General features: G+C 34.2%; 91 protein-coding genes, 5 pseudogenes and 1 other annotated feature (1 of these 97 running past the window's edge). Of the genes and pseudogenes, 35 read left to right on the top strand and 61 right to left on the bottom strand.

The features are described from left to right. The 4 genes from EPK97_RS05095 to EPK97_RS05080 form a co-directional block, all read right to left on the bottom strand. Positions 1-413: the 5' end (the start) of a M3 family oligoendopeptidase gene (locus EPK97_RS05095; RefSeq protein ID WP_162035922.1), read on the bottom strand. The gene continues 1282 nt to the left of window position 1, outside the view; the window shows 413 of its 1695 coding nt (coding positions 1-413); its start codon is at positions 411-413; its stop codon lies beyond the left edge, outside the window. Between the two features lie 122 nt (positions 414-535). Further along, positions 536-1714, bottom strand: coding sequence for an MFS transporter (locus EPK97_RS05090; RefSeq protein ID WP_162035921.1), 1179 nt, complete (start codon positions 1712-1714; stop codon positions 536-538). A 99-nt stretch (positions 1715-1813) separates the two neighbouring features. Continuing rightward, positions 1814-2281 carry a DinB family protein gene (locus tag EPK97_RS05085; RefSeq protein WP_162035538.1) on the bottom strand — a complete coding sequence of 156 codons (468 nt, stop codon included), beginning with the start codon at positions 2279-2281 and terminating at the stop codon, positions 1814-1816. A gap of 94 nt (positions 2282-2375) precedes the next feature. After that, entirely contained in the window at positions 2376-2873 is a 498-nt protein-coding gene (locus tag EPK97_RS05080) for a GyrI-like domain-containing protein (RefSeq protein ID WP_162035537.1), read from the bottom strand. A 136-nt stretch (positions 2874-3009) separates the two neighbouring features. Between EPK97_RS05080 and EPK97_RS05075 the strand changes: the two genes are divergently transcribed. Beyond that, a complete protein-coding gene (locus EPK97_RS05075; protein ID WP_162035536.1) occupies positions 3010-3960 on the top strand; it encodes a helix-turn-helix transcriptional regulator in 951 nt (316 codons plus the stop codon). 387 nt (positions 3961-4347) lie between these two features. On the opposite strand, the gene EPK97_RS05070 is transcribed toward EPK97_RS05075, so the two are convergent. Together EPK97_RS05070 and EPK97_RS05065 are read right to left on the bottom strand one after the other, a co-directional pair. Further along, positions 4348-4851: a hypothetical protein gene (locus tag EPK97_RS05070; protein WP_162035535.1), complete on the bottom strand. Its 504-nt coding sequence runs from the start codon at positions 4849-4851 to the stop codon at positions 4348-4350. A 75-nt stretch (positions 4852-4926) separates the two neighbouring features. Then, positions 4927-5844 (bottom strand): TIGR01777 family oxidoreductase, encoded by a 918-nt coding sequence (locus EPK97_RS05065; RefSeq protein ID WP_162035534.1) that lies wholly within the window; start codon positions 5842-5844, stop codon positions 4927-4929. Between the two features lie 92 nt (positions 5845-5936). Here EPK97_RS05065 and EPK97_RS05060 point away from each other — a divergent pair, with 92 nt between their 5' ends. Further along, positions 5937-6275, top strand: coding sequence for a hypothetical protein (locus tag EPK97_RS05060; RefSeq protein WP_162035533.1), 339 nt, complete (start codon positions 5937-5939; stop codon positions 6273-6275). 148 nt (positions 6276-6423) lie between these two features. On the opposite strand, the gene EPK97_RS21725 is transcribed toward EPK97_RS05060, so the two are convergent. Continuing rightward, a complete protein-coding gene (locus EPK97_RS21725) occupies positions 6424-10680 on the bottom strand; it encodes a glycosyl hydrolase (protein ID WP_162035532.1) in 4257 nt (1418 codons plus the stop codon). A gap of 402 nt (positions 10681-11082) precedes the next feature. On the opposite strand from EPK97_RS21725, the gene EPK97_RS05050 reads away from it, so the two are divergent. Continuing rightward, a complete protein-coding gene (locus tag EPK97_RS05050; RefSeq protein ID WP_162035531.1) occupies positions 11083-12054 on the top strand; it encodes a YheC/YheD family protein in 972 nt (323 codons plus the stop codon). Between the two features lie 207 nt (positions 12055-12261). Here the strand turns inward: EPK97_RS05050 and EPK97_RS05045 are convergent, their stop codons facing one another. Continuing rightward, positions 12262-12549 (bottom strand): hypothetical protein, encoded by a 288-nt coding sequence (locus EPK97_RS05045; protein WP_162035530.1) that lies wholly within the window; start codon positions 12547-12549, stop codon positions 12262-12264. Between the two features lie 257 nt (positions 12550-12806). Continuing rightward, the gene (locus EPK97_RS05040; protein ID WP_162035529.1) at positions 12807-13280 is read right to left on the bottom strand and encodes a DinB family protein; all 474 of its coding nucleotides are present in this window, start codon (positions 13278-13280) and stop codon (positions 12807-12809) included. Positions 13281-13346: 66 nt separating this feature from the next. Here EPK97_RS05040 and EPK97_RS05035 point away from each other — a divergent pair, with 66 nt between their 5' ends. After that, a complete protein-coding gene (locus tag EPK97_RS05035) occupies positions 13347-14033 on the top strand; it encodes an ArsR/SmtB family transcription factor (RefSeq protein WP_162035528.1) in 687 nt (228 codons plus the stop codon). 71 nt (positions 14034-14104) lie between these two features. Here EPK97_RS05035 and trxA read toward each other — a convergent pair whose 3' ends face one another. From trxA to EPK97_RS05020, 3 genes are all read right to left on the bottom strand, one after another. Continuing rightward, a complete protein-coding gene (gene trxA / locus EPK97_RS05030) occupies positions 14105-14422 on the bottom strand; it encodes a thioredoxin (protein WP_162035527.1) in 318 nt (105 codons plus the stop codon). 100 nt (positions 14423-14522) lie between these two features. Beyond that, the gene (locus EPK97_RS05025; RefSeq protein WP_162035526.1) at positions 14523-15212 is read right to left on the bottom strand and encodes a Crp/Fnr family transcriptional regulator; all 690 of its coding nucleotides are present in this window, start codon (positions 15210-15212) and stop codon (positions 14523-14525) included. After that, positions 15205-15441 carry a glutaredoxin family protein gene (locus tag EPK97_RS05020; protein ID WP_162035525.1) on the bottom strand — a complete coding sequence of 79 codons (237 nt, stop codon included), beginning with the start codon at positions 15439-15441 and terminating at the stop codon, positions 15205-15207. Before EPK97_RS05020 ends, EPK97_RS05025 begins: the two co-directional genes overlap by 8 nt. Before the next feature lie 236 nt (positions 15442-15677). Between EPK97_RS05020 and map the strand changes: the two genes are divergently transcribed. Then, positions 15678-16424 carry a type I methionyl aminopeptidase gene (gene map, locus EPK97_RS05015; protein WP_162035524.1) on the top strand — a complete coding sequence of 249 codons (747 nt, stop codon included), beginning with the start codon at positions 15678-15680 and terminating at the stop codon, positions 16422-16424. 107 nt (positions 16425-16531) lie between these two features. Here the strand turns inward: map and arsC are convergent, their stop codons facing one another. The 3 genes from arsC to EPK97_RS05000 all read right to left on the bottom strand — a co-directional run bounded on the left by arsC (position 16532) and on the right by EPK97_RS05000 (position 19811). After that, positions 16532-16957: an arsenate reductase (thioredoxin) gene (arsC, locus tag EPK97_RS05010; protein ID WP_162035523.1), complete on the bottom strand. Its 426-nt coding sequence runs from the start codon at positions 16955-16957 to the stop codon at positions 16532-16534. 108 nt (positions 16958-17065) lie between these two features. Beyond that, a complete protein-coding gene (gene argS, locus EPK97_RS05005) occupies positions 17066-18775 on the bottom strand; it encodes an arginine--tRNA ligase (protein ID WP_162035522.1) in 1710 nt (569 codons plus the stop codon). A gap of 340 nt (positions 18776-19115) precedes the next feature. Beyond that, positions 19116-19342 (bottom strand) — a binding site (T-box leader). A 61-nt stretch (positions 19343-19403) separates the two neighbouring features. Beyond that, positions 19404-19811 (bottom strand): gamma-glutamylcyclotransferase family protein, encoded by a 408-nt coding sequence (locus tag EPK97_RS05000; RefSeq protein WP_162035521.1) that lies wholly within the window; start codon positions 19809-19811, stop codon positions 19404-19406. 394 nt (positions 19812-20205) lie between these two features. On the opposite strand from EPK97_RS05000, the gene EPK97_RS04995 reads away from it, so the two are divergent. The 3 genes from EPK97_RS04995 to EPK97_RS04985 all read left to right on the top strand — a co-directional run bounded on the left by EPK97_RS04995 (position 20206) and on the right by EPK97_RS04985 (position 23603). Next, the gene (locus tag EPK97_RS04995) at positions 20206-21432 is read left to right on the top strand and encodes an MDR family MFS transporter (RefSeq protein WP_240903703.1); all 1227 of its coding nucleotides are present in this window, start codon (positions 20206-20208) and stop codon (positions 21430-21432) included. Between the two features lie 170 nt (positions 21433-21602). Further along, the gene (locus tag EPK97_RS04990; protein ID WP_162035519.1) at positions 21603-22958 is read left to right on the top strand and encodes a sensor histidine kinase; all 1356 of its coding nucleotides are present in this window, start codon (positions 21603-21605) and stop codon (positions 22956-22958) included. Positions 22959-22979: 21 nt separating this feature from the next. Continuing rightward, positions 22980-23603 (top strand): response regulator transcription factor, encoded by a 624-nt coding sequence (locus EPK97_RS04985; RefSeq protein WP_162035518.1) that lies wholly within the window; start codon positions 22980-22982, stop codon positions 23601-23603. A 153-nt stretch (positions 23604-23756) separates the two neighbouring features. On the opposite strand, the gene EPK97_RS04980 is transcribed toward EPK97_RS04985, so the two are convergent. From EPK97_RS04980 to EPK97_RS04945, 8 genes are all read right to left on the bottom strand, one after another. Next, entirely contained in the window at positions 23757-24731 is a 975-nt protein-coding gene (locus EPK97_RS04980; protein ID WP_162035517.1) for an NAD(P)-dependent alcohol dehydrogenase, read from the bottom strand. 248 nt (positions 24732-24979) lie between these two features. Continuing rightward, positions 24980-25960, bottom strand: coding sequence for an NAD(P)-dependent alcohol dehydrogenase (locus EPK97_RS04975; RefSeq protein ID WP_162035516.1), 981 nt, complete (start codon positions 25958-25960; stop codon positions 24980-24982). Positions 25961-26036: 76 nt separating this feature from the next. After that, a complete protein-coding gene (locus EPK97_RS04970) occupies positions 26037-26264 on the bottom strand; it encodes a helix-turn-helix transcriptional regulator (RefSeq protein ID WP_162035515.1) in 228 nt (75 codons plus the stop codon). Positions 26265-26266: 2 nt separating this feature from the next. After that, positions 26267-26713: a hypothetical protein gene (locus EPK97_RS04965; protein ID WP_162035514.1), complete on the bottom strand. Its 447-nt coding sequence runs from the start codon at positions 26711-26713 to the stop codon at positions 26267-26269. 184 nt (positions 26714-26897) lie between these two features. After that, positions 26898-29183 (bottom strand): carbohydrate-binding protein, encoded by a 2286-nt coding sequence (locus EPK97_RS04960; protein ID WP_162035513.1) that lies wholly within the window; start codon positions 29181-29183, stop codon positions 26898-26900. A 258-nt stretch (positions 29184-29441) separates the two neighbouring features. After that, on the bottom strand, positions 29442-29909 hold the full coding sequence (locus EPK97_RS04955; RefSeq protein WP_240903702.1) for a GNAT family N-acetyltransferase: 468 nt from the start codon (positions 29907-29909) through the stop codon (positions 29442-29444). 87 nt (positions 29910-29996) lie between these two features. Next, positions 29997-30479 carry a GNAT family N-acetyltransferase gene (locus EPK97_RS04950; protein ID WP_162035512.1) on the bottom strand — a complete coding sequence of 161 codons (483 nt, stop codon included), beginning with the start codon at positions 30477-30479 and terminating at the stop codon, positions 29997-29999. Positions 30480-30503: 24 nt separating this feature from the next. Continuing rightward, positions 30504-31103, bottom strand: a complete 600-nt coding sequence (locus EPK97_RS04945) for a dienelactone hydrolase family protein (protein WP_162035511.1) — start codon at positions 31101-31103, stop codon at positions 30504-30506. Between the two features lie 92 nt (positions 31104-31195). Between EPK97_RS04945 and EPK97_RS04940 the strand changes: the two genes are divergently transcribed. Continuing rightward, positions 31196-31597, top strand: coding sequence for a thiol-disulfide oxidoreductase DCC family protein (locus EPK97_RS04940; RefSeq protein WP_162035510.1), 402 nt, complete (start codon positions 31196-31198; stop codon positions 31595-31597). 20 nt (positions 31598-31617) lie between these two features. Beyond that, on the top strand, positions 31618-32532 hold the full coding sequence (locus EPK97_RS04935) for a TIGR01777 family oxidoreductase (RefSeq protein WP_162035509.1): 915 nt from the start codon (positions 31618-31620) through the stop codon (positions 32530-32532). A 75-nt stretch (positions 32533-32607) separates the two neighbouring features. On the opposite strand, the gene EPK97_RS04930 is transcribed toward EPK97_RS04935, so the two are convergent. Continuing rightward, positions 32608-33702 carry an NADH:flavin oxidoreductase gene (locus tag EPK97_RS04930; protein ID WP_162035508.1) on the bottom strand — a complete coding sequence of 365 codons (1095 nt, stop codon included), beginning with the start codon at positions 33700-33702 and terminating at the stop codon, positions 32608-32610. 246 nt (positions 33703-33948) lie between these two features. Here EPK97_RS04930 and EPK97_RS04925 point away from each other — a divergent pair, with 246 nt between their 5' ends. After that, on the top strand, positions 33949-35925 hold the full coding sequence (locus EPK97_RS04925) for a beta/alpha barrel domain-containing protein (protein WP_162035507.1): 1977 nt from the start codon (positions 33949-33951) through the stop codon (positions 35923-35925). Positions 35926-36007: 82 nt separating this feature from the next. Here EPK97_RS04925 and EPK97_RS04920 read toward each other — a convergent pair whose 3' ends face one another. The 3 genes from EPK97_RS04920 to EPK97_RS04910 form a co-directional block, all read right to left on the bottom strand. Further along, entirely contained in the window at positions 36008-36709 is a 702-nt protein-coding gene (locus EPK97_RS04920) for a pirin family protein (RefSeq protein WP_162035506.1), read from the bottom strand. Beyond that, a complete protein-coding gene (locus EPK97_RS04915; RefSeq protein WP_240903701.1) occupies positions 36702-37145 on the bottom strand; it encodes a DoxX family protein in 444 nt (147 codons plus the stop codon). The genes EPK97_RS04920 and EPK97_RS04915 overlap by 8 nt, the downstream gene beginning before the upstream one ends. A 156-nt stretch (positions 37146-37301) precedes the next feature. Further along, the gene (locus EPK97_RS04910) at positions 37302-37742 is read right to left on the bottom strand and encodes a MarR family winged helix-turn-helix transcriptional regulator (RefSeq protein ID WP_162035505.1); all 441 of its coding nucleotides are present in this window, start codon (positions 37740-37742) and stop codon (positions 37302-37304) included. Positions 37743-38247: 505 nt separating this feature from the next. On the opposite strand from EPK97_RS04910, the gene EPK97_RS04905 reads away from it, so the two are divergent. Then, the gene (locus EPK97_RS04905) at positions 38248-40128 is read left to right on the top strand and encodes a bifunctional metallophosphatase/5'-nucleotidase (protein WP_420826774.1); all 1881 of its coding nucleotides are present in this window, start codon (positions 38248-38250) and stop codon (positions 40126-40128) included. Positions 40129-40261: 133 nt separating this feature from the next. Here the strand turns inward: EPK97_RS04905 and EPK97_RS04900 are convergent, their stop codons facing one another. The 15 genes and pseudogenes from EPK97_RS04900 to mmgD all read right to left on the bottom strand — a co-directional run bounded on the left by EPK97_RS04900 (position 40262) and on the right by mmgD (position 63056). Then, complete coding sequence (locus EPK97_RS04900) at positions 40262-41038, bottom strand: class I SAM-dependent methyltransferase (RefSeq protein ID WP_170295460.1); 777 nt, start codon at positions 41036-41038, stop codon at positions 40262-40264. Continuing rightward, positions 41022-41591, bottom strand: a complete 570-nt coding sequence (locus EPK97_RS04895; RefSeq protein ID WP_162035503.1) for a GNAT family N-acetyltransferase — start codon at positions 41589-41591, stop codon at positions 41022-41024. Before EPK97_RS04895 ends, EPK97_RS04900 begins: the two co-directional genes overlap by 17 nt. A 62-nt stretch (positions 41592-41653) precedes the next feature. Beyond that, positions 41654-42292, bottom strand: coding sequence for an MSMEG_1061 family FMN-dependent PPOX-type flavoprotein (locus EPK97_RS04890; protein WP_162035502.1), 639 nt, complete (start codon positions 42290-42292; stop codon positions 41654-41656). Between the two features lie 204 nt (positions 42293-42496). After that, complete coding sequence (locus EPK97_RS04885; protein ID WP_162035501.1) at positions 42497-42829, bottom strand: helix-turn-helix domain-containing protein; 333 nt, start codon at positions 42827-42829, stop codon at positions 42497-42499. Positions 42830-43113: 284 nt separating this feature from the next. Further along, positions 43114-43728, bottom strand: coding sequence for a bis(5'-nucleosyl)-tetraphosphatase (symmetrical) YqeK (gene yqeK, locus EPK97_RS04880; RefSeq protein ID WP_162035500.1), 615 nt, complete (start codon positions 43726-43728; stop codon positions 43114-43116). Between the two features lie 70 nt (positions 43729-43798). Further along, positions 43799-44044, bottom strand: coding sequence for a DUF2164 domain-containing protein (locus EPK97_RS04875; protein WP_162035499.1), 246 nt, complete (start codon positions 44042-44044; stop codon positions 43799-43801). 99 nt (positions 44045-44143) lie between these two features. Continuing rightward, entirely contained in the window at positions 44144-44902 is a 759-nt protein-coding gene (locus tag EPK97_RS04870; protein WP_205690228.1) for an alpha/beta fold hydrolase, read from the bottom strand. Positions 44903-45272: 370 nt separating this feature from the next. Further along, entirely contained in the window at positions 45273-49007 is a 3735-nt protein-coding gene (locus EPK97_RS22525; RefSeq protein ID WP_162035498.1) for a glycoside hydrolase family 6 protein, read from the bottom strand. A 71-nt stretch (positions 49008-49078) separates the two neighbouring features. Continuing rightward, positions 49079-50074, bottom strand: a pseudogene (locus EPK97_RS22520) (fibronectin type III domain-containing protein); the annotation flags it as partial. Positions 50075-50122: 48 nt separating this feature from the next. After that, positions 50123-53833, bottom strand: a pseudogene (locus EPK97_RS21705) (glycoside hydrolase family 48 protein); the annotation flags it as partial. Between the two features lie 21 nt (positions 53834-53854). Then, positions 53855-55618, bottom strand: a pseudogene (locus EPK97_RS21700) (glycoside hydrolase family 9 protein); the annotation flags it as partial. Positions 55619-55760: 142 nt separating this feature from the next. Further along, positions 55761-58940 carry a glycoside hydrolase family 9 protein gene (locus tag EPK97_RS04845; protein WP_240903715.1) on the bottom strand — a complete coding sequence of 1060 codons (3180 nt, stop codon included), beginning with the start codon at positions 58938-58940 and terminating at the stop codon, positions 55761-55763. Positions 58941-59833: 893 nt separating this feature from the next. Beyond that, on the bottom strand, positions 59834-60268 hold the full coding sequence (locus EPK97_RS04840) for a DUF6526 family protein (protein ID WP_162035496.1): 435 nt from the start codon (positions 60266-60268) through the stop codon (positions 59834-59836). 133 nt (positions 60269-60401) lie between these two features. Then, positions 60402-61850, bottom strand: a complete 1449-nt coding sequence (locus EPK97_RS04835) for a bifunctional 2-methylcitrate dehydratase/aconitate hydratase (RefSeq protein ID WP_162035495.1) — start codon at positions 61848-61850, stop codon at positions 60402-60404. 90 nt (positions 61851-61940) lie between these two features. Continuing rightward, the gene (gene mmgD, locus EPK97_RS04830; RefSeq protein ID WP_162035494.1) at positions 61941-63056 is read right to left on the bottom strand and encodes a citrate synthase; all 1116 of its coding nucleotides are present in this window, start codon (positions 63054-63056) and stop codon (positions 61941-61943) included. 526 nt (positions 63057-63582) lie between these two features. Between mmgD and EPK97_RS04825 the strand changes: the two genes are divergently transcribed. The 10 genes from EPK97_RS04825 to EPK97_RS04780 all read left to right on the top strand — a co-directional run bounded on the left by EPK97_RS04825 (position 63583) and on the right by EPK97_RS04780 (position 75875). After that, complete coding sequence (locus EPK97_RS04825) at positions 63583-63903, top strand: hypothetical protein (RefSeq protein ID WP_162035493.1); 321 nt, start codon at positions 63583-63585, stop codon at positions 63901-63903. A 3-nt stretch (positions 63904-63906) separates the two neighbouring features. Further along, entirely contained in the window at positions 63907-64449 is a 543-nt protein-coding gene (locus EPK97_RS04820; protein WP_162035492.1) for a hypothetical protein, read from the top strand. 13 nt (positions 64450-64462) lie between these two features. Further along, a complete protein-coding gene (locus EPK97_RS04815) occupies positions 64463-64810 on the top strand; it encodes a hypothetical protein (RefSeq protein WP_240903700.1) in 348 nt (115 codons plus the stop codon). 21 nt (positions 64811-64831) lie between these two features. Then, on the top strand, positions 64832-65635 hold the full coding sequence (locus EPK97_RS04810) for an SDR family NAD(P)-dependent oxidoreductase (RefSeq protein ID WP_162035491.1): 804 nt from the start codon (positions 64832-64834) through the stop codon (positions 65633-65635). Next, complete coding sequence (locus EPK97_RS04805; RefSeq protein WP_162035490.1) at positions 65632-67161, top strand: pyridoxal phosphate-dependent decarboxylase family protein; 1530 nt, start codon at positions 65632-65634, stop codon at positions 67159-67161. The genes EPK97_RS04810 and EPK97_RS04805 overlap by 4 nt, the downstream gene beginning before the upstream one ends. Before the next feature lie 30 nt (positions 67162-67191). Beyond that, entirely contained in the window at positions 67192-68376 is a 1185-nt protein-coding gene (locus EPK97_RS04800; protein WP_162035489.1) for an aminotransferase-like domain-containing protein, read from the top strand. Between the two features lie 53 nt (positions 68377-68429). Continuing rightward, entirely contained in the window at positions 68430-69680 is a 1251-nt protein-coding gene (locus EPK97_RS04795) for an ATP-grasp domain-containing protein (RefSeq protein WP_162035488.1), read from the top strand. 79 nt (positions 69681-69759) lie between these two features. Further along, positions 69760-70995: an MFS transporter gene (locus EPK97_RS04790; protein WP_162035487.1), complete on the top strand. Its 1236-nt coding sequence runs from the start codon at positions 69760-69762 to the stop codon at positions 70993-70995. A 130-nt stretch (positions 70996-71125) separates the two neighbouring features. Then, on the top strand, positions 71126-73036 hold the full coding sequence (locus tag EPK97_RS04785) for a glycosyl hydrolase family 18 protein (RefSeq protein ID WP_162035486.1): 1911 nt from the start codon (positions 71126-71128) through the stop codon (positions 73034-73036). 361 nt (positions 73037-73397) lie between these two features. Beyond that, positions 73398-75875, top strand: a complete 2478-nt coding sequence (locus EPK97_RS04780; RefSeq protein ID WP_162035485.1) for a M4 family metallopeptidase — start codon at positions 73398-73400, stop codon at positions 75873-75875. 145 nt (positions 75876-76020) lie between these two features. Here EPK97_RS04780 and EPK97_RS04775 read toward each other — a convergent pair whose 3' ends face one another. The 3 genes from EPK97_RS04775 to EPK97_RS04765 all read right to left on the bottom strand — a co-directional run bounded on the left by EPK97_RS04775 (position 76021) and on the right by EPK97_RS04765 (position 84030). After that, entirely contained in the window at positions 76021-77001 is a 981-nt protein-coding gene (locus EPK97_RS04775) for a sodium:calcium antiporter (RefSeq protein ID WP_162035484.1), read from the bottom strand. A gap of 223 nt (positions 77002-77224) precedes the next feature. Next, complete coding sequence (locus EPK97_RS04770) at positions 77225-79525, bottom strand: S-layer homology domain-containing protein (protein ID WP_162035483.1); 2301 nt, start codon at positions 79523-79525, stop codon at positions 77225-77227. 137 nt (positions 79526-79662) lie between these two features. Further along, complete coding sequence (locus EPK97_RS04765) at positions 79663-84030, bottom strand: S8 family serine peptidase (protein WP_162035482.1); 4368 nt, start codon at positions 84028-84030, stop codon at positions 79663-79665. A 350-nt stretch (positions 84031-84380) separates the two neighbouring features. Here EPK97_RS04765 and EPK97_RS04760 point away from each other — a divergent pair, with 350 nt between their 5' ends. Further along, positions 84381-85361 (top strand): hypothetical protein, encoded by a 981-nt coding sequence (locus EPK97_RS04760; RefSeq protein WP_162035481.1) that lies wholly within the window; start codon positions 84381-84383, stop codon positions 85359-85361. 46 nt (positions 85362-85407) lie between these two features. After that, positions 85408-85581 carry a hypothetical protein gene (locus EPK97_RS04755; protein ID WP_162035480.1) on the top strand — a complete coding sequence of 58 codons (174 nt, stop codon included), beginning with the start codon at positions 85408-85410 and terminating at the stop codon, positions 85579-85581. 19 nt (positions 85582-85600) lie between these two features. On the opposite strand, the gene EPK97_RS04750 is transcribed toward EPK97_RS04755, so the two are convergent. From EPK97_RS04750 to EPK97_RS04735, 4 genes are all read right to left on the bottom strand, one after another. Further along, positions 85601-85777, bottom strand: a complete 177-nt coding sequence (locus tag EPK97_RS04750; RefSeq protein WP_162035479.1) for a hypothetical protein — start codon at positions 85775-85777, stop codon at positions 85601-85603. Positions 85778-86021: 244 nt separating this feature from the next. After that, entirely contained in the window at positions 86022-87074 is a 1053-nt protein-coding gene (locus tag EPK97_RS04745) for a F510_1955 family glycosylhydrolase (RefSeq protein WP_162035478.1), read from the bottom strand. Positions 87075-87482: 408 nt separating this feature from the next. Beyond that, positions 87483-88871, bottom strand: coding sequence for an LVIVD repeat-containing protein (locus EPK97_RS04740; RefSeq protein ID WP_205690226.1), 1389 nt, complete (start codon positions 88869-88871; stop codon positions 87483-87485). 184 nt (positions 88872-89055) lie between these two features. After that, complete coding sequence (locus EPK97_RS04735; protein ID WP_162035477.1) at positions 89056-89667, bottom strand: LysE family transporter; 612 nt, start codon at positions 89665-89667, stop codon at positions 89056-89058. 130 nt (positions 89668-89797) lie between these two features. Between EPK97_RS04735 and EPK97_RS04730 the strand changes: the two genes are divergently transcribed. Next, positions 89798-91255, top strand: coding sequence for an aminotransferase-like domain-containing protein (locus EPK97_RS04730; protein ID WP_162035476.1), 1458 nt, complete (start codon positions 89798-89800; stop codon positions 91253-91255). Between the two features lie 44 nt (positions 91256-91299). On the opposite strand, the gene EPK97_RS04725 is transcribed toward EPK97_RS04730, so the two are convergent. Next, the gene (locus tag EPK97_RS04725; RefSeq protein ID WP_162035475.1) at positions 91300-92367 is read right to left on the bottom strand and encodes a Glu/Leu/Phe/Val dehydrogenase dimerization domain-containing protein; all 1068 of its coding nucleotides are present in this window, start codon (positions 92365-92367) and stop codon (positions 91300-91302) included. A 949-nt stretch (positions 92368-93316) separates the two neighbouring features. Here EPK97_RS04725 and EPK97_RS04720 point away from each other — a divergent pair. Beyond that, on the top strand, positions 93317-94384 hold the full coding sequence (locus EPK97_RS04720; protein WP_162035474.1) for a DUF3221 domain-containing protein: 1068 nt from the start codon (positions 93317-93319) through the stop codon (positions 94382-94384). A 356-nt stretch (positions 94385-94740) separates the two neighbouring features. Beyond that, positions 94741-95166, top strand: a complete 426-nt coding sequence (locus tag EPK97_RS04715; protein ID WP_162035473.1) for a VOC family protein — start codon at positions 94741-94743, stop codon at positions 95164-95166. A 143-nt stretch (positions 95167-95309) separates the two neighbouring features. Here EPK97_RS04715 and EPK97_RS21695 read toward each other — a convergent pair. The 3 genes and pseudogenes from EPK97_RS21695 to EPK97_RS04705 form a co-directional block, all read right to left on the bottom strand. After that, a pseudogene (locus EPK97_RS21695) lies at positions 95310-95477 on the bottom strand (penicillin-binding transpeptidase domain-containing protein); the annotation flags it as partial. A gap of 21 nt (positions 95478-95498) precedes the next feature. After that, positions 95499-95846 (bottom strand): penicillin-binding transpeptidase domain-containing protein, encoded by a 348-nt coding sequence (locus EPK97_RS21690; RefSeq protein WP_338075657.1) that lies wholly within the window; start codon positions 95844-95846, stop codon positions 95499-95501. A 20-nt stretch (positions 95847-95866) separates the two neighbouring features. Beyond that, positions 95867-97507 carry an FMN-binding glutamate synthase family protein gene (locus EPK97_RS04705; RefSeq protein WP_162035472.1) on the bottom strand — a complete coding sequence of 547 codons (1641 nt, stop codon included), beginning with the start codon at positions 97505-97507 and terminating at the stop codon, positions 95867-95869. Between the two features lie 360 nt (positions 97508-97867). Here EPK97_RS04705 and hypB point away from each other — a divergent pair, with 360 nt between their 5' ends. From hypB to EPK97_RS04690, 3 genes are all read left to right on the top strand, one after another. After that, complete coding sequence (hypB, locus tag EPK97_RS04700) at positions 97868-98539, top strand: hydrogenase nickel incorporation protein HypB (RefSeq protein ID WP_162035471.1); 672 nt, start codon at positions 97868-97870, stop codon at positions 98537-98539. Positions 98540-98575: 36 nt separating this feature from the next. Then, positions 98576-101281 (top strand): FAD-dependent oxidoreductase, encoded by a 2706-nt coding sequence (locus tag EPK97_RS04695; RefSeq protein WP_162035470.1) that lies wholly within the window; start codon positions 98576-98578, stop codon positions 101279-101281. Between the two features lie 80 nt (positions 101282-101361). Beyond that, positions 101362-101703 carry a hydrogenase maturation nickel metallochaperone HypA gene (locus EPK97_RS04690; protein ID WP_162035469.1) on the top strand — a complete coding sequence of 114 codons (342 nt, stop codon included), beginning with the start codon at positions 101362-101364 and terminating at the stop codon, positions 101701-101703. A 291-nt stretch (positions 101704-101994) separates the two neighbouring features. On the opposite strand, the gene EPK97_RS04685 is transcribed toward EPK97_RS04690, so the two are convergent. After that, positions 101995-103593: an alpha/beta hydrolase gene (locus EPK97_RS04685; protein ID WP_162035468.1), complete on the bottom strand. Its 1599-nt coding sequence runs from the start codon at positions 103591-103593 to the stop codon at positions 101995-101997. 211 nt (positions 103594-103804) lie between these two features. Between EPK97_RS04685 and EPK97_RS04680 the strand changes: the two genes are divergently transcribed. Together EPK97_RS04680 and EPK97_RS04675 are read left to right on the top strand one after the other, a co-directional pair. Next, the gene (locus EPK97_RS04680) at positions 103805-104977 is read left to right on the top strand and encodes a sensor histidine kinase (RefSeq protein ID WP_162035467.1); all 1173 of its coding nucleotides are present in this window, start codon (positions 103805-103807) and stop codon (positions 104975-104977) included. Between the two features lie 10 nt (positions 104978-104987). Continuing rightward, a complete protein-coding gene (locus EPK97_RS04675) occupies positions 104988-105620 on the top strand; it encodes a response regulator (protein WP_162035466.1) in 633 nt (210 codons plus the stop codon). Here EPK97_RS04675 and EPK97_RS21685 read toward each other — a convergent pair. Beyond that, entirely contained in the window at positions 105607-105702 is a 96-nt protein-coding gene (locus EPK97_RS21685) for a fasciclin domain-containing protein (RefSeq protein ID WP_276609469.1), read from the bottom strand. The genes EPK97_RS04675 and EPK97_RS21685 overlap by 14 nt on opposite strands. A 239-nt stretch (positions 105703-105941) precedes the next feature. Continuing rightward, on the bottom strand, positions 105942-106082 hold the full coding sequence (locus tag EPK97_RS04665; RefSeq protein ID WP_162035465.1) for a hypothetical protein: 141 nt from the start codon (positions 106080-106082) through the stop codon (positions 105942-105944). A 346-nt stretch (positions 106083-106428) separates the two neighbouring features. Between EPK97_RS04665 and EPK97_RS04660 the strand changes: the two are divergent. Next, positions 106429-106744: pseudogene (locus EPK97_RS04660) on the top strand (transposase); the annotation flags it as partial. Between the two features lie 203 nt (positions 106745-106947). Here EPK97_RS04660 and EPK97_RS04655 read toward each other — a convergent pair. The 3 genes from EPK97_RS04655 to EPK97_RS21680 form a co-directional block, all read right to left on the bottom strand. Then, positions 106948-107304: a hypothetical protein gene (locus tag EPK97_RS04655; protein WP_162035463.1), complete on the bottom strand. Its 357-nt coding sequence runs from the start codon at positions 107302-107304 to the stop codon at positions 106948-106950. Between the two features lie 743 nt (positions 107305-108047). Next, positions 108048-108830: a PEP-CTERM sorting domain-containing protein gene (locus EPK97_RS04650; protein WP_162035462.1), complete on the bottom strand. Its 783-nt coding sequence runs from the start codon at positions 108828-108830 to the stop codon at positions 108048-108050. Between the two features lie 348 nt (positions 108831-109178). Continuing rightward, positions 109179-109526, bottom strand: coding sequence for a hypothetical protein (locus EPK97_RS21680; protein ID WP_240903699.1), 348 nt, complete (start codon positions 109524-109526; stop codon positions 109179-109181). Between the two features lie 469 nt (positions 109527-109995). Between EPK97_RS21680 and EPK97_RS04640 the strand changes: the two genes are divergently transcribed. Both EPK97_RS04640 and EPK97_RS04635 read left to right on the top strand, forming a co-directional pair. Then, the gene (locus EPK97_RS04640; RefSeq protein ID WP_162035461.1) at positions 109996-111009 is read left to right on the top strand and encodes a catalase family protein; all 1014 of its coding nucleotides are present in this window, start codon (positions 109996-109998) and stop codon (positions 111007-111009) included. Between the two features lie 238 nt (positions 111010-111247). Continuing rightward, the gene (locus tag EPK97_RS04635) at positions 111248-111613 is read left to right on the top strand and encodes an MFS transporter (protein WP_420826777.1); all 366 of its coding nucleotides are present in this window, start codon (positions 111248-111250) and stop codon (positions 111611-111613) included. Positions 111614-111813: 200 nt separating this feature from the next. Here the strand turns inward: EPK97_RS04635 and EPK97_RS04630 are convergent, their stop codons facing one another. After that, positions 111814-114654: a beta/gamma crystallin family protein gene (locus EPK97_RS04630; protein WP_162035459.1), complete on the bottom strand. Its 2841-nt coding sequence runs from the start codon at positions 114652-114654 to the stop codon at positions 111814-111816. A 416-nt stretch (positions 114655-115070) separates the two neighbouring features. Continuing rightward, a complete protein-coding gene (locus EPK97_RS22680) occupies positions 115071-115256 on the bottom strand; it encodes a class III lanthionine synthetase LanKC N-terminal domain-containing protein (protein ID WP_476695765.1) in 186 nt (61 codons plus the stop codon). Positions 115257-115343: the final 87 nt, after the last annotated feature.

Raw genomic sequence — 115343 nt, 5'->3', positions numbered from 1 at the left:
GAATATTTATTTTCCTGCTGTAAATCTTTTATAATATCAGGAGACATGGTTTTGATCTCTAATTCAGCTAAATTAAATAAATGGCTTCCCCACTTTTTTTCTAACTCTTCACGATATTTCGAATCAATCAAGGCTTTATAAAACTTAGTAAACAACTCCTTAAATAAAGGCTCTGTCTCATCTAAATATTCCTGTTCTGATTTATAAAACTCATCTTTTGTATTTATCGAGTGACGTATACTTCCAATTTCAAACATCGTATAAAAATCATTATGAATGTTATATATCTCTCTCATTGCAAAATTTTGTTCATTCGATGAATTTGAATTTGAAAATTGTTTTAGCGCATTATCAAATTGAGAAGAAATCTCCTCTATATCTGGTCGTTTATAGGTATACTCAGAAAATTTCATTATATCTCTTCCTTTTCCATAGTCATTCATTAATTTCATCCAAACCATAATATCTCTCTTTAACAAATAGATCGTTGCTCTAAAATCAACATTCATAAACTAATATTTCCACTATGTTTAAATCATGCAGTTATATCTATACTTTTTGACTTTTGAAGATATGAATGATTAACTACTATTGTGTGTACAGCTAGACCTGACATCAACACTATCATAATAGATAAAATAAACACTGGATTGATGAAATTGATCAACGTAGAGCCAATAGACATACATAATCCAATCACAGCCTCACAAATTGCAAAAACCCTGCCTTGTATTTCATTTGCCGAATTTTCCTGCACCTTCACCTTCGAAGTTAATTCACCATATTCCATGGCAATAAAAAATAAAATAGCTGAAATAAAAGCAATGATAAAGTAATTAGAAAACATATAAAAAGATAGAGATATTAGGCTCAGCAATACGAAATATATCAAACCTTTATTACTATTAAATCCCCATCTATTTACTAACAATGCTCCTAAAAAACCTCCAAACCCCATACTTACTGTAAGTAGAAAGTTCCCAATTTCACCTTCACCAATATATTGGCTAACAATAGGGAAATAACTGTATACAATCCCCCATAATAAAGCCATACACATCATTGTAAATATGGCATTTAGTACTAATGAATTATGGAAAATTTCTTTAAGTCCAATCTTAAGTGTCAAAGAAATTTTTGTTGTCTGAGTTTTAACTGACTTCTGTGATTTTATTTTGATCAAACGAATAAAAAGCGCAGATATAAAATAGGTAACCGCATTAAAAGCAACAGCAGCTTTGATAGTTCCTAGAATAAGAAAAGCCCCTCCAATAAGTGCGCCTATGATTACAAAAAGAGTTGTAGCTTTTGCAAAAATAGTGTTTATTTTTTTAACATCGTCTCCTAATAAAGACATAACGGATAATCTAGCAGGATTAAAAAAAACACCACTCCCATAAGAAAGTAATAAAAGCAACAAGAATATAATGGGATATTTACCTTGAGGAAGCAATATAATGCCTAGGAAAATAACCCCTCTTATCAAATCTGTCCAAAACATAATTTTCACTCTATTAAATTTGTCAACAAATACACCTAAAAATGGTTGAATAATCATAGGAATACTTCTCACGATAATAACTCCTGAAACAACCCAATAATCCTGATAATACGTCGATAAAATAAGTAAAGCAGGCAAAACACAATAATCTCCCATAAACGAAAGAGCTTGCCCATATAACAATAATTTTGAATTTTTACTTAAACTATTCATATAATTCGATGTAACATCTCCTTGTATTTTCATTTCGATCTATTTAAGCTCATATTAAATGATCTTATCTCCGCTCAGGCATCAACATCAACTACTTTTTTAAGTTAACACTCTCTTCATTTGATCTATATGATGCTTATCATGCCCAAAAAAATCTTTAAGGTATTGGGTAACATGAAAAGCTCTTCCATCTCCATCTATATAAGTTTGCCTATACCTTTCATCTGAGAGTGATTCAATTTGTTCAATGATAAGTTTCCTATATAAAACTGCCTTTTCTGAGAGTTCCTTAATACTTGTTGTTTTACCATACTCTTTAGCTTGTTCATTGAATTCATCAAAATCGATATGCTTCAACGTCAGAGGAGTTTGATTTGCAATCTTTTCAATGGCCTCTTCATAAAAATACTTATCCCATAACATAATATGGCTAACAACTTCTCTAATCGTCCATTTCCCTTTTGTTATAGGTTTATTCCATATATGATCTTTTTGATCTTTAAGATCATCTACAAATAGAATCCAATGGTTGAATTCTACTAACAATTCATTCTTTTCATTTGACATCATCAATCACCCTTTTCAAAAATATAACGTAACGTCCAACTTTTCTTATTTATTTCAAGTGGGAACTAACTTCATTAGCTCCCACTATATTAAATTACTTTAGCGGAATATAGATATCCATTTCAGAATTTTTATCGGCTGGTCCTAAAAATCTTTCATCGTAAAACTCAAATGAAAAATCTTCAAAAGGTACTTCACCAGATTGAGGCAACCATGTTTCATAAATGTACTTAAAAGCTGCACCCACCCCACTCATATCACCTTTATAAGTAAAAACAGCGTATCGGCTTGCAGGAACTGTTTTTATAACAATTTTATCTGGCAATTCAGAGGTTTGATCATCAATCTCAACTCCACTGACGTATGAGAATTCATTTGTTTTTGGATTAAAATCAAAGCATAAACCATAAGTCTTATTTTCATTTGTTTTATTTTTTATGTTTGGCAGAGTTCCCATAAACTCTTCCCACAATTGACCTATTTCTTTTTGATCTTCATCCTCCTTCATTAAAGAACGACACTGTAAACCTGCAATTTTAAACTCATCCTTCTTAACAATAGTAGGTTCTAGCGTTGGGGTTTGATTTTTCATTTTAACTCCTCCTATATGGATTGTTTTTGCTTACAAATAAAGGTTATCATTGAATTGCGACAAAACATGTCGTAGTTTTGTGAGAAATTGTTTATAATGAAATTTAAATCAAAAAAACACTTGATAGGAGTTTATAATGAATAAATCCAAACGTTTAGTTGAACTGATTATGTATATCAATGATAAACGTCAATTTACAGCAAAACAGTTATCTGATGAATTCAATGTTTCTTTGAGAACTATTCAAAGGGATTTATTGGATTTACAGGAACTCGGTGTTCCATTGTATTCTGAGGTAGGAGCTGCAGGAGGATATACAATACTGAAGGAAAGGATGCTTCCTCCAATCACTTTTACAGAAAAAGAAGCGATTGCGATGTTTTTTGCCTATCAGTCCTTACAATTTTATAAGGATCTACCTTTCGAGTCTGATTCCATTTCTGCTTTAAATAAGTTTTATCATCATCTAGCTAAAGATATTAAAACACGAATTGATGGAATGAAAAATAGAATGGTATTTTGGACGCCTACAAGACAGCAGTCTTCACCTTATTTACAGTCATTATTAGAAGCAGCCACTCAACAAAAAGTAATCAAGGTCAAATATGATTCATTAAAAGAAACTAGTAGTCGTAAAATCCAACCCATCGGGGTTTATTCTCAAAATGGTTTTTGGTATTGTCCTGCTTATTGTTTTAAAAGATTAGAGGTTCGATTGTTTCGCGCGGATCGTATATTAAATCTAGAGGAATCAGAAGAACAAAATAATGTAGACTTAAGCAGTTACGATGTCATTAACTGGTATCATTTCGATGAGAACGAAGAATCCAATCCATTAGTTCAAGTCAAGGTTCGATTTACTAAAGAAGGTTTTAGAAGATGCCAAATGGATCCTTATTTAGATAGACATCTTAAAAAGATTGATAATGGAGGTGGAGAATTAAACATGAGCATGAGAAAAAATGATTTAGAGTACTTTACAGATTATTTCTTTAGCATGGGTAAACAAGCTCAAGTTCTTCAACCACCTGAGATGGTGAACATGATAAAAAATAAGATAGAGGATTTGATGAAGATATATATGTGAATTCATACACTATCTCCAAGGTGATAACGTGTCTGTAGAAGTAGATGAAAAAGAGTATTAAACGAGTAAAGTCAATTTACCAAAAGGATTTAATCCAAAATTTCTTAAATCCATGCAGAAAATAGTAGATCGATATGATGAGACATTTAAAGAATTAAAGGACCAATAAGAGGAGTCCACAAGAAGTTGGTATCAAGGATCATGCCTTCTGGAATCACCGATATTCAGAACTCAACATACTCTTATTGAAAAGGATGCCTATCCTTCTATTTTTGATAAAGAAGCTGCATTTTTTGAAAGCTTAGAAAAAATCATGCATTTCAAAAAGCAAATAAAAGAACTGATTCGAATGTTTGGTATTATTCAAAATATTGTTCGAATCATAATTTATGTAGCCGCGCCGCTTGCTGCATTTGAATTAGTTATAGCATTTACCCCCATCACAACAGCAACGAGTTCAGGTGTTGATAATTTAGTAGAGTTATTTGTTAGTTTATAAGCCGAAGATTCAAAAAAACCGTTAATTTTATTAAATTGAGCTACTAACTTTTGTCTTTCATCTGTGATTTCATATTGCCTTGAAAAACTAGGGGAATAGATATGATATTCATTACTTCTAGTTTCATAAACATATTTTTTTGAAAAAAATGATATCTTAGCTCTTACGATGCCTAATTCTTGTCCTATACGGTCACTTATGACCCACTTATTACTAAAAAAACGAAATCCCCCTTTTATGACTGTAAATCCTTTTTCATCACACACTTCAATGCTTGTTGAAAAAGCACTTTTTAAATCCAACTCCCCCAATTTTACCTTGTTTTCTGTATAAATATCAGTTAAACCAGATGAAAAGAAATTATCTTTGAAATAAACAATAGTATTTTTCATAAAAACCCTCCAGTTCAAAATGTACATACAGATGTTAACCATATGGATGTAGCTGTAAGTTAGTTGGCCTTCCTCTTACTTAATACGATAAATATCCATTAAGGTTTCTCTTAATGTAGGAAATTCAAACTTAAATCCCAATTGTTGAGCTTTATTAGGCAACACTTTTTGACCGTCTAAAACTAATGTACTCATCTCACCCAACATCATTTTTAAAGCAAAACTCGGAGCTGGTAAATAATGTGGACGACTCAGCACTTCTCCTATCGTTTTTCCAAATTCATTCATTTGTAATGGAAAAGGAGTTGTAAAATTCACTGCGCCTTCGAATTCTCCATTGTGTATAATAAAATCGATTAAATTAACTACGTCTTTTATATGAATCCATGATAACCATTGTTTCCCTGTGCCAACCTTACCACCTACAAAAAGTTTATACGGTAAAACCATCTTAGGTAACGCACCTTCTTGTTTATCCAATACAATACCGAACCGAGTATAAACTGTACGAATACCTAAGTTTTCTGCTTTTGAAGCATGTTTTTCCCATTTTTGAACTGTTTTAGCTAAAAAATCACCACTTGTAGAAAGGTCATTTTCTATAAAGGTTTGTTTTAATGATGTACCATAGTATCCTACAGCTGAAGCGTTGATAAATAATTTTGGTCTATCGTATAATTCACTAAATAACTTCATGAGCGTATCTGTAACTTGTATTCGAGTTTTAATGATTCTCTCCTTTTGTTGCTCAGTCCATCGACCATTATTAATAGATTCACCCGCTAAATTGATAAACACATCCATTCCCTCTAGTTTATCTACTAATTCATTTATGGAATCAACTGACCACCCAATATATTCAAGGTTTTTGTGATCTGACTGATAAGAATCGGGTTTACGTGTTAATATGCAAACTTTATGGTTCTGTCGTAAAAAATTACGTGTTAGATGTTTTCCTATAAATCCAGTACCACCTGTTACACCAATTCTCATATGAACACTTCCTTTCATCTAAAAAAAATTTTCATCATATCAACACACTTAGGCAAATACATATAAGTATATAGAAGTGAGGAGGATTTAATATGCACCGACAAGAGCAAGCCGTTTTACAGGCCTCTCAACAAGAGGTTGAGTTTATGCGGAATTTTAAAAATAAAGCATATCATATTGCCATGCAGCATATAAACAAACCCGTCCGAATTCAAACTATTCACGGACAAATATTTGAGGGTACGATCGTGAATGTTGATCAAGATAATTTATATTTACAAATCTCCAATCCAAATCAACAATATTACCCACAACAATATTATCCACAACAACAATATCCACAACAAAACCATCGATTCTTTTTTGGAGGGGGAGGTATCCTCGTATTATCTCTATTCCTTTTACTAGTAATTATATTATTAATATTTTAATTAAAACATATCAACTCATAAGAATAAAACACCAGTTTTTTTATGGTGTTTTTTGTTTGTTCTATTTTAAACCTATTAATTTGACTTTAGTGGGGGATTAAGCCCCCCACTAAAAGAAAAGTCACTATGTTATTCTTCTTTGCTCTACTTATTGCACGGTATAGTTATACTGAGGCGAATCATAAGCAGGGGTGCCTAATGTATAAGTATAGAAAAATTCAATGACATCCCCTTGACTCACTCCTGAAATTTCATATTCCCAAGTCCCACTGTTGTTCACAGTACGTACATTAACTTGCCCACCATTGTTCACTTTATAATGTAAGTCCACAAAGTTAGAAATTGCCCCAGTTGGTGTGAATTTCAATGTTACTACTGAGACATCATCTACGATTTCTATCGTATAATCATCTTCAACAATCGTAGTTCCTCCTCCTGGAGAGGATTCTAATGTAGTAATTGTAATCATGTTTCCAGCAGATTCATTACCTGCAGCATCCTTTGCTCTTACATCAAATGTATAGGTTGTATTTGCTGTAAGTCCTGTCACTGTAAACGCTGTGGACGTTATTGAACCTATATTTGTAGAGCCTTGATAAATATCGTATCCTATCACTCCTATATTATCTGTGGATGCGTTCCAACTTAAATCCACAGACATTTCCGTAATTCCTGATGCCGTCAGGTTCGATGGTGTGCTTGGAGCTGTTGTGTCTGGTGGATTTCCCCCTCCTGGAGATGATCCCACTGTATAACTATATTCAGGGGAATCGTAAGCAGGAGTACCGAGTGTGTACGTATAGAAGAAATCAATCACATCCCCATCACTCATTCCAGATATCACATATTCCCATGTGCCATTATTATTCACTGTACCTACATTAATCTGTCCGCCATTATTCACCTTATAATGAAGATCTACAAAGTTAGAGGTCGCTCCTGTTGGTGTGAATTTCAATGTAACTGCTGAACCTCCATCAATAATTTCTATCGTATAGTTTGGCTCCGTAATCACAGTATCCCCTTCTAAAGTTGTAATCGTAACCTGATTACTTGCAATTGATTCATTTCCTGCTGCATCCTTCGCCTTCACTTCAAATGTATAAGTAGTATTGTCTAATAAGTTCGTTACAGTATAACTTTCAGATAATGCTGTTCCTACATAAATACTTGAATTACCATTTTCCACTTGATACACATCATATCCTGTCACACCTCTGTTATCTGTGGATGAATCCCAGCTTAAATCTACTGTGGTTTCAGTTATGTTTGCTGCACTTAAATTTACTGGAGCCGTTGGTGATTCCGTATCTGGTACATCAGTTGTTACTGTTACTCTATTGCTAGCAGCCGATTCATTACCTGCTGCATCCTTCGCTTTTACTTCAAATGTATAGGTTGTACTCGCAGTTAAGTTAAGCACTGTAAAGCTTGTAGATGATGTTGTTCCTACATAAATGGGTGTATTACCATTCTCTATTTGATATACATCATATCCTGTCACACCTCTGTTATCTGTGGATGAATCCCAGCTTAAATCTACTGTCGTATCTGTAATGTTTCCTGCAATTAGATTAACTGGAGCCGTTGGTGATTCCGTATCTGGTACATCAGTTGTTACTGATACTCTATTGCTAGCAGCCGATTCATTACCTGCTGCATCCTTCGCTTTCACTTCAAATGTATAGGTTGTATCTGCTGCTAAATTTGTTACTGTATAACTTGTGGTTGTTGTTGTTCCTACAAAAACGGATGTATTTCCATTAACTACTTGGTATACATCGTAACCTACTACACCTCTATTATCTGTGGATGCTCCCCAGTTTAACTCTATAGTTGTCTCTGTACTTCCCGCTGAAGTTAAATTTGTAGGTGTACTAGGCGCTTCTTCATCTATGGGGTTGCCTGAACAATCTCCACCTGGACTTACTGCCGATTGTTGAGCCATGGATTTTGCTGGAACCGTTAATTCATAACAATCTGAGAAAGTGACTGTAGTTGCAACATTATTTGCATTATAAGCAACATAAGTGTTCAATCCATCTTTAGTAAACACACCATAAAGAGGAGTATTTGCAGTGATATCAAAATTTGGTAAACCATACACATCTAAGGATCTCATCCAGTGGTATGTGCGTGCTCTTGATTCTCCAAATTCAATCCCTACAGCAGGATCAAGCTCTTCATTTGTATCTTTCCATCTTAACAATGCTTCTGCTGGATCGTATAATGCATAATAAGAAAGCATAATATCTTGCCATGTATTGATATTATCTAACCCTGGCCAACCATACTGTGCTTTTTTCTCTAAATAATTTGGAAATTCTGCATAGGCTCTATCATAGTTATTTTTCACATAATTTGGATCTAATCCTAGGTATAATGAAGCTCCCGTAACTGGCAACATTTGAATTCCGTGAGCTTCAATCGGTTCTTCAGTCCACCAAGTGATATGATTATATTTCCCTCCCCATACCATGACGGCTGTATCACCATCGTTTGTATACTCTGGATCAAAAACATCACCATATAAATCAAACCAATAGTTGTTAATAGCTTCTCTTTCCGTTGTATACATATAAATTCCAGCATCTCTTATTTCAGTATCACCTGTTGCAGTTCCCCATAAAATTAAAGCTGCCCAGGCATTCATCGCTTCAGATGAAGATTCCTGATTATTTCCTGAATGCTCCCAGCTATGTCCTCCACTATTTGGTGAATAACCTACTCCGTTAGCCCAAGAATGACCTGCATAAAGGTCAAAGTTTCTCAAAAATAAATAATCATTTGACTGTCGATCGGTTGTTGCAATATCTTGAACTAATTGATTCACCATGCCTCCCCATTGATCATCTTGATACCAAGCATCTGCAGAATCTTGTTCTAATAAAGCAACTTGCGCAGCTGCATAAATCCAATAACCGTAATGAAAATGATGATCATTCATTTCACTTGCGGAGCCATAACTTGTAGGGTAGCCGATTAATGTTTTCCAGTGATCATCGTAATAAAAATAATTATCATTTACTTTTGCACCAGACTCATTATACTTTGTTGGAGTAAACCACCACTCCAATGTAGCTTTAATCGATTGAACAAGTTCAGACTGTTTAAATGTATCATCTAATTGCGTAGTTAATGGAAGAACATTTGAAATTCTACCTAAGTTTTTCCCCATCCAATACGTGTCATATCCTGAAAATCCACCGTCTACCCCGTACTGAACAAAGTTAGGATTTAGCGTTTTTCCGTAATCATAGTATTCCTGTACGTATCCTTCTAATCTTGCAATATCATTCGGATCTGTTAATTCAGGCATAAATGGCAAAATTCCATTGTACACATATTGTGTTGAAAAATTTTGTCCAGAAAGCGTTTTCATTTGTCCTCTGATTGTATTATAAGAGTGTAAATATTGAGATGCATTAATTAGTGGATTATTCCTCCATTGATGAGGATAAAGCGCAGTGATTGTGTCCGTGTTTGTACCTTCCATTGGGGTTGTCGTTATAATATAGTCGCTAGTTACAGTACTACTAGCTTCATCATAATTCCATTCCACTTTTGTATCCGCGACAAAAGCAAATGCATGATCCATAAACAGGTTATAAGTATCAACACTACTATCAGGTAATCCTGCTATTGATAGAAAGTGTTTACCTTCTGGTAAATCAGCAACAAGTTCTGAACCATTATTTGTCCAAGTAGTTCCAGAAGGAGCGTAAATGCCATAAACATTCGTTTGTCCGTTATTATTTATAGATAATTGAATATGTGAGCCGTCTTCTCTTAAAATCGTTGCAGTATTTTTAAACACAATTTTAGGATCTGCTCCATCAAAAGTAAAATAAGCATATGGGCTACCATGTCCGATCGTAACTTTCATATTTTTGGAACCATCTGCACTAGGCATTAAAATATCTGCTGACCAATCCGTGATTTTATCTGCTTCGGCTGCTACCGGTGAAAAGGTAGTTGCTTGCACTTCCAAATCCACCTGACCTGGTCTGATTTCTCTTTCAACCTCATTTTCACCATCTTCTAACACATTCAAAGTTTTTGGTGGATTACTGATTTGAAATCCTGAATTTACAGCTTTAAACGCTAAGGGATGGGCATAAAGCGCACCTGAGTATTGCAGCCATACGACTGAACTAATCCAATCATTTGTTGATAACGGCTTGTTATCAAAATTGCTTGTCGTATAATCTACATCTTGTGGTGTCCTCCGTTCATTTTCATATACCCAATTATAAATCTGACCTCCTTTAGTGACCGTGGAGTATCCTCCTTCTCCAACTGCTACATCATCTGCAGTTATTTCTGCAAATATTGCATTATCTGGAGTTAAAAAACTAACAAGGATCATTAACATGGCAAGTAAAACATATAACGTTTTTCTCATTTTACCTCTCCTTTTTATTATATTTCCATGTATGAAATCGTTTTCAGGAAACTGTTTAAAGTTTCACCTCTTTTCTATATAAAATTACTTGAAAAAAAGTACTATAAACATAGATATTTATATTCCGTTAATTTAAAGTATAATAATTGCTATTTCTCTCATTAGTATACTATATTCTGTAATAATTTTCAGTATTTTCTGAATTTTCAATTAATATTATTTTCAAAAATTAATTTAATTAAAATAGGCCATGAAACAAGCAATTAAATGTCCTACAACGTACACTACATTGAACCAATTAATTCTTCTTAGTTACCAATAAAACCATTTTATGAATCATTCATTTTTGTTCAATATTAATAATTTCTCATTTTACAAAATAAAGGAGATGTCATTTAATCAATGGTTATAAAACAAAATCATAAAAAGTACGTTTCAAGCAAATGGAAAAAAACATTAGTTTTGATAAATAATGTTCACTTAAAAAAATATATTCCCGATACAAAAAAAGTGAGTTATGAGAGTTTAAATGAAATGCTGGAAAAACATAGTGTAGTTTATGTTAAACCGAGTCGTGGCTCATCCGGGAAAGGTGTAATGAAAATTCAAAAAAAGATTCAACATGAAAAAACAATTTATGAAATACAAAATGATCTAAATATAAATTATTTCTACACTTATACAACTTTATATAACGATCTAAATGAACACATTAAAAAATCAGAACGGTTGCATATCGTACAAAAAGGAATCGATATGGTCAAATATAATGATCGATCAGCAGACATAAGAGTTATGGTACAACAAAATCTTCAATCTGGGTGGGAAGTCACTGGATTTCTTGGTAGATTATCTCATCCTAAAAAAGTAGTAACAAATATCAGTGGAGGGGGTACGGTTTGTGATATTGATGAACTGTTAGATCATGTTTGTACAAATAAAAATGAAAAAGAAACCTTAATAGAAGAACTAAACATGGTTGGAGTGGAAACAGCTAAACAAATGAATAAAGCTTTTCCAAACATAAAAGAAAACGGGATAGACATTGCTCTAGATCAAAAACTTCACCCTTGGATCTTGGAAGTAAATACGAAACCTGATATCATCCCATTTACACTTTTAAAAAATAAAACTATCTTTGAAAAAATATTGGAGTATAGAAAAGTAAACAGAAGAGATTATAATCCCAAACAAAACCATAAAAATACTAAAACAACAGATAAACGGAGAAAAAGAAACGTAAATAAAAGTAAAAATAAGTCAAATTTAAAAGTACAACCTAATTCTTTTCATGAACCAAAAAATGCAACTCCTAATTTTGCTAAAAAGTTTAAACGCTTTAAAAAAAGAAAATATTCTAAAAGAATGATTTAGTAAATTAGAAGACAAAAGTAATAAGATTAAAGACTTTTTAACATAACTAAAGAGAAGTCATCCTTCTCTAAACCAAGTAATGGTAGATGACTTCTCAGTTAAGCCCATATATAATCCCCATTTCATGATGGGTTACAATCTTGCTCAATTATTCAAATACAAATATATCTCTTTAATGGTGGTAGTTCATATACCTACTTATGTATTCTAAAAAACGATATAATATTGATTTGATTTTCCATGATAGTGTGAAATTAAATAAATTTTATATAAATGTTTTAAAAACGCATACATATTTCCTTCCTTATTTTCAATATCAACCATTGTTTCATATACTTTTTGCTGCATTTCTGGATGTGTATGATCAACAATTAAGTCTATTAATGAGTCCATATTAATATAATGGGGTTTATCATTATATAAAACTTTAAATTCACAATTTTCCCACTCTCTTTCATAAAAAAAATTTTGAAGAGATCTTCTAGTTTTATCCATAATATTGCTCACCTTTTCCTAATCAAAATAGATTCATTTCCAAATCTTATATTTATATTTCCATTATATTCTGAGTACGGAGTTCCTTAAAGATACTTTTAATTCAAAATTTGGTAGATTATATTTTTTTATTATACCATCATGCTTACTATTTTGTAATTATTTACATAATAAATGATCAGAAAAAAGCCGATTCCTTTTCAAACAGGAGATCGACATTTGAGCATTCTTTACATTAGTTATTTATATTTTATATATCAGTCCCATATTAATGGTCTATCTAAGCCTATCATTCTTAAGTATTGTAGAAATTGACCCGCATGAACCGAATCATGATAAGCTATCCGTAAAAGCATATCACCTAAATAACGCTTGTAATTTACATCACTTCGATCAATTAATTTAGTAGATAGTTCTTCTGTTGATAGCGACTTTACATACTGGATAAAGTCATCAAAATATGGTTTTGATAACTCAATTTCTTTTTGGACAGAAACAATCGGTTCATCATCATAAGGTTTAGAAATCTCTTTATTAAGTGATCCATTATTTTGTAAAATCATATGATATCCATAACTGCCACCCCAAACATGGCGAATCATTTCACCAAATGACATGGCTTTGTGATCGGGTTTCCAATCTATCCATTCATCCGGAAGAGCGTTCCACAATTTGATAGAACGTCTCCTTGTTTCTTTTAAATTCATGATTGCAAGATCAATAGAATTCATCTAATTTCCTCCCTTTCTTTTATAAAAGTTATTGTAACGCATTTTCATTTAGGGTATCATCGAAATATGAATGTATATCCGAATATCTCATATATTGCTAAACTTATTTCTGAACCAACTAGAGCTATCATTTTAGAATCATTAATGGGGGGACAAGCACTTCCAGCAGGTGAATTGGCTTATATGGCAAAAGTATCACACCCTACAGTAAGCTCTCATCTATCTAAATTAGTCGAAGGGAATTTACTCAAAGTTGAACAATTTGGAAGACACCGCTATTATAAATTAGCAAATGAACAAGTTGCAGAGGTCATTGAAAAATTAGGAGCCATAGCACCCTCAGTTCAGATCCGTTCATTAAAGCAGTCTGACCAAATGAAACAAGTACGTTATGCTAGAACTTGTTATGATCATTTAGCTGGAGAGCTAGGAGTGAGTATCACTGAAGCATTATTAAATCAAGGTTTAATCATCTTAAAAGATGATTTATATGAAGTTACAAAAGAAGGCGAAAAATGGTTTGAAAACCTAGGAATTATGATAAATAATGTGGGCAAAACTCGGAGAGTTTTTGCGAAACCTTGTTTAGATTGGAGTGAGAGACGATATCATATATCAGGATGGTTAGGAGCAGCCATTGCCACTCATTTCTTGGATCAAAAATGGATGATCAAATCAACAACAAATCGTTCAGTTCATCTTACTGAAGAAGGAAAAATCATGTTAGAGCAAAGTTTAGGTTTAGAATATTAATATAAATAAAGAGACTATCCTATAATTGTATACAACTCTTATAGGACAGCCTCTTCATCTTTCCAAATTTATTAACCAATGGTTTGAGTTAGTTTTTCAGTTAAAACATCCTTACTTTGTAACCCAATCATTTTATCAACAACCTCACCGTTTTCAAAAATTAATAATGTTGGGATGCTTTGCACTGCATATAACGCAGCTAATTCAGGGTTTTCATCCACATTCACTTTACCAATGTTCACTTTGCCTTTTAACTCTTCTGCTAATTCATCTACTATAGGCAATTGGGTTTTACAAGGACCACACCAAGGAGCCCAAAAATCAACTAAAGTAACTCCTTGTGATATGGTTTGATCAAAGTTTTTTTTATTTAAAACAACTGCTCCCATTTCTTTCACTCCTTTAAAGTGTTTATATTTTATTTTTCTTTATATTCATATTATATTTTGATTTTCACTTATATTCTGTAAGATGTTTTACATTTGTGAACTATCCACCGCTTAATTCTAAATGTTCTTTTGCTAATTCTATTTTAAGATGAATAGATTTTCTTCCTGTACGTATGATTTCTTCTTTCACTAAATCCTTTAATAATACACTGACGGATTCTCTCGTTGCCCCAATCATGTTTGCTAACTCTTGATGTGTCAAAGGCAGATCAATCTTATAATAATCTCCATCTTTAATGCCAAACTGCTCTGAAAGTTTAAGCAATAAATGTAAAATACGTGTGCGAATATCTCCAAAAGCGAGTTTTTCCAGCATTGCATCTCGATCTCTTAAACGATCACTTAAAGCTTTTAAAAATCTTAAAGCCAATTTTGGATGTTTCTCAATAAATTTTTCGAAATGAGTTTTACTTAAAGAACATAATAATGTATCCTCTATTGTTTCAATAAAAACATCCTTTGTACCAAATGAAAAAGAATCAATTTCTCCAAATACATTTCCTTTACCTAAAATACCTAAAGTAAACTGTTTTCCTTCTGCATTAATTTTATAGAGTCTTAATTTGCCTTCCTTAAGAAAATACATACCTTCACGATATTTCTCAGGTGTTTGTATAATTGTATTTTTTTTAATGGTGGACATCGGAGCCATTTTATCAAGCTCCATCAAATCTTCCATCGGTAGTTCATCAAAAACACTTATTTGAGATAAATACGATAACTTATCCATCTTTTCCCTCCAAAATCGTTTCAAACTTATTCGGATCAAACGTGTATATAACTTTTTCATCCCATACGATTAAAGGCGTGGCAATTCCCCCTAATCGGAGCACCTCATCAAATCGGTCTTGGTCGTGTGTTACGTTAATCAATTCATACTTTATTTTCTTTTTATTAAAAAAGTCGATCACTTCTTCACAGGCAATGCAATGATCACTGATATATAGCTGTATGTTCAACTTTAACACCACCCTTTATATTTATTAAACATACCATATTTTATATTCAGCTCAAAAATAAGTTCTAATTTAAATATAAAATAGATAACCATTTAAATAAGTTAAGTATTTCACATTAGAGAAAATGTCCTCTTTAACCCATTTCTCCCTTATTAAGTCTACTTACAATAAAATACAAGATTGATCACTCAGTGAATTACATTGATCAAAAATCAAATGTGAAAGGAGTTTTAAAAATGATAAGACTAAAAAATAAAGATGAAATCTCCTTGATGAGAGAATCAGGAATATTATTAGCGGAGTGTCATCAACAAGTTAGTAAATTAATTAAACCAGGTATTTCAACTATAGAAATAGATACATTTGTTGAAAAATACTTGCAAGATCATGGAGCCACACCAGAGCAAAAAGGTTTTCAAGGTTATCCATTTGCTACTTGTGGTTCAGTAAATGATGTCATTTGTCATGGTTTCCCTAATGAAACTCCCCTTAAAGAAGGAGATATTGTAACGATTGATTTTGTTGTTAATTTAAATGGTTGGTTAGCTGATTCAGCCTGGAGTTATTCGGTAGGCAACATTTCTGAAGATGCACAAAAATTGTTAGATACAACTTTAGAAGCACTTCATGTAGGAATAAAACAAGCCCAAGTCGGAAATCGTGTTGGGGACATATCTCACGCTATTCAAACATTCTCTGAATTAAAAAAATATAGTGTTGTGAAAGAGTTTGCAGGTCATGGGATTGGTAAAAAAATGCATGAAGATCCATTCATCCCACATTTTGGACCTTCAGATCAAGGAGCTTATCTAGAGGAAGGAATGGTAATAACTATTGAGCCCATGTTAAATATAGGAGCTCCATATTGTAAATTAGATGATGATGGTTGGACGGCACGTACACTAGACGGCTCGTTATCGACACAGTATGAACATACCTTAGCGATAACAAAAAATGGCCCTTTCATTTTAACGGAATTATAAGATTATAATTACTATACTCCAAAACATAAAAAATAGAGGAAGATGTACCATACATGGATCAGAATCTACATCTTTTTCCTCTATTTATTTACCGATTTTTCAATCTTTTAATTTCCTGATTCCACAAATGTTGCAATTCTATCTTTAATGGAATCTCTCACTTCTCTAAACCGCATCATAATTTCATCTTCAGTTCCTGTTGCTTTTGCTGGATCTTCAAATCCCCAGTGCCATTTGACCACATTTTTATTTGAAATGACAGGGCAATGTTCATCTGCATGTCCGCACAATGTGATGACATAATCTGCTTTATTTAAAATTTCAGGATCAATGACATCAGAACTATTGTTGCTAATGTCAACGCCTGCATCTTTCATAACTTGAACAGCACGCGGATTCAGACCATGTGCTTCTAAACCAGCACTTTTCACTTCATACTTTTCACTTCCAAGAGCTCTTAAAAATCCATCAGCCATCTGACTTCTACATGAATTGCCTGTACATAAAAAATATACTAATTTTCTTTCAGTCATCGTTGAACTCCTTTGATTTGTTGTATTTGTTAATTTATTTTAAATTATAAATGTTATCACAATGTTAAAACACAGCCTTTTGTGTAAATTCATCAATGTTTTCATCATTTATATTTTTGAAGGTGATTTGAGACCTAAACATTGTAAAACCTGTTTTAGGATTTTCCCTGTTGCATACGTCAGCACCAATTTGGATTTTTTCTCGTTCATATCATCAACATTTATTCGTACATTATTATAATAGCGATTAAATTTTTTGGCAACTTCTAAAGCGTAACGTGCAACAACAGAAGGTTCGTTTTTAAATAACGCTAGTTCTATGATCTGTTGAAAATTCATCAACTCCTTAGATAAAGTCCAAGAAGAAGGATCATTCAAATATTTCCCGTCAACCGGATTCAAATGATCGTTTATCCAAGATTCTTTCCACTCTCCCTTTTCAAGTAAACTTTGGATACGAGCATAAGTACATTGAACATACGCTCCTGTCTCCCCCTCAAAGTTTAAAGCATCTTCGAGTGAAAAGTCCACTTCCTGTATACGATTATTTTTCAAATCATTAAATATAACTGATCCAATTCCAATGGCTTCAGCAACTTCATCCTTGTTAAACAAATCAGGATTTTTTTGATTAATAATCTCTTTCGCTTTTGAAACAGCTTCTTCTAATACTTTTTCTAAAAAGATAACCTTACCGCGACGTGTAGACATCTTTTTACCTTCAAATTTCATTAAACCAAAAGAAATATGCTCACAATCATTGGACCAACCTTTACCGATTTTATCAAGCACTGCAAAAACCTGCTTAAAGTGCAATTGCTGTTCCGCTCCAACTACATATAAGATTTTACTTCCTTTCATTTGTTCATGGCGATAAATGGCTGTTGCCAAATCTCTAGTAGGATAAATGGTAGTTCCATCTGATTTTAATATTAAACAAGGAGGCATATCTAATTCATCTAAACGAACAACCATGGCCCCTTCACTTTTTTCAAGTAGACCTTTTTCTTTAAGCTCTATTACAACAGGTTCCATTTTGTCATTATAAAAACTTTCTCCTAAATAATGATCAAAGTCTACACCTAGTTTTTCATACATTAGTTTAAACTCTTTAAGACTTAATTCAATAAAATAATTCCAAAGTTTTATTGCTTCCTCATCACCCTCTTCCAGCTTCTTAAACCATATACGTGCTTCTTTTTCAAGTTCAGGATCTTGTTCTGCTTCCTCATGAAATTTCACGTATAACTGAAGGCATTCATGGATCGCGTTATCTTTCATTTTTTGTTGATCTCCCCAACGTTTATAAGCTGTGATTTGTTTACCAAACTGGGTTCCCCAGTCACCCAAATGATTCACTCTTACAGCATCATACCCTGCAACTTTATATATGTGATACAAAGCATTTCCAATCATAGTGGAACGAAGGTGTCCAATTCCAAAAGGTTTGGCAATGTTAGGTGAAGACATGTCAATTATAATACGCTCATTTTTGCCAATATCCATCTTTGTAAAATCTTCTTGTAAAATAGAATTCAATAATTTTTCTGACCATACATTGTTTTCAAAGAAAAAATTAATGTATGCTCCTTGAGAGTGTATGTTGATATTTTCAAGTTTTAGATCATTTTTTAATTGTTCTACCAATTCTGCAGCTATAATTGTTGGATTTTTTTTGTACTTTTTAGCTAATATAAAACAAGGGAAAGCAATATCTCCTAGTTCTGCATTTGGTGGAACTTCAAGCAATTGTTCAATTTCTTCTGTGCTTAGTAATATAACATCCTTTAATATGTTAGCAATGGTCTCTTTTAGCATCTTTCTCACTCCTTGATTTTGATATTTTTATATGTGTGGTGAACGTATTAATGTTTACATCTAAAATCGTCCACTTCCTTGTGGACAACGATGCACCAAAACATCCTGTTTTGGCAGTTCGTCCAAATAAGATTGGTCGGCTAAATTCACAACACGTCCTTGTGGTGAACGCCTGCATCAGTTCGTCCAACTAAGGTTCCTCTACTAAGACCAGCCACGTCCATGTGGCCAACGTAGACATCAATTCATCCTTAATAGGTACGCTGGCTAAGTTCTCAACACGTCCTTGTGGTGAACGCCTGCATCAGTTCGTCCACGAACTGAAAAACTCCCGTCTCAATATAGAGACGAGAGTTTTATATTCCCGTGGTACCACTCTTCGTGCATGAAAATCATACCATCATTCATGCCACTTAAATACGATATCGGAGCTACCGGATCTTCCTACTTTTAAGTTCAAAAGATCATCTCATGGGTCCGCTTCTTCATGTTCTCCGTACCGACTTCCACCAATCTCGGCTCGCTTTGACTCTCAAACATGAGTACTCTCCCAATCACTGATTATGATGATAAAATTATATTATGAACATTTTAAATGAAACGGTTTTGAATGTAAAGAGGGGATTGTTTAAAAATCAACCATGCTGTGTTTAATCCAATCCCCATCCTCAACTTTAATTAGATCTTCAACACTTTGATTCCAAATATATACCCATGCTTCTACTTTTTCATTTAAATCTGTGCTCACTATTTTAGATTTTCTTAGATACATGCTTTTTTCAGGTTTTCCCTCCATATACTCTTCAAAAATATCCAAGCTTTTTAATACTGCCCTATACTTTTGATGCTTTATATACATTAACTCTCCTACAATTTCACCTTCCCCTTCAATCACAGCAGGGTATTTAGCAACCACATGCATCTTTCCTTGTATTGTTCCACTTACCTCTTTTTCCGTATTCCCTTTTAAAAAATGTTCGTATGCACCGTACATAGCTTTTTTCATTAATGAGCCATACACAAAAATAGGTTTCATTTAAAATTCTCCTCCTAAAAATTAATTCCCAATTGAAAAAATATTGTTTATCCATCAGTTATGTACTTTTTAACTCAGTCTAAAGTTGTAGGATTAGTTAAATCTATGAGCCGATGTTATAACGGCATACATTAGATAAAATTTTAAAATAAACATTGTAATAGAGAAATTACCAAAAAATAATGACTACATTAAAAAAGTGTGGTTTTATTTGTTAACATCCAGTATAATATAAACAACCCACTTAATGAAACTGAGTTTCAAACAGTGAAACAGATGGCGTTGGGATATAAAATATGAACATTTTCCCACTGTTCAATAAGAACATTTGTTTGATTAAATGATCGGATTCATGTATAATTTTTCAATATCAAAAACGGAAGAAGGGGTCTACATGTTACAAAGACTTAGATCAATTAACCCTGTAAGTAAAAGTATTATATTTGGAACTCTTTTCACTCGTGCAGCTACCTTTATGACCATGCCTTTTCTTGCTATTTATTTATCGGTGGTTCATGGAATAAGCCCTGTAATGATAGGAGTGATCTTAGGAGTTAGTGCATTTACGAGAATTCCTGGTAGTTTTATAGGTGGAAATCTATCGGATCGATACGGACGAGAAAATGTAATGCTCATTTCAATTTTTGTATGGGCTTTTGTTTTTTTAGGTTTTGCTTTAGCCACTCATGTCTTTATGTTTTTTATTTTAAACGCACTTAATGGATTATGCAGTTCCTTTTTTGAACCCTCCTCAAGAGCATTATTATCTGATGTGACAAAACAGAAAAATAAACTACTCGTTTTTAATTTAAGATATGCAGCGATTAACGTTGGTGCTGCAGTAGGACCACTAGTTGGATTTTTAATAGGGAGCTCTAAATCCACCATAACTTTTGTCATCACTGCGATCGTATATTTGTTGTATGCAATCTCCTTATTATATATTTTACCAAAACATAGGGACTCAAATAAAAAAATAGAAACAAAAGAAAAAATAACAATGATGAAAGCTTTGAGTGCATTGCGACAAGACTTAGTTTTTCTAGTAGCAGTTATTGCCTTCATATTTGGGGTAATCGGTTATTCTCAATTTGGTTCTACAATGCCACAATTTTTTAAAAATGCTACTTATTTTGAAAATGGAGTTGCCTTATATACTTCTCTCATTATTTTAAACGCGATTACGGTACTCGTTGTCCAGTATCCTGTGACTCGTATTGGCAAAAGGTTCTCGCCAATTATTTCAATCATGTTAGGCACACTTACAACCTCTATCGGATTATTTGGAGTTGGTCTATTTGAATCTATCTATTTAATCGGACTATCTATGATCATCTTTACGATTGGTGAAGTCATGATGTTTACGATGTATGACCTGTTTGTTGATCAGATTGCTGATCCTTCAATGAAGGGAACTTATTTTGGAGCGATGGGATTCACCTCACTGGGTGGTTCTGTAGGACCTTTAATAGGTGGGGTATTATTAGGTGCATTTGGTTTTGGGGCACCTGTCATTGTTTTTGGTATCTTAGCCTTAATTAGTGCAATTGGATTTCCCCTCTTCATATATGTGAATGTACTAATGAAAAAAACAAAACGAAATTTAGATTATTCATTGTAAAACAACTTTCACACTACTCGAAGTATTATATATTGATCTAAGGAATAGGTTCTGGCTTCGGCCACCTATTCCCTTCTAAATTAGTCGGCACTTTATTCTACAAAAATAAGATCCTCAAAAACGTGTTATGATAATTAGAGAATATTACTCACTAACCAAGGGTGATTTGAATGTTTTTTTATTTTATCGTATTATTTATCATTGCTTTATTTTTAGTCGTAATCAACCCAAAAAATGAGTCCAATCGATGGGCATCAGCCTTTTTGTTATTTGCAAGTTTAGGTGGCTTAGCGGATACGATAAGAGCTTTGATTTTGCCCTCACTCTTAAGAGAAAATTTTTCAAACCTATATTATTTATTTAATACAATTCAACATATATTAGATTTTATCAATCAAACATTAACACCATATGGAGTACTTATTTTTGCAATAGTCTATTCAGAGTTTTTCAATAAAAAATGGCGTTCTTTATTAAAAATAGTTCTTTTACTTCCCGTTATAATCATGTTATTTACTACAACATACTTCCCTATATTGAAATTAAATTATTTATTATTACTGTACTGGGTTGCACCTTATTATATCCTTTCATGTTTTCTATTAACCTTCACATTTGTAACTGAAAAACATCCTTTAAAAAGGAAAAATAAACTCATTACCTTTTTCATCATAGTACCTACAATTTTATCTATTCTTTTCTTTATAAACATTATGAGGGTATATGATCCTAATTTTTATTTTTTTCCTTACGTTAGTGTTTTTATTATATTTTCATTAGTCACTGCTCTTTTTTTCAGCTTTCGTTATGGGGTGTTAGGTATGAAAGTGAACATTGAGAAAGATCACTTAAATACAACAATAAAATCAGTAAGTTCTGGTACAGCTATTTTAAACCATACGTTAAAAAATGAAATTGGAAAAATCACATTAACTACAGAAAACTTAAAAAAGTCATTGGAAGTAACCAACCAAGATATTGATGTATATTTCAATATTATTAATAGAGCTTCAAACCATATGCAGGAAATGGTTGACCGCATCCAAGATCAAATGAAGGACATACAATTTAAAGAAACAACAAATGGGCTTGACGAATTAATCGTAGAGTGCTTAGAGAACTTAAAGTCAGATTTAGAGAAAAAAAAGATCCAAATAAATTTATCACTTATCGAAAATATCAATCTATTTTGTGATCGAACACATATCCAAGAAGTATTTAACAATATCTTGAAAAATGCCATAGAATCCATGCCTATAGGTGGGTCATTATCTGTCGTCACCTACAAAACCCGAAAACACATTGTTGTATCCATAAAGGATAACGGTAAAGGTATTTCTAGTAAAAATTTAAAATATGTATTAGATCCGTTTTTCACGACAAAAAATAAAAAACAAAATTATGGGTTAGGGTTATCCTACTGTTATAATGTCATGCAGCAATGTGGTGGTTCAATTGAACTGTATAGTGAAGAAAATATGGGAACAGAAGTTAAGTTGTTCTTTCCAAATAAAATGATGGTTTGAAAATGAGAATGGAGTTTGGATATGAATAAAAAAATTAAAATATTGCTAGTTGAAGACGATTTAGATTGGCTGCAAATGATTACCGAATTTTTAAATCACGAACATGATATTCAAGTGATTGGTAAAGCCACAACTCACGAAGCAGCATTAGAGCTCGTATCTAATACTGAATTTGATGTTGTTTTATTAGATATTAACTTAACTGAAAATCAACTAGATGGGATTTATACAGCTGTTGAGATCTCTGAGTCAAATCCCGAAGCTAAAATCATCATGCTTACCTCTTTAAATGACGAGGAAATTATAAAAAAAGCATTTACAGCAGGAGCAATTAATTATGTAGCTAAACCCGACTTTCATCAACTCCCACATGTCATACGTTTTGCCTTTTCTCATTCACATCCGATGGAAGTATTCAAAGAAGAGTTCCATCGTTTAAAAAGAGAAGAACAACTTCAAAAACTAACACCTGCCGAAAAAGAAGTGTTCCAACATATCGAAAAAGGCATGACACAAACGGAAATCGGAAGAAAATTATATAAATCAGAAAGTACATTAAAAAACCAAGTGAATAAAATTTTAAAAAAGCTAGGTGTAAAAAGCAGTAAGGAAGCCGTAAAAAAAGTGAAAAGAAAGGGATTATAACTTTACTCACTTTTAACTACTATCATAAATAAAGCACTTTAATACTCCCCTCTATAGAAGGGAGTATTTTAAGATTGTTGAGAAACTACAACTTCTGCAAGCAAAGCTGCTTCAACTGAGTTCACTCACATTACCTTGGGTGTGAAGTGATCACTAACTACCTGTCAAAGTTATAATTACACTTCCTTTTTTGTGTCCTTTTTCGACATACCTGTGAGCCTCTTCAATTTGTTCGAATGGGTAACGTCTATCAATGACCGATCTAATCGCTCCAGCCTCTATAAGCTCTTTGAGGAATTTTAGATCTTCAGTTTTTTCACTTGATGGCCTCAAACCTGTGAACGAAATAATTGCTTTTTTACTGCCGATCTTTGAAGTCCATAACATTGGAAGAATAATTGACAGCGTAAGAACAGTTGAAAGATAAACCCCACTTTGCTTTAGCGATCTTTTACATCGTGAAAATGAACTCTTGCCTACCGTGTCAAAAATAATATCGTAGGTTTGACCGGTTTTGGTAAAATCCTCTTTCGTGTAATCAATGACCTTATCTGCCCCTAGAGATTTAACTAATTCTAAATTTGTGGTACTGCATACCCCGGTCACTTCTGCCCCATAATACTTGGCTAACTGTATCGCAGAAGTACCTATTGATCCAGAAGCACCATTGATAAGAACTTTTTGTCCGCTCTGAATGTTTGCCGTATCTCTAAGAAAAGGTAATGCAGTTAATGCCCCATCACAGACTGCGGCCGCATCCTCGTAGGTTATATTAATCGGTTTTATTGCCAGTTCTCCTTCCTCAGGCAAACATATATACTCGGCATTAGCACCAAACATGGTAGATGCAATAACTTGGTCACCTTTCTTAAATGATTTTACATCTTTGCCTACTTCTTGAATTTCTCCCGATAATAAAAATCCCGGTATAGTATTTTTGGGTCTTGTGAGACCAGTGAAAAATCTTGAAATAAATGGTTCACCCTTTCGAAAGGCGCAGTCCACTGGCGATACTATTGTCTCATATACTTTTATCATTACTTCATTGTCCTTGGGAGTAGGTTTTACTACCTCCTTGAGCTGAAGAACATCGGGTGATCCGTATTTTGTACATGTGATTGCTTTCATAGGTATTCCTCCTCGAATAATATTTTTAGAAGTCAAATTTAAGTTTTTTTCCTCAAAAAAATAACTTCCTTAAAGGGAATTGATCCCGTGTTTGAACCTTAAGCGGCTAATGTAAAAATTGATATAGGATATTTAAAAGAATTTCAATAAATAGATTGGATAAGAAGATGAGGATACTTGATATATTTATTAGGATGGAAGACATGTAGAAATCAAAAAAATAAATAAAACATGGTGAGTGCAGTACTTTATGTTTGGTTTTTATGTTCCAAAGTTATCACTACATTTCCCTTCTTATGTCTTTTTTCTACATACCTATGAGCTTCGACCATTTGTTCCAAAGGATAACGTCTATCTATGACCGATTTTATCGTTCCCGCCTCAACAAGCTCTTTGAGGTAATTTAAATCTTTTTGCGACCACGAAAAACTTGTGGCCGCAAACATTGCTTTTTTGCTGCCGATCTTTGATGTCCATAACATTTGAAGCATTATTGCCAGCGTAGGGACAGTTGATAGATAGATTCCTCTTTGCTTTAGCAAGCTTTTACAATGTAAAAATGAACTCTTACCTACCACATCAAAAATAATGTCATAGGTCTGGCCGGTTTTGGTAAAATCCTCTTTCGTGTAATCAATTACGTTATCGGCTCCCAAAGATTTGACTAATTCTAAATTCGTAGTGCTGCATATCCCGGTTACTTCTGCACCATAATACTTGGCAAGCTGCACCGCAAAAGTACCTATCCCTCCAGAAGCGCCAATGATAAGGATTTTTTGTCCACTCTGGATATTTGCCTTATCTCTAAGGAAAGTCAATGCTGTTAATGCTCCATAAGGGACGGCAGCGGCTTCCCCATAGGTCATATTTGCCGGTTTTATTGCCACCACCCCTTCTTCAGGAAGACATTTGTACTCAGCATGAGCGCCTAAACCAGTACCGGTAGATCCAAAAACCTGGTCACCTTTTTTGAGTAATTTCACATTTTTGCCTACCGCTTCAATTTCCCCGGCTGGGTAAGCCCCAAGCATGGTGTTTTTGGGTCTTATGACGCCATTAAAAAGTCTGATAATAAATGGGGTACCCTTTCGTGTGACGCAGTCAGTTGGTGTTACAATTGTCTCATATATCCTTACTAGTACTTCATTGTCCTTGGGAGTAGGTTTTGCTATCTCTTTTACTTCAAGGACATTCGGTAAACCGTATTTATGATATACAACAGCCTTCATTTTGTATCCTTCCTTTCTGCTGATTTAACGCTTATGCTTAAAAATGCACCGCTGTTAACCCTTAACTATGACAGCTTTATTTAGTTTCATCTTCTAAAGAGAAAGAGAATACTTCTTCCAACGGTGAGTTAAAAACGTGAGCAATTCGAAAAGCCAATTCAAGAGAAGGGGAATACTTTTCCTTTTCGATCGCTACGATTGTTTGTCTTGTCACACCCACTTTTTCAGCCAATTGTTTTTGGGTCATTTCATCATGGTAAAAACGTAATTTGCGAATATTGTTGCTAATAAGACATTTGTCCATCTTTAAAATCCTCTCCGATAAAAGTAGAGCTTTGAAATACTATCCATCATCGATGCCGCAGATCCAGAGATAAATAATATGGAGAACATCACATTCGGTGACATATCAAAGACCAGAGATCCCATTGCAAGCAAAAACCCAGCTACAAATACATAATAAGAGTTTCTTGTTGCTTTCAATTCAATTAATTTATCTCGTTCATCCGAAATTGAAGGTATTTCTTCTTTGGTTGCTATTGTATTGATAATCCCGAATATAATATGCAAGATGATATTGGACACAATTGTCACGATAATTAAGAGAAAGAAGACGGATCCCCAAAAATTAAAGACATTTGCCGAATCTAAGCTCCCTTCCTGGTAATTTTGTAATACATAAATGAAAAAACCTGAAGAAATCAGTATGGTGCTAATTAAAGATACGATATTGTTTTTTTCTTCGTAGGACATATTTTCCTCCTTTTGTCTGTTTATATTTACTTTTAGTAAAATTTTATATACATATAGTAATATAAACTATTCATTATATCAAATATATTTTACATTTATCAGGAAAATAATTCCTGGGGTTCCTCACAAAAAAATACTCCCCTCTTAAATTAAGAAGGAAGTATTATTTGGGTTTTTATTATACTTATCTATATTCCTGAATCAACTCGAAGTCATCAAATATCGCCCAACTATTTCCTGGGGAATTAGACCAAATTCCAATTTCTAATTGTCCTTCGGTTACTTGAATGTTTTCAATAAGATATTGAGTCCACGTACTTTCAGGTTCAGAACCTATAACCGTTTGTAATTCTTCCCCACCATATCCTTTAGCAAATAAATGAAGTTCGTTTTGACCTCCACCTGATCTCACCCAAACCGATGCTTTATAAGTGCCATTTGGTACGTCCAAGATTTGGCTCGTTAATTGCTGATAATCTGAAGAGGACCAGTGTACTAATTTATAATTTCCGTTTAGTGGATCATCATTATCTATACTTTGAGCTAACTGTTGATTGTCAGGGTGCCATTCATTCCAGTTGGATAAATCACCTGTTTCAAATCCACTGTCATTGATTAAATTTTGTTGAGTGAATGGTTGGAACTGAATCCAATCTACATTCCCGATTCCATTACCACCTTTAAATATAACATATAAATCATTAATTCCTTTTGCACTAAAGACATCAGCTTTTACGACATCATAAGTTTGCCATCCTCCTGTATTATTCACATTTACTTCACCAATTAAGGTTCCGGATAAACTACCAATTCTTAATTCTAGTGTTCCACCTTCAGATGCCGAACCTACTCTAGTATCAATGTTTACTGCTCCATTTCCAAAATCCACATTTTCAAACATGATATAATCTCCATTATCCGTCCAACCCACATTAACAACGTCACCATTTGTTTCCGTTTCAATTCCACTCATTGCATTAAAATCTTCTGCTTCAATTTTATCAAAGGCATTGATACCATTTGTATCAAAGTTTCCTTCCCAGACAAATGTGGCAACTGCCCCAACAGGGAGCGTATACTCAAAACCGTCACTACCAGATTTTACTTTAAACGTTTGTTCATGTTCAGAATTATTATGTGCAAGTAATACTTTTGATCCATCGGGATTTTTAAAGGCCACTGTCTCTATTCTTTCATCATAATTGGAATCAATCCTTACTGCACCTGGATCTACAAATTTACTAACATGACCTAGAACATAATACTCAACATTTTTTGTGATTTCTCCAGAATTTGAATCTATTGTGACGACGCCACGACAATCTGTACAACCGCCATTAATGGGTCCAAAGTTTTCATCTAAAGCTAAATTCCATAACAGAACGGATTTTGACCAATTTCGTATAGACCCAATCACTACATTGGACATATTCCATTTCATATTCACATCAAAATCAGTATCCCACTCACCACCAGAACATTCAGTAAACCATATTCCTTTATCTGGGTGAGCATTGTGTACTTCTGATTGCTTATCCGGTGTTCCTCCATAACAATGAAATGCACTTCCATCTACATAAGTCTTCGCAACTGGATCTTCTAGTACCTGAATTGGATACTCAAATTCATTCCAGTTGTGATCCCAGCTTAATATTTTTGTATCCAAACTTTGTGCTTCAAATGTTGGACCTAGATTGTTTTTAATAAAATTGGTTTGCTCTTCAGCACTCATATACATACTTGGATACCCACTAGTTTCATGATGCGGTTCATTTTGAACTGTTATCGCGTAAATTGGTAGTCCTTCATTCTCATAACTTTGTACATATTTCGCTAAATATTCAGCATAAACTTGGTAGTAATCTGGGTTTAAAGTACCTCCGTTTAACTCCTCATTATTTTTCATCCAAGCAGGTGCACTCCATGGAGTCCCTAAGATTTTTACATCTGTATTGATCCCTTTAATGTCCTTCAACACAGGAATCACATTGACTTGTTCTTGAGAGATCGAAAATTGCTCCAAGCTTAAATCCGTTTGACCTTGTGGTAAATCATCATAAGTATAAGAAGATAATGAAAAATCTGAAGCCCCGATCGTATGACGAACAAAACTGAAATTCACTCCATCTTTTCCGAATAAATCGTTTAAAAGCTCAGATTGTTGAGCTGAATCTAATTGATTAATTAAGTAAGCAGCTGAACCAGAAACTGCTGCTCCAAAACCATCTATTTCTTGATACTGTATATTTTCATCAACTTGAATAGTAATTGGGTTAAAGGTTGTATCTGTTTCAAAAAAAATATCTACTTGCTGTTCTAGTAGTTTTTGCTCATCTACGGTTGTCATCCATACTTGTACACTATTATTGTTAGCGCTTGCAAAACCAAAATTCATAGTGCTAAAAGTTAGCATCAAAACTAGTGATAGCATCATGAATAAATGTAAACTTCTCCTCTTAAATTTGATCATGTTAGTCCTCTCCCTTTTTCATAGTAACTGTTCAGCTTGTCTAATGTTATCGTTTAAAAGAGTAAATATAGAACATAGTAACACTTGTTGGTATCGTTTTCAATGTAAACATTTGCATATTCCAAAAAAGCAGCCAACAAAGTCATGTTAGCTGCTTAAATTTAATTATTAAAAACTTTAAGAAATCACTCATACATCGCAACGTTTTGAGCTGTTACTGTTTGCATAATAAAGACCAAGTTTATCTTCTAATTTTACTTACAGTTTTTTAGACATGCTAATAGCCGTAGGTTCATAATTCATTTTTTTATAAAGGTGTATTGCACGTTCGTTATGCGCAAATACATGGAGAGAAATCTTTTCAATTCCTTTTTCTCTTACCAACTTGTCCAATGCTGTGAGTGATTCTATTCCATATCCCTTTCCTCTTTGTTCTTCATATATGTAAAATTCGTAAATAAAAGCTTCTTTTTGTAACTTTGAATCATCAAAAAAATACCATAACCATCCTATCGTCAGCTCTTCATTTACAATAGAAAGTAAAAAATGTTGTTTCGTATGCCTTCCTTGAGGTAATGACCGCTCAAAATCTTCCTTTGATTTCTCTAATGCTTCCTCCTCTAACCATGTACCTGCTTCTACTTTGTCTTCTGCATAGTCAATTATTATGTTTGAAGTAAACTTTTTATAAATCTCTTCAGACATTGGCTTTAACATGATGGCCATTTAACATTCTCCCTTTTTCAACATCAAAATATTTGTTAAAGCTAGTTTCGATGTTATAATGATTTGAGTAATAATCTACGAATCCTTCTATAGAATAGTAGTTTCTAGTACTTTTGACATGCTAATATCTGTAGCTTCGAAACCCATCTTTTCATATAGTTGCTTTGCACGTTTATTATGAGCAAAAACATGAAGTGAGATCTTTTTTATTCCCTTATCTCTTGCTAGCATATCTAATGCTGAAAGTGATGATTTTCCAAAACCTCTCCCTTGATGTTCTTCATATATATAAAAATCATAGATAAAAGCTTCTTTTTGTAACTTTGAATCATCAAAAAAATACCATAACCATCCTATCGTTTGCCCTTCATTTACGATAGAGAGTAAATAATGTAAATTTGTATTTAATCCTTGAGGCAATAAATGCTCATAAGTCTCTTTTGATTTATTCAATGCATCCTCTTGTAGCCATGTACCCGCTTTAACTTTTTGATTAGCAAAATGATTTATACTATGTGAAGTAAATTTTTCATAGTGAACTGCTGTCATAGGTATTAATTCAAAAGTCATTTTAATTCTCCTTTTTAAATAAATTCAAACCCTTAAAAAATTAACCATTTGATGAAATGAACGTTTATAAGCTTCTTTGTTATAATATTTTGAGTATGGGTCTGCGAAACCATGATTCGCTTTATAAGTATGTACTTCATTGTGTTCACTTTGTTTTTGAGTAAGCTTATTGTAAAGATCATCTACAAGAAATGATTTTTCTTTTTCAGGTAAAAATAACAAGGTTGGTATTTGTGGTTTTATGTTCAAATTTTCTCTGATGCGAGAGCCGTAATAACAAACTACCCTATCACACAGGTGACTTTCACTACATAACCATGCAATTGTTGCCCCCACACTATATCCAACTAATGACATTTTACCATATTTTTCTGAATACTCACTGATTAACTTTTTCACTTTAGCAGTACTTTTTTCAAAACCAACATTCATTTTAAAGTTTTGATAGGCTTCATGTTCTTCATCATAGTTATAAACTTTTTCATGGTTGAGCAGGTTGGGAATAATGACATCAATTCCTAACTCTTCTATCAAATCTGCTGTATCAATCATATGTTTATTTATTCCGTATATTTCATGAAGTAAAATAACGACTTCATTTGAATTTGAAAAACGAGTATACATGTGAAAGTCTCCTATTCCAAAGTACTATAAAATTTAGAACTAACGAAAATCTATACGTCAAGGTATACTTAAACAGTAAGGAGCTAATTACAATGAATAAACCATCTATTTTACTCTTTGACGGTGTCTGCAATTTATGTAATGGTGTTGTTCAATTTATTCTCTCAAGAGATTTAAAAGGAAACATCAAATTTGCTTCATTACAATCCGGTACTGGACAAAAGTTCCTTAAGCAGTATAACTTAAACACAAAAGAAATCAGTACGATTGTCCTTATTCAAGGGGACAGAGCTTATACTAAATCAACTGCAGCACTTCGTTTATGTTTATTATTAAAAAACTTATGGCCTGTACTCTATGCTTTCATCATTATACCAAAATCGATAAGGGATGTTGTTTATGATTGGATTGCAAAAAATAGATATCGGTGGTTTGGCAAAAGTGAGCAATGTATGATTCCAAGTAAGGAACATAGAGAAAAATTTCTAGACTAGTTGCATAAGGGGTGAGATTGATGAGTCGTAAAATAATAATGCCTGGTGGCTCTGGATTTTTAGGTACTTCACTAGCTAACTATTTAGTTAAACTAGGTTATGAAGTTGTTATTTTAACTAGACAGCCTTCATCAACTAAAAATCATATTAGATATGTTCATTGGGATGGTCAAACTCTAGGAGATTGGCAAAAAGAAATAGAAGGAAGTTACGCAATTATCAATTTCACTGGGAAAAGTGTGAACTGTATTTACACTAAAAAAAATAAAGAAAATATATTATCTTCTCGAATTAATTCTGTAAAAATACTACATGAAAGCATAAAAAACTGCAGTAATCCACCCGAAGTATTCATTCAAGCTGCTTCTTTAGCCATTTATGGAGATACAATAGACGAATGTGATGAAAACGGAGCTCATGGTACTGGATTTTCAGTTGAGGTTTGTGAGAAATGGGAAGAAGTTTTTTTTGAATTTAATCATGAAAAAACTCGTCAATTATGTTTACGCATTGGATTCGCCCTTGGAAAAGAAGGTGGTGCATTAGAACCTCTTTTGAAATTAGCAAAATTAAACCTTGGTGGAACCATAGGTACTGGTAAACAATATATAAGCTGGATTCATATTGATGATTTAAATGAAATGTTCTTACATGCTATTGATAATAATCAATATTCTGGAGTATACAATGCTACTGGACCCAATCCTGTTACAAACAAAAGTTTTATGGAAACCGTTAGAAAAGTTCTTGGAAAAGGATGGAGTCCAAATGTTCCAACTCCTATTGTGAAATTCGGCTCATTTTTTGTGATGAAAACAGCTCCAGAACTTGCACTAACTGGTCGTAAATGTGTTCCTAAGCGTTTCTTGAATAACGGATTTTCTTTTAAATATGAAAATTTAGAAAAAGCTTTACATGAAATTATCCATGAATAGCAAAACCTAAAATGAAAAGAGCTTACCAAAACCTCATTGATAAGCTCTATGTCATCTTTCTTACACTTTAATGTTTCACTTCATCATGTTCACTTCATGATCTTTAATTGTCATATCAGGCATTGCATTTTGCTCTGTTACCACCATGAATTTTTCTGGATCAAAAGGTATCAATTCTTCATTTCTTTTTACTTTTAATGGTAAATCAGGATTTGCGAGCGCCATTTTTCCAATGGTAATGAAATCAGCTTCACCTTTTTGAATCATTTCTTCAGCTTGATCTATCTCTTGCATATTTCCATTTGCAACTACTGTTAAATTTCCAAATTTTTTCGCCGCTGCTGCTAAGGATAATGTATTTTCACCAAAAGCAGGTTTCCATGCATCATAAGCTGTTGTATGAATGAAATCAGCCCCTGCTTCTTTCAAGCTGCTAAAAATCACTTCTGCGTCTTTTTCACCATTAGCCCATTGATGAGAAAATTGATCCATCAAGTTATTTTGAGAAATACGAATCCCTACAGTAAAATCATTAGCAACACTTTCTCGTACTGCCTCAATAATCTCAGTTAAGTACTTTACACGCTTCTGGGTATCCCCCCCATATTCATCTGTTCTTAAGTTTGCATAGTCAAGTAAAAACTCATCTAAGAGATATCCATTTGCTCCATGAATTTCAACACCGTCAAAACCAGCTACCTCTGCACGTTTTGCCGCTTCAACAAAGTATTTCTTGATTTCTAGTAAATCTTGTTTTGTTGCTTCCTTTGGTGTAGTTTCAATATTTTTAGGTTTTACCTCAGAAGGAGCAATCGTTTCTTTTATAAAAGGATTTCCTACTGCTTGTGCTCCAGCATGCATCAACTGAACAATAATTTTTGATCCTTTAGCATGAACCGTATCGACTAGCTTTTTCCATGCGTTTAGTTGTTCACCCGTTGTAATCCCAGGTTGATTAAAGTAACCTTGGCTGTATTCACGATCTGTATAAGTTCCTTCAACAATAATAAATCCAAACTTTCCTTCAGCATAACGAGAATAATAATTTTCCATTCTATCTGTAACTAATCCTTCATCAGTTGCACTTGTTCTTGTCATAGGTGCAACACCAAATCGATTTGATACTTCTATTTTACCTAATATTCCTTTATTAAATAAAGATTCATTCATTTAAGCTTTACCTCCGAAAAATGTAATTTTTTTTATTTCAGTTTATAGTTACCATTTTATTACTAATACTAACTATTGTCAACCAACTTTCTTTTTGATATTAATTAAACTTTTACTAAAATCATATTATTTTGTCCACCTTCAACTCGTTAAGTACTATGAAATTTAGAACTAATCAAAAACAAATAAACCATTTATAATGAAGTCAAAATCTATTCAATAGTGAAGGGGAAAGGATGAAACATCATGCCAGATTGGTCATATCAAACTATTTTCAAACCCCTCTTATTTCAGCTTTCACCCGAAGATTCTAGAAACATTACTTTAAAATCCATGAATAAATTAGCTACAATCCCTTTTGGAATAGGTGGTAAAATCATCGAATTTATGGGCCACATGACCCCTTCCATTTCATTAAGAAGAGATCTTCTCGGTTCATCCATTTCATCCCCAATTGGTCTTAGTGGAAGACTAGACCCAGAATTGATTGGGACTGAAGCATTATCAAACTTGGGTTTTGGCTATATAGAGTTGGGACCAGTTACTTTACAGTCTGAATCAACCTATGATGGAATGACTCGTGATCGAAAAAAAGAATCCATTAAATACTCTTCCATGTATGAAAATATAGGACTATCAAAATCTCTCTCTCGCTTAAACAATATGCAGCCTTTAAAAACCCCTTTTGGAGTCCGTATTTCACATGCTAAAGATGTTTCAATTGAGGAAGCAATCACTGAATTATCCGCATTAGTAAATTCATTGTCCTCATTTGCCGCATATTTTGTTATAGATCTAAGAGAGAATTTACGAAATGAGTTCTATGCTTCCTTGAACGAGATCAATAAGTTTAAAGAAATATTAAGTCAAACGAATTCTCCAATTCTTTTACCTGTGGATCCACAAATGAGTACACATACCTTAATATCTTTAATAAACAATGCCATTCATGTGGGTATTCAAGGCTTCATTGTAGATGAGGCTGTCTCCTTAGGGGATGGGAAATATAAAGTTGATAAAGAAGTTAAGGACACTAACATAGAGATGGTAAAGTTTCTGCATGCCAACACACCTCCAAATTTTAAAATTATAGCCTCTGGGGGAATTTATGAACCGATTGATGCACTCGAGTTTCTTTATGCTGGAGCAGATTTTTTACAAATTCAAAGCGGATTGGTTTTTTCAGGTCCAGGATTACCTAAAAGGATCAATGAAGCGATTGTATATGATAATCAGAATCAAAATCATGATGATCAACCTATTCAAAATGAATACCCTAAAAATCAAATACATTCATCAAAAAATGTAAGTTGGGTCGGATTTTCGTTATTTTCCCTTGGTATATTATTGGGTGGGATCATTGCACTTTATCTTGGTTTAACGCAGGTTGTCCTATCCTATGATGAACAATTTTTAGGCATGTCTAAAGAGCAACTAACACTTCTATTTAGTGAAAGACTCATTTTTTTTATGGCACATGATCGGATTACTTTAGCAGGTACAATGATATCATCAAGTATTTTATATGGAGGTTTGAGCTTCTATTTAATTAAAAATGGTGTTCACTGGGCTAGGAAGGCGATTATTACAGCAGGCATGTTCGGATTTTTAAGTTTTTTTCTTTTCTTAGGTTATGGATACTTTGATAAACTTCATGCTCTTTTTTGGTTGATTTTACTTCCTTTCTATTTATTAGGTCTAAAAGATAAAAATAAAATCACAAATGTTGATGCTTGCTCTAATCTTACAAATTCACGAGCTTGGAAAAAAAACCAATGGGGACAACTCCTATTTATTTCTTTAAGTGTTGCTTTTATTATTGCAGGCATTTCGATTTCTATGATTGGTATGACATCTGTATTCGTGAAAGAAGATTTAAAATACTTATGTTTACCTCCAGAATTATTAAATCAAGTAAATGATAAAATCATTCCATTAATTGCACATGATCGAGCAGGTTTTGGAGGGGCGTTGTTAACTGAAGGTATTTTATTATTGATGATTTCTTTGTGGGGATTTAAACAAGGTGCCAAGTGGTTATGGGTGATGTTACTCATAGCGGGAATACCTGGGTTTACGTTAGCTATTGGGACACACTTTATGATTGGATATGTGGATGTTGTCCATCTTACCCCTGCTTTTGTTGCTCTTATTATGTACGTGGGAGGGTTATATTTTACTTATTCTTATCTAATACTTAATAAGGGAGAGCATATAGAGTAAATATTAACTTAATTTTCATTGGAAATCGGATTAAGTTTAAAAGGACAGCAATACAATCTGCTGTCCTTCATTATTTTTCAAATCACACTAAATCAATCAACAAGAACCGTGCGTTTGAATCAGCTTGAATCGTAGTCGTTGTCTCATCTGTCAAACGAGCTGAATCACGTTTGGATAATTTAATGTCCCCATTCAATGTCACATCGCCTTCAATGACAAACAAAAACATTTTTCTTCCAGCTTCCTGTGTATGTGTTAATTCCTTACCATTTTCTAAGTCAGACATATAAATTGTTACATCTTGATTAATGTAAGCTACGTTCTCTGAAGCTTGATTGGAAACTACAGGCAACAAGTTGTTTTCCATTTTTGAAGGTTCATAAGTTGTTTTTTCGTATTCCGGTGTTACACCTTTTTTATCTGGTAAAAACCATAACTGAAAGAAATTCACTTCTTTTGTTGAAGAAGGATTGAATTCGGAGTGATAAATCCCTGTTCCCGCACTCATTCTTTGAATGCCTCCAAAAGTAGTGACAGCTGAATTCCCTTCACTGTCTGCATGTTTTAACTCACCATCTAATACGATCGAAACGATTTCCATTTCTTCATGAGGGTGTTTCCCAAAACCTTGAGATGGCTGTACAAAATCGTCATTAAATACTCTTAAAGAACCAAATTGTACATTTTCTGGATCATAAAAATCTGCAAACGAAAAACTAAAGTTTGATTGTAACCAACCATGATCTCGTGAGAATCTAGATTCCTTAGGATAAACTTTAATCATTAGATATCACACCCTCTGCATTTTTTTTGAAAAAGTGATGGTCAAGAGAATATTTCCCTGAACCAATGAATGCTATACCAATTACAGTTGCAATAAGAACTAATGGATATTCCATACCACCTTGATCTGCCCATAATCCAGCAGGAGCATGTAATTTAACGATGGCTCCTAACATTATAACTGAAATCATTGCTGAAGCGATAGGCGTTACAAGACCTAATACTAAGAGAATTCCACCAACAAGTTCACCAGCTCCTGCAACAAATGCCATTAAAGTTCCTGGCGTTAAACCGATGGATTCAAAAAATCCTCCAGTTCCTTGTAAACCATAACCACCAAACAAACCAAATAATTTTTGTGAACCGTGACCTATGAATAAAAGACCTACTACTAAACGAATAATTAATAAACCAATTCCCATTCTATTTTCTCGCATTTTAATATTCTCCCTTCAGATTTATCTCGAATTCGAGATATTTATTTAATAAAAGGTAAGTATAACTTTCCATCCTCATATTGCCTTAAGTCTCCGCAAAGTAATTAGGATTTACTACAAAGCTAATCTTCACTTTTGTGGTTAATTGTAAAAAATTTATTTTATGTGTTTTGCATAAATACCTAATTTTTTCAGCAAAAAAATAGCTTCGTTTTTTTCCTCATCTGATAGTCCATTGACGATTTCATCAATTTTTCTTTCATGTTTTGGAAAGATCTCATCAAAGAGTTTCTTCCCTTTTTCCGTTATAATCGCATAAATAATTCTTCTATCATTTGGACTTGGGTTTCTTGTTAAATAGCCTTTTTCCTCTAATTTATCAACGACATAAGTTATACTTCCACTTGCGATTAAGATTTTCTCCCCAATTTTTTGTAAAGGCTGTTCCCCTTTGTGATACAAAAGATCTAGAACAGCAAACTCAGTTGTGTTTAATCCATAACTCTGAATGTCCTGATGCGCTAAATCACTTATTGTTCTAGTCGCACGGGATAATACAATAAATAGTTTTAAAGACAAATTACGATCATGTTCCATTCAAACATCAGACCTTTCAATTATCTCGAATTCAAGATAATTATACATAAAAATGTCTTATTAATCAAACCTCCTTTAACTTTATTAAAAAAACAATTCAAGATACTTTTAAAATCAATTGGTACCTGGTTTCGCTCTTGAAAATAGAATACATCACAAACTTACTTTTGTCAACTTACTTACAAAAATAATTTATACTATCTACTCATATCTATCTGCATTCATCAAATGGTTACTTTCCGATGTAGAAGATAAGATATTATCATAGATGAAACATATGCAAATCTAGTTTCCAAAAGAACTTCTATTGCCATAATGAAAGCGATTTTAAGTTTCTTCCCATATTCCATTTTTTCCAATATTTTAGGTGTTTATTATTGTCCCCATTTAGCGTTATAATATTCATGGGAAGATGAAAAATCATTTTTTTTTATAGTATTTATAAGGGGTTAATTCGTGAATACAATTTTCCATAGCAATACAAATACATCTACTAAGAAGGAGAATGGAAATGTTTAAAAAAGTAGGAACTTTAGCTGTAACAGGTGCTGTATCCTTATCATTAATGATGGGAAATGTTAATGCAGAACCACTACAACCTATTCCTCATATGGACTGGATGAAGGACAAACAAATCATTCAAGGTTATGAAGATGGAAATGTAGGATTAAACAAAAAAGTATCACTTGCAGAAGCAGTGACTTTATTCTCAAGAATTCAAGGTGTTAATGATTTAGAAGCAGACCCAAAAATCAAACATTGGGCATCACCCGCTTTAAAATGGGCATTAGATGAAGGTATTGTTACAGATGTGAAAAATCCTAACAAAAAACTTAACAGTTCTGATCTTATCGCTATCGGAAATTCTGCTGGATTAGAGCTAGAATTAGAAGAAGGCAATACTGTGACTCGTGAAGTATTTTTTGATGCTTTAGGTGAAGCAGCAACAACACAAATAACTATTGGTCACACGAATGACGTTCATGGACATATTGAAGAAGACGATTATAACAAAGAATTTGGTTATGCAAAAATGGCTACTATTATTAATGAGTGGAAAGAAGAAAGTGAAAACTTCTTTTTAATTGATGCCGGAGATACATTCCAAGGTACAATCTTTGTTAACCAAACAGAAGGTGAATCTATCCTTCCAATTTTGAATCAATTAGATTATGAAACAATGGCAGCAGGAAATCATGAATTTGATTTTGGTTTTGAACAACTATTAAACTTAGCGGGACAATTAGAATATCCTGTTATTTCTTCAAATGTATTTACGGAGGATGGGTCTGAATTACTTGATCCTGTCCACTATGCTGAAATCGGTGGAAAGTCATTTGCATTTATAGGTTTTGTTACTGAAGATACACCAATTGTCACTCATCCAGATAATGTTGAAGGATTAACATTTAAATCACCTGTTGAAGTTGCAAAAGAAATGGTACCACAATTAAAAGAAGAAGTGGATCATGTTATTGCAGTATCTCATGTGGGTCTAGAAGTAGACAAACAAATTGCTGAAGCAGTAGACGGTATAGACCTAATCATTGGTGGGCATTCTCACACACCTCTTAAAACTCCTGAAGTTGTGAATGGCACATATATCGTGCAAGATTGGGAGTATGGAAAATCTTTAGGTAGAGCTGATTTATATTATTACAATGATGAACTTGTTGCTTTTAGCGGCGGGTTAAAAGAATATGATGAAACAGTTGAAGCAGATCCAGAAATTGCACAAATGGTTACAGAAATATCTGAGGAAATCAAAGAAATTATGAATGTTGTTATTACAAATTCAGAAGTAGATTTAGATGGAGATCGTGCTTTAGTAAGAGCTGGTGAAACAAACATCGGTAACTTAATCACAGATGTTTTAGTTGAAAAAACACAATCCATTGCTGGTTATGAAGCGGATGTTGCAATGATGAACGCTGGGGGAATTCGTACTCAGTTATCTGCAGGAGATATCACTAAATTAGATTTAAATACACTTCTTCCATTCCCTAATACGTTAGCTGTATTAGATGTTACAGGTGAAGAACTTGTTGCTGCTTTAGAACACGGTGTAAGTAAAGTTGAAGAACAAAGTGGACAATTCCCGCAAATCAGTGGTATGTCATTCACTTATGATTCAAGCAAACCTGCAGGTGAACGTGTAATAAATGTAAAAGTAGCAGGAGAAGATATTGATGTAACAAAAACGTACAAGCTTGCTACAAATGATTTTGTTGCCGTTGGTGGAGATGGATATGAAATGTTTAAAGACAATGATGCTTTTGATACAGGATTAACGATTTACTCAGTAGTTGAAGAATACTTTATGAATCAAGACAGCATCAATCCACAAGTTGAAGGACGCATTGTAGACACAAGCAAAACTGAATAATAACTTAAGGTATAACAGAATACAAAACCGGGTGAAGGGTATACTACGTAATATCCTTCACCCGGTTTTTTTGTGTATTTAATGCTAAATTTTAATTCAAGATTATTACTGTACATTCCTATTAATTTAGTACTTACACATCACCATAATAAATTTCCGTATTATATTGAAAAGTTACTTTCCCATTCTCATTATACAAATTAAAGATCTCTTGTAATTTCTCCATAATCATCTCATAATTTTGATCGCCTGACGTTGGTGAATACGAAGAGGACAAGAGTCTACCCTTTAATTGCTCAAAATTAAATAACTGGTAATTTGGACATGTAAATGTTTTATACCCTTCCTTACTGAAAAAGGAATTAAATTCACGATGTCCTATATTTTGATGATTCACTTCATTGTAATCATTTGCATATTGTTTTAATAAGTTTTCATAAGCTACTGAAAATTCACTTTCTTCTGTTAAACGATTGTTCCATATTAAAACTACCTTCCCATTCGCTTTTAAAATTCTTTTAAATTCTTGTTTTGTTATTTGCAAATCAAACCAATGAAAAGCTTGTGCAGATACGATAAAATCAACTGATTTTTCGGGTAAAGTTGTGTTTTCTGCTGATCCACTAATTGAAGTAAAATTTTTATAATTCTCTAGTGAACTTTCAGCTGCTTCCCTCATCTCCTGATTAGGTTCAACCGAATACACCTGTGATTCTCTATCCAATAATAATTTAGTAAATATACCTGTTCCAGAACCTACATCTGCAATCATTGAATTTGGTGCAAAACTTAGTTCATCATATAAAAAATCTATTGCTTTTTTTGGATAGCTAGGACGATATTTTACGTAATTCTCAACTCTGTTAGAAAATCTTTTTTTATTATCCACTTCATCACTCCATTTCTTCATTAAGTATCACCATATGAATATGATCTTCCCATTTTCCATTGATTTTTAAATATTTCTTAGCTAATCCTTCTGATTCAAATCCCAATTTCTCAACTGCTCTTAATGATGCCTTATTTCGAGGCATAATGTTTGCTTCAATCCGATGTAATTGTAATTCGTTGAAAGCATACTCAATCACTTTTTTGATGGCTTCCGTTATATAACCCTGGTTTATTTCTTGCTGACTCAATTGATAACCAATATGACACGATTGAAAAACACCCCGAACAATGTTATTTAAAGATATAGAGCCAATGATTTCCTCTGATGCATCTTCTTTTTTAAAGATCCATACTTTAAACATAGACCCATCATTCATTTTCTTGAAATCCTCTTTTAATTTTTGAAATTGAAAATGTTTTTCATAAAAGACTTCATCAACTAACGGACTCCAAGGATACAAAAACTTTTTGTTTTTAATTAAATAACTTACAACTTTATCCGCATAGGATTCATCGATTATCCTTAATAAAAGTCTATCCGTTTCAATCGATAAGTTTTTTACTTCGTTCACAAAAAAACCTCCTAAGTTGTTTTATCACTTCAACTACAACCACATACCTTTATGTTCTCAAATTAATAGAGTCGTTTAGTATAACTCTCTTGAAGTGATTCTTCCATTTTTTTAGAAGTCAAATTACTGTCATTCACATGAGCAGCCATCATATGTGGGATCGAAGGTAAACTCTCTTTATCAGCCCATGTATCCTGATCCCATAACTGAGACCTAATCAGAGCTTTAGCACACTGTACAAAACACTCTTCAATTTGAATGCCAATCCCTAATAAAGGAACTCGTTCATTTACTGCCATTTGTTGCAAAATTTCTTGATCTTTAATCACACACGCCTTCCCATTGATTCTTAATGTTTCCTTTAATCCAGGTATTAAAAATATAAGTCCAACATGTGGATTTGATAAAATATTGGTAATGGAATCTATTCTTTTATTCCCTTGTCGCTCAGGTATAATTATATGCTTATCATCTATAATATGAACAAACCCAGGGGCATCACCACGTGGAGAAACATCACAAATTCCATTTGCATTTGAGGATGATAATAAAGCAAATGGAGATAAACTTAAATAATGACGACAATGTGAATCAAGCTTAGAAATCACTTTCTTTATTGCTCGTTCACTAGGGTACCCTAACATTTCTCTTATTTCTTCCTCTGTAGTTACAACTTCTTTGAATATTTCTAAATGATCCATTTTTCACCTCCATTTTTCGTATATGATTATTCCATGTTCCCCAATTTTTACACTATTAAGGTTTTCAATCACATGGATTAGTTAGATGAAAAAAACACCTAATGAATAGTTACCTATTTTTAGATGTTCAATCATTCAGACTCATTTCGGTATAATGTTAATATTACGGTCATTAACATAAAAAGATTCAATTGAAGAAAAGTGTTATTTCCCTGCTTTATTTTGTTTCCACAAACGATACATCTCTAGAGTATCTTTTAAATGCTGTGCCTCATCATCTGTTAACTTTACATACTCACCGTTAAAATAAATTTTATTATCCAAGCTTCCTTTCACTTTGGTTTCCCCTGTAAGAAGCCAGTCAATTGAAACCTCATAAAGGTCTGCTATTTTTTGTAATATTTCATTATCTGGTTCAGATTTATCGTTCTCATACTTTGAGATTGTCGTAAAATCTATCCCTAATAGTTTTGCAACTTGACTTTGAATCAATTGTTTATTTTTGCGTGCTTTTTTTAATCTAGCGCCAAAAGTCATAGATAGATCACCTCTGACCTTAAGTATAAAGGAATTGAATAAACTACAAAATAAAGTTGAAAATAATTCAAATAAACTATTGATTTTGAATTAATTTCAAGTTAAACTGTGTTTATAGAATTTTTTTCAATAAAAGGAGTAATTATGGAATATTTGTTTTATTTGTGGATATTAGCATTTTTATTTTTTATTCTTGCCATTATTATTGAAATCAGAGTTACTTCAAAAAACAGAAGATCTACTTTTCATCATAAAAAAAAGAAATCAAACGGTCATGATGATTCTTAAATGACTTCTTTTAACTCAAAATAAGCATCTGCTAACCATGGATGTACAACCTTTAAAGAGTCTCGTTGATCCCATAAAAATTTAATATATGAAAATGCAGCATGCTCTAGTGATTTTTCCATTTGAGTTAAAAGTTGGTGGATATATGGTGGTTTTCCTGTTTGATCCCATTCAATTTTATCAGCAACAAATAACACTTTATCTAAACTAGTTGAATTAGCACACAATGTAGTATGACATCCAATTGCATCCAAAATAAAAGGATCATTGATTTTAAATATCTCTTTTGCCATAACCCTTGAAATCTTTTGGTGAATAATGAGTGGAAACTTTTCTTCCTCTGGTAAAATATCGATACTTAATTGTTTCGCAACTTCTATTCGTTCATGATTTGGAAATATACCACTAATGTCATGTAATAAACCTGCTATCTCTGCTGCCTCGGGATTCACGTTGAATTGGAGTGCTAGTTTTTTAGCTTCAGCTGCCACTCTAATAGAGTGTTCAGCAATAATAGGTTTATCATGAATTTGCAAAATGCGAACGACATCTTTTTCAAGAACGCCCGTGAGATCAACCGGTTCTATTTTATCTAAGAGATATGAATTCATACCCTATCCTCCTAGTTTAATCATCTATTTTTACATAGAATTCTTTGCGTTTTACTTTTATTATAGACTTTTATCTGAGTTGCTTTTCTAAAGAATACAAATCGTCTTCTAAGTGCACCATCTTTTCATTTATTAACGTTCTTGCATCATTAATGGCTTGATTATATATGTAGGGTCCAAGTTCTTTCATAATAAATTCAAGAAAATTTTCTGCAGCTAGATTCCCTATCTCCTCTGAACGTTCCATTTCAAAATAGTGCTGTATGTTTGATATCATTTGATCCCTTTGTTCCTTAGGTAACTTTGTTGGTTTCATAATTTCACTCCCTAAAATTTTATTATCGTTACAATTTACTTTAATCATTCTAATCTACCAATCATATTATTATACTTTGAAACTATTACAATTTGAAATCTAACCTTCTTTTACTCTATACAACCATTCTTCCACCAATGAGTTGAATAATTTACTTTGTTCGATTTGCAAATTGTGACCAGCACGATCTAATACAACAAAACTACCTCTTGGGTAATTTTCCATCAATCCAATTGCGTCTCGGTATCCCGTGAAAGAGTCTTGCTTTCCTAATAAAAATAAGACAGGATTTTCGTAAGGTTCAGTCAACTGATCCACTTCAAATGAAAATCCATATCCTTCATCTTTTAGTCTTTGAATAAACTCTACATTTGCGATGTGAGCTCCCGATAAAATCTCTTTCTTGAATCTTTCAAAATGGTATGTATCCTGCACTACAGCTAACGTTTGAAACTCTTCAATATTTTCGTCTTTGGTAAATACCTCTATGAATTTCTCATTTTTGTATATTACTTTATGTTCTGGTAAATCTCTTTTTGAATTGTCAGAGAAAATCATTGGACAGATGAGCAGCATCCCATCTATACTAGATGTTTTCTTTTTCAATACTCCTCTAGATATGTAACCTCCGTAGGACTCCCCAATTATTAGAAAGTTTTGATCAGGTATAACCTTATCAATGAACTCAAGTACGATCTCTAACATTTGATCTGAATTTTTGATCCAGTCTTTAGCTTTTGTTTGACCCATTCCCGGAAAATCTAAATAAATTCTTTGGTAATCATTCTGACGATCCTTAAAAACAGGTTCCATACATCCTTTCATTACTTGTGAATCTAATGAATATCCATGAAGCATAATGATAGGTTTTCCTGTTCCGTAAACTTCATAATAAACTGATATATTATTTAAGTGTCACTCCATTATTTAAACCCCCTTATCTAATTTTTTTCATCTCCAATTTAAATCAGCTCATTTACTTTTATTTTATCATAATTTAACTAGAGCATTTTTGCTGTGGTTTCCGGTTTAAGTTGATCAATTAATTCATAAATATTCGTACAATCCAAATCGACAATTTAACGCATAATATCATGAACGCAATTTCGATTTGGAGGTAAAACATATGACACACCTAAGTTTTTATCTAATTTCATGATTTTTCATAAGATGGAAATCAAAAACTAAAAGGCGCCCAAACGAATTGGACGCCACGTACTAATCTTTTTTAAGGTTCAATACCCCACACTAATTGGCCATTATGATAAAGTGTCACTCGATCCCAATCCATGAACGATGCGATCGAACCATCAAATGAATAGTCATTTGTCTCATCATAATTGCTCCAGTCTAGTTTATTATTCCGAGTTTGAATCTCTCCACTTTGTCCACCAGCTGAAATGCTCCCTGCTCCTGCAGTAAAAGTTACTTCTACATAATGATCTGCTTCAGCTGTGCCTTGAGTCATTTGAATGTTTGTTCCATTCACATTAGCACAGCCAACTGTAGCATAATCACAATTAAATTGTTCTGACTGGTCCCCCTCTAGAGTGTAATAATATCGAATCGTTAAATCACTTAAAGATATATCCGAAGACCCATTATTCACAATATTAAAATGTGGTTTAAATTGATTATCTGAAGTGTTGGTGTCACTCGCTTTGTATTGTAAAACAAGCTCACTAGGCGTTCCTCCTCCATCTGACTGCGGTGTAGCACTGACTTCAGCTGAATTTCCGCTTTCACCTGCCTGATTTTCCGCACTGACCACATAATAATAGGTTGTATCGTTGGTCACACTTGTATCTGTGTAACTTGTAGATGTTACTCCTGCAGCAATCGTTGCATAAGTTCCTCCTGCACTGGTTGAACGTTTCACATTATAACCATCAGCTTCACTTTCCACATTCCAGCTTAAGTTGACTTCTCCATCTCCTGCACTAGCTGTTAATCCTGTTGGGTTTCCAGGAATGGTGACACCGCTTTGTGGTGTGGCACTTACTTCTATTGAATTGCCACTTTCACCTACCGCATTTTCAGCACTAATCACATAATAATAAGTCGTTTCATTGGTTACATTTGTATCTGTGTAGTTTGTGGATGTTACTCCTGCAGCAATCGTTGCATAAGTTCCTCCTGCACTGATTGAACGTTTCACATTATAACTATCAGCTCCACTTACTCCATTCCAGCTTAGCCCCACTTCTCCATCCCCTGCACTAGCTGTGACTCCTACCGGGGCTGCTGGAGGTGTTGGATCTCCACCACCTGATCCATCAGGTTCTATTCCTGAAATGAGCACTCCATTTTGATACAATGTCACTTGATTCCATTCTGTAAAGTCCGTAAGGTTCCCATTAAAGGAATAATCATTTATTTCGTTCAAATTGCTCCAATCTACTTTATTACTCCGTGCTTGAATTTCACCACTCTGTCCCCCAGCAGATAAACTTCCTGCTCCTGCTGCGAAACTAATTTCTAAATAATGATCTGCGTCTTCTACTGGATTACTCATTTGTACATGAGTTCCGCTTATATTCCCACATCCTAACACAGCATAATCACAATGGAATTCAAAGGATTGGCTGCCATCCGCAGTGTAATAATAACGAATCGTCAGTTCGCTTAATGGTATAGCACTATTTCCTGTGTTCACCATATTAAAGTGAGGTTTAAATTGATTATCTGCAGCATTTGTATCCGCTGCTTTGTATTGGAGTTGAATATCACTTGGAAGTTGAGGGGTTGCACTGACTGTGTTCGAATCTGTTGTTCCTGATCCATTCTCAGCAGTAACAATATAATAATACGTTGTTCCATTCGTTAAGCCAGTATCGTTATAAGCTGTTGTTGTTAAACCAGTGGCGATGGTTGTGTATCCACCACTACTAGATGTAGAACGTCCAACTGAATAACTATCTGCGTACGAAGAATCAGACCAAGATAGGTTTACCATTTCATTACTGGCTTGTGTATTTAAAGTGAAACTATCTGGAAGTGGAAGTTGTGGAGCTGCTGAAACAGTATTGGAATCGGTACTGCCAGAGCTGTTATTTGCAGTAATTACATAATAGTACGTTGTACCGTTTACAACATTCGTATCATTATAGGTATTCGCTGTTAAAGCTGATGCGATTGAAGTGAATGGACCGCTTTGAGTTTCACTACGTTTCACATCATAACTAATTGCATTAGAAGATGCAGACCAGCTTAAATCTACAACTTCATTTCCTGCTTCTGCAGTTAAGGTAAAGTTACCTGGTGCAGGCGGTGGGTTAGGAATAGCTGAAACTTCACTAGAATTTGCTGATTCTCCAATATCATTTACAGCACTGACTACATAATAATACGTTGTGCCGTTGGTTAGCCCTGTATCTGAGTAATTTATACTTGTAATGTTGCTTGCTATCGTTGTATATGGACCTCCTGAAGTTTCTGAACGTTTGACATTATAACTATCTGCTCCTATTACACTGCTCCAGCTCAAACCTACAACACCGTCATCTCCGATAGCAGTTAATCCATTAGGTGCATTTGGTGCGGTATTATCAGTAGGCTGAATAGCTGGGTAAGCATTTTCTACTAACATGACAAACTGTTCATGAAACCAGTGTCCTGCTAAAGGTGCATCAGGCATAGCCCCTGTAGGTACTCCAGCATTAGCACCATCTGTATATTCTGGATCGCAGTTTGGATCGGGATTTTTCCCTTCGTCATTATCAATAAATTCACTAGCACCGTCAGATTCTCCAGGAGGTTTTACCCATACAAAAGCATCCAAATGAGTATTTTCAAATTCACCAGAAGCCACTTGTGGAGGTAATCCCATTCCTGCTCCATCGACATTACACCACAAACCGCGATGATCTCTAAGATCAATACGTCCTGAATCAACATAACTATTCACTGTATCACCACTAGCTTCAGTTGGACGATCAACTCCCCCCCAACCGTTACGTGAAGTATCGATGATAAAACCAATATCTTGTGGAAATCCACTAGCTACAAAAGCATTGTATAATGCCTCTGTAAAATCAACTTCATCAAAATTAGGGTTCCACTCGTAAAAATTAGAGGATCTCAAAGGCTGACCACCGATATTTAAATTTGGATCGGTTAAATATGGCTCTTCAAGGGGAGTGTAATTTGAGGTATTTGTAATAAATCCATCGATACTTTGTAAACCAGCCGATGTATCTTGGACTACATCAGTATACAAACTAACTACTCCTTGTAAATTATTGTCCCATCCTAACCAACCGGAATGAGCGATGTCCATATAAATGTAAACATTATCAATAGGGTGAAGTTGATTAAGTGCATATTGAGTAGCTTCTACTTGAATACCGCTTGAGTTCGCTTCTGCGCACTCAGGATCACTTAGATTCGTTACTAGATTAGGTAGTCCGTCAGGTTCAATGACCGTTACAATTCGAATATCCTGATACTTAGGGTCAGAAAATACGGATACTATAGGATCAATGTACTCTGTTTTATATCTTTGTAGACCTTCTTCTGAAAGTGGTAGTTCACCATTGGATGCTAATGCAGCGCAGTCTCGACCTGGAAGGTCATAAATAACAATTGTAGCCGTAATTGGAGTGTCACCTTGCTTTTGTGCAAGTACAATGTCCAAGTGATCAGCTAAGCTTTTACGTCCGTTATTTATATCTCCACCATGGATGGCCGCTATGCGATCAAGCCAAACTGCTGTAGGGTAAGATTTTATTGTTTCCATTTTTGAGGCTAGATCACTATCATTTACAAGTGCAATAGAAGAGTCTATTAATTCAGCATAATCAGGATTCACATACGAAGTTGCCCCTTCAAATGGATTATCAACATGCGTTTCACCATAAACTATTGAAGTAGATTTTGGAATGATGCCAATAAATAAACTTAATATTAATAGAATCGCAAGCATAAGTATGATGTTTTTGCTGTACAATTTTTTATAATTCATCATTTCACTTCCTCATCAATTTTATTTTAAGAGGCACTCAGACCATGCTGAGTGCCTAGAATTAATATTATTTAAGGTTCAATACCCCACACTAATTGACCATTTTGATAAAGTGCCACTCGATCCCAATCCGTAAATGCAGTCATGCTGGCATTAAACGAGTAATCATTGTTTTCATTATAATTGCTCCAGTTTGTTTTATTGCTTCTCGTTTGAATTTCACCGCTTTGCCCTCCAGCAGCTATCATACCTGCCCCCGTAGTAAAGCTCACCTCTATATAGTGATCAGCATCTGCCGTAGACTGACTCATAGCAACATGTGTGCCGCTTACATTCCCACAGCCTACAACAGCATAATCACAATGGAACTGCTCTGTTTGGCTACTATCAATCGTGTAGTAATAACGGATTGTTAACTCATTTAATGCTATATCTGTATTTCCATTATTCACAATATTAAAATGTGGTTTAAACTGATTGTCTGTTGCATTAGTATCCGCTGCTTTGTATTGCACAACTAGATCACTAGCTGTACCTCCTCCTGATGGCGTTGCACTTACTTCTGTTGAGTTTTCACTTTCACCTACCGTATTTTCAGCACTCACCACATAATAGTAAGTGGTTCCGTTTGTTAATCCTGAATCCATGTAATTTGTGGAGGTTAGCCCTGTCGTTACCGTTGTATATACTCCCCCTGCACTGGTTGAGCGTTTCACGTTATAACTGTCTGCTCCGCTGACTGAACTCCAGCTTAAATCAACTTGGCCATCTCCTGCACTAGCCGTCAAACCCGTTGGTACTGCTGGAAGCGTAACACTGCTTTCAGGTGTTGCATTCACCTCTGTAGAATTCCCGCTTTCTCCAGCCTCATTTTCAGCACTCACCACATAATAATAGGTGGTTCCGTTTGTTAATCCTGTATCTGTATAATTAGTAGAGGTTAATCCTGTAGCTACCATTGTATAGGTTCCACCTGCACTGGTTGAGCGTTTCACGTTATAGCTGTCTGCTCCGCTGACTGAACTCCAGCTTAAATCAACTTGACCATCTCCTTCATTAACCATCAAACCCGTTGGTGCTGCTGGAGGTGTTGGATCTCCACCACCTGATCCATCAGGTTCTATTCCTGAAATGAGCACTCCATTTTGATACAATGTCACTTGATTCCATTCTGTAAAGTCTGTCAAATTCCCATTAAAGGAATAATCATTTAATTCGTTCAAATTGCTCCAATCTACTTTATTACTTCGTGCTTGAATTTCATCACTTTGTCCCCCAGCAGCTAAACTTCCTGCTCCTGCTGTGAAACTAATTTCTAAATAATGATCAGCGTCTTCTACTGGATTACTCATTTGAACATGAGTTCCACTTACATTTCCACATCCGACTACTGCATAATCACAATGGAATTCAAAGGATTGGCTGCCATCCGCAGTGTAATAATAACGAATTGTCAATTCGCTTAATGGTACGGAACTATTGCCTGTGTTCACAATATTAAAGTGAGGTTTGAATTGATTATCTGCAGCATTGGTATCCGCTGCTTTGTATTGGAGGTTAATGTCACTTGGAAGTTGAGGTATTGCACTGGCTGTATTCGAATCTGTTGTTCCTGATCCATTCTCGGCTGTAACAACATAATAATACGTTGTGCCATTCGTTAATCCAGTATCACTATAGACTGTCGATGTTAATCCAGTTGCTACTGTTATATAACCTCCACTACTTGATGTAGATCGTCCAACTGAATAACTATCTGCGAATGATGAAACAGACCAAGATAAATTTACCGTTTCATCACTGGATTGTGTACTTAATGTAAAACTTCCTGGAGGTGGTAGTTGTGGGGTTGCTGAAACAGTATTGGAATCCGTAATACCAGAGCTGTTATTTGCAGTAATAACATAATAGTACGTTGTGCCGTTTACAACATTCGTATCATTATATATATTCGCTGATAAACCTGATACTATAGATGTGAATGGACCGCTTTGAGTTTCACTGCGTTTCACATCATAACTAATCGCATCAGAAGATATAGTCCAGCTTAAACCCACATTTCCATTCCCTGCTTCTGCAGTTAAAGTAAAGTTTCCTGGTGCAGGCGGCGGATTAGGAATTACAGTAACTTGACTGGAATTCACAGACTCTCCTATATCATTTACTGCACTGATAACATAATAATACGTCGTGCCGTTTGTTACTGTAGTATCTATATAACTTGTAGTTGTTACATTGTTTGCTATCGTTGTATATGGTCCACCAGAAATGGTTGCACGTTTTACGTTATAATTGTCTGCATTAAATACATTATTCCAGCTTAAGTTCACTTCTCCATCATCAGGAAGAGCAGTAACTCCTGTTGGTGCATTCGGTTCAGTCGGAGTAGTATCTCCAATTAAACGATCAAATTCAGCATAAGCCGTTGCCATATCCACTTGTGACCAGAACCTGTGATAAGTAAAAGTTGGTGTTCCATTCTCCCATGTTTCAGTTCCTGCATTCCAAGAAGAATTATATAAGTTTTCTAAATAAGACCAGTTTGGATCATTTTTAATTTCTGGACGTAATTCATGATGGCTAATATATACTCCGTCTCCACCCTTACTTGGATCAGAAGGAATTCCACCTGCTCCTGGGATGGTATTGCCTTGACCAAATGTTCCAGTCCATCCATCAGGGAAATAAATTTCTTTTTCAAAATAACGATAATAATCTCCTCTTTGTTCCTCAGTTACAATCCCTACACCGTCGTTAAAACTCCATGCTACGTTCAATAATTGCTCTGCCATATCCTTAGCTTGATTTCCCAGTACTGAATAATCCCCATTTTCAGCTTTTGTACCTGCTGCGTAGAAGGTTAACGCTTTGATGTAATTTCCTAATACCCCTACATCTTGACTGGCACCCTTAGCAATCGCATGGTAATCAGGATTTCCAGTAAAATTTTCATATCCATTCCATGTATCAGGCTGACCACTCCACTCTTGACCTCCAAGAATATAAAATTGACCTGGATCAGGTGTTGTATCTATATCTGGATTCATACCTCCTAAGATCTGTTCCCCATTCGTATCTAAGAAATAATCATCACCATCTGTTACTGGCTTCTCATTTACGAACGTATAATCAATGGACCAATCGATCCATTTATCAATCACTTCTTTTGCCATTTGGAAATTCGTAGAACTTGTATCTCCATTCTCAGCTAAAATGTAATAATATTCAGCTACTCTCTCTAGTGGCCATGTTTGGAATCCAAACCATGTATTTGATGGAGGGTCATGATATACAGGATCTTCGTCGTAAGCTAAATCGTAAAATGTACTTACACCTGAAGGATAACTTGAATAATCTCCACCAACACTATTGGTGGCTCCTCCGCCTACACCACCTTCAGCAGATAATAGCCAAGTATATAATTCTAATTGACGTTCTAAAGATAATTCCCAATCTTCTTGAGCTGTAGCAGATTCAGGAATTAATCCCCCTTGAGATAATGCATAAGCTGCTACCGTATTTTGATACGCTTGATGTGTATGGCTTGAACCTATTCTCCATGACCAATTGCCCGCACCCATCTCGCCGAGTCCTCCACCCCATGCAGTGTACCATGACATGAGATAATGACTTGCATTTTTACCAGTACCAGGTGTAGGAGTGCCATCAGATGCACTACCAATTTCTTGGAAATATTTATCATACATGCCATAACGTAAATAATCTCCCATTTTTTTCGCTTTATCTAAATAATTTGGATTGTTGTACCCTAATTCCTTTGCCCAATACATGACCTGTACTGCTCGAGCATCCGCATCTGTTGCAGCCGTATATCTCCATTGTGGAGCAGGAGTCGCGCCGTCATCTACGAATAAGGAAACAAAACCTTCACCTGGTTTTCCAAAAGTAAAATCATCTTGTGAAGGATGTGTTACTGCCTCCCATACTGATTCTTGTTCTCCTCTTTGGAACGTATTTACATATGTTGAAGTATGAGAAGGATTCAAGGTATTGCCGTAACCATACCAGTCATCTACATCCAAAATCCAGTGCATTAAATAAGTTTCATTATCTCCATAAGTTGCTGTTAATTCCGCATCTAGTGGATCAGATCCCGCTTGTACAGAATTGCCTAATAAACTAGGATACATGTCTGGATAAGGATGTTCAGGTGCATAAGTGGCAGGACTAGATGGATTATAATAACTCATCGTTGGCTGTTCCTCTACACCATCTCCTTCATTAATTGGCAAAATAAAGGTTTCCAAGTTATCCCAAGCGTCCTCTAATGGTGTCCAATTATCAGTAAAGTAACCATATAACGTTTCTAACCATAACCAATAACTATAAGCTTCTGAGGTTGTCATGTGTCCATAATCTGGTGCTTCACTTAATAACGTTTCAATGGAATGATACGGAATTCCTTCAGGTGAAAAGTATCCGTTATTAGGATCTTTAATTTGTTCATACATCGTTAAAAATCGTGCTTCATTCTGAGACATATCCCCAGGCTCTTCTGGCATTACTGCAACTTGATTTGAATCATTTGATTCTCCAACTTCATTCACAGCACTAACAACATAATAATACATTGTGCCATTGGTTAATCCGACATCGGTATACGACGTTCCTATAACATTGTTTTCAATCGTATTATATGGACCTCCTGAAGTAGCTGCTCGTTTTACTGTATAACTATCTGCATCAGACACGCTGTTCCAGCTTAATGATACTTCCCCATTTCCAGCAGAAACACTTAATGAAGATGGGGCACTCGGTACAGTTGGAACATCAGGTGCGCTTAAATCCGCTTGTGTATCATTTATATACTGAGATATCCAAACTAATGGAGCATTCCAGTTAATTGTATTCTCTTTAGATGCCCAAGCACTAGGTGCTGTATCTTTATCTGCATAGGATTTGGCTGCTGGTTGCCCTTGTGGTGTAGCTGGATCATTTGAATTATCGTTATTGGGTCCTCCTGACAACCATCCTTTTGGATACGGTGTTCCTCCTTGATATTTGCCCCACGCCCAACGATCATGTGTGTCTGATTCATTAAATTCACCATAACCGGTAATGTAGGAAATTTTCATTGCATTGTTGCCCATCAAGTAATCCATAGTTTTATGGATGCCTTTTAAATACGTTATATCTCCACTAATGTCATAAGCAAATGCCATAAATATCATTGAATTCACGATAAATGAGTTAGAACCCCATGGATAGGTATTACTTCCAGACAGAGGAACTGGATATCCTTCTGTAGTTAATACATTCATAATGTTTAAATCTACATGAGTTAAAAGATTATTCTCCATATCTGTGATGTCTTGTGCTGGAAGATCATTTGCAGCTGTCAATAACGATAATGTTCCTGCACCCGTCACTTCTGCCCAATCAAAATGACTTATTTCTTTATAATGCTGTGAATTCACAACAGATGATTGGTAGGTTTGTTCATCACTATCATTCAAAGCATAGGCAGTTAAATAAAGTTCGACAGCAGCTGTGTATTGATCATCACTATTTTTCGTATCTCCATAATCCCCACCGCCAGTTGCATCACCTGTACTATCTGAATAATCTACATTTGGATTGGCTTCCGCTCTAGTCCATGCTAATTCCGCTGTATTCCATAATTCTGCAGCATAAGCTGGGTCATAAGCATTCAGCAATCTAGCTAAATGTGCAAGATTACGAGCAACAGCATACGTAGCATTTGTAGAAGGGGGCTGTGCGAATCTTTCCTCTCCATTTTCTCCAGCAATATTTGTTAGTGGAAAAGCACTCCAGTTGGTATTGTGAACCTTATGTGAGGCTAATCCACCTGAAGCAGGCAACATCCCTTTCATAAATGTTGAACCAAAATTCACTTCATCTAATATATCTGGGATACCATTCCCGTTTTCAGGAATATTTAAAGATCCATCTGGGAAAACGGATGGATATCTTTCTAATAAATTTAATAATGTCCAAGCTGAAATCGCTTGATTCACTGAATAAATGCCAAAATCCCCGGCATCTGCCCATGAATTTTTTACATCTAAAACATCTCCGTTGCACCAGTCGTTATAACAGCTAATACTGCTATCCCCTGGATGAAGGGCACTATGAGCAAAAGTAGGATCTGTCAAATATTGCACCTCAATATCTGTACCCATTCTATGAAAATAGAAATACTCCATCGCTTCTTTCGCAAGATTTGGATATAAATCTGTACCAATTGTAAAAGGAACACTTTCACCTTCTCCATTAACCCAAAGGGTGTAATTACCTGAAGTAGTTACCGATGAAAAATCTGCATGATGTACAAAATCACCAGAAGCTAGATCATTTCCATACACTGAAGTTGTTCCGTTAGCAACAACATTCCCGCTTCCTATTTCCCTTAACTCCCAATTGAGGGATGATGTAGAGTTATTGATAATCGTGGCGACTTTATCTGCATCTTGTAAATAACCGATCTGATTGACACGCACGTTTCCAGTATCAAAGTCTGCTTGAACAAAAGATACATTGATGGTAGATAGTATGAGCAGCAATGAGGTGAAAATCACAAAACATTTTCTCTTTAACTTATGGTTATTAAACAAAAATATTTTCCCCATGAATATTTAATCTCCTTTCATCTATCAAAAAATAAGACAACTATAAATAATATACTTAATGGAACCTTTCTTTCAGTGGGGTCTTCTTCTCAATCCCCACTGAAAGACTGAAAATAAAATATCACCTAGATACCATAATGACCTATGGTTCAATACCCCACACTAATTGACCATTCTGATATAAAGTCACATGATCCCAATCGGTAAATTGAGTTTTGCTTGCATCAAAGGAGTAATCATTCGTTTCATCATAGTTACTCCAATCCATTTTATTATTACGTGTCTGTATCTCCCCACTTTGACCTCCAGCTGCAATACTGCCTGCACTTGATGTGAAACTAACCTCCAAATAATGATCCGTACCTGAGGATGGGCTCGTCGTTACAAAGGTTCCATTTAAATTTGCACACCCTATAGTTGCATAATCACAATGGAATTGCTGTGATTGATTACTGTCTATCGTATAGTAATAACGTATCGTTAAATCATGGAGAGACACTGGACTATCCCCATTGTTCACAATATTAAAGTGAGGTTTGAAATGATTGTCAGTAACATTTGTATCTCCTGCTTTATACTGTAAAGCTAAATCTCCCATTACCGGTGCGTTTGGAGTGACATCTGTAACGTTAGACTCCACACTGCCTGCACTGTTTGATGCTACCACTTTGTAATAATAGGTTGTGCCATTTGTAACTGTTGTATCTGAATAAGAAGTAGTTGAGAGTCCAGATTGTACGCTATTAAACGGTCCACTCATGGAAGTTGATCGTAAAACTTCATAACTGTTTGCATAGGCAGAAGTAGTCCAGTTTAAATCCACCTGTCCATCATCTGCTGTTGCTGACAAAGTAAAGCTGCCTGGCTGCTGTAATTGTGGAGTAACTTGAGTCTCATTTGAGGTTGTTGTACCTGCTCCATTATTTGCAACTACTTGATAAAAATAGGTCGTGCCATTCGAAACGGAAGGATCTGTGTAATCACTTAACGTTATTCCATTTGCAATTGTTGTATAAGGTCCACCGCTTATTTGTGCCCTTAACACATCATAATGGTCAGCATCACTAGATAAACTCCAACTGAGATCCACCTGTCCATCACCTGCTGAAGCGGATAAAGTAAACGCTCCAGGCTGTGGTAAAGATGGTGTGCCATTTACTTCAGATGAATCTGAGCTTTCCCCAGAACTATTTGAAGCACTGATCACATAGAAATACGTCTCCCCATTAGTTAAACCCATATCTGTATAACTGTTATTAGAGGTTGAATCAACAATAGAATAAGGTCCTCCACTAGTTCCAGATCTTTTGATGTTATAACTATTTGCTCCAGTTGCATGATTCCAGCTTAAAGTAACTTGCCCATTCCCTTCTGTTGCTAATAAATTTATCGGTATACTAGGAGGTACAGCGGGACCCGGTTCATCACCAAACACCTTCATTCCATCATCAAACACGGGAATATATGTCGTTTTAATCACTGAAGAACCAGAAGCTAATCCTTGATATGAGTAATCATTACTTGGATCCCAGAACGTAGTTCCTGATGGTGCTGCCATTCTAAATTGCACTTCTTTTTTATAAGCTGATTGCCCCCCTGGGTAAATTTCAACACCCGTAAAATCCACAAGAACATAATATATATTGTTATCGATGTCAAAAGGGATAAAACCTGATACAGTTGAGCCTTGATTGTATGCAGTTGACGTGGATAGATCATTAATCGTATAACCTGCGTCATATACTTCAGATAAATCCACAAAATATTTGAAGGATAATTTATCTCCCATTCTTGCTGGCCATCCCGAACGATTGTTTAACAAAGCCTTAATTTCAGTATAAGTTGCTCCTGAACTATTTACTGATGCCTCTACGAACATCTCATCATCACGTACTTCTGGTTGAGGGAAGTTTGGTAGTGGTTGCTGCCCAGCACCATACATTAAATTCATCTTTGCTAACGCACCTGTAAAACCAGCATTATAATCTGTGGCAACCTCATTACTAACGTAATCACCGATGTCATCTGTGTAGTTATCATTTTGGTCTGGTCCGCCAACTAAAGCACCATATAATACATGACGATGATTTTGTGGAACAGATTGGCTATCTGCCCAAGAACCATGAGAGGTACGATGATGAGGATGCTCTGGTGGATTATTACTGTAACCGATTACATAACTTCGATTATCAGGGTTATCACCAAGCATATATAGAAGCTGTCTTTCTGCAAAATCACGATATTTTTGTGCTTTCACTGGATTGCTAGCTTCTAACCAGTCTGAGTATACAAATGCTAAAAAAGAAGCGTTCGCAGCATATCTTAAAACACCCCACGTATCTAACCAAGCTAAACCGCCAGGTGTATAGGTAATCTGTTGTCCTGTATCCTCAGTCCCAGTTGTCCAGTAGTCTAAATTTCTTTCTGTTGAGTTTATAAACTGACTATCTCCAGTAATTCTAGACAATAAAAGCTGGGCTCCGTAATGTTTATCATCCCATGCTTGTGTCCATAAATAACCCCAATATGGCGTTTGACCCTCTGTACCCCAATCTGATGTGGAAGTGATCGCTTTATTTAAATAAGTTTCATCATCTGTTGCTAAGTACAACCATACTGCTCCCCAGGTAATTTCGTCTTCATAACCACTCCATGAGTTATAAAATGAAGCAGCATCTGTAATGCAATCTGAATATTTCCCTCTATATTGATCTGCAAAATCATATAACTGGATTGCATGTTGCAATAAAGTAGCAGCATAGGTGGGATCAGTTTCTTCAAAAATGATCGATGAAGCTGCCAAAGCAGCAGCTGTTTCACCTGCTAAATCAGAACCAGGACAGCTTGCATCAATTTTGTAGGATGGGCGAGCCATTTGCATCACTTCAGCAGGTCCCCACCATGCGTGATCCACTCCACCAGATCCTATTTGACCATACAATTCATTAGGAGCTGTATGAGCTTTAATGAAATAATCTGTAGCCCATTTAATGTTGTCTAGTATTTCTTCATATTGGCCTGCTTGTATGTAACCATCCTTATATTCGTAAACTGACCAAGCCAACATTGTTGTAGTTGCTGCCATAGGAAATCCAAACTTTACATGATCTCCTGCGTCGTACCATCCTCCAGTTAAATCCAAGCCTACATCCGCACCATCATTTAATCCTGAATCACCACGCCATTCTACTCTGTTATCATCAGGTAATTCACCAGAACGCTGTGCTTCGTAAAAATAAATAGACTTTTGAAGTGCTTCTGCATAATTATAAGTACTTGGTGCAGCATCAACTCCACTTCCTTTTTGAAAATTTTCAAACATACCAGAAAACAATACCAGTAATGACAGAAAACAAATCGTCATATTTCGAAAAATTTTCAATGTACTTTCCTCCTGATCATTAAATTTTTTCAAACCTATAATGAAACCGATCCTAAATTAAATTCACCTCCTTTAAAAAAAAAATAAAATTTCAATCTTATGACTGAAATTTTTCTGGAAAAGACACAATACAATCTATATTCATCCACAAAAGTGCTTATTCACTTGGCTCAATATAACATAAGAGGATATTTTATAATCCATATTTTTTTAGAGTAGTCATCTATACGTCATAAGTGATAGTAGAAATAAAAATCTAATAAAATTAACACTATTAAAGTGATTTTTTTTAAAAGTAGAGGATTGAATAAAATTCTAACTTGTAGATTTAAGGTGAGAATGTAAATTGAGACTTCACATTTTAGTATAGTTTCAATAAGTGGTATCACTACTAGAAAGAGTATAGTAGTGGTAGTAGAAAAACGAAGACTAGTGAAAAAAACTAGAATATATATTTTATTTAACTAAACAATAATAGATTTCACTTTTTCTGTCACTAAAATAATTTAATATTTCACTTTAAAATTTTAAGAAATATCTAAAGTATTTTTATTTATAATGCATGGGAAGTATTATAATCTCCTTACACTGTTATAACTAAATAACTCAAACACTGTGTTGTACGGATATAATCAGCAATGAAAGACTAGGCAATTACATTTACGAAATCGTATACCAATCCAATAAAATTAAAAACCTTTCTAGTACTAGTTTACAATAAGTGTATGATACGTGAGAAAAATATTTTTTGATGTAATTTGAAGTAAGTATTTAGTTTAAAGGAAACTAAAAGAGCGCTTTTCAGCGCTTTTTATATCTTAATTTACATCTCTTTACACACGATAATAATCTCCACGCCAATTCTTTACTGCTTTTTTAATTTGTTTCTTATCCAGATTTTCTTTACTCGCTTGTTCACATAAAGCTGGAAACTCTTCATCACTTGCAAATCGCAAACCAATAATTTGACTGATTGTTAAACTTGGATCTAATAAACGGCCTGTAAGAACATAATGACGCAAATTTTCTTCCGAACGAATTACACGATCTTGAACCTTGATGGAATATATCCTTACAAGTCCAAAAACTACAAATAGTCCAATAGAGCCTCCAATCCAAAGAAGAGCAATAGAAATATTTTCCCCTGATGAAATGGATAAAACTAAATTAATGATTGTACCAATAAAAACCATTAGTACTATGGGTGCACCAATATAATGATACATTGGGTGCAACCGAGCATGATTACGATAGTTTTGCTCATTCATTTTAATCTCCTCCTCTATACCTAAATTTCTATGAAAGTGCAAAATATATTATGCTTCTGTGGTTTTTATCTTCAAGTAAAAATACCCTCCGACCAAACATACGAATCGAAGGATACTTTTATAAAATATAAATTTAAATGATGAATAATTTCATAAAATCATGCACTGCCGTTTCTTCCAACTTTTTCTGATCCATGCAAAGCTCAACGATTTTTTCTACTTTTTTAGCAGGAAATCTTGTACCTAGATTATTTTCAAACTTCTCTAATAGTTTTGGTTTAGCCTCTGCTCTTCTTTTGCGATGACCAATCGGATATTCAACTTCCACTTTGTCTGTTTTACTGCCATCTTTAAAATGAATTTGTATTGCATTTGCAATAGATCGTTTATCTGCATCTAAATAATCCACACTATATTGTTCATTTTCCTCGACAATCATTTTCTCACGTAAGAGATCAATCCTAGGATCTACAGCGAATTCCTCTTCATAATGCTCTGCTATTAAATCTCCATAAATTAAACCAATTGCAGTCATATATTGCAAACAATGGTCACGATCTGCTGGATTTTTCAACGGACCTTTTTTATCAATGATTCGAATTGCAGCTTCATGAGTATTGATTGTGATTTTGTCAATATCTTCTAAACGATCCTTTATATCATGATGAAGTTTCACAGCACATTCAACAGCTGTTTGCGCATGAAATTCAGCTGGGAATGATACTTTAAATAACACCTGCTCCATCACATAGGAATCAAAAGGACGGGCAAGTGTTAATTGCTCACCTTTAAATAAGACATCCTGAAAACCCCATTTGTCAGCTGTCAATGCAGTAGCATAACCCATTTCTCCCTTTTTAGCCATCAATGATAACCATACAGCACGGCTTGTTGCATCCCCAGCAGCCCATGATTTACGTGACCCTGTATTCGGAAAATGCCGATAGGTTCTAAGACTTGCATTATCAATCCAAGCATTTGAAACCGCATTCATAACTTCTTCTAAATGACCACCTAACATAGCAGCGGCTACAGCAGTGGAAGCTACCTTTACATACAAGACATGATCAAGCCCAACTCTATTTAAACTATTATCTAGCGCTAGTACACCTTGAATTTCATGTGCTTTTATCGAAGCGGTTAACACATCCTTCATTACTAGGGGTTCTCTTCCTTCGATTACTCTTTGACGACTCATATAATCCGCTACAGCTAATATTGCACCTAGATTATCTGATGGGTGTCCCCATTCCTGTGCCAACCAAGTATCATTATAATCAAGCCAGCGAATCATAGTTCCGATATTAAAAGCACCTTGAACCGGATCTAATACGAATTGTGTACCTGGAACACGTACACCATTTTCTACATTTGTCCCAGGTACGATAGGACCAAGATGTTTTGTACACTCTGGAAATCGTAAAGCAAGCATTGCACACCCTAATGAATCGATTAATACGTATTTAGCAGTATCATATGCTTCACTGCTATTCACTTTGTAATTTACTGCATATTCTGCTATCTCTTTTATGAGAGAATCAAAACTTTGTGTATCTGTATTTGGAGATGTAATTTGACTCATATTATGATTCCTTTCATTTTTGTTATTTAATATATTTATAGTTTAACATACCGAGATGTGAAGGGTACCAATACTAGTGAATATATGACCTTACGGATGAAGATTTCGAGGTCCTAAGTACTTCACTCTAGGTCTAAACAATCGGTTATTTTGATTTTGTTCATCTACATGTGCACTAATGCCAACAATACGAGAGGATAAAAAGATCGGTGTATATAAATCAATTGGAATATCTAATAAGTAATATACAGGTGCAGCATAATAATCTAAATTTGGATACAATCCTTTTTCTCGTTTCATCACTTCTTCACCTATGACACACATATCATATAATTCTCGATTCCCTTTTTCTTCAACTAGCTTCAACAATGCTTCCTTCATTAGTAATGCGCGAGGATCCATTTTCCTCATATAAACTCGGTGTCCAAACCCCATAATGCGCTCTTTATTCGCTAGCTTCTCTAAAATCATCGGTTCGATTTTATCTTTTGTTTCTGCTTCTAATAACATTTTCATCACTGCCTCATTCGCTCCACCATGAAGGGTTCCTTTTAATGAAGCAACAGCTCCTGTTAACGCACCATAAATATCTGCCTGTGTTGAAGTAATAACCCTTGCTGCAAAAGTAGAATTGGGCATTTCATGTTCACTGTAAACCATCAATAGTTGATCAAATGCTTCAGTTTCACTTACTGAAGGCGTTTTTCCAGTAATCATATACAGGAAGTTTGCACTGTACGATAGATCTTGTCTAGGTTCAATGAAGGGTTGATTCACTTTTGCATGGTAACTATTAGCAACGATATTAGGTACTTTAGCTAACAATCGAATCGCTTTATCACGGGTTGAAGTTTGTGAGCGATCTTCAAGGTCTTCTTCATAACCAGCTAAAGCAGAAACGCCTGTACGCAATGCGTCCATGGAATGAGTTTTAGATGGTAATAGTTTTAATATGGATAAAATATTTTCTGGGAGCTGATACTCTTTTTGTAGTTGTGACTCTAGTTCCTTTCGCTGTTCGTTTTCTGGTAGATTACCATCTAATAGAAGAGAGATGATATCTACATACTTCACATTTTTTGCTAGTTCAATCAAATCATAACCACGAATTACGATTTCCTCATTTTCCACATCTAAATAGGATATATTCGTCTCACAAGCAATCACTCCTTCTAAACCTGGTATGTATTGTTTTTCAGTCTGCATACATTATTCCTCCTCTTTGTTTATAACAAAATATAATAAATAAGAAAGCATTTTCAATATATGTTTATTATATTATAATATCACTTTTTTGACTAAATGAATATTTAAGTCAGTTCTAGTTATTGTCTACAAAAACAATCCTTTTTGAAAAAGATGAGTCAAAAAGGATTCCACATCAACTATACAGACCTGATTAGCAATCCCCACTTAAACAAAATATACATATATGTATATTGTTTTATGAAACATTTGGAATATAGGAGAAAAATAGAATATTTCCCAATTTTTAATTAAATACGAACATAAACAGTGTTTTTATTAATTAGATCTATTATGTAAAGTGAATTATGTAATAGACATAGGGAAACATTGTGTTGTGATAATTATGAATGTTGATTCAATTAGCAAGTAATTTACATTTATTTGAAGGTATTTAATTTATTTTCTAGAATATTAATTAATGTTATTTCTAGAAATTTACAGTTTTTTAATTGCCTTCAAGAATTATATAAGGAGGTGATTTAAGATGAGTAGTGAACTAGATCTGGACTATGGTTTAATAAAACCTCTATCCATTCCAAAAAATTCAAAAGTACCAGATTTATTTTCAGGAAGGTCCTCTGAAGAAGAATATGAACTTTATTTTCGATTAAAAAGAAACAATCCTGATCTGATTGACTGGTCTAAAAATTGTATTCATTTATATGAAGACCAATTACATGACCTGGAAGGCACTAGCTTGGAGGCAATAGATAAATATGAAATTCTTAAGGGTTGGTTAAATGTATTTCAAGTTACATTGGAGAAATGGGTGGATGTTTCTCAAAGTGAACAAAGGGAGAGTTAAGTTATGCAATCAAACTCAGTAGAATCTATTTCAACAGCTTACCAGCAGGCAGTGTTGCGCTGGAAACAAGGACACCAATCGTTTCAGATCATAATCATTACTATGAATACATTGCTTGAATCTAGTATTCAAGCTTTAGATCAAAATGAATGGCATTTGCTTACAAAATCACTTGATAGACTTTCTAACCTAATGAAAGCTTCCACTGCTACTATGAAGTATACGTCGGACTTCTCGCCCAAATCTTATGAGGAATTAATCAGACCCTCAATGATGCCTCCGTTTCTTAGTGAAGGTTTCAGCGGGGTATTAAACATTGATCATAAATTAATGCTTATCAAATTTCGCAAACTTCGTGATCTAATGGTACAGAAATTAGGAGATAAACATCAGTGGCCCTCAATGATTACGAGATCTTGGAATCATCTTATGGATGCTCAAACTCATAATCGTGAACATCATGGTTTAGTATGTCAGCATTTTGTTGATGACGGTGTTTCTCTCATGCAAAATTTTTATAAAGAAAAACGTGAAGCAAAAAATTAAGGGGGAATTAAAAATGATTACAGTAATGGAAACTTGGTATTTAAAAAACGGTCTTGAAAAGCAAGCCTTGGAATTAATGCAAGAAATGGATGACTTAGTAGGTCCAGGTGCTCATGATCATCCAGGTTGGTGCGGTCATGCTTCATTTTATCAGAATTCAGAGATGCCAAATGAAGTCATCATGCAATACCCTTGGAAAAGTCATGAACTTCATGTTGATCTCAGAAATAAAGAGGAATCTATATTAACAGGATTTTATGCCAAATACTGCTTAAAACCACGTAACATTATTTACTTTCATGAATTAGAAGTAGAAGTAGAACATGACCATGATAGCCATAATCATAGTCACATCAAATAAAATAAAAGAAAGGTGTTTGGAATGAACTTAACTAATATGGTTGCAGTGGTTACAGGTAGCTCTAGAGGTATTGGGAAGGCCATTGCTTTAGAACTTGCTAAACAGGGTTCGGATGTGGCTATTGTGTATCGCGGACAAAAAGAAAAAGCAATTGAAGTAATGAATCAAATTGAATCGCTAGGTAGAAGAGCAATGATTTTTCAAGCCGATGTAACGAATCCTGATGACGTTGATAAACTTGTTGTTCAAGTTACAAATCAACTAGGGTCAATAGATATACTTGTTAATAATGTTGGTGAATTTCATCTAAAACCTATTTCTAAAATTGCTGTAAACGAGTGGGATGAAGTATTTAAAAGCAACTTACACAGTGTTTTTTATATGTGTAAAGCCGTTATACCTGGAATGCGCAAACGTGGGATGGGACGTATTGTAAATATAGGTTTGAGTCCAAACTATATCGTTCGTGGTGCACCAAACGTTGCTGCTTATTCCATTGCCAAAACAGGTGTTATCATTTTTTCTCGTTCTCTAGCTGTTGAAGAAGCCTCTTACGGAATTACAGTGAATTGTATTTCACCAGGTCTCATTGAAAATGGATATCAGTCACCTGAACAAGTGGAATGGATGCGTCAACGTGTTCCTATGAAGAGATTGGGAACACCAGAAGAGATCGCAGATGCAGTTAGCTTTTTAGTTTCCGAACGTGCTTCTTATATATCTGGAGCTAATTTGAGTGTTTCTGGTGCTTGGGACTGGGAGGATCGACCAACTGATCATGATCATATTGTCCATGAATTATTTGTAGAGGATGGTATAAAATGAAACCGGATAACGAAAATTTGAATTTGGGAGATTGGGCTCCACATGAGTTCGAAGAACAAGGACAAAAGCTGCTTCAATTAATTCGAGAATACTTTGAAAATATACGTGAAACTCCTGTTAGTACGGACATAACCCCAAAAGAATTGATAAATATGTTAGATGGGCCTATACCCAAGAAAGCTGAATCGTTTGATTTAACATTAGATGACACATGGGAAAAAATCATTCCTCATTTAACACATTGGAATCATCCATCATTTCATGCTTATTTTAGTATTACAGCAAGTTTCCCAGGTATATTGGCTGATCTTCTCATATCTTCATTAAATGTAAATGCTATGGTTTGGAAGGCTTCTCCAGCTGCATCTGCTCTCGAAAAAATAGTACTTAGATGGATTACAGAAATGGTAGGTTATGATCCTTCTTCAGATGGTGTTCTAATAAATAATGCTTCTTTAGCAACTTTTTACGCGCTTGTCGCAGCAAGAGATGCCTTAACTGATTTGGAGGTTCGCACCAAAGGCCTTACTGGAAGAGTACTGCCAACTTTAAGGATTTATACTTCCGATCAAGCACATAGTTCAGTGGATAAAGCTGCTATCGCTCTAGGAATAGGAACAGATCATGTAGTTCGACTTTCAACGGATGAAGATTATCAAATGATCCCTGAGGAATTAGAAAAAGCGATTCAATCAGATCTGCAAAAAGGATTTCGACCAATGGCAGTAGTTGCAACTGTTGGTACTACGGCTACTGGTGCTTCGGATCCAATCTCCTCAATTTCGCACATTTGTGAAGAACATGGGATTTGGTTACATATTGACGCGGCATTTGGGGGATTTTGGAATGTAGTTCCTGAAGTGAAGGATAAGTCTGAAAACCTACAACTTGGAGATTCGATAGTCGTTAATCCACACAAATGCCTCTATACACCACTTGAAGTTACAGCCTTATTTTGCCGTCGATCAGGGGCTCTTGCCAACAGTTTTCGTTTGGTTCCAGAATATTTACAAACGGAGAAAGAAGACGGCAGCATAGATTATATGGATTTCTCCTTGCAGCTTGGGCGTAGCTTTAGATCTTTAAAACTGTGGTGGGTAATTCGTAGTTATGGATTAGATGGTTTAGTTAACCGAATGAGGGAGAGCATCAGACTAGCTGGATGGTTGGAAAATGAAGTTAAGTTACACCCCGATTTTTTATGTGTGACTAGTTCACCTTTCCCACTTCTATGCATTCGTTATGTTCCCGAACATTTACAAAATGTTTGGACAGAGTTGAAGCTAGATGAAAATGAGGAATCCAAGAAATATTTAGATAAGTTAAATGCTCAAATCATGCAAAAACTAAATCAATCGGGACTCGTTTACCTATCACACGCGGTAATACGAGAAGGATATGTCATTAGAATTTCAATAGGTAATATAAAACAAAATTTAGATGATATAAAACGATTATGGGATACAATTCAAAAGATAGCTAAAGAGGTAAATCAGGATATCCCCTCTCCTATCATGTTAAAATAAACATAAACTATTGAATTGCAGGGTGTTTAAATGAATTTTGAACGTTTTTTTCCACCTCTTATACACAAGGCGCTCGAAGTTGGACCACCAGGCCAATGGGCGCCTAACCCTTTGAAACAAAATATTAATCTGCATGCTGGATATCCTCATCCAAACGCAATTCCGATTGAGGATCTAATAAATGCTGCATTAAATCTATCAAACAAAGAAAGAGATTTACCTTTTCAGTATGAAGGAAGTCCATCAAAAAAGAATTTGAAATTATTACTAAAGGAAAATAGTTGCATTCGTGGGATTCATTCAGATAATCAAAAAATGATCGTCACCGCTGGGAGTACCCAAGCACTAGATCTTACAGCTAGAGTATTGTTGCATGAAAGTGATTTAGTTGCATTGGAATCCCCTACTTATATGGAAGCGATTGAAATTTTTCGAAACTACACATCCAACTTTATAAGTTTCCCAATGGATCAAAAGGGTCTAGATGTTGATTTTCTAGCTGAGGACTTGGCGTATAGACGAAAAAAAAGAATTCAGCTTCCAAAACTGATTTATACGGTGCCAACCTTCCATAATCCAACTGGTATCTCAATGGAATTGAGCAGACGAACTCAGTTATTAAAACTTGCTGAAGAGTATGATTTTCTGATTGTAGAAGATGATGCTTATGGTCAACTTGCATTCAAAGGAGATTTGCCACCTATTAAATCCTTTGACAAATTAGATAGAGTTATTTATTTATCCTCCTTGTCTAAGGTAGTCGCACCAGGTTTACGAATTGGGTGGGCTGTAGCGCCAAAAAAAATGGTTGAAGCAATGTCTCATTTTAAGAAGGATGCAGATCATGCTTTTTCTTGGGCAGTCACCGCGTATTATTTAAATCATTACGATTTTTCTACACAGGTACAACAAGTCAGATCTGATTACAGCAAGCGACTTTTTTTAATAAAAGAAGCCCTTTCAAAATACATGCCTTCAACTGTCCATTGGACTGAACCTACCGGTGGATTTTTTATTTGGGTGCATCTTCCTAATATAGATACTGATAAATTACTGAAAAAAGCTCTAGCAATAGGGGTTAGTTTCATTCCTGGAAAGCATTTTTTTATCGATCCCTACGACGGATCAGAATTTTTGCGACTTTCTTTCAGTTATGCTGATGAAGAACAAATTACAAAGGGAATTATGTTAATTGCTAGTTTATTAGAAATATAAAATTGTTTTAATTTATTAGGATCGTTTTAATTTAGAAGAAATGGAGATGACATATGAAAAGCTGTGTAATCGTTGACGCTTATTCAAGTGGAAGCCAGCTTCCTTATCACTTTGATAAATACGGATACAAAGTGATTCATGTAAGAAGCACAATGGAAGAACTGGATGTCAATGCCTCTCATATACATAACTATCAGTTTGAAGAGAGTTTCATTTATGATGGAGATTTAGAAAAACTAATTCTAAAATTAAAACCCTATCATCCTGAGTTTGTACTGCCTGGAGCAGAAGAAGGAGTAGAACTCTCTGATTTGTTATCTTATCATTTAGATTTAATAAGAAATGTAGATGTACTAAGTAAATCTAGAAGAGATAAGTTTTTGATGACTAAGGCAGTAAAATCTCAAGGCATTAAAACTGTAGACCATTTTAAAACTAATCAATATAGTGAACTACTAAAATGGATAAGAAATCTAGACAAGTGGCCTATTGTAATAAAACCTATTAATAGTGCTAGTTCAGATGGCGTGAGGTTTTGCAACTCAGAAGAGGAAGTTTATTTAGCTTTTCATAATATATACAATAAAACGAATATATTAGGGTTTAAAAATGATGAAGTACTTGCTCAAACATACTTAGAAGGAACTCAATACATTATTAACGCTATTAGCCTTAATGGCCATCACTACATAAGTGATATTTGGCAAGAAAGTATGATTCTTATTGATGGGAAATATACGATTTATGATAAATCGGAACTTTTAGAATTAGAAGGAGCACTTCAAGATCAGCTCATTCCTTATGTGAAAGATGTGCTTACTGCATTGGGAATTGCACATGGACCCTCTCATACTGAAGTAATGTTAACTAAAGAAGGACCCGTATTAATAGAAACAGGTGCAAGAATCATGGGAATGGCATATAAAGAAGATATTATGATGAGTGCTTTGAATTATAGTCATGCTTCATTAACTGCTGATTGTTATGTTAAACCTGAAAAAATAAAAAGCCTTATGGATAAACCTTATAAACTAAATCATTTTTTAACGATAGTAAATTTAATTTCCAATGAAAATGGTACAATACATAGCTATTCTGGATTAAATGATATTAAAAACTTACCATCCTTTACAGATATCGAAATGAAAAAGAAGATAGGAGAGCATATTTCTATCACAAGGGAGGCCATTGATCATCCTGGATTTATTTATTTAACTAGTACTAATTCTAAACAAATTGAAGAAGATTACTATAAAATAAGAAATTTAGAATCTAATCATTCCGTATTTTTAATTACAAATTGATACATTAATAACATATAAAAAACATAATGAAAAAGCTCCCACGGAGCCTACTTATACTGAAAGGCGAATCAATTTCATAATGAGTCTAATTGTTAAAGATAAACGTTTTATTAAAATATTAGCGGCAAATATTTTTTCATCTATTGGTTCTGGTATCACTATGATTGCAATTCCCTGGATGATTGTGACTAGAGAAAATGGAGCAAGTACTTTGGGATATGTTATCCTGTTATTAACCATCATTTTATTCTTAATAGCTCCTTTTATTGGAAACCTAGTTGATCAACTTTCACGTAAAAAACTGTTATTATGTTCTGAAATGATTGGATTTATAATCATCAGTTTGTTTGTAATCGTAGGTTTTATAAATGGAAGTTACACTACTTGGCATTTGGTTATATTATTTTCCAGTGGTATGTTATATGATTCGGTATTTTACCCGACACTGTTTGCCATGAATCAAGAAATTTTTGACCGCAGTCAATATAAAGTCTTAAACGGAATGATGGAAATTCAAGGACAATTATCCGCAGTTGTTGCAGGAGGCATTGCCAGTATATTAATTGGGAAAATTGAACTTCATTGGATATTAATCATGGATGCAATCACTTATGCAGTTGCATTTTTAATTTTGTCAACGATACCGTATATTAAAACGAAATACCCCAGTCATGAAATGATAGACACTTCCTTTAGGAAGAAAATGCGTGAAGGATACGATTACTTAAAGGAGCGCCCATTCTTATTTTTATTATTATTTTCTGCATTTACCCCATATATTGTTATCATGATCACAAATTATGTTTTTCCAATTTATATAGAAGCAACACTGCAGGCGGATGGTTCAATATATGGTATTCATGAAATGTTATATGGAATTGGAGCACTTCTAGCTGGAATGATCATACCTGTACTTATTCAAAGATTTGGAAATATAAAAATTTTACTTGCTGGAATACTCATGTTTACATTATCTATGATACTTACAGCCATTTTCCCTGTCATTATATTGTTCCTCATACTATCTATAATATTTGGTTTAGGGCATGCAATAACAAGGATAACAAGAAACATCTTAATGATGGAAATCATTCCAAACGATAAAATGGGTCGTGTTGAAAGTTTATTTAGATCGATAGGTCTTGCAATACAAATTACCTTTTTAGGAATTTTTACTGTCATGATTCCTAAAATAGGAACAATTCCAGCCGTATCCATATTAAGTCTTATACTTATTGTCTCTGTTGTTACAGCGTTTATTGGGAAACAATACTTTAGTAGGGATCTGATGAAAAAGTATTCTACTAGAAAATAGAATGCAATTCTTCACATACTACCACTTCCTACTCTTTTATAAAATTAAATTTCTATACCAAATTTTTGCGCAACTCTTCCACTTATCATTCGTCTATATTAATAGAATCTAGCAGAAAGAGGAATGATAGATGACTTATATGAAAAAATGTTTACCTTTATTACTTTTGATCGTTTTAATTTTACAGGTTTTCCCCTTATCCACCATCACTGCACAAGATTTAACTACGAAATACCGAGTCTATCAAAACGACAACCAACTTAAAGAGTTTTCTAGTCTGGTTCAAGCCAAAAATTATGCCAACAGTTTTTTAAACAGTTATGTTGAGGACATTACTACACGTGAATGGGTTTATAGCAATTTCCCACAATATGAAGTAATCGTTAAAGGAGAGCCTCTTCAAAAGAGGTATAGTACCTATGAAGAAGCATTGTCAGAAGCTCAAAAACATAAACAAGCTTTAATTAAGAACCTTCATGAACCAGGAATTGTATGGGATAACTTTGCAAATTACATACTTATTCAAGGGGATAATAAAACATTACCTGAATGGACCTTCGAAACGCTAGAGGATGCGAAAAAAGAAACCTATAAATGGGGAAATGTTCATATTATAGATCTCACTTCTAACGAATGGATTTGGGATGATCTCACAGCGGAGCAAAAAGAAACTTTACGTGCTCAAAGCTCTATTTATGAGATTAGCGCACCCTCTCTAGAGTCCTCAATTAAGGTGTCATATCTTGAAGATGCTATTAACGAAGCGATAAAGATAAAAGATTCCATCATTATGAACACAAAAACGAATAAAGAAGTATATTCTAATGAGAAAAACTTTGTTGTTAAACAAAGCGGTAGGGAGATTAATTCCTTCTATCATTTAGATCAAGCGATTGCTTATGCAAAATATTTTGTACGTACTTCTATAGAGCATCAGGGTAATGAGCTTTGGTTTAATGAACCTAACTATGAGGTTCTTCAACAAGATAATAACTTAAACAAATTTAATACTATTCAAGAAGCTGTACAATTTGCTTTAACAGAGGAACAAACCAAAATTATAGATCGTAGAGAAAAGGTACTATGGGACAACAGCTCACGTCTTAAAGTCTGGGGTTGGAATGGAACATCTAATCAGTCTACTATCTTAGATCACGTTAATCAAGCCGTCGGATTGGATATTGATTCTCCAACATGGTTTAAATTAAAAAATGCGAATGGTGAATTTGAAGATACTTCGGATGAAGAAACCGTAAAAATGTTGCACAAAAAGGGAATTGAAGTACATCCGCTTGTTCACAATCAATTTGATGGTCAATTGACATCATCATTTTTAGCAGATGAGACTGCTCAAAATCATTTTATTAATGAACTTATAACTAAGAGTGTGAAAATTGGTGTAGATGGACTTAATATTGATTTTGAATCCCTATATGGTACGGATCGTGCAGCCTATACTTCCTTTATCCAAAAACTAACCGAAGCAGCACATAAGAAAAACCTGACTATATCTATTGATTTACCTCGAGGCAGTTTAGCATGGAACCATAAAACTGCCTACGACCACGAGGCATTATCAAAAATCGTAGATTACATTGTAATTATGGCTTACGATCAACATTGGTCTGGAAGTGATGTGGCAGGTTCTGTTTCGGGTCTTCAATGGGCAAAGGAAGGAATTGAGGAATTTTTATCCTATGGAATGTCCAGAGAGCAATTAATTTTAGGCATACCATTTTATATCCGTGAGTGGAAATTTGACAGCAGTGGTACTCTTGTAGGAAATCGAGCCATCTATTCATTTGGTGTAGAAGATCTATTAAAAGAAAACGAATATACTTCAACATGGGATGAGAGATTTAATCAGTATAAAATTGAGTACAAAAAAGATGGTTTTACTTATGTTTTCTGGTTAGAGGATGACCAAACAGTAAAAGCAAGATTAGAATTAGCTAAAGAATATTCTTTAGGTGGAGTCGCTGCTTGGAGATTAGGCCAAGAACCAGCTAGTTTCTGGAACACGATTGTACAGACGAAATGACCATCTAAACACCCCATAAAACGAACTTGATTAAATCAAGTTCGTTTTTTAACTAAATAGCAGGATATATTTATCAAAGATTTAATAAAGTGAAAATATTCACAAATATTTATAGTTATTAATGCTTATTTACAATATTTAATATATATGTATACTAGATAATGATGGCTTATTTGGTTTTTTTAATTCAATTAAAAGAGTCAGAAAATTGAAAAATGTATATTCTTACAAGGGGGTGATATCAAAACTAAAGGGTAATGTTTATTCTATTTCCAAGTGAAAGGGGTGATTTAGTAGGTTTAATAGTTTAGTAATGATATCTACAAAAAAATCTTAAATCATTCTTAGAAAGGTGGAAACTATGAAAAAGAACAGATTAGTTTCATTGATATTATCTATAGCTCTTACACTTGGCGTATTTCTTTTACCAATTTCCAGCAATGTTAATGCAGAATCTATTAAGGAGGACAAATCAAAACAACTCCAAAAACTCAATAAGATGCTTGAAAAATCAGATAAATCGAATAAAAAGTTTAAGGTCTCTTGGGACGAGAAAAAAGGAATTCCTCGATTTATTTCTGGAGAGTTGTCTGATCAAAACATTGATGTTTTAGATTTTCTTGATGAAAATAAAGATGTTTTTCAACTGGATGCCGGTGAATTTGAAGTAAAATCTGTTGAGACTGATAAGCTGGGCATGACTCATTATCGTACAAAACAATCGGTAGATGGTATTCCAGTTTATGGTGCTGAATTAATCATTCACACAGATAAAAATGGAATTATTACAGCGATTAATGGACAAGCAGAACCGAAACTAGAGAAGAAAAAATGGAATAAATCAGTAAAACTTTCTAAAAAAGATGCTATTAATGTAGCAAAGAAAAATTTAAGCTTTACACCTGATGAGAATACTTTCACAGTAGAGCCAACTTCAGAACTATACTTATATGAACATGAAAACAAATGGCAACCTGTATATGTGGTAGAGTTACAATTTATGGAGCCTTATCTTGGTAGAGAATTTTTCTATATTGATGCTAAAAAAGGTAAAGTATTAAAATCCGTAAATAGAATTGTTGATGCGGCAGAAACAGGTACTGGAACTGGTGTACATGGTGACACAAAAACACTTAATACTTACTTATCTCAAGGTTTATATTATTTGCACGATACTACAAAACCGATGAATGGTGTGATTAGAACTTATGATGCACAAAACACAGAAACTCCTCTAGATAATTTCAACCCAAGTCCTGGTGTTTATGTGACAGACGATAATAATAATTTTAGTTCGTCAGTTCAACGTGCAGCTGTTGATGCACACTTTTATGCTGGGATCGTGTATGATTACTACTTAAATAAGCATAGTCGAAACAGTTATGATAACAATGGTGCTGATATTATTTCAAGTGTACATTTAGGACAAAACGTTGAAAACGCTTTCTGGACAGGCTCACAAATGGTTTACGGTGATGGAAATGGGAGTACTACCACCTCTCTATCAGCTTCTTTAGATGTTGTAGCACACGAATTAACACATGCTGTTACTGACTCTTCAGCAAATTTAGAATATGAATTTCAATCTGGTGCTTTAAATGAATCTTTCTCTGATGTATTTGGCATCTTAGCTGAGGTAGAGTATGAAGGTTCAACAGAATGGTTAATTGGAGAAGATATTTTCATTGCTCGTAATGATGCAATCAGAAGTATGGAAGATCCAACAATTTTTGGATATCCTGATCATATGGATGACTTTAGAGTACTGCCTAATACAAGGGAAGGTGATTGGGGAGGCGTACACATTAATAGCTCAATCACGAACAAAGCATTTTATAATGTTGCTACAAACATAGGCTTTGATAAGTCAGGGGAAATATATTACAGAGCATTAACTTCATATTTAACACAGTTTTCACAATTTGAAGATGCACGTAATGCACTGTTGCAATCAGCTACTGATATATTCGGAGAAAATAGTGTAGAATATAATGCGGTCGCAGATGGTTTGGCTGCTGTAGGTATTGGTGATTCTACTACAATCCCTACTGATGACACCTTTGAACCTAACAATACATTAAATGATGCGTATTCAATTTCAAGTGGTGTGTCATATACTTCATATATTTCTACTTCAAGTGATGTAGACTTCTACACCTTTACAACTGGAGGATCTGGAGATATCTCCATAGACTTAACAAGTTTACCTTTAGATTATGACCTTTATTTATTCAATAGCAGCGGAGTTGAATTGGATAAATCCATAAATGGGAGCACATCAAGTGAATCTATCCTATATACAGCATCAGGTGCAGATACATTCTATCTTCAAGTTGTTGGCTACAACGGTGCTAATAGTACCAACTCTTATATCTTAAGCGCTACTTTTCCAGAGGAACAACTAGGTGAGTGGTTCTATGAGAATGTAAGTTATGATACACCTCATCCTTATCCAAATAATCATACGGAAACTTACACTTATTCAAAACCTGGAGCACAGCAAGTTGCTATTCATTTTTCAACTTTTGCAACTGAAGCAAGTTATGATTTTGTTCATATTAAAGATAAAAATGGAAGTACGGTAGCAAGTTATGATGGATCTCAAAGTGCGTTCTGGGTTACTGTAGATGGAGATGAAATCAGCGCTACTTTAGAAACAGACTTTAGTGTTACTGAATATGGATTCACAATTGATCAAGTTGCCTATTTCAGTGATGGAGCTTTAGCAGCAGGTCTTTTGAATAATATTCAAACATTTGATCATTTAATCCAAGATTCAAACAAAGCAACTGCGGAAGATTATATCGTTCCTGATAAAGGACCAGAAAAAATGGATTAAAAATAATGTAATTCACTAAGTATAACAATTCCCTCGTTATATTTAGAATTAGGAAATAAACCCTGTGCTAGTTGTTATACGCACAGGGTTTCCTTTATAACTTAAGATTTATAAATTTCTTTAGAGTCTCAGAAAGAAGCTTTTATTATTTTGCTTGAATGAACATTAAATAACTAACAACAAAATAACTTATCACTACCAAGATACTCGGTAGAACATACGTAAAATTATTTTTTGATTGTTTCCTAATCAATCCATACGTACATATTACTGCAAGTACGAATGTACCAGTAACAGTATATAAGTGATTTGGGCTAGAATGGTATAATAAGCTGCCTTTTCTATACAACACATCTGTAAATATTAAAATTAAAATATTAAAGGTGTTACTTCCTAGAATCGATCCAATAGCTAAATTATAATTTAAAAGTCGTATTGCAACAATAATACAAACCGCTTCAGGCAAACTTGTACTTGCTGCAACTAAAAATGTCCCAATAAATGAAGCATCAATTCCAGTCAACGTTGCGATTTTATCGGCTGAGATAGTTAATATTGAACCAAATACTAAAATGAATATAGCCGCAAAAATAAAGGATATAATCGCTCTTTTTAAAGTGAATTTTTCATACTTTTTAGAATCTTTTATAGGTTGTGTTGTAGGAATATTTTCAACTTTAGAAATAAACCACATCCCTAAACCATACACAAGCACTAACACAATTGAATCTAATCCAATACCAAAAATGTGGTACGATATTTTAAAATATATAGAAACTGAAATAAAGATTAAAAGTAACATAACGAGGATGTTCGTCATCATATTTTGTTTGTTTGAATAGTTAAATATTCGGGTCTTTCTAAATATGATATCTACAACTGCTAAAATCATAAAGTTGAACAAATTGCTGCCTAACACATTTCCAGTCGCAATATCTGGATTATTAATCACAATGGAAGTCACACTTGTAGTGATTTCTGGTAATGATGTAGCCCCACCAAGCATAAGCCCTAATAACACTCCATTAACGGACGATTTTTCTTTAATCACATCCACATATTTAGAGAGCTTTATTGCCAAAAAAATAGTACAACTTGCTGCAATAAAAAAGAGGAAATAAACCATACCATCATCCTTAGTTTTTGTGAATTTATAATTATATGTAGCTTTTATTTCATGTATATTATTTCCAAACCGAAAAAACATATGCCAATTTTATCACAGATCTTAGTTTTATTATAATTTTAAAAACATTCTGTCCATCATAAATAAATAGAACTGGCAAGAAAAAGAGAGACCTATAATAGATCTCTCTCTAAATTCAAACATTATATATATAATAACCTTATCATTGTTCCAATGTGTTCAATAAGTTATATAACAATACAGCAGCCTCTGCTCTAGTTGCAAAGTCTCTAGGAGCAAAACTATTATCTGCTTTTCCGTTTAAGATTCCTAGACTAACAGCAGTTGAAACTGCATCTAAAGCGTACTCATGAATTTCCGAAGTATCATTGAATAATAATTCTTCTTTAATATCAACAAGTGCAGGGTTTTTATAATTTATTGCACGAATGATCATTGTAGCCATTTGTTCACGTGAAATTTTTTCATTTGGTTCAAATATTCCTTCTGAAATCCCTTGAACAATACCCGATCTTTGCGCAGCTTCTATTTCAAGAACGCTCCAAGTTAAACTTTCAGGAACATCAATAAAAGCACCTTTAAATTCCTCTAGTGGTATATTCAATGCACGTACTACAAGTAATGCAAATTGAGCTCTTGTTAGTTCATCTGAAGGTGCAAATGTATCATCCGAAGTGCCTTTAATAATACCTCTAGAAGCTAACACCTCAATCGCGTCTTTAGCCCAATTTAAATTCTGTATATCGGAAAATGTCTTATCATTAGAAATTGCAGTGTACTTTGAAAAATGTGTAGTTTTAATAATTAATACACCATTTTTCACTTTACCACCTACATATTCCCATTCATTCTCTTTCTCATTTAACACATAACCCGCTACTTTTCTTGTATCCTTTGCTAAAATTTGATTTATATTTATTGCAATTTCAATAGGTTCATTAAAGGATGAAATTTCAGTTGAATTAGAATTTTTCTTAGTTGTAATTTTTAAGTCTACAATATCTGAAACGATAGTCTGTCCTGTATTAGCTTTCGTTAATTTTTTTGGATCTACTTTATCCATAGAAAATGTAATATCATTACCAGATAGCCCAATAATCCCTTTTAGTGTTTCAGGTGAAATATTTATTTTAATATTTTCTTTCTCAATAACTAATGATTTATTTGCATCTTGTATTTTATTTAATATATCCTTATTAATTTCAACTAAAACCTTGTCGCCTGTGTTATCATTTAAATTAATTTCTACATTTTGTTTAAGATTACTATTCAATTGATCCTTAATATCAGCTTCTTTAACGAGTAAAATCTCATCTTCTACTTCTTCTGTAGGAGGTGTATTACTACTGCTGCCACTACTAGGATTATCATTTCCTCCTGAAGAATTGTCTGATTGTTTTAATTCAACGTCAAACGTAGTGTTCTCTGTTATACCTACAGAAGTTGCTGAGATATCATACTCCCCTATGCTTGCATCTAAACCCAGCTTATAATTTAATGAATATTTACCTTGCCCATTTGTAGTCTCTTGACCTGCAAATAATTCTTGTCCGTTCCTTTCAATTGTAATCAGAACGTCAATAGAACTCGCGGACTTACCATCTTTCTTTACCTTACCAGAGATTGAAACTTCATCACCTGGATTATATTTAGATTTCTTTGCTGAAACGGTCAGTTCTTTTTCCGTTGGTGTAGGTTGTTCATCCAGTTCCTCTACTTCAAAAGTAGATCTGACTAACTGTGACTCATGTGTTGCTAATACCTCATATTCTCCTTCTATAGCTTCTTCAGAAAGATCAAATGTAATTGCATAGAAACCTTCTTCATTAGTGATAACATCGTCACTAAAAATTTGCTGATCATTTGTTTCAACCGTAATAAAAACTACAGCATCGCTTACGGGCTCATCGTTTATTGTTAGGAGTTTACCTAAAATAACTACTGTATCTCCCTGATAATACTTATTTGGATCTGCTGTAACTGTTAATTCTATTTGTATTGGTTCTTCTGGTTCTTCTGGTTCTTCTGGTTCTTCTGGTTCTTCTGGATTATTTTGTATAACTTCAAAAGTTAGTTCACTAGATTGTTGTAGAGATGTTACAGTTACAATATATTCACCTGGATTAGCATCTTCTGGAATTCTATAAGTAAATTCATAATTCCCATTAGCATCTGTTTTAGTTTGACCTGTGAATATTCCATTCATGCCTTCATTAATCGTGAGTAATACATCGATCTCACTCATCAGTTGTTGATTCACCAAAATATTTCCCGTTATGACTACAGTGTCTTCTGGAATATAAGATTGTTGATCCGTTGAAATGTTTACATCTGCATTGATCGAAGCTTCTTCCATTCCGTCAGATGGTGTTTCACTTTGTCCTTCTTCAACCTGCTTTTCATCAACTGATTTATCAACAGACGTTGTATCCTGTGCTAAACTTAACATCATATTTCCAAAAATTAGAGACAATAATAGGATGATTATAAAAACCTTCTTCAAATATTTCACGCCCCTCTTATTCCATTTACCGTATTATTTCTTCTATTGTAATAAGAAAATAATAAAAAGGTTCATTATGGTTATATCAAACTTTCAGTAAGCATCTATTTCCTCACCGAAAGTTTGATTTCAATCTACTATTCTATAGTAAACACGGTTTCTTTATTAGCTTCCGATAGAGCAGAAGGAGTATCCCACTGATCCCAAACAAATACATCAACAGTATACGATCCTTCATCAAAATCATTTAACTGTACTCCTGCACCATTTGTAGCACCATCGGCAATTTCAAATAAAGTAAAGAACCCTAAATAAACTACTGATTCCTCTTCATCTTTGACTTGAATTATAATTAAAGGATCTTCAGCAGTATCTGGTCCTAAGTTTTTAATGCTAGCTTGTATTTTAACATTCTCACCTTGGGTGAAATTAGTCTTTGCTTCTCCATTCCCATCTAATGTATCTACAGATTGAATCATTAATGGGTAGTTATATACTGTAAATACCGCTTCAGTTCCATACACATTATCCTCTCCATCAATCGAACCTGATGCTACCACTGTATAAGTTCCGTTCAATGTAAATTCATCTGGTTCAAATGTGGTTTCGTACGTATCCCCTACACTTGATGGAAGGTCCATTTCTTCACCTTCTGGATCTACTATTTTAACATCCCATAGAATAGACTCGCTTGCAGTGGCATTAATAGTAGCAGGTCTGTCCATGCTTACATATTGTTGAGGATCAACGGTTAATTCCTCAATTTGTGCTCCTGGAGGTTCTTCTCCTTTATAAATGGATACAACTTCTGTAGTTACTGTACCAGCATAATCTACCGCTTCCAAAATAAATGAGTTATTGCCCATTTCTAAAGGAAGTGTTAATTCTAATTCCTCAGATAAAGATCTCATTTCATAAGGTTCTATGAATGGATGATAGAACTCTTCACTGCCATCCACTAAGAATCGTAATTCATCAAAATTATCTGCTACATTTACAGTTATTGTTGGATCTTCTTCATCTGCTGCTACATATCCATTCTCAGGAAGTCCAAAAACATCAATCGTTGGAGCTGTTGAATCAACAAAGATCATTCGATTAAATCCAATTTCATTCCCAACTACATCTGATCCTGATATATAAAATTCATGTACTCCATCTTCTGAAAATGAGATTGTTGTATTAAAATCATAACTATTTTCTACTTCATTCCACTGTAAATCTACGGTTATCGGAGAATCAAGCACCGTATCTCCTGTTAGTGTTAAGCTTTCAATTTCAGAAATATCTGTAATATATCCTGATAACTCGACAGCTAACGTATCAAATATTCCTAATGCTTCCGGAGAAGTTGCAAAAATATTCGGAACCCCTTCATCTTCTTCTCCTAAAGTAGATTCCATTACTGCGTTTCCTGCATAATCTACCGCGATTACATCAATCATTGCTCCTTCAGCAGGTCTAGTTGCAAATTCATATGTTGTAGAGTCTTCTTCATACGGTACAGAATCTACTTGCTCTCCTTCTATTAAAATTACATAATAATTAATACCTATTCCACTATCTTCTGCATCAATAGTTAGATCAATATTCTCAGAATCATAATTCAAATCATTAATTTCAGGTGCTGTTGTATCCACTGTTACAGGAATTTGTAATATCTGTGGATCTTTCCCCTCGTAATCAATTTGAGTCTTAACTTGATAATAATATAAACCATCTTCTACTAATTTATTTTTAACAAAACCGTCCCATTCTGTTGTAGATGAAAACGAATAATAATCAGCTCTTCCGCCATTATAGTAATCTTTTCTAACATTATAATCTGTTCTTATTTTTCTTAATGGTTTTAAATCCTCATCAAGAATACTGTATTCAACTATAGTAGAGTTTCTTAAAAAAGATAATATAGGTGTAACCGTATCATCGATGCCATCTTCATTTGGAGAAAAAGCAACCTTTACTAGCAAATACGAATCTGTAGCACTATCATATCCAAGGAAATCCTCAGAACCTACTAAACCAGTAAATCCATAGAAAGAATTGTCTTCATATCTGAGCGCATCAATAATTGGTGGATCGTTCCAATCCCCATGAAAACCAACGTATGGTACTGTAAGAACTGGATAAGACATATCGTCGTCTTCTAAATTCGTAATATCTGTTAACGTTACAAAACCTTCTACAAAATAACCGTTTTCCATTAATGCATTTAATTCAATTTCTACACCCGAAATATCGAAATTAATATGAATATCTTCACTACCACCAGCTGGTATAGTAACTTCAGGTGTATCAATTTCGATCGTAACACCTTCTATTTCTTGAGTAGACAATAGATTATAACCATCTTCTACTAAATCCGTTAAAGCATTGGCGCTAACTTGATAGGTTACATCCTCATCGCTATAGTTAGTTGCATTTAACGTAAATGAAAACTCATTATCAACCTCTCTTAGAGCAACTTTTGCTTCTCCTGTTATTTTCTCTGTTACAACAACTGGTGTATTCACTGCAGAAAGAAGTTGCATTAAACCTGCACCTTGACGACGTGGAGTATATAACATACCTTCCGGGTCTGTAATAGGTACGGATGTATTCATTAATAGATTTTTAGCCATATTTACTTTGTCTGCTTTTTCTAAATCAGGGAATTCTTCTTCAACACGTTGTAATACAAGTGCAGATCCCCCTGCAACATGTGGTGCAGCCATGGAAGTACCACTCATTAAACCATATTGATCATCGTTTAATGTAGATAAAATTTGTGCCCCTGGAGCCGTGATTTCAGGTTTAAAGTCTAAGTTTGATGTGACACCCCAAGACGTTGAATCTGCCAACTGACCAGCTCTATTATTTGGTACACTCAACGTTTCCCCTGTAAAGGTAACCTTCATCGTACCTCCAGCATCTATCACTTTTTCTTCTAGCATATTTCCATCTGATATACTTAAAGTAACCATTGGGATCGTTGGACTATCTAGTGCCATACTAACGTAGTCACCATGTGACTCTCTACCGCGAACAATAACCCCCGCAGCTCCTGCTTCTTCAGCTTGTCCTTCAATCTGAGCGTAGAAAAAACCACCCGTACGAACTACAAACACAATTTTTCCTGCAACATCTTTGCCTTCATATTTATCCAGTTGTCCATCTTCTACATAAACAACATCCATTTCATTGTTACCAAACACATCCAGTGCCTGCGGAGTGCTGCTTTGTTTTTTATATGCAATTGGTAGTGTTTCATCTCCTACCGTTATTGACATTTGATCTAATTGAATTTCAGAATTTTCTATCGATGCAACCTGTAAAGATTCATAAGATAAACCTGGCGCTCCTACTACACCAATATCAGGGTTTGAAGCAAAAGGATTAAAATCTTTAGCGAAGTATCCAGAGTTTCCAGCTGATATAGCCATCATCACTCCATTATCTACAGCTCGTTTAATAGCTTGTTGTTCTGGATCATCAGCATCAACAAACGCTGCTGTAGAACCTAAACTCATATTAATAACATCAGTACCTAATGCAATCGCATCATCAATGGCTTTAATATAAATATCACCATAAGTAAATTGCATTTCAGGATCATTTCCAAAAACCTTTAAAGCTAACAATTGAGCCTCTGGGGCAACCCCTTTAATCCCATTGTTTTCTTCGTCACCATTTGCTGCTGCAATTCCTGCAACGTGCATACCATGCATAGATGCCCCGGCACCTAAATCTACAATCTCATTGTTTTTATCAGCGTAGTTATAACCATATGGAACCTTAACTGTAAAATATTCTCCTGGCAGCTGTTTATCTGAAGCTAGCAACTCTACTTCATCGGAAGTTAATTCTACTAAACTATCATCTGTTATAATCATATCTTTATGTGAAGGGTCTATACCTGAATCAATAATACCGATGACCATCCCTTCACCCTTGTATCCATATTCGGATTCCCATGTATTTTTCGCCTGGACTAAATCCTTGCTGGATATCATTTGCGGTTTCTGAGTTGGACGTTCGTATTTATTAACAATATATACTGAAGAAACTCCAGAAAGCGATTCTATTCGAGAAATATCTCCATACTTTATCATTCCGCTTATCCCATTTGCTACAATTGCAAATTGATTTTCAACATCTAGCTCAATACCTTGCGAACCAATTTGAGATAATAGATCTGTTTGCTCCACTTCAATCTCTTGTTGAAGTTCTTCTTTTTTAAATGAGGGAAGCTCTTTATATTTCAAGCCTTTACTTTGTGCAAAATGTATTGCTGGATCCCCTTCTAATTCAATAATTACTCGAATTTCATCTTCATCATTGTATTGATCTGTTGGAAGTAGGATGTCGCTTTTATCTCCATTAAAGTCTGAGATTATATCATTTAAATTCATAACCTCATTATTCTGTGCTTGCACTGATCCTAAACCAAAACTAGTAACTGCAAATAATACAAGTAACATTAAAATAAAGTGCTTTTTGAACTGCTTATAATTTCTTTGAATCATACTAAAATAACTCCTCTCATTTGACTAATTTTTAAGTAAAAAAACAACTCGTCCTCCTTATCCCCTTTTTAAAATAACAGAACTCAAGTACATTCTATTTAATATTTTTTAAGAAATCAATATATTAGCAAAAGAGGTTAAAAATAGTTATTTTACAACAAAATACAATTATTTTTTTAACATTTTTTCGGCGTGATATGACACATTTTTTTAAAAATACATGTGTTTAAAATTTCAATTAAATGATTTTTTTGGAAGGAATTATGTTAAAAAAAACGAATATATTGAATAAATGAGTAGACAATTCATTAAATGACATTTAATTATGAATTTGAGGAGAGGGAGTTCGGATGTTTAAAAATAAGAATTCATTACAATATGAAAAACGAACTTTTTTTATGTGGGTTGATTCATTTATCCCTTACTTATATACTGTTGGTATTATTCTTGTTGGAGGATGGATGCTTATATCTATTGGATTGCTGGGCTATAAAACTTATAAAGTAGATCCATTGTCGTTTTTCTTACTATCAGAGAAACCCATTGTAGAGGAAATTTTAGAAAATATAGATGGGAATACATTAAAAATAGATTCGGAAATGCAAATACAAGTCAACCTCGCAAACCCAAGTAAAGAGACTGAGTGGCAATCATTTTTGAAATCAATCATACAATCTGATTTAAATAGAATCATTTTTAGAGGTATTTCTTTATTAGTCATTTGGATGATTATCTTTCTAATCATTCCAGTCGGATTTAGAAGATTAAGACGAATTAAATTATTTCGTATGGAAATTGAAGTAGAAAACGTGGAAAAAGCAGCCATCCAAACCATTGAAATCACAGGTGGTAAAGCTAAATTAATGGCATACTTATCTAGTAATGATGCTGAGGCTACAACATTGCAATTTTTAAATGATGAATCGTCCGTCCCTTCTATGGATTTTCGAGAAGTATTGGAGCATTTTTTAAATGAAATAAAGGAAGGATATCAGAAGGAATTTGATGCTCATTTTGTGTATGAAATCCATTTGAGTAGTTTCCCAAAAATGTTTGATGAATTAATACATGAATCGAAAGAAACTGAAAAAGTAATGATTAGAAACAAAATTAACAATGATAATTTATTTAAAAAAAACTATTTAGTTATGTACTATTCTTATAATCATCAGGAGATGGTTACAGTTTTAAGTAGTTATACATATGAATTTGATGTATTGGATAAACATCTAGTTGAACTTTTACATCATAATATTAGTAAAAACATTGAGAATATTGAATACATGGTTGCTTTAACGACTCCACCAGAAAACGCTAGTAATTCCACTTGACTCTACAACTAGTTTTTTTATATCATTAAATAAAGGGGTGATTACGATGTCAAGAACTCCAATTGAACCGACAGATATTAAAAATCGTGCGAAAAGAAAGCTATCGAATAGAAATCATAAAACAAATCATTCAGAATACATAGCTACAGGGCAAATCGTAAAAACAGTTCATGTGAATAAAGATGAGCCACTTGTTAAAAAGATCATGGGATTTAAATAAACTCATTCATATTTTGAGTTTATTTTTTTTTGTACTGTAAATTTCTAGCGTGTTTTCTTGCAGCTTCCTTCAAGACCGGATTAGAACCTACTAACTCCGAAGGATCTTTTATATCTAATTCTTTTAAATTAAGATCACTTATTTTTTTAAACTTCTCTCCTTTTAAAAGCCTTTTATAAATTTCAGCCATTGCCAATGATATCACCTCGTTTATAGAGCATTATTTACTACAATTTATTCTAAGAAACGTTTTGATGTGAGCCTATTCACTATTTGGATATTCTGCCCAATTATGAGTAAAATAGTTAACTATTTCTTTACCCATTTTAAAAAAAGAAAAAGATGCCATATAAAGGCATCCTTTATTGTGATATTAACTTATATAAACAAACATACTTTAATTAAGGTTATTCTTCTACAATATTCATTTCAATATCACCTTAATCAAGATTTGATATGGGTTTTCCTTGTTGAGCAATGGTATCCCAGCTTTGACTCCCGTCTACACTTTTATACATATCAACATTATAAGTAGCTATGATCATTTCCAGTGTATTTTCTGGGTTTAGTGTTATATACTGTATTGCGTCTTTGGGCATATCAGGAATATTCACTGCAGTTATTTTACCTGTATTAAGATCCATATACTGAAGTCCAGCTTGTCCATTATATGTTCCTACCCATAATTGGTCATCAAAATCAAAGTATGCAGCTGTAATTTGATATCCATCAAACCATTTTTCAAAAGAGTCACCATAATTTTTTGATAAATATAATCCATCTTCAGTAGTTATCGCTATTATTGAATCTTCATCTGGATGAACAGTTACTGCACCTGGTACTAACTGCGAAGGGAAACCTTCTAATAGACTTTTTATCCACGTTTGAGTTTCATTTTGTGTATAATATAATCCTTGATCTTCCATAATACTATTTTGTGCAAAATTCATAACGTAGAGTGTATGCGTGTTATAAGATACACCCGTCACATGAAAATCCACTTCTCCATATAAAGTTAACTGTTCTAAATTCTTTCCTTCATCTGAACTTTTTACAATTCCCAATGGATTTTTTAATTCAGACCCCAATGCAGGATGTCCACTAGAAAAAAAACTATCTTTTGCCATTGCAAATCCCATATAATCATGGCCTTCTCCTTCTCCTTCACGCCAAATTCCATCTTCATAAACTTTTAACCCTGTATGTGATGAGAGAAGTAATCGATTTCCTTCAGAATTAAAACCCATACCGTGAACATGTCCGAATTCAATCATATCCATTTCAGTTAAATCTGGGGTGGATCTTTCGGGATCATCTTGTTCACCTTCAGATGTAACCCCACTATCATTAGATTTATTATCATTTGCTTCATTTTGATTCTTTTCTTCATTTTGCTTTCCAGAATTAGATTCAGATTCTTGTACATGATCTGTGTTCGCACAACCTGTTAAAATAAAAATAAACATTCCTATTACGATTAAAATTTTTTTCATAACATCATCTCCTACCATTAATAATCATGTAATTATCACTTTAGTCATATTTGATATCCATCAATCAAATTTTTTAAAAAAGTAACCATAAGCTTATGATATCTTCACAAGTATCGTTATTGTTGAATCCTCACATAGAGACATAGTTATTTTAGCAGGAAATTGTGCAGAAACTGAGTAGAAATTAAAAATTTCATTCCCATTTATATCCTATCCCGAAATCACTTTCAAAATCTTTCCGTGTTGATCAACTCCCGAACGTTTTTTATCAAATATTACTTATCCTCATCAAGTTTACCAAACTAATGTGAAGAATATGTGCATAAAGCATTAAAATACAAAAAAGAGAGACCTTAAATAGTCCCTCTCTTATTAAAAAGTTAACAATAATTTTGTTAACTGACTTATTTATTTTTGACTATTATTTTTCAGTAACACTTTTAATCCACTGTCCATATCAGATGCAAGAATGTAATTTTGATCAACAAACACTCCCCACACATAAGCAGATTCCGGTGTATAACGAGCAATTTCTGTCGGATTACTAACATCTGTAATATCTACCATTATTACTCCCCCTGCATAATAGGAAAGATAAAGTGTGTTTCCTCTCACCTTAGGATCATGTACTGTTTTAGCGAAAGTAACGTTATTTTCATCAGGAATATCATAGGTTAACTCTGTTTTGAATTCGCTTAGTAATGTTGGATTTGATTTATCCTTTATATCAAAAATACGAGTGTATCCATATGCTTCTTCATATCCATCTCGAACCGGAGCATAGACTTCACGAGTTTCTATCAAAACCGTGCCTCCTTTAGCTAGTGTAGAAGAGTGAGCAGAACCTTGCTGATCGGAAGCAAACTCAGTACGTCCTAAGTATGTAGGATTATCAGGATCTTGTATATCAAATATAAGGGTTCCTAAATCCCACATAGAAATGTATGCATATTTTCCAGTAATATCAGCCATTGTGCTGTGATTAAACACACGCCTTACTTTCCCATCTGGAGAATCCCAATAATACCCATCAAATGATTCATCTACTTCAGGAAGTGTCCTAGGATCAAACTGCCATAGTGTCTCCGGATTAGTTGGATCACTAACATCTACAATTTGAAAGTCGTGTTGTTCACCATGTGTATAATAATCAGTATATGGACTTGCCGCTAGCACAATAGCCCTATTTCCTTGCATCGTCAAATATAGTTCATGGGTTCCTCTAGTGTTTTTTGCTACTTCCCAAAAACCTAGCTTTTGAGGATCAACAGGATTCGTCACATCATATAATAAAAATCCACCTTTTGAATCAGGATGTGAACGATCTAACTGTTGAACTGAAACAACAGCAAGGTCTCCGTTGAAGTGAGGAGTGTTTACTGATTTCACAATCACTTTTTCTTGCCAAGTTAAAGGAAATTCATTGTTTGCAAATACAGATACTTCTACAGGATTAGCAGGGTCTTTTAGATCAAAAACTCTCACTCCGCCATTCCCTCCATTTTGAGTATGTGTTCCAACGTATGCATATCCTTTGTGAGCATACACATCTGCATATGAGTTTTCTAACCCATCATCTCTAACAATTCCCATTTCAGGTGTAGCTACTTCATTTAAAAATTCCAAGTTTTTGCTACCTTCTAATAGAGGTACGGTAATATCATCAAAATTCGTTCTCTTCCCTTTCTCGAGATTGATATCACCTAATTCATCATGTCCTAACACTTGCGCAGGAATAACCAAAGAGAATACAAGTACACTAACCAAAACAGCCTTAATCCATTTCTTTCTTCCCAATGAAAATACCTCCAATAAATTGAATATTTTGTAACAAATATATTATACCACTATATTATGTTTCAATTTACATTTATTACAAAAAAATTAAACAGAATTACTTTTTTAATAGATATAAGTTTAGAAAAACTAGAACATTTAATACATAGAAATCTACTAATTTTTAATATGATTTTCTTTTTTATTAAATAAAAGAGTAGCTAATATATATCGCAGTACCCCACATCACACATGCTGAAAATTTATTTAGAATAATGATGAAACGACCTGATTTATCCATTTTCCCAGCTATCTTCCCCGCAATACCTAGGGAAATAAACCAAATCCATGAAACTAATATGCAAACAATTGTAAAAACTATTTTTTCTATACCATCATATTTTAATGAACTTGTTCCAAGCACACCTACTGTATCTAAAATAGCGTGTGGATTTAGTAACGACACAGACAAAGCAAAAAGAATTTGTTTCTTTGAATCATAAGCTATGCTTTGTTGTTTGTTTAAAGCTTTAGGTTTACTTTTCCACGTTACAAAACCCATAAAAATTAAAAAGAAAATGCCTACTAAGAACAAAATCGTTTTTATCCAATAAAATTCTAAAACAACTACGGACACTCCTAGCACTGCTAATGAAATCAATAGAGTGTCACAAATAATTGCCGTAATAATGACTGGTAATGTCCTCAAAAAACTAGAATGTACTGCGCCTTGATTAAATATATAAACATTTTGCACCCCTAATGGCAGAATTAATCCTAGTGCTAATATAAAAGCATGAAATATCACTCCATACACATTTATACCCCCTGCTGGTTTATTAGGTTTTATGTTATTAAAAAAAGCTCACGATGTCTCCAACCAATTGGATGGTTAACTACCCAACCAATCTGTTATAGTTAAAAGAAAAGTCTGGAGAGTTTCTAACATGTCAGATGAGCATTGGAAGTTAAACAAATCATCTTCTTTTCCACTACATCAACAAATATATGAAGATTTAAAAAGGAAAATCATGAATGGAGAATGGTCTGTCGGAACCAAAGTACCTTCACAAAGGGATTTGGCTAAAAAATTTCAAGTGAATCGCAGCACATTGATTTACGCAATGGATGAGTTAACTGCTGATGGGTTAATCGAGTCAAAGGTTGGAAAAGGAACAATGGTTGTAAACAATACCTGGGGTTTACTCTCTTCCATTTCACCACCTGATTGGAATAGTTACGCAAACTCTGGAGTCTATCAGTCAAATATAGAAACCATTCAGGAAATCAATAGAGCTGAAATGAACAATGAAATTATTCGTCTGGGAACTGGAGAACTCTCACCAACACTGTTGCCTACTGAAAAAATGAAGTCATTCATTCAAAATTCTACAAAGAAATTATCTTTAAGTTATTCAGAACCAAGAGGAGACCTCTATTTAAGAAAAATGATCAGTGAATATTTAAAATCTAAAAATATTCATGCTTCTCCTGCGTCTATATTGATTGTTTCAGGTGGACTTCAAGCATTGCAGTTAATCTCTTTGGGGTTATTACATCGAGGTTCAACCATTTTTCTTGAGACCCCTTCCTACTTAAATTCTGTAAAAGTATTTCAATCAGCAGGTATGAACTTATTTGGAATTCGTATGAATGATGAAGGAATACTAACAAATTTCATTTCAAGATTAAAAAGACAACATCAAGGTGCATTACTTTATTCGATTCCTTCCTATCACAATCCAACAGGCATCTTAATGTCTAATAGTAGAAGAAGGGATTTAATCAATATATGTAAAAAAGAAAGGTTACCGATTATTGAAGATGATGTTTATGGAGACTTATGGTTTGATAATCTACCTCCTGATCCTATAAAAGTATTAGATGATCAAGGGTTAGTATTATATTTGGGGAGTATGTCTAAAACCTTAGGACCTGGATTGAGAATAGGTTGGATTGTAGGTCCAGAGCCTGTAATCCATCGTTTAGCAGATATTAAAATGCAAACTGATTATGGATCAAGTACCATTTCGCAATTTGTTGTTGCAGAGTGGTTAGCCAGTGGTTTATATGAAGAGAATATTCAGAAGATAAGAAAAGAATTAAAAATACGCAGAGATTTTATGATTCAAATATTAAACAAACATTTTAAACAATTAACAACATGGAAAATACCAAAGGGTGGCTTTTATATTTGGCTTCATATCAAAAAACAAATTTCTATGCATAAGCTTTTTAAAAAATCACTAAAAGAAGGAGTTTTACTGAACCCAGGATATGTGTATGATCAAAATGATCAAAATCACCTACGTTTATCCTATTCTTATGCATCACTACAGCAATTAGAAAAGGGGTTGATACGGTTATCAGAATTAATTGAAGATGCATCAGATAATAATGAATAAAAAGACGATTTATCCTGCGAAACCGGATAAATCGTCTTTAATTACTAATTCGTTTGCTTGTTTTTAAGAGCTGATTCCAATCTTTCCTCTGCCATCCGATTTGCAGCCAAATGAGTAGGAATTTGATCTCGTTTTGATATTTCTATCACCTTTTGCATATTTTGATAAATATTTTCTACATTGCTCATAACACGATCAAGGTTAAATTCATCTTTTAATTCGTCTACTACATGAATAAGTCCACCTACATTTATAATATAATCTGGAGCATAAAGAATCCCCGCCTCATGTAATATATCTCCATGTTTATCCTGTTGTAATTGATTATTTGCACCTCCGGCAATCACCTTTGCCTTTAATTGTGGAATCGTTTCATCATTTAAAACAGCACCTAATGCATTAGGAGAAAAAATATCACAACTTACACCATAAATATCTTCTGGATCTACAGGTTTTGCATCAAATTGTTCTACCGCTTTATTCACTCGTTCACGATTAATATCTGTAACAATTAGTTTTGCCCCTTCTTTATGAAGGTACCCACATAAAGCATAAGCTACATTTCCTAATCCTTGTACTGCAACAACCTTCCCTTCTAAATTATCTGTACCGAACTTCTCATAAGCAGCTGCTTTTAGCCCTCGATATACACCGTACCCCGTTGAAGGTGATGGATTTCCACCTGCACCTCTCGATGAAAGTGTAACACCTGTCACATGATTTGTTTCTTTATGTATATTGTTCATATCCTCTTCTGTTGTCCCAACATCCTCTGCTGTAATATATCTGCCACTGAGGCTTTCTATAAATCGACCAAAAGCGCGAAACATTTCAGGATTCTTATCCGTCCTAGGATTACCAATTATAACGGACTTCCCTCCACCAAGATTCAATCCTCCTGCTGCTGCTTTATATGTCATCCCTCTAGATAAACGCAACACATCAAGGACTGCATCCTCTTCTTTGACATAAGGCCACATTCTAGACCCACCTAATGCTGGTCCAAGTGTTGTGTCATGTATTGATATGATGGCTTTTAAACCTGATTTTTTATCCTGACAGAAAACAACTTGCTCATAGTCGAACTTCTCCATGTAATTAAAAATTTCCACTCAATATTCCTCCGTTTCATTTATAACTGATCTTGCCAAATAAAAATGAATTATTTTAGTTTATCTTCAAAAAAATGTGAAAATAGAGTATCAATTTATTACTTACCTTACTTACAGCGTAATGTTTCATTGACGTTTTGTCAAAGGTTAATAAGAAGAAAATTATCATTAATATAAAAACAAAAAAAAGGCAGTTCCAACAATGTTGAAACACCCCCTATCTATTACTTTCTTCTATTGAATGAATTGCTGTCATATAATAAAAGTTTTATTTTTATACTTCCCTATCCTAAAAAAAATAAGGCTGTTGCAACGAAGTTGAAACGCCTTATATCAATTCATTAATATTTTCATTTAAATAAATAAAAAGCAAACACTAAGAATAATAACAAGTAGAATGAAAAGTACTAAAATAATGATTGCAGTTTTAAAAAAGATAAAAAACCCCATTTCAATTCCCTCCTTCCTCAATCAACCTATACCATATAATATGTAGTTCATATGTACATGGTATAGATGTTCATCCACTAAAATACTAAAAAAGGGTTTTTGACCATAAAATAGGGCCTTTTACTATAAAAAATTTATCTCCAAAAACAAAAATGGATTGTCTCCTATTATTTTCATGTCGCCATTTTCCATCACAATCACTTGATAATGTAATCCTGGATCTTCAATAAAGTAGCTTTAAAGTTCCTTTTATTAGAATCTATTTTACAGCAAAAAAATTCACAACTTCTTCACAAAAAATGTAAGCGTTATGAATGTTGATTTTAATAGATTTACCTGATTTTCAAGAAAAAACTGATCAAAAATCAATTTTAAATTCATTGACAATGGCATTTTAAATATGTATATTTTTCTAGTGGCGCCATAATTTTCATAAATTATATAAATATTTATACTTAGAAACGAAATTTAGTAAATTATTAAAAAAGAAGGTTATAAAATGAAAAAATCAAAAAAATTACTAACTTTAGCAACAACTCTATTGGTCACTACTTTATCTCTTTCAGCTCCACTCGCAAGTCATGGTGCTGAAACTCAATTAAGCGATAAAATCGCAGTTGATACAGCTGGAAATAAATTAAAACCTGCTAGTATTACAGTAGATAACACTGTTTCTGAAGTTATAGAGGTTCGTGGAATGGTAGATTCTATTGATCAAGAGAACCAAAGATTCCTCCTAATCAATAGTAATACATCTTACGGAATCCTTCCTATTTGGGTTCATACAGATGACGTAGAACTTTTTAATCAAATAGTAGAAGGAATGGATGTAACAGTGTCATTGTCTGGTCGTATCCTTAAATCTTTTCCAGCACAAGGAAAAGCCAATAAGGTTATCATCAACGAAACAAAAGTTGTTATAGAAGATACATTTGATATGGATCATAGAGGTTGGACGGGCGATTTTGCTGATTATCCAGTTGATTATGACGAATCTCAGTATCAACTAGAGTATGCTAGAGAGAGCGTCCCAAGTGAGATTGAACCAGAAAGTAATGCTTTGTTTTTAAGTGGAGTGAATCGAAGTGACGACCTTTTTATGTTTATAAAAAAGAAAGTGGATATGAGTTATGGTCTTAAACCTAACACGAATTACTTGGTGAATTTTGAATTTGAGATTGCTTCAAATGCTCCAGCGGGGGCATTTGGTGTAGGGGGAGCTCCTGGAGAAAGTGTATATGTTAAAGCCGGAGCTACAACAGAGGAACCTTCATTGATTATTCAAGATGGTTATTACCGCATGAATATTGATAAAGGAAATCAATCTACTAGCGGCAAAGATGCGATCGTTCTTGGTAACTTAGCAAAAGTAAGTGGTACTTTTGATTTTTCCTATGAACTTATAAACTTTAACAATCTTAACTTTAAAGATGCATTTATTGCAAAAACAGATGAAAATGGAGAGCTCTGGTTATTAATCGGAACTGATTCAGGTTTTGAAGGCATTACAAGTATTTATATTCCGAAGGTGAAAGCAACGTTTACTGAAGCACAAGTAAGCAATTAAGAATATCAAGTCCTAGTAACTTCTTTAGATCGTTGAATAAGTCCTTTTTAAGGGACTTATTTTAAAGGAAAGGTAGATTTACTTAATTAGTGAATCTACTTGAACAATAAAGATCACATACTGCTTTATCTTCTTGGTAAGGTGGTTTGTGATCTTTTTTACGTTCTAAAAATAACAAATAAACACTTGCAAACATATGTTCTTAACTGTATAATCAAAATATGGTAATAATGTGAGGTACACTATTTCATTAACTTGCAAGTAACAGTGATCTAAAACATAAATGATATAACTAAACTTAAAACATAAAAAAGAAGTTGAGTAAAAAAACTAAAAGCCAAGGAGCTGATTTATTAATGTCAATGCAACTATCCCCTTATTTGATGATGAATGGAAATGGAAAAGAAGTCATTCAATTTTATGAAAAAGCATTAGATGCTGAGATCCTCTTTAACCAATCTTTGGGAGAGATGTGTGAAAACTCCGATTATCCTATACCAGCAGAAGCTAAGGAATTTGTTGGATTCGCATCGCTTAAAATTGGAGATTCAAACCTTATGCTTTCTGATCAACATCCAGGTCAACCCCATCAAATTGGAAATCAAGTTACAATTTGTATTAGAACTGAAAACAATGAAAAGACAAAACAAATTTTTGAAGCATTGCAGGATAACGGGCAAGTAATCATGCCACTTCAAAAAACTCCCATTTTCCCTGTTTATGGTATTGTAACGGATAAATTTGGCGTAACATTCCAAATTTACACTGAGGTTCAACTGTAAAATATTTTATGAAAAACTATGCTCTACGTTAAAAAGATGCCTTTTAAGCAACCTTGGTCCTATATTCTATTGGGCTAAGGTTATTTAATTTGTTTCTATTCTACAAACTATATCGATAAAATCATATACACGATTATTAATTCCTAGTTAGATTGTCTAAGATGATTATTCAATATGTTTAAAGTAACAGTTTTTGCATTGAGCCCTGAATTATCAATATTTGTAACAAAAACATAAGCATCGTTTCCATTCTCCACAAATCCAACGAACCATCCTAATTGATAATCCGATCTTGTGCCCGTTTTCCCATAAAGAACATAATGTGTATTTTCTTAATCATTTCCATATGAAAGTCTTTGAATCCACTTCTTCATCTGCTCTTCACCAATATCGCGAGCCATTTCTTGATAATACCATACTACTGAATGTCTCATGCTTGAACTAAGGGTATTGTCTTGATCCCATTTTTCAATTCCTCTGTTAATTCCATCCCAGTATTTTATTTCATATTCATCTTCAACTGCCCCAACTTGTAGTCCAATTAACGAATTAGGTATTTTAAATGTAGATACTGGTGTGTATGGTTGATTTGCTCTATCTTCATTGTATACAAAAGTACTTTTTCTCTTTATATCCCGCAAAATAAAGGTGCCTTTGTAATTGTTAAAAAATTCTTCCACTATTATCAACCCCCTATCAGTTATCCACTTAATTTTTGCTGATCAGTATTTGTAGATATAGTTTCGTCAAGATCTTTCTGATATAAAGATACACTATGATTAATATCTTTCTCTATATCTTTCAAACGAGTTATACGTCCTGAGTCGTCTTTATACACAACATGACTACTATTAAATTTAGTGGGAGAATCTAGTCCTGCAGCAGCTGCTAATGTAAATAACCCCTGTCGCAATGTAATCATAAAATTAGCTACACGATATTTTTTATCCTCTATCACAAGCGCTTTTTGAAGTTTCGGATTGGTTGTCGCAACACCTACAGGACAAGTGTTTTTATGGCAATGCTGAGCACCAATACATCCGATAACGATCATATAGGCTCGTGCCATACTCACGAGATCAGCCCCCATCGATAGAGCGATTGCAATTTTGTCAGAAGTGAATAACTTACCGGATGCAATAATTTTAACTCGATCCCTAATACCGTAATGTTTTAATACAGAATGAGTAATCATTATTGCTGATTTAATAGGAAGTCCCATAGAATCGGCCATCTCTTGGTAAGTAGCACCACTACCACCTTCACCACCATCTACTGTAATAAAATCAGGGCCTCGACCTGTTTCTTTCATATATTTTGCAAAGGAATGTAACTCCGTATCATCACCAATGACCATCTTAATACCAACTGGTTTCCCCGTTGTTTTTCTAATTTTATCGATAAAGTCAAACATGCTCGATAAATCTCTAAATTCTTCAAAAGAATTTGGACTTTCAACTGTAGTATAAGGTTCGATTTTACGTGCTTTTGCAATCGTTGGTGTATTTTTCTCAGCAGGTAAGTGACCACCTCGAATTTTAGCACCTTGACCTAATTTTAATTCAAAAGCCTTGATTTGTTGTATTGATCCTTTTAATTTCAATTCTTCCCAATCTAACTCACCAGAGTCAGTACGCACACCAAATTTTGCAGGACCGATCTGCATAATAATATCAACATCACCAGCTAAATGGTAATCTGAAATGCCGCCTTCTCCAGTATTCATCCAAGTTCCGCCTGCCATACCAAGTCCTTTGGATAATGCTTCAATGCTGTTTTCACCGAGAGAACCATAACTCATACCAGACATTCCAATGAGTCCTTTGACCTGAAAAGGATATTCACATGTTTTTTCACCCATAATTACAACATTTTCATTGTGTAATAACCAAGGTTTCACTTGTTTATCAGTAAATGTTTCTTTTCGTTTAAAAAGTGTTTCTTCTTTTGTTTTATAATATTTTGTTTTTAATGCAAATTGGTTATCAATTTTCATTTCTTCCATTAACTTTGGAAAAAGAGTGTTTTTAAGAAAATAACCTTTTTGTTCAAAATCTTTTTTAGAACCAAAGGATATGATCGTTTCAAGGTATTTAGAGGGGAAAATAATACTTAAAAAATCATTGCGGGAAAATGGCTTACCTTGTGTATCTCCATCGAACAAATATTGTCTGAATTCTGGTCCTGTGTGTTCTAATAAATATCTGATTCGCCCCAGAACAGGATAGTTTCTTAAAATAGAGTGTTGTCTTTGATTTTTATCGTAATTAAAAAAGAAAAAGAATAAAATTAAAGGAATAATCATGATTACAATGATGAGGATTAATACGGTCGTTAGCATAAATCTCCTCCTTATCAGTTTAATAAATATGAAATATCTACCAGTTTAACATTGATTATTATACCACATTTAAAAATTTGCCCTTAATTTTGTACAGTTGTTCTTTTATTTTTAACTTTTCATATAACTAGCCTTCCTCTAAAATCTGCTGCATGTCTTCTTTATGATGCTAAGATGATATCTTATGGCAAAGAACACAAAAAGTTCAGAATCCTAAGAAGAATTTGATGCTAAAATGAATTTGTAGGTAATGTTATTTTTTGTTTTCAATTGGAAAAAATACTATAGTCTTGGAGATTTTTATCCAAATCTACCAACTTTAGTAGATGGTCATTTAAATCAAATAGAGGGGGAAATGGTATGGATACATATAAAATTATTGAGATTAAGGAAAACGTTTTCAAAGATAACGAACGGCAAGCGGATTTGCTTAGAGAAGAATTGAAAAAAGACAAGACCTTTTTATTGAATTTGATGTCATCACCAGGATCGGGTAAAACAACAACTGTTTTAAGAACAATTGACGCTTTGAAAGATGAAATGAACATTGCAGTTTTAGAAGCTGATATTGACTCAGATGTCGATGCTCATACTGTTGCGCAAACAGATACAAAAGTAATCCAATTGCACACAGGCGGGATGTGCCATCTCGATGCAGATATGACCAAACAAGGTCTGTCTGAACTGGGAACAGAAGGAATTGACTTCGCCATATTAGAAAATGTAGGTAATTTAGTATGTCCTGCAGAATTTGATACTGGTGCATCAAAAAATGCCATGATTTTAAGTATACCGGAAGGAGATGACAAACCACTAAAATACCCTTTAATGTTTTCAATTGTTGATGTTTTATTGATTAATAAGATCGATGCAATAGATATTTTTGATTTTGATATAGAGGCAGTCAAAGAGCGCGTTAGTAAATTAAATCCCAATATCAAGGTTATCCCAATCTCTGCTAAAACCGGTGAGGGAATTGGTGAGTGGGCCGACTGGATACGCACTGAAATCAAAAGTTGGAACCAAAAATAATACATAGAAGAACATTATGATGAGGAGTTGAACTTTATGGTAAAAGAAAAAGTTCTTGATCTCGCGAATAAGATTAGCCGGACAAAACGTGGTTCAAAATATGAAGTGAAACCGGAAGACCCGGAATACCGAATTCTGGAGCCGGTTGTTACCGATGAAATGGCCGAAGTCGCACTTTGCCTTGAGCTGAGGAAGCCAAAGACCAAGGAGGAAATTGCTGCTCTGTGCGCTAAACCCGTGGCGGAAGTGGAAAAAACCCTCTACCAGTTAGCAATGGATGGCGTTATCAGTTTTTTGTCCGAAGATGGCGTCGATAAATTTCAGCTTGACCTGTGGGTTCCAGGCGTTATGGAATTCATGGTCGTCAACAAGGAAAATGTTAAAAAGTATCCACAGATTGCCGAGTGCTTTGAAGAATATTCAAGAAGTAAAGGTGAGATGCTAGCTGGAAACGTTCCGGTGGGTATAGGCGTAATGAGGGTTATCCCCATAGAAAGCGCCATAGATGGTGAAACCAAAAGGGCATCTTATGAGGAAGTATCTATGTATCTGAATGAAAATGTAATTTTTTCTGTTTCCGATTGTGCGTGCCGTGCAGTCAGAGAATCCATGGGTGAAGGCTGCGGTCACTTGAAGGAAGATATCTGTATTCAGCTAGGCGAAGGCGCCGAATTCTACATTCGCACAGGAAGAGGCAGACAGATTACCCGTGAAGAAGCTTTTGAAATTATTAAAAAAGCGGAAGAAAACGGTCTGATGCATCAGATAGCTAATACTGAAGGTCCCGGAAAAACTCACGCAATTTGTAACTGCTGTGGATGCTCTTGCCTCGCATTAAGACATGCAAATTATTTTAAAAATCCTGATATTGTACGTTCAAATTATGTATCACAGGTAGATAAAGACAAATGTGTTGCCTGCGGAGAATGTGTTGAAAACTGTCCCTCTGATGCATTGAAATTGGGTCAGAAAATATGCGAAATAACTCCTAGTATCGCAAAGAAAAGAGATCTTCCATATAATACAGAGTGGGGTTCGGACAAATGGAATCCGGATTATCGTCTTAACCGAGAAGTTGTTGTTGATACCGGATCAAGTCCCTGTAAGGCAGATTGTCCTGCTCATATTGGCATTCAGGGTTATATTAAGCTGGCTTCCCAAGGAAGATATACCGAAGCCCTTGAACTTATCAAGCAAGAAAATCCGTTCCCTGCAGTATGCGGACGTGTCTGTCCGAGATATTGTGAATCCGCCTGTACCCGAGGCGATATTGATGATCCTATCGCCATAGATGATATCAAAAAATTTATTGCAGAACAGGATTTGAACACGGATCGTCGTTATGTACCTCAAATAAACCATCAATACGAGAAAAAAATTGCAATTATCGGTGCAGGTCCTTCTGGTCTTTCCTGTGCTTACTATCTGGCTATTGATGGTTATAAAGTAACAGTGTTTGAAAAACAAAAAGTACTTGGTGGTATGTTGACACTCGGTATCCCCTCTTTCAGACTCGAAAAAAATGTTGTTAATGCAGAAATCGACATTTTAAAAGAATTGGGTATTGAGTTTAAAACCGGCGTTGAAGTCGGTAAGGATGTAAGCCTTAAGGACTTAAGAGGTCAGGGATTTGTAGCATTCTATTTGGCAATCGGTGCTCAGGCAGGTAGAAAGCTCGGTATCGAAGGTGAAGACGCCGAAGGGGTTATCACTGGGGTAGATTTCTTGCGTCAGGTCAATTTCAATGAAGAGATGAAAATGGAAGGACCGGCGATTGTAATCGGCGGCGGAAACGTTGCTATTGATGTTGCACGGACAGCTACACGTGTTGGTGCATCGCAAGTAAATATGTATTGCTTGGAAAATTGGGAACAAATTCCAGCCATGGGCGAAGAAATTGAAGAAGCATTGTCAGAAGGCATTTGTATCAACAATTCTTGGGGGCCTAAACGTATTCTTACGGAAAATGGACGTGTTACAGGTGTAGAATTCAAAAAATGTATTTCTGTCTTTGATGAAAATAAAAAGTTTAATCCAAAATTTGATGAAAATGAAACGAAGATAGTCGCAGCGAACAATGTTCTGATTTCAGTAGGTCAAGCAATAGATTGGGGTAATTTGATTGCGAACAGCAAAATCCAATTGATTCCCAACAAGACAATTAAAGCAGATCCTGTTACTTACCAGACAGCGGAGGCCGATGTATTCACCGGTGGTGATGTATTAACAGGCCCCAAATTTGCTATCGATGCTATTGCAATGGGTAAAGAAGGTGCAATTTCAATCCACCGTTTTGTTCAGCCTGGACAAAGTTTATTGCTCGGCCGTACGAAGAGAGATTACCGTGCGTTTGATAAAGAAAACCTTGATCTTGAAGGATACGATCATCTTCCAAGACAAACAGTAGATCATGTTGACGGAAATAAATCCAAAAAAACTTTCAAGGATCTACGCTCCACATTTACAGAAGATCAGATAAAAAAAGAAACGGAACGCTGCCTAGGTTGCGGCGCTACAGTTGTTGATGAGTTTTTGTGTGTAGGATGCGGATCCTGCGTGACCAAATGTAAGTTTGACGCAATTTCACTGGTGAGAAAATATGATGCTGCTAGTATCGAGTTGAGCGAAATGAGACCCACCATTAAGAAATATATGGTGAAACGTAAAGTGAAAATTGTAACCAATAAGGTACCTAAGACTTTAAGATCAATTTTCTACAAAGAAAAAGGCAAGACAGAATAATTGACATATTATTCGAAGTAAGAGACGGAGGGGCGCAAGTTCTTCCGTTCTTTATACTTTGATAAGAAGGGTGAGTTCATTTGCACGAATTAGGCGTTACTATTCATGTCATTAAATCTGTAGAAGATTTCGCAAAAAAAAATGCATTAACAAAAATAGACACTTTAGTTCTTCAAATTGGAGAGCTCTCATCATTGATTCCTAAATATATTGAGGCATGTTATCCCGCTGCAGTCGACGGTACAATGCTGCAGGAGACGAAACTAAAAATTGAGATATTACCGGGTAATGCTATTTGCAAAAAGTGTAATAAAGTTTTTAACCTCATTGAGAATCATAATAAATGTCCAAACTGTGGAAGTAAAAACTCCGAGATATTATGCGGAAAAGAATTTATGATTAAGGAAATTATTGCTTGTTAAAATGAGAGTCAGAAGCTGCACCTTAAGAAATCTTTTATGCGATATGACTGTGATCTTAAACCAGGTTAGTAGAGAGCACAGGATGACAGCTTTTCCCTCCCCTTCCATACTAGACTTAAAATGAAAGTTGAGAGGGATAATTAAGTGAACCTTATGGAGGGATAACATGCATATAGCGCAAGGAATCGAAATATTTCAGATTGAAAGAAAAGATTTATGGGACAGGATATGATCATACACCCTACACTTATTTGGGATAAAGACATAGCTGTTTTGATAGATACAGAATTTTCAGAGTAAAAATAAATTCTTAGCGAGAAGGTCAAATATGAAATTTTGCTTGGATCTAATTTTCTTCATAATGAAGTAGATCGCGATAATGATCATAATAGGGATACAGAATAGTAGGAAAACAATCGTTTTGACAATCGTAGTGATGTTGAATTTGGAATGAAAGCTGAACGTTTCTTCCATAAATAATGAATCATCGGCGATTCCAGTACGGTAAAAAGAAGTAAGTAATCTTTCCATTGCTTGCGGCTGTGCTTCTGTTACGGTATGTCCCATATGATGTAACTTAATATAGGTTGCATTGGAAAGGTGCGGGATGAGATCGTTTTCCGCATTTACCGCAGGTGTTGACATATCTAGATTCCCGTTGATCAACAGTGTTCGAGTGGAAGAGGGATGTACATGCTTCAATTCCTCAGCGACGGGATACTTTGGCCAGGACTGGGCAAATCCACCAAAAAGCAGTTTAGACACCGGTGATCCAATCGTGTGTGCATCGGTTTCTATTTTTCTGTAGTTTCTAGATTTATCATAATCCATCACGCCTTTTGCTAACATATCTCCCCAATTGCTGGCGGTAGGTAAGAGCCAATCACAGGCCAAAGTCAATGCAGCGAAACCACTGTAGTCTCCGTTTGCAGCGGCTTGATATGCATCGAATACATAAGGAGAAGTTTCTGTCTCCATCAATAAAAAGAAGGAAGCGACACGAATTTTATCTTTATTAATGTTAAAAAAGAGCCATCGGTCTGGAGCGTCATCAAAAGCGGTATCCATCATTTGTATTAGGCTTTTGTCTGTTTTGGAATGACTAGTTTCAGCTTTCCAAAGTGTTTCATATTGCTCAAGAACCGAATCCATCACATCAGGTTCCCACATGAAAGCACCAGGTGGATTAATACCTAACAACGCAGCATATTGAATATGTTCGGAAAAATATTTATCGTAATATTGTGCGAGTCTTGTGCCATAGCTGACGCTGTACAGATTGATCTTATCGTATCCCAATGCGCGTCTAGCTGCATCCAGATCATGTACAACTTCGAAAGGGCTATATCCAGATAAATCTATGCCTTGCGCTTGGTAATCTCGAATTACTTCTTTTGTAATATTTTCGATTTGTGAAAGTCCCTCTTCAGACAGCAAATCGTCTGCTCTTAATGCATTTTCAAGCTTCTTGCTCCTTAAATTTGTACTACCATCCATCCCTCGATATCCAACAAGCACCATGTCATGTGATAATAGCAGCTCTTCGGGACCTTGCAACTGCATATTTGAGTTTCCTGGTCCCCCTTCTAAAATAAATATAGGTGCTAATGGTGACTCGTTTACCGCATTTACTTTGACGACTGGTATACCTATTAATTTTGAATCCAACTTCGAGCGATTTTCAGGTACGATAAGAATGCCATACTCTGCATCATATTCATTTTTTCCGTATGAATAAGTCAACTTTTTTTTATGAATGAGATCCCCTGCTTTAGCGGTTTGCGGAATGGTGGGAAATGGATCATCACTTGACTTATTCAGGAACATCACAGATACAATACAGATCATAAAAATTATGGATAAACCAATGATCCATATTTTATTTTTCATTTTGATTACCTCCATTTCTATTGGATGTAAACAGTATAAAATTAAAATAGGTCATATGATAACTGACTGTGGTCATAACTTAAGTCATATTTTTAAAAAAAAAGGGAGTAAAATCGTGCCGATAAAATAAGAGGTTTTACACCTTCTAGTGGAGAAATAGAAGGTGATCCCTAGTTAGGATTGGAAATGGATCAATGAAAGAAGGTGAACAATGCGTTTTCACAGCAAAATACAATCTTATACACTTGGAATCATATTTGTCCTGCTTTTATTGATTATCTATTTAAAAAATCCTGCTAATCAACTGTATATTCTCTTTGCCATTACTGCATCACTTACGATAACAAGTTTGCGGACGATGGTATACTCTAAGTTTGAAAAAAACAAATGGAGTTATATTGTTGCATGCATGGAAATCCTTCCTTTACTCATAATTAGTTATGTTGATCAAACGAACATATCGCAAGGATTGTTTTTTATTCTAGTCGCCGATTTAGTTATTAAGTATCCATATCATTTCACATTACCGTATTCTTTTGTCACATTTGTGATGTATTTAGGGATGGAAATAGAAAAACAATCGTATACAAGTTTTATGGATATATTGTATTTCATTATTAATTCTGTGCTTGTTTACAGTATGATCCTATCCTTTGTTTATCTAGCTAAAAGCCAGATTATGAATGCTGCGGCACTAAAAAAACTGATGCAGGAGTTAGAAATGAAAAATAAGGAACTGGAAGAGATGATTTTAGTGGAGGAGCGCAATCGTATCGCTGGTGAAATACATGATACCGTTGGGCATACGTTGACCGTTGCTTTAATTGAATTAGAAGCAAGCAAAATGCTCAAAGAAAAAGATCCAAATTTATCGCTGAAAAAATTAGATATAGCGAGAAACCAAGTAAAAAAGGGACTTGCTGACTTGCGTACCTCTATAAATATGTTAAAGGATGGGCACCACCCTCTAGGCTTTATATCTTCCGTTGAATTATTTGTTCATAATACAATGAAACACTGCTTCGTTGAAATTGATTATACAATACAGATTGAAACCCCTTTGCTGCCGATACAAGAAAGAGTGTTGTATAATGCCATTCAAGAAGGATTCACGAATGGCTTAAAGCATGCAAATAGTAAACGATTTACACTATTGATTAAAGAAAAGGGTCAAGTTATTCAGTTGGAGTTAACTAATTTTGGATCCGTACCCGTTATGATACATATGGGATTTGGATTGAACAATATGAAAGAGAGAGTAGAGGGCTTAGGAGGATATTTTCATGTTACTGTTGTTCCTGATAAAAGCTTCTCTATACATATTGAATTGCCTATTGGTAAGACGATAAGTTCACATCATGATGAAAAATATAAGGACGACTAGGAGCATGAAGATGGATAAAATTAAAATTGTAATACTAGATGATCAACAACTAATGGTAGATGGGTTAAAAACGATTTTACAATTAAATAATCAATTTGAGGTGGTTGGTACAGCTTTTAATGGAGAGGTTGGCTTTGAACTTGTAGAACGGTTGCAACCAGATATTGTCCTAATGGACGTTCGTATGCCTGTAATGGATGGTGTCGAATGCACAAGACGGATCAAACTAAATTTTCCTCATATTTTTGTCATTATATTAACTACATTCGATGATGACGCTGATCTAATGAAAGCTTTGCAGTATGGTGCGTCAGGATATATTTTAAAAGATATTGAAGGGCATCAACTTTATCACATTATCCAAGATGCAATGGCTGGCAATGTTATATTACCAGGGAAACTAGCCAGCAAGCTTTCCAAACATTTAAACCCATCTAAAGTAGCTGTGCAAGGTGATCCCCATCCATTTTCTAATCGTGAACTTGAAATCACACGATTAATATGTGATGGATTGACAAACAGAGAAATTGCTAAACAACTATTTCTTACGGAAGGGACGGTCAAAAATTATATTAGCAAAATCTACGAGATGATTGGCATTCATGATAGAGCAAAAGCGATTGTTTATTTCAGAAGTTTATAATTTCTGTTGGAGCAAATACAGTAAATGGTCCTTTTCCCTTCAGTGTCTCCACCAAATTAGCTTTCTTTAAAGCAGCTACCAAAGTATTAAATTCACCTGCTTCTATGGGTGTATCAACAATATCCTTTTTATTTTCAGAATAATTTTCTCCTGCAAATACTGCCGTTGAGTATGAACAGAATTATTGCATGCTTTTTCTTTTACATCAATAGAGCCTCCTATTTTTTCTAGATATAAGCATTAGGTGTTTAAAAAAAGAAATTCATTTTTTAAAAAAATCCCCCTACGTGCTTTCTAAAGACTAGTAAATTATCGATATACCTAAAAAAAATCAATAAATAAGTCTACTCTATCTGAAGTTTCTATAAAATCAACTACACTATTCTGAAGTAATAACAACGGAGCAAATAAACCTAAAATAAAATAAACAATTAAAATTGGGTAGAAAGGAAATAAAGACAATCTTACAGCCCACCTTAGAATATCAATATGAATATATTGAATAAATTCTATTAAAATTAACAAAAATATGATTTGAATAGTAGATAAATTATATAGAACATTAAGAATTGGAATTTCTGAGATGGCATTAATTTGAAGTAATTTCTAATAATCTAAAAGAATGATCCCCATCAATGAGATTATAGTAAGTGGATTCTCGGCAGGGAACATTTTATATTGATATTTAATATGTTAATTGATTATCTTTTATATAGTATTAATGAATACATACTTTTATATATTATTATCTTTATTTATTGTTATATTATTTTAGTTATTATTTGATATTAATATAAAAATAAATATAATTACGTATATACCTTTTCATAATCGTTTTTATTATTTATCCGTAATTCAAGATTATGTATAACAATGAGATTGTCGCATGGAAACTATCCAATCGAAATGATTTCAAACTTGTACAGGACACTTTAGAGGAAGTACATAAAAAAAGAAATGTGTACGGAACCATCATTCACTCAGATCAAGGGTTCCAATACACATCCAAACAAAACAACAAACGATTACAAGACCTAGGCATGATCGGCAGCCACTCTCGCAAAGGAAACTGCTTAGATAATGCCTGTATAGAGTCATTCTTCTCTCATTTTAAAACAGAGAAGTAGTATCAAATTCATTGTAAAAATTGCCCTGGCATGTCTTAAGTCCTTATTAAGAGTAATCTTAGTAAGGACTTTCTTTTTATCACCCTGCTTCCCTCCCCTAGCACAATGGATGATACTTTCCCAACAAAAAAAGCGCCATATTAGCGCCTTTCTGTTAACCGTTTACCAATAAAATTTTATTTTCAAACTCGTATCTAGCTCTAGCATTCAAATACTGTTGCTTTTAGGCTACGAGAGCCAATTGTGATTAATGGGGATGGTTGGTTTGACGAATTTGTACATCTTAGTACATAGGTATTCATTCCAAGATCAGGACTATCATCCACTAAAGGAAAATTAGGAAAGTTCATATGTCTACCATTTATTCCACTAGTTCCTACTGCTCGATAATCCATTTCATCAGTGATCATTGCAATGGGATCTCCATTACGAAGGAGCTCATATTCAAACAAAAATGTAACATCGGTTGGAAGTTGCAAAGTCGCTTGTGCACCCATTTGAACCATTGAATCAAGTGAAACTTGTGTTTTATGTGGATATTTAACGCATACATCCACAGTAAGTACTTCCTCAGAATCACCGGGAGTTGGAATAGAAATTACATTTGGATCACTAGCATCATATGGATCATCTACTGAAACCGTGTCAGCAACGACAAAAGGTCCTTTTTTAAGCCCATAAATCTTACCTCCTACTTTATTAGATTAAAATAACATTTCATACTATCTTATGAACAATCTAATGAAGTTGCTTGGACTCTTATCTATGGGCTGGAATGTAAAAAACCAACTGTTATATTTTAATTGATAATTGGGATAATATAAAAGCAAGCTGTTTGTACTAGTCCTTATTAAGAGTCATATCTTAGTAAGGACTTTCTTTTTTATTGGTGATTATTTACGCTCACCATCAGCGCTCCCGATCTGTTCCTTATCGCTGGGATCACGAACAAGGAGAGTCTTAAACAGGAACAGAGTCATTTATCAAAAATAAGATATAGTAATGTATCATAAACATTCATGATTTTGAATTATTATAGATAGTTATTTATTACACTGTAACATATTTTTAATCATAATTATATTGGTAATTTTTGATTTATATATATTCTACTTTTTCTCCAATTCTATTCATTTGCAGTTTCTCTAATACTTTAATTGAAACGATATTATCATCTCGGCACTCGGCGTTTATTTTATTCCTCTGCTGAAAGTGATGAAATGTACTCTTCTGTACAAGCAAAATAAAGAAAAAGCACCACTAGGGTGCTTACATATAAAAAATTGATTTAATTACTTACTTATGCTTCAGTTAATATGAATTTCACTTTCGGAATGTAGATACTTGTGAGTCCTTCATACCCTGAGTCATTTCCAACTAATAACCACAACTCTCCATTTTCATCTGTTTTTACAATAAACGCATCATCAAAGTTATCATTGTTAAAGTTTTTCAATTCATAGGAAAAATCAAATATAGTACTTAATTTTGCTAAGTTACCAAGAACTATAGCCTCTTCGCCACTTATAGATTGATTTCCTTTATCAATATTCATACGATAAAAACCGTCTTGTATAATAATTGCTGGCTCTTCTGTTGTTGCTCCAGCTTTCACATAATTGCTTTCTCCAGGAGCTCCTCCTATACCAAAAGCCCCTTGTGGAGCATTTGTAGCAATTTCAATATCAAAATTTACCAAATAATTCGTATTAGGTTTCAAACCGTAACTTGTATCTACTTTCTTTTTTATAAACATAAAAAGATCGTCACTTCTATTAACTCCACTTAAAAATAAGCCATTTCCCTCTGGATCAATCTCGATTGGTAAACTCTCTCTTGAAAACTGTAATTGATACTGAGACTCATCATAATCTACCGGATAATCTGCAAAATCACCTATCCAGCCTCTATTATCTGAACCAAATGTGTCTACTATAACAAATTTCGTTTTATTAATAACAGATTCCGCATTATTATTAATATTAACATTACTCCCAGCAGCATAGCTCCCCATTGAAACTGGTAGAGATAAAGTGATGCACAATACAGTTATTAAAGCAAATAGTTTTTTTGATTTTTTCATTTTTTTAATCCCTCTTCTTAGTTGATATTTAAATTAATGTGTGAATTTAGGCGCCTAATAAAATATATAAATATTAAATAATATTGTCAATTATTTTTCTTCTTACCAGAGGTAGATTTTTTTCTTGAGGAATAAAGGATAATTATATACTTTCCTGTCCTTTAAAAAAGAAAGAGTAAAAAAAGAATTAAGCAACTAGAAGATGATTCCTATATTGTGATATTTTGTTGTAATGTTTCATAAATCAACTGAAATATTTTATTCAGTTCTAGTTTTTTTCCTCTGCTTAGTAGCCTCCTTTCTGTTATTTCAAGCTTTTTTAATAGATCGACCTGTCCTTCTAGGAGCTTAATTCTTGCTTCCTGTCTCTCTATAATTTCCGCTTGAGAAAGTTCGCGTTTTTAGAGGCTTTCCAGAAGAGGTTTTGCGAGTATCTGTAAGCCCAATCATCCCATCTTTCTCATAAGCTTTTTTCCACCTATGCGCTGATTGTTCAATTCGCTTTAAGCCTATTATATCAATATCAAAACCATGTTCCTCAAATATTTGTCTTGGGAATTTCCCTGCTAAGATATTCATCCATAAATTTATTTTTGAAAGCATCTGTATAAGTAATAGCCAAATTACTAACCCGCTGCACATTTGGATTTTTTTGAAGTATATTAATTTGTTTTCAGAAAATATTATTTTACTCATAATCGTTCACTTTGCGTTGTCAGTTCGTAGATGTAATGTTTTTAACTTTCGTTTTTACCTACCTGCATCACCACCAGTAAAATTTAAGAACTCATTGTATCATATTTTTGTTGTTTACAATAATTATGTAGCCATTAACGATCTCTATACTGAGTGGCGTGGAAGCCATGCATATGTAAGAAAAGGACAGATTGACCAACAACAGTTGGAGTCTGTCCAAAACGAGAAAGAATTCATAAACTCTAAGAGAATTGGTACTCTATTTTTCTAGCAGACTATTTTTGCAACAGAACCGGACGTGAGTATATTAGAGATAAATCTTTTTAGCATAATATTTTAGATGGAATAAAATACAATTTGAAAATAAAACAAAGATTATATAATATAAAAACAAAGTCTGTATAATAGTTATTAATAACTAATAAAAAACAGTCATAATAAACTTATTTCAAATATAAGGAGTCAAGTTATGAAAAATACATATTCACCAACAAAGTTTGAATCTATCCCTGCTGATGAAGCATTAGTAATACAATCAATGCAATCTTTATTACAAGGAAAAATGGAAAAAAGTTATGAAAAAGGAAATACAAAAAGAGATGCTCACCCTAAACATCTCGCCTTATTAAAAGCTGAATTTGAAATTGCATCAAATCTTCCTGAAGAACTTAAAGTTGGACTTTTCCAAAAGGAGAAAACTTATCCCGCTTGGATCAGAATCTCCAGTTCTAGTGGAACACCACAATCAGACAACAAGAAGGATTTTCGTGGCTTTGCCATTAAACTAGTTGATGTTGAAGGTGAAAAATATCTTAAAGAGGAAAAACAAACGCAAGATTTTGTATTATTGAGTCATCCAACCATGCCATTAGGAACGGTCAAATTATTTCATGATGCAGTTTACTATGCTCTTAAATGGAACCCATTAGTAATGATTCTAAAATTCATGGTTTCTGGAAAAGGACATCTCCTTAAAGAAATGAAAAAAGGAAAGAAAAATCAAACTTCCCCATTAGATATTCGTTTTTGGAGTACAACACCTTATTTGTTTGGTGAAAATAACGTTGTTAAATACTCCATTATCCCTACATCAACATATAAAAGCTCTTTACCAAATGAGCTGACGAATACTTATTTATCAGATAATATTGAAAAACATCTCAGAGAACACGAGGCAAGCTTTGATTTTATGATTCAGTTTCAAAAAGATCCTCTCTTGATGCCAGTTGAAGATGCAGGTGTCGAGTGGAAGGAAACAGATTCTCCTTTTATAAAGGTAGCAACTATAAAAATACCTCAACAAACATTTAGAACAAAAGAAAGAGATGAGTTAGCTGAGGAAATGTCATTTTCACCAGGTCATACATTATTAGAACATCAACCTATCGGTGGTATCAATCGCGCTCGCGTTGAAATCTACAAAAACTTATCCAAATTCAGACATGTTAGGGATAATCGTAAAATGCTTGAACCAGAAGATTAATAGGGGTCACAACACCAAAAAAAGAAAATTGTACGTTTAGACATAATTTGGATACATAATAGCCGATTCCCTTTACGTTAAGGAATCGACTGTTCATTTTTATCGCTTTTTCATAAAGCTTTTCTCTCGTAATGGCCGTAGATTATTAAAATCTGTTCTTTGTTTGCCATACGTAATCACCTGTTAATGTGATATGTTCCCAACCGAGTGGAGATAAGTTTAGGCGTTTCACCAACCAATAGAAGCAGGATCTACAATGACACCCATGATGATATCTTTAATTGTTGCGAGCGTTATAGGGGGTAGGTTGTTACTGCGAATTAAATATAGAACAAACCTTACCGTAGGAATGATCATTACAAGCATAGGATTTTTCCTTATGAGCACGATGGGGCTGGAGTCAACAATGTGGACAGCCGATGGATTTATGATTGTTATGGGATTTGGAATGGGGTTAGTGATGCCTACATTGATGATCGCTGTACAAAATGCATTTCCAAAAGAAAAGTTAGGTGCTGTGACCTCTGCATCTACATTTTTTAGATCCATTGGAGGTACCATTGGAGTTATGATCTTTAATGTTGTCATGAATAATACATATTAACGGGATAAAAAGAAATCTGTTGTAATTGGAAAAGAAAAGAAGGAACAAGGAATCAAAAAAAGACCTTGTAACGGAGTGACAATCTCACCCCTAAAGGGCAAACCGTAAATGAATTGCTTAAACATGAAGAGGAGCAGTCCCCTATGTGAATGTATCTACATTTCACGAGTTGAAACTGCTCCTCTTATTAGTCTCTTATATTACAACTCTTCAATTATGAGAGAACTAACTTTATCATTTCCAATAGTATTTTCATTAGGAGTGCCAAAAGCATTATCGTACGGCTTGATGCTGTCACCCACGATGTCATTAAACTCTTCACTTGCTCCACCAAAATTAGGATCTTCGTATAATGTAACTTTATAACCGATAACAAATATTGAACTTAGTGTATTATCTTTAAAATCTACTCTGTCAATTGACGAATGATTTCCAGGAGTAGTTACATTTGTATATCCCCCATTTACATCATATTCAGCATTGGTGAATAAATAAACACCTTTCCCGAATATTTTAAACGACGAAACTGTATTATCTCCTACGTTTCCTGAACTATCTAGTCTATCATCTTTATGTCGAATTGCTTGTACTTTACCGCCATATTTACTGTGTTCATACAATGTAACACCACGGTTCCCGATAGTTAGCACGGATGACAATCTGTCATTAGTCATTCCACAATTTTCGACAAAGGAACATTTATATTCATAATCAATATATTCATAAGCTCCTCTTAAACCAAAATCATTAAAGAAATAAACACCTTCGCCTTTGAACACATTAATTGATGAAGCTGCATTATCATTAAGAGCATGACCATCAGCTAAATTAGGTTCTCCATAACCGTCTTTAATGACAGCCAAATTTCCTTTAAAGCCAACATCCTGATATGCAACTAATGCCCAATCACCAATAACTTTCACCGAATCTAAATTATCATTTCCAAGAAAATGATCCATTCCCGAGCCATCATAACCCATTCTTACACCACCAGTCCCGGTACCAGTCAATGTTTTTATATCACCAGTGAAATCATACCCACTAAATGCATAGACTCCGTCTTCTTGTTCTTTTACTTCTATAGAAGACACCGTATTCGATTGTATAAGTTTTGAGTCAAGGTCATGATTATAATAATAACCGTTCTCCGAGAAGATCGCTTGTGCATACCCTAGATAGTCCCCGTCTTCGAATAGTCTAACATATACGTTTCCTTGAATTATCATTGATTTCAATTTGTCACCAAAATCATATGTTGCATCGTGTAAATTAGGCAAAGATTGACCCTTACTTACTGTAATACAATCCCCTTTGAAATTTAAATTTTCAAATAAAAACGCAGTTTCTGTCACTGTAAAATTATTAGGAACCAAAATAGCATCTGATTGAATAATTTGACCATCATAAAGTATTTCTTTCGTAATATACAGATCATCATTTGGATTTGCCACTAATAAGTCATATAATTCAGGAGATATATTTATAGAAGTATCATTCCCTTCAAACGAACCTATTAAATCTCCGCCTAAAGATGGGTCTCCAAGATGTATATTATACCAAGTTCTTTCCCCTACAAGAGGTTGAGAATCAGTCCATTCAAGTGGAATGGAACAACCAACGGCAAACTCTCTAACGTCTTCTGGACTTGTTAAATCCAATGTTACTACTTGTTCATTACTATAATTTGACACCGTATAATAAAGTACCACAATAGTATATAGATTATCCTGACGAAACGATCTGAGTTTATACGTATTGCTTTCTTCAGGTTTTACATTCACGTCAGTCCAACTCGTTACTGTTGGGTCTAAGATCGTTGCAGCAATACTATCATTTTTATAAACAAAGAAACCTTCAACATTCGAATCAGTCACTGGATTCCAAGAAATTGTTGTCGTTAAGTTACCAAAATCTGGAGTAGCTGTTATTTGAGGTACTGCTAGTGTTGTATCTACATCATAAACAGGTGTAGAAACACTAGCGTGCAATTTATTAACCATTTGTATAAAATAAGTGTTCTTTTCAGTTGTAAGTCCTACATCATCTAAATCATTATCAAAAACATCATCTAGTTTGCCAAAATTGACTCCAGAATTATAATTTACTTTTACATTTGTGACTAAATTATATACACCCCACTTGTATGCATTTCCCCCAGAATATCCAAATTCAAATGAAACTGTTTCTGTAGTAGCTGCGTGGTATGTTCTAGAAATTGCATATGTTCTTTCATCTGCATAGTTGTAACTCAGAGTAGCACCTACTGTAATTCCAGCTAATTGGTTTTCATATTCCAATTTAGCCTCTGTTCCAAATCCATGTGTAATAACCGCTGATTCAGTCTGTTCCGTACTTAATCCATACTCCATTCCTATTGATAAGGTACTTGCTGTACCATCAGGTGCAATTCCAGCACGCGCTAACTGCCACCATTCCTCAATATCTAACGTGAGACCCTCAGCAAAGTGTGATTCTTTATTTAGTAAAAGTATAATCCCTTCAGGAACATCACCCTGAAGTGGGAATGTAGTTACAATTGCGTTGTTTGTTGGATCAAAAATACCTAGAAATGTAGAGACACCAATATCATAACCTTCATCACTTATCATAGCATTTAAATGACTTATATCCCTTCCTGCGAGATCTTCGTAAAATTCAGAATTATAGAATTGATTATTTTCTCCATCATATTCGCCCGTACCTATTTTAACTCTAACTGGTATATTATCAAATCTTTCTGGTACTACACCTGGATAAATTGTTCTACTTTGATACGTAGAATCTGGATATGCATCCTCCATTTCGGTAGCAGGGACGATAAGTGGAGGCAATTTGTAATCGCCGCTTGATGAACTAGCCGTATCCATTGTAGATGCTGTTTCTTCAGGTACATATACCTTATAGTCACCATTATCGATCTCCACATATCCTGCTGCATTTACCTCTGATGCAAATACGCTCATTGTGATCAAAGCTAAAACGAATGAAAACATAACACAAATGATAAAACTAGATAGATAATTTTTTTTGAACATTAACATATTTATTTCCTCCCAATTAAATTAATCATTTTACCTCTACTTGAAAACCCTTACATTTGAAAATAAAGAACATAATTATAACAAATAGATTCCATCATACAAACTTCACATTAGATATCACCTCCTTTATTTAAGTTAGTTGTAACAAACTAACTATGATACGAAAACTTGACAACTAAATAATAGACATCTTTTATACATCATAGAAACTGTTCATTCCAAAATTAAATTAATTATTTAGTTATAAATAAAAATATTCATATGTATCATCATGGTATTCAATAATTAGAAACTTAATTATATTAATTTTCTGAATTTTCTAATAATAATTGAACTAATATATAAATTTTTTATAAAAACATTTTCAAACAACACCATCATTGCACCGCTTTAATTGAATAATTAATATATGTTTGTTATAAATAACATAATACGGACTTCTGTATAATTATGCAATAAGAATATTCTGGTAAAAAATAATCTACGTAAGATGCATCATCCTTAATGTACATTTTTTCATAAGCACCATAGCGAAAATAAACATTTCCATCGAGCCATCTTTTATCATTTAGTATATAGGAATCAGCTTTACATTTTAGCAATGGTGGAGGTGTATACTTAGCTGATCACATTAAGTCTGGAGAACAAGTAGTATTGAAAGAAGGGCGACCTGGGCGGGTCTTGATGGT

The organism is Chengkuizengella sediminis (assembly GCF_010078385.1).
In the GTDB taxonomy this organism is placed as follows: Bacteria; Bacillota; Bacilli; order Paenibacillales; family KCTC-33759; genus Chengkuizengella; species Chengkuizengella sediminis.
The sequence above is the reverse complement of the archived record's forward strand: the minus strand, read 5'-3'. Positions and strand labels throughout refer to the sequence as shown.

Excerpts from the sequence above, each read along its gene's own strand:
- EPK97_RS04685 (WP_162035468.1), bottom strand. The coding sequence starts at position 103,593 with ATGAAAAATAAAATATGGATCATTGGTTTATCCATAATTTTTATGATC.
- EPK97_RS05080 (WP_162035537.1), bottom strand. The coding sequence starts at position 2,873 with ATGAAAAATCAAACCCCAACGCTAGAACCTACTATTGTTAAGAAGGAT.
- EPK97_RS04930 (WP_162035508.1), bottom strand. The coding sequence starts at position 33,702 with ATGAATGAATCTTTATTTAATAAAGGAATATTAGGTAAAATAGAAGTA.
- EPK97_RS04955 (WP_240903702.1), bottom strand. The coding sequence starts at position 29,909 with ATGGCCATCATGTTAAAGCCAATGTCTGAAGAGATTTATAAAAAGTTT.
- EPK97_RS04990 (WP_162035519.1), top strand. The coding sequence starts at position 21,603 with ATGTTTTTTTATTTTATCGTATTATTTATCATTGCTTTATTTTTAGTC.
- EPK97_RS04775 (WP_162035484.1), bottom strand. The coding sequence starts at position 77,001 with ATGGTTTATTTCCTCTTTTTTATTGCAGCAAGTTGTACTATTTTTTTG.
- EPK97_RS04980 (WP_162035517.1), bottom strand. The coding sequence starts at position 24,731 with ATGAAAGCAATCACATGTACAAAATACGGATCACCCGATGTTCTTCAG.
- EPK97_RS04835 (WP_162035495.1), bottom strand. The coding sequence starts at position 61,850 with ATGAGTCAAATTACATCTCCAAATACAGATACACAAAGTTTTGATTCT.
- EPK97_RS04900 (WP_170295460.1), bottom strand. The coding sequence starts at position 41,038 with ATGAAGAAATGGAGTGATGAAGTGGATAATAAAAAAAGATTTTCTAAC.
- EPK97_RS05090 (WP_162035921.1), bottom strand. The coding sequence starts at position 1,714 with ATGAATAGTTTAAGTAAAAATTCAAAATTATTGTTATATGGGCAAGCT.
- yqeK (WP_162035500.1), bottom strand. The coding sequence starts at position 43,728 with ATGAATTCATATCTCTTAGATAAAATAGAACCGGTTGATCTCACGGGC.
- EPK97_RS05000 (WP_162035521.1), bottom strand. The coding sequence starts at position 19,811 with ATGAAACCTATTTTTGTGTATGGCTCATTAATGAAAAAAGCTATGTAC.
- EPK97_RS05085 (WP_162035538.1), bottom strand. The coding sequence starts at position 2,281 with ATGTCAAATGAAAAGAATGAATTGTTAGTAGAATTCAACCATTGGATT.
- EPK97_RS04680 (WP_162035467.1), top strand. The coding sequence starts at position 103,805 with ATGCGTTTTCACAGCAAAATACAATCTTATACACTTGGAATCATATTT.
- EPK97_RS04920 (WP_162035506.1), bottom strand. The coding sequence starts at position 36,709 with ATGATTAAAGTTTATCCTAAGGAATCTAGATTCTCACGAGATCATGGT.
- EPK97_RS04650 (WP_162035462.1), bottom strand. The coding sequence starts at position 108,830 with ATGAAAAAATCAAAAAAACTATTTGCTTTAATAACTGTATTGTGCATC.
- EPK97_RS05025 (WP_162035526.1), bottom strand. The coding sequence starts at position 15,212 with ATGGATAAGTTATCGTATTTATCTCAAATAAGTGTTTTTGATGAACTA.
- EPK97_RS04925 (WP_162035507.1), top strand. The coding sequence starts at position 33,949 with ATGCCAGATTGGTCATATCAAACTATTTTCAAACCCCTCTTATTTCAG.
- EPK97_RS04890 (WP_162035502.1), bottom strand. The coding sequence starts at position 42,292 with ATGGATCATTTAGAAATATTCAAAGAAGTTGTAACTACAGAGGAAGAA.
- EPK97_RS04950 (WP_162035512.1), bottom strand. The coding sequence starts at position 30,479 with ATGACTTTTGAATTAATACCTATGACAGCAGTTCACTATGAAAAATTT.
- EPK97_RS21680 (WP_240903699.1), bottom strand. The coding sequence starts at position 109,526 with ATGAGTAAAATAATATTTTCTGAAAACAAATTAATATACTTCAAAAAA.
- EPK97_RS04985 (WP_162035518.1), top strand. The coding sequence starts at position 22,980 with ATGAATAAAAAAATTAAAATATTGCTAGTTGAAGACGATTTAGATTGG.
- EPK97_RS04945 (WP_162035511.1), bottom strand. The coding sequence starts at position 31,103 with ATGTATACTCGTTTTTCAAATTCAAATGAAGTCGTTATTTTACTTCAT.
- map (WP_162035524.1), top strand. The coding sequence starts at position 15,678 with ATGATAAGACTAAAAAATAAAGATGAAATCTCCTTGATGAGAGAATCA.
- EPK97_RS04640 (WP_162035461.1), top strand. The coding sequence starts at position 109,996 with ATGAAAAATACATATTCACCAACAAAGTTTGAATCTATCCCTGCTGAT.
- EPK97_RS04885 (WP_162035501.1), bottom strand. The coding sequence starts at position 42,829 with ATGACTTTTGGCGCTAGATTAAAAAAAGCACGCAAAAATAAACAATTG.
- EPK97_RS04975 (WP_162035516.1), bottom strand. The coding sequence starts at position 25,960 with ATGAAGGCTGTTGTATATCATAAATACGGTTTACCGAATGTCCTTGAA.
- hypB (WP_162035471.1), top strand. The coding sequence starts at position 97,868 with ATGGATACATATAAAATTATTGAGATTAAGGAAAACGTTTTCAAAGAT.
- EPK97_RS04960 (WP_162035513.1), bottom strand. The coding sequence starts at position 29,183 with ATGATCAAATTTAAGAGGAGAAGTTTACATTTATTCATGATGCTATCA.
- EPK97_RS05040 (WP_162035529.1), bottom strand. The coding sequence starts at position 13,280 with ATGAATTCTATTGATCTTGCAATCATGAATTTAAAAGAAACAAGGAGA.
- EPK97_RS05035 (WP_162035528.1), top strand. The coding sequence starts at position 13,347 with ATGAATGTATATCCGAATATCTCATATATTGCTAAACTTATTTCTGAA.
- arsC (WP_162035523.1), bottom strand. The coding sequence starts at position 16,957 with ATGACTGAAAGAAAATTAGTATATTTTTTATGTACAGGCAATTCATGT.
- EPK97_RS04810 (WP_162035491.1), top strand. The coding sequence starts at position 64,832 with ATGAACTTAACTAATATGGTTGCAGTGGTTACAGGTAGCTCTAGAGGT.
- EPK97_RS04805 (WP_162035490.1), top strand. The coding sequence starts at position 65,632 with ATGAAACCGGATAACGAAAATTTGAATTTGGGAGATTGGGCTCCACAT.
- EPK97_RS05060 (WP_162035533.1), top strand. The coding sequence starts at position 5,937 with ATGCACCGACAAGAGCAAGCCGTTTTACAGGCCTCTCAACAAGAGGTT.
- EPK97_RS05050 (WP_162035531.1), top strand. The coding sequence starts at position 11,083 with ATGGTTATAAAACAAAATCATAAAAAGTACGTTTCAAGCAAATGGAAA.
- EPK97_RS22525 (WP_162035498.1), bottom strand. The coding sequence starts at position 49,007 with ATGAATTATAAAAAATTGTACAGCAAAAACATCATACTTATGCTTGCG.
- EPK97_RS04720 (WP_162035474.1), top strand. The coding sequence starts at position 93,317 with ATGAAAAAATCAAAAAAATTACTAACTTTAGCAACAACTCTATTGGTC.
- EPK97_RS04755 (WP_162035480.1), top strand. The coding sequence starts at position 85,408 with ATGTCAAGAACTCCAATTGAACCGACAGATATTAAAAATCGTGCGAAA.
- EPK97_RS04915 (WP_240903701.1), bottom strand. The coding sequence starts at position 37,145 with ATGCGAGAAAATAGAATGGGAATTGGTTTATTAATTATTCGTTTAGTA.
- mmgD (WP_162035494.1), bottom strand. The coding sequence starts at position 63,056 with ATGCAGACTGAAAAACAATACATACCAGGTTTAGAAGGAGTGATTGCT.
- EPK97_RS05045 (WP_162035530.1), bottom strand. The coding sequence starts at position 12,549 with ATGGATAAAACTAGAAGATCTCTTCAAAATTTTTTTTATGAAAGAGAG.
- trxA (WP_162035527.1), bottom strand. The coding sequence starts at position 14,422 with ATGGGAGCAGTTGTTTTAAATAAAAAAAACTTTGATCAAACCATATCA.
- EPK97_RS04760 (WP_162035481.1), top strand. The coding sequence starts at position 84,381 with ATGTTTAAAAATAAGAATTCATTACAATATGAAAAACGAACTTTTTTT.
- EPK97_RS04825 (WP_162035493.1), top strand. The coding sequence starts at position 63,583 with ATGAGTAGTGAACTAGATCTGGACTATGGTTTAATAAAACCTCTATCC.
- EPK97_RS04695 (WP_162035470.1), top strand. The coding sequence starts at position 98,576 with ATGGTAAAAGAAAAAGTTCTTGATCTCGCGAATAAGATTAGCCGGACA.
- EPK97_RS04785 (WP_162035486.1), top strand. The coding sequence starts at position 71,126 with ATGACTTATATGAAAAAATGTTTACCTTTATTACTTTTGATCGTTTTA.
- EPK97_RS21725 (WP_162035532.1), bottom strand. The coding sequence starts at position 10,680 with ATGAGAAAAACGTTATATGTTTTACTTGCCATGTTAATGATCCTTGTT.
- EPK97_RS04675 (WP_162035466.1), top strand. The coding sequence starts at position 104,988 with ATGGATAAAATTAAAATTGTAATACTAGATGATCAACAACTAATGGTA.
- EPK97_RS04970 (WP_162035515.1), bottom strand. The coding sequence starts at position 26,264 with ATGGACAAATGTCTTATTAGCAACAATATTCGCAAATTACGTTTTTAC.
- EPK97_RS04870 (WP_205690228.1), bottom strand. The coding sequence starts at position 44,902 with ATGCTTCATGGATATTCATTAGATTCACAAGTAATGAAAGGATGTATG.
- EPK97_RS04705 (WP_162035472.1), bottom strand. The coding sequence starts at position 97,507 with ATGCTAACGACCGTATTAATCCTCATCATTGTAATCATGATTATTCCT.
- EPK97_RS04940 (WP_162035510.1), top strand. The coding sequence starts at position 31,196 with ATGAATAAACCATCTATTTTACTCTTTGACGGTGTCTGCAATTTATGT.
- EPK97_RS04745 (WP_162035478.1), bottom strand. The coding sequence starts at position 87,074 with ATGAAAAAAATTTTAATCGTAATAGGAATGTTTATTTTTATTTTAACA.
- EPK97_RS04820 (WP_162035492.1), top strand. The coding sequence starts at position 63,907 with ATGCAATCAAACTCAGTAGAATCTATTTCAACAGCTTACCAGCAGGCA.
- EPK97_RS05065 (WP_162035534.1), bottom strand. The coding sequence starts at position 5,844 with ATGAGAATTGGTGTAACAGGTGGTACTGGATTTATAGGAAAACATCTA.
- EPK97_RS04840 (WP_162035496.1), bottom strand. The coding sequence starts at position 60,268 with ATGAATGAGCAAAACTATCGTAATCATGCTCGGTTGCACCCAATGTAT.
- EPK97_RS04715 (WP_162035473.1), top strand. The coding sequence starts at position 94,741 with ATGTCAATGCAACTATCCCCTTATTTGATGATGAATGGAAATGGAAAA.
- EPK97_RS04730 (WP_162035476.1), top strand. The coding sequence starts at position 89,798 with ATGTCAGATGAGCATTGGAAGTTAAACAAATCATCTTCTTTTCCACTA.
- EPK97_RS04875 (WP_162035499.1), bottom strand. The coding sequence starts at position 44,044 with ATGAAACCAACAAAGTTACCTAAGGAACAAAGGGATCAAATGATATCA.
- EPK97_RS04965 (WP_162035514.1), bottom strand. The coding sequence starts at position 26,713 with ATGTCCTACGAAGAAAAAAACAATATCGTATCTTTAATTAGCACCATA.
- EPK97_RS04800 (WP_162035489.1), top strand. The coding sequence starts at position 67,192 with ATGAATTTTGAACGTTTTTTTCCACCTCTTATACACAAGGCGCTCGAA.
- EPK97_RS05075 (WP_162035536.1), top strand. The coding sequence starts at position 3,010 with ATGAATAAATCCAAACGTTTAGTTGAACTGATTATGTATATCAATGAT.
- EPK97_RS04910 (WP_162035505.1), bottom strand. The coding sequence starts at position 37,742 with ATGGAACATGATCGTAATTTGTCTTTAAAACTATTTATTGTATTATCC.
- EPK97_RS04995 (WP_240903703.1), top strand. The coding sequence starts at position 20,206 with ATGTTACAAAGACTTAGATCAATTAACCCTGTAAGTAAAAGTATTATA.
- EPK97_RS04790 (WP_162035487.1), top strand. The coding sequence starts at position 69,760 with ATGAGTCTAATTGTTAAAGATAAACGTTTTATTAAAATATTAGCGGCA.
- EPK97_RS04780 (WP_162035485.1), top strand. The coding sequence starts at position 73,398 with ATGAAAAAGAACAGATTAGTTTCATTGATATTATCTATAGCTCTTACA.
- EPK97_RS04765 (WP_162035482.1), bottom strand. The coding sequence starts at position 84,030 with ATGATTCAAAGAAATTATAAGCAGTTCAAAAAGCACTTTATTTTAATG.
- EPK97_RS04935 (WP_162035509.1), top strand. The coding sequence starts at position 31,618 with ATGAGTCGTAAAATAATAATGCCTGGTGGCTCTGGATTTTTAGGTACT.
- argS (WP_162035522.1), bottom strand. The coding sequence starts at position 18,775 with ATGCTAAAAGAGACCATTGCTAACATATTAAAGGATGTTATATTACTA.
- EPK97_RS04845 (WP_240903715.1), bottom strand. The coding sequence starts at position 58,940 with ATGTTTGAAAATTTTCAAAAAGGAAGTGGAGTTGATGCTGCACCAAGT.
- EPK97_RS04630 (WP_162035459.1), bottom strand. The coding sequence starts at position 114,654 with ATGTTAATGTTCAAAAAAAATTATCTATCTAGTTTTATCATTTGTGTT.
- EPK97_RS04905 (WP_420826774.1), top strand. The coding sequence starts at position 38,248 with ATGGAAATGTTTAAAAAAGTAGGAACTTTAGCTGTAACAGGTGCTGTA.
- EPK97_RS04815 (WP_240903700.1), top strand. The coding sequence starts at position 64,463 with ATGATTACAGTAATGGAAACTTGGTATTTAAAAAACGGTCTTGAAAAG.
- EPK97_RS04795 (WP_162035488.1), top strand. The coding sequence starts at position 68,430 with ATGAAAAGCTGTGTAATCGTTGACGCTTATTCAAGTGGAAGCCAGCTT.
- EPK97_RS05070 (WP_162035535.1), bottom strand. The coding sequence starts at position 4,851 with ATGAAAAATACTATTGTTTATTTCAAAGATAATTTCTTTTCATCTGGT.